Below are 110,589 nucleotides of genomic sequence, written 5' to 3'. Positions count from 1 at the left end.
CGCAGCGGCGGTATGGTGTTTCTTGTGGTGGGTCGCTTTAGCGGTGGTGCTGTGAGTTGCAGCAGCCGGCGCCGGAGTCGTGGTGGTGGCAGCATCGGCAGCGAAAGCAACAGAAGACAGACCCATTGCAGCGGCAACGACCAGAGCTAATACTTTTTTCATTCTGATATCCTCGAAAAGGTTTCTTGTTTCAACCCCACTGCGGGGCCGTTGAAAGAACTATATGCCTGTCTTATCGAGGTTTCCGTGAGTGTTTGGTATCGGCGTGTAACCATATGTACAACGCGCTGCTACAACAATGGGACACGGCGTCGGGCGCGGCCCGACGCCGGTGATTTACAGATAACGCGAGGTAAGGTGCTGGCGGAAATAGTCGCTGTTAAGGTCTTCTCCGGTTGCATGCTGAATCAGCTGCGAGGTGGTAAAACGGCTACCGTGCTGCCAGATATTTTGCCGCAGCCAGTCAAACAGGGCGCTGAAGTTACCGTTGGCGATATCGCTTTCCAGCTGCGGCAGCGCCCGTCTGGCGGAAGCCATCAGCTGAGCGGCGTACATCGCGCCAAGCGTGTAGGAAGGGAAATAGCCAAAACCGCCGTCGGTCCAGTGGATATCCTGCATACAGCCGTCGCGATAGTTGCCGAGGGTGGAAAGTCCCAGCCAGTGCTGCATTTTTTCATCCCACAGCGCCGGAATATCCTCGACCTCAATATCGCCATCAATCAGCGCGCGTTCAATTTCGTAGCGCAGAATAACGTGTGCCGGATAGCTCACTTCGTCAGCGTCGACGCGGATAAAGCCCGGCTTGACGCGCTGATTCCATGCGATGAAGTTTTCGTGGCTAAAGGCCGGCTGTTCACCAAAGTACTGGCGTACCGTTGGCAGCAGGCGCTGCAGGAAGGCGTCGCTACGGCCAAGCTGCATCTCGAAAAACAGGCTTTGCGATTCATGGATCGCCGTGGAGCGGGCGAGGGCAATGGGCTGATCGAGCCAGTTGCGCGGCAGGTTTTGTTCATAGCGCGCGTGGCCGGTTTCGTGAATGACGCCAAACAGCGCGCTGAGCAGGTCGTTTTCGTTGTAGCGCGTGGTGATACGGACGTCCTGGGGCACGCCGCCACAGAACGGGTGGGCGCTGATATCCAGGCGTCCGCCGTCAAAATCAAATCCCAGCACGCGCATCGCCTCCAGCCCCAGCTCGCGCTGGTCGGCAATCGGAAACGGCCCTTGAGGTTCGATGAGCGGCGTTTGCGCCTGCTTCTCAACCACCTTCTCCAGCAGCGAAGGAAGCCAGGATTTCAGGTCCGCGAACAGTACGTCAAGACGGGCGCTGGTCATATCGGGTTCAAAAATATCCAGCAGCGCGTCGTAGCGGGAACCGCCTTTTGCCGCAGCCCGAATCTGCGCCTCTTCGCGACTCAGTTTGACGACGTCACGCAGGTTCTCGGCAAAACCCTGCCAGTCGTTCGCCGGACGCTGGCTACGCCAGGCGTGCTCGCAGCGGCTACCCGCCAGCGATTTCGCTTCCACCAGGCTTTCCGGCAGCAGCGCCGCCTGTTCGTACTGGCGGGTCATTTCGCGCAGGTTGGCCTGTTCCACATCATTTAGCTCTTCCTGAAGCGCATTCTGCAGCCATTCACCCACTTTTTTATCGGTCAGGATCTGATGCTGCAAAACGCCAAGCTCGGCCAGCGCTTCGCCGCGGGCCGCGCTGCCGCCGGGGGGCATCATGGCGAACATATCCCAGCCGGCGATGGCGGAAAGATGCGAGAAGCGGGAGAGTCGCTGGAAGGTGCGGGTAAGCTGATGATAATTTTTATTTTCGGTCATGTTTACACTCTGACGGTGGCAAGTGAACAAAAGCTTTTTCGTGGACCTACACTATCGCGATCCGCCGATGGGGTCGAGGGATGCGGGCGCTTTCGACATAAATCACCCCGACGTTAATGGGAAATTGCCCACAGCGTCGGCTCGCCCGCTCGACGCAAGCATCAGCATAATGTAGTGATTAATCGATTGCGTATTTTATGTTTGGCTCGAAATAATCCAGATGTGCGTAAAGTAGCAGACGCTTTCTCTGAACTACGGCTAAACTTAATGCAGGCACAGGCCGCCGATGCGAGGTGGATTATGAATCCGTTTACCTGGCTGTTTATAGCACTGCTTTCCGTCGATGCCGTTAGAGAACTGTTGGGAATGTCGTCGGTACTGGGGATGTGGTGAAGAGCGTGGCCCGTTTCAGGCCACGTTAATCTGCGTTATTTCAGTCGCTTGTGTAAACACGCGCCGGTGAGCAGCGCCGCCAGCAGCATCAGCGCGATAAACCCACCTACGCCGTTCCAGCCGTAGTTATGCCAGAATACGCCGCCTAACGTCCCCGCCATGCTGGAACCCAGATAGTAGCTGAATAAATAGAGCGATGACGCCTGGCCGCGGGCACGACGCGCGCGCGGGCCAATCCAGCTGCTGGCCACCGAGTGGGCCGCGAAGAAACCCGCGGAAAACAGCAGCATGCCGATAAAAATCAGCCACAGCGACGAGAACAGGGTCAGCAGCAGGCCACCGAGCATCACCGCAGTCGAGAACAGCAGCACCGGGCCGCGACCGTAGCGAACGGTCATGGCCCCGGCTTTCGGCGAACTCCAGGTACCGGTCAAATAGGCCACCGATAGCAGGCCAACGACCGCCTGGCTGAGGGACCACGGCGAAAGCATCAGGCGGTAGCCGATATAGTTAAACAGCGTCACGAATGACCCCATTAACAAGAAACCCTCAAGAAACAGCAGCGGCAGCCCGCGATCGCGCCAGTGCAGGCGGAAGTTGATCAGCAGCGATTTTGGCCGCAGCGAGGTTGGACGGAAGTGGCGCGATTCCGGCAGGATGCGCCAGAACATCAGCGCGGCCGCCAGCGCGAAGCCGCTAATGACCGCCAGCGCTATCCGCCAGCCGAAGAAATCGGTAAATACCCCCGTCAGCAGACGGCCGCTCATGCCGCCAATGGAGTTTCCGCTGATATAAAGACCCATTGAGAACGCCACCACGCTGGGGTGAATCTCTTCGCTCAGATAGGTCATGCCGACCGCCGCCACGCCGCTCAGCGACAGGCCGATCAGGGCGCGCATCATCAGGATCCCATGCCAGCTGGACATCATCGTCGACAGCAGTGAGCAGCAGGAGGCTAGCACCAGCGCGGTAACCATCACCTGTTTGCGGCCAATGGCGTCGGACAGCGGACCGGTAAACAGCAGGCCGACCGCCAGCATCGCCGTGGAAATCGACAGCGAGATACTGCTGCTGGCCGGTGAGACGCCGAATTCACTGGAGAGCACCGGGAGGATCGGCTGGACGCAATAAAGCAGCGCGAACGTCGCCAGTCCGGCAGAAAAGAGGGCGAGAGTGACGCGAATAAATTGCGGAGTACCGCGTTTGATAAACTGGTTTGGCTGAGGAGCGATGATGTCGCTGACGTCGTTTGCCGGGGCGGTGTCAACGGTAGTTGTACGACTCACGGAAAAATCCTTGCTGATATACAGAGAGTTAAGTGACCGCAATGGCCACTTATTCAGGGTATGAAAATGTAAATATTCTGTCTAATATATTAATAATCTCAAATAAGACGTTTTAAATATGAATATTGAACTGCGCCATCTGCGCTATTTTATTGCCGTGGCGGAAGAGCTCCATTTTGGCCATGCGGCGGCGCGGTTAAATATCTCTCAGCCGCCGCTTAGCCAGCAGATTCAAATCCTTGAACAGCAAATTGGCGCGCGTCTGTTTGCTCGTACTAATCGCAGCGTCAGCCTGACCGAAGCCGGAAGGCAGTTTCTCGCCGATAGCCGGCAGATCCTCTCGCAGGTCGATGATGCTGCCGCGCGCGCGGCTCGGCTTCACCACGGCGAAACCGGCGAGCTGCGCATTGGATTTACCTCATCGGCCCCCTTTATCAAGGCGGTTTCCGACACGCTGTCGACCTTTCGCCGCCGCTATCCCGATGTACATATTCAGACGCGGGAAACCAACACGCGCGAGCAGATTGTGCCGCTGAACGAGGGCGCGCTGGATCTGGGACTGATGCGTAATACCCAGCTGCCGGATACCCTGGTCTGGGAAAGAGTGCTGCGCGAACCGCTGCTGGCGATGGTGCCCCGCGATCATCCGCTGGCCAGCAAGCCGCGCGTAAGCCTGCGGGAACTGGCGCGGGAGCCGTTCGTGTTTTTCGATCCCCATGTGGGTACCGGGCTGTATGACGACATTCTGGGCTTGATGCGCCGCTACGACCTGACGCCAGCCATCACCCAGGAGGTGGGGGAGGCAATGACGATTATCGGCCTGGTGGCCGCCGGTCTTGGCGTGTCGATTTTACCGGCGTCCTTCAGGCGGGTCCAGCTGTTGGAAATGTGCTGGCTGCCGATCGAAGAGCAGGACGCGGTGTCGGAAATGTGGCTGGTGTGGTCGAAGCATCACGAACAGGGGCAAGCGGCCCGGCGTTTTCGTGAATCGCTGCTTGCCAGCGCCACATGAGACATTTAGGACAAATAACGGCTAAAAATGTGCGGTAAATCACAAGGCTAAGCAAAAATTTGACGAGTACCGTTGAAGTGCTTCACCATAGCCATCAGTTTATTTCGAAGCGCGAAAATAAAGGGAGTCAACGGTGGTAGCGGACAGTCAGCCAGGCCATATCGATCAAATTAAGCAGACCAACGCGGGCGCGGTTTATCGCCTGATTGATCAGCTTGGCCCGGTGTCGCGCATCGACCTCTCGCGCTTCGCGCAGCTGGCCCCTGCCAGCATCACCAAAATCGTCCGCGAAATGCTGGAAGCGCATCTGGTCCAGGAGACGGAAATCCAGGAGCCAGGGAGCCGGGGAAGGCCTGCCGTTGGCTTGATGGTGGAAACCGAAGCCTGGCACTACCTCTCTATCCGCATCAGCCGCGGCGAGATCCACCTCGCGCTACGGGATTTAAGCAGCGCGCTGGTGGTGGAAGAGCAGCTGGAACTGGCGTTACAGCACGTTCAGCCCTTCGCGAGCCGGCTGCTCGATCAGGTTGACCAGTTCTTTATTCGTCACCAAAAGAAGCTGGAGCGTTTAACCGCCATCGCCGTCACCATGCCGGGGATCATCGATACCGAGCACGGTATCATCCACCGGATGCCGTTTTATGAAGACGTTAAGGACATGCCGCTGGGCGAAATCTTAGCCAATCATACCGGCGTATCGGTTTACATTCAGCACGATATCAGCGCCTGGACCATGGCCGAATCGCTGTTTGGCGCCTCCCGGGGAGCGCGAGATGTGATTCAGGTGGTGATCGACCATAACGTTGGCGCGGGCGTGATCACCGACGGTCGTCTGCTGCACGCGGGCAGCAGCAGTCTGGTCGAAATCGGCCACACCCAGGTCGATCCGTATGGTAAACGCTGCTATTGCGGTAACCATGGCTGTCTGGAAACCATTGCCAGCGTGGAGAGCGTGCTGGAACTGGCGCAGATCCGCATGGCGAAGTCGATGAGCTCAATGTTGCATCAGCAGCCGCTGAGCGTTGAATGGCTATGTCAGGCCGCGCTGCAGGGGGATTTACTGGCGCGGGACATTATCAGCGGCGTCGGGAACCACGTTGGACGGATTCTGGCGATTATGGTTAACCTCTTTAACCCGCAGAAAATCCTTATCGGCTCTCCCTTCAATCTCGCCGCGGATATTCTGTTTCCGGCAATATCTGATTGTATTCGACAACAATCGTTACCAGCCTACAGCCGACATATTGCCGTGGAAAGCACCCAGTTTTCTAACCGGGGAACGATGGCTGGCGCGGCCCTGGTAAAGGATGCCCTCTATAACGGATCGCTGCTGATACGACTGTTACAGGGTTAACATTTTTTCATATTCACACCAAAAATTGCGCTATCTCAAGCTGGCTTCCGGCAGCATCGCGTAGACTTTTTCCACAGTTGATTATTTCTCTCCCGTATATTTCATCAACATAACTGTGGGGTTAGTGATGTTTAAGCGTTTCTTCATGACAGGTACTGACACCGCTGTCGGCAAGACGGTGGTTTCCCGTGCGCTGTTGCAGGCACTGGCTGCCAGCGGCAAAAGCGTCGCCGGGTACAAGCCTGTGGCGAAGGGCAGTAAAGAGACGCCGGACGGACTGCGGAACAAAGATGCGCTGGTCTTACAGAGCGTGTCATCGCTGGTGTTACCGTATGAAGCTGTCAATCCCATCGCGTTAAGCGAAGATGAAAGCAGCGTGGCGCACAGTTGCCCGATCAACTACGGACTGCTGTCGGATGGTCTCCAGCGCCTCAGCGGCCAGGTTGAACATGTGGTGGTTGAAGGTACCGGCGGCTGGCGCAGCCTGATGAACGACCTGCGTCCGCTTTCGGAATGGGTGGTGCAGGAACAGCTGCCGGTGTTAATGGTCGTCGGCATTCAGGAAGGCTGTATCAATCATGCTCTGCTGACCGCGCAGGCGATTGCCAACGACGGCCTGCCGCTGATCGGCTGGGTGGCCAACCGGATTAACCCAGGCCTGGCGCATTATGCTGAAATCATCGAGGTGCTGAGCAAAAAGCTGCCGGCGCCGCTGATCGGTGAACTGCCTTACTTACCGCGCGCGGAGCAGCGTGAACTGAGCCAGTATATCGACTTATCGATACTCGGCGAGGTGATGGCGGTAGATAGAATCCCGGCGTAACGTCCGCGACAGCACCGACGCCAGTACGCTGGCAATCAGTAAACCGGGCAGTAAAACGTATTGTCCGGTCATTTCACAAATCATCAGCGTGGACATAATCGGCGCGTGGGTGGTGGCTGCCAGAAACGCCGCCATGCCGGTTAAGCCAACCACTATCGCGATAGCCTGGTAATCAGGTAGCCATAGTCCGGTCAGGCTGGCGAACAGCATGCCAATCCCCAGCCCAACAAACAGCGTTGGGGTAAAAACGCCGCCCGGCGCGCCGGAACCGCTGCTGGCCAGCACGGCGAGCAGCTTGCAGACAAACACCACAATCATGGCGCTGAAGAGCGGCGGCGAAAGAAGATAGCTTTGCACAACGCTATAGCCATTTCCCCAGACGGCCGGCGCGAGCAGCGACAGCAGACCGACGATAAGTCCGCCCAGCGCCAGCTGCCACGGAGGCGACAGGCGCAGCCGGACAAAGCACCGGTGGCTATAGCTCATCAGCCAGATAAACAGCGGCCCGCAAAGCCCGGCCAGCAGCGCCGTCGCCAGCATCAGCGCATAGTGCGTCGCGCTCAGGGTTTCGTGGAATTCAACGTGATACAGCGGAGCCGAATCGCCGTTCAGCAGATTGGTCAGCAGCAGGGCCACCACCGCGGCAATCACCACCGGGCCAAGCGACGCCAGCATCAGGGTGCCGAATAAGATCTCGGCGATAAACAGGCTCCCGGCCAGCGGAGCGTGGTAAGCGCTGGCCATCCCGGCGGCGGCGCCGCAGGCTACCCATAGCTTCCACTCTTCTTTTGGCGTAAAGCGGCGGGCGAACAGCGACGCGGCCAGCGCCGCCAGCAGGATCATCGCCCCCTCGCGACCGATGGCGCTGCCGGTCGTCACCACCAGCAGAGAGGCCAGCGATTTTACCAGGCTGGCTGGCGTATCAAACACACCGTCGCCGGTCTCGAGCGCTTCCATATAGTCGGTTGGTGCACGGGGCCGCGCAAGGGTGCGGCGCTGCCAGAGCCAGAGCAGGGCGCCAGCCGCAAGGCCGCCAAGCGCGGGCGTCAGCAACCGACGCCATGGTGGCAACGACTCGGCGGCGTTCACCAGGCTTCCGCTGTCATTGCTCAGAAACAGGCTTTCCAGACCGGTCATCGCATGGCGAAACAGGGCAACCGCGAGCGCGGCGAGGACGCCGACCAGCATGGCGATAACCATGCGGCGAAACATAACCTGAACATCAGGATAAGCGTGAAGACGATGCATCAGCGAATTCGGTTAACGGGGAATGGGGCTTATTTTTACCGGGAATAAGCATAGACGCAAAAGCGATAAGTGCGAAAGAGGCTAAAGGTGACGTTGTCACTAAATGCGTTATGCCCGGCGGGCGGGCATAACGTCAGGGCATTAGCGGTAGAGCGGCTTATCCGCGACCGCGCAGGGCAGCCGCGCCTGCCATCGCGTCAGCGTTTCTTGCGCCAGCTGACCAAGAGCCTGATAAAAAGGGTTTCCCGCCCCGGCAATAAACACGCTCAGAAAGCGGCCCGACCACGGGAGAAGATGCCAGGCCAGAAGCTGGTTAAATGCCTCATCCTGACCGGATTCACAAAGCCAGGCCGCCAGCAGCAGCAGCGTACCGAAGTGGTCTTCCGGTTCAGCGCGTTGCTCAGACAAACCGATGCCGTTAGCCCGCATCCACTCGCGCAGCGCCAGCGTAGAGTCGCCAAACAGCACGCTTTCTTTATCCAGCCAGACGGAGCCCCACGGCGGCGCAGGCAGCGCCCACGGGCCGATGAACAGCCGCTGCCAGGCGTCCGCCAGCGGTTCATCGTCTTCGAGAGCGAACTGCGCCGCCAGGCCGTTCGCGACCGGCCAGGGCCACTGACTTTGCCAGCTGCCGTCGCGCAGGGCGGCAACCAGCGGAGCAGCCTGCTCGCTGCCCGGAGCATAGGAGAACAATGCCCCCAGCGTACGGGCGCTGAGTGCGACGGCATCGCGGTCTTGCGATTGCATCATATCTATTCCTTACTGCAGAGGGTGCCGCGGCACCCATTCATTAACCGGCAATCGCCGTACCGACGGTCATATGTAGGCCATAAAACAGGCCGCGACCGATAAACTCGCCGAGTAATACCAGTATCAGTCCGAGCAGCAGGCTGGCGATGCGCGGGTTTTTCTTTCTTGCCAACGGGCAGATCCAGCAGCCAAGGCCCAGCGCCAAAAATGCTAAACGCAGGATTTGTAGCCAGCCGTAGTTTGGCAGCAGGGCGCTGGCCTGCTGCACGGAACTGCGGATCTCCGCCAGTTCGCTGTTCTGCAAAATGACCACGGCCAGGCTTGCCAGCAGCGCGAGGACGCTCATCGACGCGAAGACCGTGCCGTTAAAAGGCACGTTGGCTACCCGCAGCAGCAGGGCGGCGAAAAGCGGCCCGCACAGCACCATCGTCAGGAAGAAGGCGGCGGTGGTGTAGGCATTATACCAGGTCGGCACGGTATTAATTTGATAGACCAGGGTCATCTCCAGGACGAACAGGCAGCCGAGCAGCATGGTGAGCAGAAGCCAGGCCTTGGCCAGGATTGCCGGCATTTTGCCGAGAAACGTCAGCAACCACCACACTCCTCCGACGGCGAAAAACAGCGCGCCGCTGGCGATTTCATTACTTAACGCCGATGCGCCGACCCGGGTAAGAGAGTTAAATGCCCGCAGCGGCGAGCCGAGGTGGATAATCGACGCCAGAAAGCCAATCCCCATGACCAGCCAGATAAAAAACATGCAGCGCACCAGGCGCTGCCGGGCTTCGGAGTTATTATTCAGCGAAAGCCAGCCGAGCCCGCTGACGATTATCGCCCCTGCAACGCTTTGCCCCAGCACCGTAAACAGCACCAGCGGCCATTCATGCCATCCATTTCCCATTTTACACCTCCTTCGGATTGGCCAGATAGCCGGTGGTATCACCGCACGGACGCGCGTTGGCGTTCGGTTTGATCGCGATACTCGGCCTGGTGAAGTGCGCGGACGGCAGCGGGGCGACGGCGGCAAGCTGACCGTGCTTTTCGCGCAGTTCTTCGATGGGACCAAAGTCGAGCGCCCGCAGCGGGCAGGACTCGACGCAAATCGGCTTTTTACCCTCGGCGACCCGGTCATAGCAGCCGTCGCATTTGGTCATATGGCCCTTTGCCGCGTTGTACTGCGGCGCGCCGTACGGGCAGGCCATATGGCAGTAGCGACAGCCGATGCATACCTCTTCGTTCACCACCACAAAGCCGTCATCGCGCTTGTGCATGGCGCCGCTGGGGCACACTTTTGTGCAGGCCGGGTCTTCGCAGTGGTTGCAGGCGATGGACAGGTAATAGGCGAAGACGTTTTGCTGCCACACGCCGTTGTCCTCCTGCCAGTCGCCGCCCGCGTATTCGTAGATGCGGCGAAAGCTCACGTCAGGCGTGAGGTTTTTATAATCCTTGCAGGCCAGCTCGCAGGTTTTACAGCCGGTGCAGCGGGCGGAATCGATAAAAAATCCATACTGAGCGCTCATGGTTTACTCCTTAAACCTTCTCGATTTCGACCAGATTGGTGTGCTGCGGATTGCCTTTAGCCAGCGGCGAAGGGCGGTGCGTCGTCAGCGTATTAATATAGTGGAAGCCGAACATTTGCAGCGGGAATTTCTCACGCAGTGGATCGTCCCACCCTTCGAAAGTAGAAGCATATACCGGTAATGGACTAATGGTTTCGTCTTTTTCCAGCTGCCATTTGCCGGCGATATCCGCCAGACGGCTGGAGTAGATCTCGATTTTACCCGACGGGGTTTTTAGCGGATTGGCGACCGGGTCTTTGCGGAAGTCGCGGTAGGCCACAAAGTGACCGTTGGGGTCTTTACGCTTATAAATCCCCATCTTTTTCAGTTCATCGTAGCTCGGGAGCGCCGGATCTTTCGCCAGCATTTTCGCGTACAAATGCTGCAGCCACTGCTCCTGGGTGCGGCCTTCGGTAAACTTCTGGTGGATATCCTCGCCAAGGCGCTTTGCGACTTCGCTGAGGATCCAGTAGATCGGTTTGCGCTCAAATTTAGCGGAGGTAACTGGCTGAATAAAGATGAGATAGCCCATATTGCCGGCGTAGTCGTTGGGAATAATGTCTTCCTGCTCGACGGTCATCAGGTCCGGCAGCAGGATATCGGCGTATTTGGCCGAGGAGGTCATAAAGTTTTCGATAACCACGATCGTCTCGCACTTGCTTTCGTCCTGCAGGATCTCGTGGGTCTTATTGATATCGGAGTGCTGGTTAATGATGGTATTGCCGGCGTAGTTCCAGATGAATTTAATCGGCACGTCCAGCTTCTCTTTCCCTCGAACGCCGTCGCGGGTGGCGGTCATCTCCGGGCCGCGATCGATGGCGTCGGTCCAGCTAAAGCAGGAGATGGCGGTTTTGACCGGGTTGGTCAGTACCGGCAGGCGTTCAATGGTGATGGTATAGGTGGATTCGCGGGCGCCGCTGTTGCCGCCGTTAATGCCGACGTTGCCGGTCAAAATAGGCAGCATGGCGATCGCCCGGGAGGTCAGCTCGCCGTTAGCCTGGCGCTGCGGACCCCATCCCTGGCAAATGTAAGCCGGCCTGGTGCTGCCGATTTCCCTGGCCAGCTTGATGATGCGGTCGACGGGAATACCGGTGATCCGCGAGGCCCATTGCGGCGTTTTCGCCACGCCGTCATCGCCCTGTCCAAGAATATACGCTTTGTAATGCCCGTTCTTCGGGGCATCTGCCGGCAGCGTTTTTTCATCGTAGCCGACGCAGTACGTATCAAGGAACACCTGATCGACCAGATTTTCATTAATCAGCACCCAGGCGATACCCGCCACCAGCGCGGCGTCGGTGCCGGGGCGAATCGGGATCCACTCATCCTCCCGCCCGGCGGCGGTGTCCGTGTAGCGCGGGTCGATAACGATCATCCGCGCACTGGAGCGCTCGCGCGCCTGTTCTAAATAATAAGTGATCCCGCCGCCGCTCATGCGGGTTTCCGCTGGGTTATTGCCGAACATCACCACCAGCTTGCTGTTTTCGATATCGGAGGTGCTGTTGCCGTCATTGCTGCCGTAGGTGTAGGGCATGGCGCAGGCAATTTGCGCGGTACTGTAGGTCCCGTACTGGTTTAACGAACCGCCGTAGCAGTTCATCAGGCGCATAACCGGTGAGGCGGTGGGCGACGATCGCGTCATATTGCCGCCGACAATCCCGGAGGAGTAGTTAATATAAACCGCTTCGTTGCCATACTCTTTGACGATGCGTTTGAGATTGTCGGCGATCGTATCCAGCGCCTCCTCCCAGCTAATGCGGACAAACTTGCCTTCGCCGCGTTTGCCGACGCGCTTCATGGGATAGTTAAGGCGGTCGGGATGATTAATGCGGCGGCGGATGGATCGGCCGCGCAGGCAGGCGCGCACCTGGTGATCGCCATAAATATCCGCGCCGGTATTGTCGGTTTCGACCCAGACGACTTCATCGTCACGCACGTGTGAACGCAGGGCGCAGCGGCTGCCGCAGTTGACCGAACAGGCGCCCCAGACGATACGCTCCTCGCCGTGAGCGGCGTCTTGCACCGCGGCAGCGGCGTGACTCAGGCTGAAAGGCAGCGATAAACCGCCGGCGGCGAGAGCCAGCGAACCAAGGGCGGTTGATTTGATTAGCGTTCGACGGGTAAGGCCGTCGGTATGTTCCTGGTTAGACATTGCTCACTCCATGATTTTGTTATAATGGCGTAATGCCAACGCCTTCGTAAGGTCGGCGTGGAGAGTGAGGAATGATACTTAAAATGGAGTAGAGAGATCTTATCCCTGGTCAACCGAGGGATAAGACTTCTCCAGACATTCGGCGAGGTTACTGCGCACCGCTGTCGCGGGTATAGATGATTTTAAAGGTGTCGTTGGCGCAGTGGCCGACAACCTGTGCGCCGGGCTGATCGGGCTGGTCGTTCGGGACTATCGTCAGGCTAAAGCCCGATTCCGGGACGCCGTTGTTGATGATTTTCTGCTGAATATCGCTTTTTACCCGCTCGCAGGAATCCGGCGCCGCGAAAGCAGTCGTCGAACCCAGCAGCAGAGCCGCACATAGCCAGGGTGATAGTTTCATCATAAACTCCTTATTAACGTTATCCAGATTTAAGCATAGCAGAAGTGGTGTAAACAATTGTATTTGCTAATATGATTGAACTATGCACAAAAGGAATCGCGCGTGAAAAAACGGTTGTTGCTGTTACTGGCTGTCGGGGCGCTTAGCGCCTGCGATGAAAAGGGCGCGCCGCAGGCCTTCACCCCGGAAATGGCCAGCTTTTCTAACGAATTTGAGTTCGATCCGCTGCGCGGGCCGGTGAAAGCGTTTAGCCAGACGCTGTATGACGAACACGATCAGGTGGTGAAGTGGGTTAAAGGGCGTTTATCCAGCGAAGGGTGCTTTGACCTGCTGGCATTTGAGGATCGGGAGAATAAAACCGGCGCGGCGTTGGTGCTGGACGCTAACTACTACCTGGATGCGCAAAGCCACGAAAAGCGCCTGCGTTTACAAGGCAAATGTCAGCTGGCGGAAATGCCCTCGGCGGGGGTCTCCTGGGAAACCGATGATAACGGGTTTGTCGTCACCGCTCGCGGCAAGGAGAGTACAGCGACGTACCGCTACGATAGAGAAGGCTATCCGCTGGGCAAAACCACCATAGCCAAAGGTGAACAATTTACGGTGGCCTCAACGCCATCATCCGATCCGCGCAAAAAAATGGACTACACCGCAGTGAGCACCTTCAATGACCGCGCGCTGGGCAACGTAAGCCAGACCTGCGATTACGACAGTCACGACAACCCGGTAAGCTGCGAGCTTAAGGTTGTCGACGACAGCGTCCAGCCTGCGCTAACCCGCCACTACACCATCAAAAGCACTATTGACTATTACTGAGCCGTTGGTTTCAGCAGCGTCTGGCCCTGCGGTTTATGCTCGGCCAGATACTGGTGCTGGAACAGGCACATGCGGATGGTATTGCGGTATTCGCCGTTAATAAAGAATTCATGAATCAGCTCGCCTTCCACCATAAATCCGAGCTTGCGGTAGATGTGGATCGCTTTTTCATTTTCTTTATCGACGATGAGGTAGAGCTTATACAGGTTGAGCACCATAAAGCCGTAATCCATCGCGAGCTTAGCGGCGCGGGTGGCCAGACCTTTCCCCTGATAATCGGGAGAGATAATGATCTGAAACTCGGCGCGGCGGTGCACGTGGTTGATTTCAACCAGCTCAACCAGTCCGGCCTTTTCGCCGTCGCATTCAATGACAAAGCGGCGTTCGCTCTGATCGTGAATGTGTTTGTCGTACAGGTCGGAAAGCTCAACAAAGGCTTCATAGGGCTCTTCAAACCAGTAGCGCATAACGCTGGCGTTGTTGTCGAGCTGGTGGACAAAGCGAAGGTCTTCGCGCTCAAGCGGGCGGAGTTTGACGTGATAAGCGTCAGTCATGGGAGTACCTGTGTGTTATAGCGAAGTTTTGGTGATTGTGGCGCCCGTGCGGGCGCCATTCATTACGGGGTAATGGTGCGACCGGTGCGGCGGTCAAGGCAGCGCAGGGTGTTAGGCTCCCAGTACGCGTTGACGTTCGCGCTCTTCTGGCAGTTGTCCTGGGCGTCAAAAGCCACGTCGGCTTTATCCCACTCTTTTTCGGCGCGCTTGTTGACCTTCTGGCGTAAAGTGCGGGTGTCATTCCACTGCTCTTTTTCCATGGCGGCCTGCTGGCGGCTCTGGGCGCTGTCGCCGGATTCGATGACCAGCTTGTCCGTTTTGGCGAATGACGATGCGGTAAAGACCACCGCGCTCAGCGCCAGCAGGGCAGTCAGGCACCAGCGTTTGTTCAGTGTTGTGTTCATCACGATTTCCTTTAAGCGATTCCCTTGGATTGAGTTTACTACATCTCCTTTCGACGGCATACCCGACAAAACAGAGTAAACGACGGCCATTATTACGTAGAATGCGTTAACGCTTGTTCAACTTACGACGCTTTGCATGTTAAAAACCACGCTGCTTTTCTTTGCTACCGCCCTGTGCGAAATCATTGGCTGCTATTTACCCTGGCTCTGGTTAAAACGCGGGGCGACGCCCTGGCTGCTGATGCCGACGGCCCTGGCGCTGGCGCTTTTTGTCTGGCTTCTGACGCTTCACCCCGAGGCCAGCGGACGGGTTTATGCCGCTTACGGTGGGGTGTACGTGTGTACTGCGCTGCTGTGGCTGCGCTTTATCGATGGCGTCAAACTCAGCCACTATGATTGGGCCGGCGCGCTGGTTGCGCTGTGCGGCATGCTGATTATTGTGGCCGGCTGGGGACGCGCATAGCCTCTTTTACTGAGTGAGCCGGGCCAGGTGATGCTGTCCCGGCCTATCTCTTCCTGCCTTCTCGCTCGCTTTCTCTGTTCACGCCGCTTTTATCCCCGATGGGATACTGTGATCTGCCGCGTCTTTTTCGATCATTATACTTGTATGGTAGTAGGTCTGATGGTTTACTTTTACCCACTAACCGCACAGAAGTAAGGAATGAGAAATGAAGATCGTTGCCGCTGAAGTTTTCGTCACCTGTCCGGGACGCAACTTCGTCACCCTTAAAGTCACCACTGATGACGGGATCGTCGGGTTAGGTGACGCGACGCTAAACGGTCGCGAGCTGTCCGTTGCATCCTATCTGCGGGATCATCTCTGTCCGCAGCTGATTGGCCGCGACGCGCATCGCATCGAAGATATCTGGCAGTTTTTCTACAAGGGCGCCTACTGGCGTCGTGGTCCGGTCACGATGTCGGCGATTTCCGCTATCGATATGGCGCTCTGGGATATCAAGGCGAAAGCCGCAGGCATGCCGCTATACCAGCTGCTGGGCGGGGCTTCGCGCGAAGGCGTGATGGTCTACTGCCACACTACGGGTCACTCCATCGATGAAGTGCTGGATGACTACGCGCGCCACAAAGAGATGGGGTTTAAAGCGATTCGCGTGCAGTGCGGCGTGCCGGGGATGAAAACCACCTACGGGATGGCGAAAGGTAAAGGGCAGGCCTACGAACCGGCAACCAAAGGCCAGTGGCCGGAAGAGCAGCTGTGGTCTACCGAGAAGTATCTCGATTTTACGCCACAGCTGTTTGCCGCCGTACGCGAAAAATTTGGCTTTAACGAGCATCTGCTGCACGACATGCATCATCGCCTGACGCCGATTGAAGCGGCGCGTTTTGGTAAGAGTATTGAAGATTACCGCCTGTTCTGGATGGAGGATCCGACCCCAGCGGAGAATCAGGCGTGTTTCCGTTTAATTCGTCAGCATACCGTCACGCCGATTGCCGTCGGAGAGGTGTTCAACAGCATCTGGGATTGTAAACAGCTGATTGAAGAGCAGCTGATTGACTATATCCGCACCACCATTACCCACGCAGGCGGGATTACGGGGATGCGTCGGATCGCCGATTTTGCCTCGCTTTATCAGGTACGCACCGGTTCACACGGGCCGTCCGATCTTTCTCCGGTCTGCATGGCGGCCGCGCTGCACTTCGACCTGTGGGTGCCGAATTTTGGCGTCCAGGAATATATGGGCTATTCCGAACAGATGCTGGAAGTCTTCCCGCACAGCTGGACGTTTGATAACGGCTATATGCATCCGGGTGAAAAACCGGGGCTGGGAATTGAGTTCGATGAAAAACTGGCCGCGAAATACCCCTATGAACCGGCCTATTTGCCTGTAGCGCGTCTGGAAGACGGCACGTTGTGGAACTGGTAAAGAAGGAAGTCCAAATGAAAAGTATCGTGATTCGCCAGCCCAACGAACTGGTGATTGAAGATCGTCCTATCCCGCAGCCTGCCGCGGGCGAAGTGCGGGTAAAAATTAAGCTGGCGGGGATATGCGGTTCCGATAGCCATATTTATCGCGGCCACAATCCGTTTGCCAAATACCCGCGCGTTATTGGCCATGAATTTTTTGGCGTTATCGACGCCATCGGAGAAGGGGTTACCGACAAAGCCATCGGCCAGCGGATCAGCGTTGATCCGGTCATCAGCTGCGGCCATTGCTATCCTTGCTCGGTGGGCAAACCAAACGTCTGCACCTCTTTGGTGGTGCTCGGCGTGCATCGGGATGGCGGCTTTAGCGAGTACGCGGTGGTGCCAGCGAAAAATGCCTGGCAGGTTCCGGACAACGTGACGGACAGACATGCGGTGATGATTGAGCCTTTCACTATCGCGGCCAACGTTACCGGGCACGTTTCGCCAACCGACCAGGATATCGCGCTGGTCTACGGCGCCGGGCCAATGGGCCTGACGACCATTCAGGTGCTGAAGCGGGTGTATCGCGTTAAGCAGGTCATCGTGGTGGATCGCATTGATGAACGCCTGGAGATGGCCCAGCGTAACGGCGCGGATTGGGTGATTAACAACAGCGTCGTGCCTCTGACGGATACGCTGAAGGCGGAGGGGGTACTACCGACGCTGATTATCGATGCGGCCTGTCATCCCTCGATTCTACAAGAGGCGGTCACCCTGGCTTCTCCGGCGGCGAGAATTGTTTTAATGGGATTCTCGACGGAGCCTTCGCAGGTTGCACAGCAGGGTATTACCGGCAAAGAGCTCTCTATTTTCTCGTCGCGTCTTAACGCCAATAAATTCCCGGTGGTCATAAAGTGGCTGGAACAAGGCTTAATTAACCCGGAGGAGCTGATTACTCATCAATTTGCTTATCAACATGTTATCGATGCACTGGAGCTTTTTGAAAATGACAGGAAACGTTGCTGTAAGGTTTTATTAACCTTCAGCCAATAACAACAGGTGCGGACTCTGTATTCTACAATTAGAGATAATCATTATGACTACCGTAAAAAATGAGAGAACCACTTCCGATCTCATTCGTGCAGCCGTATCTGGTTGGTTAGGCACGGCACTGGAGTTTATGGATTTCCAACTCTATTCCCTTGGCGCAGCGCTGGTTTTCCATGAGATTTTTTTCCCGGAGCAATCCGCCGCCATGGCGCTGATTCTGGCAATGGGAACCTACGGCGCGGGCTATATTGCGCGGATCGTCGGCGCCTTTATTTTTGGTAAAATGGGCGACAGTATTGGGCGCAAGAAGGTTCTGTTTATTACCATCACCATGATGGGGATCTGTACCACGCTTATTGGCGTGCTGCCAACCTATGCCCAGGTTGGTATTTTAGCGCCGGTGTTGCTTGTGACTTTACGTATTATTCAGGGGTTGGGCGCCGGGGCTGAAATATCAGGTGCGGGTACCATGCTGGCGGAATATGCGCCGAAAGGTAAGCGTGGAATTATCTCTTCGCTGGTGGCTATGGGCACCAACTGCGGTACGTTAAGCGCCACGGCTATCTGGGCGGTGATGTTCTTCGTGCTGGACCGTGAACAGCTCGTCGCGTGGGGATGGCGTGTGCCGTTCCTGGCAAGCGTAGTGGTGATGATCTTTGCCATCTGGCTGCGTCTCAATCTGAAAGAGAGCCCGGTTTTTGAGAAAGTGAGCGAAGACAGCGTCCTGCAGAAAGAGATAGCAACCCAGGAAGGTACCTTTAGCGCCATGCTGAAAAGTAAGTCCTTCTGGCTGGCGACGGGTCTGCGCTTCGGACAGGCGGGAAATTCAGGATTGTTGCAAACTTTCCTCGCGGGCTATCTGGTACAAACATTACTGTTTGATAAAGCTATCCCTACCGATGCGTTAATGATTAGCTCTGTTATCGGCTTTATTACCATCCCATTTCTTGGGTGGCTGTCAGATAAAGTGGGGCGTCGCTTACCCTATATTATCATTAATATTTCAGCCATTATTCTGGCGTACCCCATGCTGTCGATTATTGTGGATAAGAGCTATAGCGCGAGCACCATCATGGCGTCACTGATCGTCATTCATAATATCGCGGTATTGGGTCTGTTTGCGCTGGAAAACATCACCATGGCGGAAATGTTCGGTTCACGTAATCGCTTTACCCGCATGGCAATTTCAAAAGAGGCGGGGGGATTAGTCGCCGTAGGCTTTGGCCCGGTGCTGGCCGGTATTTTCTGCAATATGACCGGTTCCTGGATGCCCATTGTTGTGATGCTGGTGTGCTACTCCATCATTGGCTTAATTTCCGCCATTCTGATGCCTGAAGTGCGCGACCGCGATCTGAGCTTGCTGAATGACGCCGCAGACTGCGCGCCGCAAAATAAAGCGGTGGGTAACGGGCAATATATTTAAAAAACACAAACTCCGCACCGAATGATGATCGCCGTAAATAACATTATGCCGGGCCATTAGCCCGGCATTTTCACTCTTTTATACTCAGAAATACCGAAAGTATAACTCGCCCGTCTTCTTGTATGGTAGTTGATAAAAGTCAAAGATATCATACCAATTGCATGAGATGGTTTATTTCACCAGCCGGTTCCCACTTACCGTGGGGATCCAGAAATCATAAGTATGAGAGCCACCATGGAACATATGCTATTAACAGCGAACGCCACGCTGCCAGCTTACGATCGCAACCGTCTTATTCCACGCATCGTTCATTTGGGCTTTGGCGCATTTCATCGCGCTCACCAGGCGGTATATGCCGATATTCTGGCGACAGAACACGGCAGCGACTGGGGCTATACCGAAGTGAATCTGATCGGTGGCGAGCAGCAAATCGCCGATCTGCAACAGCAGGATTTACTTTACACCGTCGCCGAAATGTCGGCGGATGCCTGGACCGCCCGCATTGTTGGCGTGGTCAAAGAGGCGATGCATGCCCAGGTCGATGGTCTGGAAAGCGTGCTGGCAAAAATGTGCGAGCCTCAGGTCGCTATTGTGTCATTGACCATTACCGAAAAAGGCTACTGCCACTCGCCGGCCAGCGGTGAACTGCAGTTAGATCACCCGTTGATTGTTGCCGATTTGCAAAACCCTCATCAACCGAAATCCGCGCCGGGCGTGGTGGTAGAAGCGCTGGCACGCCGCAAGGCGGCAGGTCTGCCGGCCTTCAGCGTGATGTCCTGCGACAATATGCCGGAAAACGGTCACGTCATGCGTAATGTCGTCTGCGCCTATGCCCGCGCCGTCGATGCCGAATTAGCCGAGTGGATTGCGCGCAGTGTCACTTTCCCTTCTACCATGGTTGACCGCATCGTACCGGCGGTGACGGCCGAAACGCTGGAGAAAATTGAACAGCTCACCGGCGTTCGCGACCCGGCCGGCGTCGCCTGCGAACCGTTTCGTCAGTGGGTCATTGAAGACAACTTTGTCGCCGGTCGTCCGCAGTGGGAAAAAGCCGGCGCTGAGCTGGTGTCGGACGTGCTGCCCTTTGAAGAGATGAAGCTGCGCATGCTGAACGGCAGCCACTCGTTTCTTGCCTGGCTGGGCTATCTGGCGGGATACCAGCACATTAATGACTGTATGCAGGACGAAAACTACCGTCGCGCCGCGCGTGCGCTGATGCTGGAGGAGCAGGCGCCGACGCTGAACGTGCAGGGTGTGGATCTGGCACGCTATGCCGGTCTGCTGATCGAGCGCTATAGCAACCCGGCGCTGAAGCACCGCACCTGGCAGATAGCGATGGACGGCAGTCAGAAACTGCCGCAGCGGATGCTGGATTCGATTCGCTGGCACCTGGCGCATGGCGGCGACTTTACGCTGTTGGCAATGGGCGTCGCGGCCTGGATGCGCTATGTCAGCGGGGTGGATGACCAGGGGCAGGCGATTGAAATCTCCGATCCTTTACTGCCGGTGATTGCGCAAACCGTACAGAATAGCGCAGACGGCGAAGAACGCGTGCGCGCGCTGCTGGGTATTGAGGCTATTTTCGGTGCCAGCCTGCCCCAGGAGAGCCGTTTCGTGAACGCGGTGGTTCGCGCTTATTTATCCCTGCAGCAGCACGGCGCAAAAGCGACCGTAGCGGCCTGGGCTCAGGCAAACTAATTTATTTCACCCGCGTGCCGCCGGTCCCGGCGGCATTGCCCTCATGCTTTATCCCTGAACGCTTTTCCCGCCAGAAATATATTTCGCGTCAGGCGCAATCTTTGATCCAGATCGTTGAATATACATAACTTTATCTAACAACAGTTAAGTATAAATAACTGATGTTTATTTTAATGAATTAAATATTTATCTGGGTGATTATTCATTCTCCTGGTGAAGTAAATATGGCATGATGAGTTAACTTACTAAGTTTCCTCAGAAAAAAGGAGAACGGACTATGTACAAAAAAATTTTGCTGCCCGTAGACGTTTTTGAAATGGATTTAAGTGACAAAGCGGTTCGCCATGCTGAGTTTTTAGCATCAGCGGATGAAGGGGAGATTACGCTGCTCAACGTTCTGCCGAACAGCAGCAGCTCAATTTTACGCGGTTTTGCGGCCGATATACGTAAGTTTGAGGCCTATATGCGTGAGGAATCTGAGAAAAAGATGAAGACGATATCCCGTCTGTTCTCCATTCCCGCCGAGCGGATTCATTCCAGAGTGGTCTTTGGCAACGTGCGCGATGAAATTCTGGCGGTGAGCGGCAATGAGGATTTTGACGTTATCGTTATTGGTTCCCGCAAGCCGGGTATATCCACTCATCTTCTTGGTTCAAACGCTGAGTCGATTTTACGTCACGCTAAAATACCGGTTCTGGTTGTCAGGTAAGTCAATTTCTCGCGGCAGATAACCTGTTCTGCCGCAACTCGTTTTATTCCTCGCTGAACCAGTCGCTGTTTTCCTGACGAACAAGCAGCACGGACTCGCTAATTTCTTGCAGATGCAGGCGCATGGCTTTTTCAACCGCATCCGGATTGCGGGCGACCAGCGGCTGGAAAATATCATAGTGCTGACGCAGCATCATATCGGGTGGGGTCACATGATCGAGGCTCATATAGCGCACCCGGTCAATGGTGGCTTTAATATTCTCGACGGTATCCCAGGCGAGCTGGCAGTCGGCGATTTGCGAGAGCTTCTGGTGAAATTCGTCATCCAGCTGGAAAAAATCCGTTAACTGCTGCCGCTCCACCGCCGTACGCTGCTGATTGAGATTTTGCTCAAGCTGGTAGAGCTGTTCATCATTCACCATTCCTGCGGCGCGTCGCACCACGGCGCATTCGATGGCCTGGCGGACAAAACAGCCGTTACGCACCTGCGAGAGCGAGATTTTATTCACATAGCTGCCGCGCTGCGGACGGATCTGAATTAAGCCATTTTCAGCCAGTTTGATAAAAGCTTCGCGTACCGGTTGCCGGGAAACGTCAAAGCGCACGGAGACTTCTTTTTCCGAAAGAGGGGTGCCTGGCGGGATCAGACAATGGACGATATCCCGACGCAGGATACGATAAATTTGCTGATTAACGGGCTGTGTCGGATTCAGTTGTGCTTCTGCGGCCATGGATGATTACTTTTATATGAGGTATTTGCGCTATTTTACGCGTTTTTTGTCTTCCAGCCCAGACCCGGCCCGCGGGCCGGGTTACAGAGCTTAGCCCTGGCGGTGCACGTTCAGTCCGGCAAAACTTTGGCTGACCGGCATGATTTCCAGGGTATTAATGTTGACATGTTTTGGCAGGGTTGCGACCCACCAGACCGCTTCGGTGACGTCTTCCGGAGTCAGAGCCTGGGTATTTTCGTAAGCTTTCTCGGCTTTAGCGTCATCACCTTTAAAGCGCACGTTAGAGAATTCGGTGCCGCCGACCAGACCGGGCTCAATATCGGTCACGCGAAGGGCGGTACCGTGAAGGTCGGTACGAAGATTGAGGCTGAACTGACGCACAAACGCTTTGGTCGCGCCGTAGACGTTACCGCCAGCATAAGGCCAGGCGCCGGCGACCGAACCGATATTGATTACGTGGCCGCGATTACGCTCAACCATTCCCGGCAGAACGGCGCGGGTCATATACACCAGCCCTTTGTTATTGGTGTCAATCATGTCTTCCCAGTCTTCAATGTTGGCTTTATGCGCGGGCTCCAGTCCCAGCGCCAGCCCGGCATTATTGACGAGAACATCAATCGCCTGCCAGTCTGCCGGCAGTCCGGCAATCAGCTCTTCAATGGCTGCACGGTTGCGCACGTCCAGCTGGGCGGTATAAAGGTTCTCGCCCAGCTCATCTTTAAGCGTTTTCAGGCGTTCTTCGCGACGCCCGGTGGCAATCACTTTGTGACCGTTAGCGATAAAACGGCGAGTTATGCTTTCACCAAAACCCGCTGTTGCTCCGGTAACCAGGATAATCATCTTACTGTTCCTCAACGATTTTTGTGTCTTCATACCATAGCACGCGATCCCGGCGACGGGTAATGGAAATCACCAGACCTCCCCGCCGAACGCGGCGGTGAACAGAGTAATCATTGCGGTCAATCAATGAGTTGCCTAATCTTACAGAATAATCGTGTTCAGGAGATGAAGATGTCGGAGAACAATCCTTTTTTTAGCGTTAGTCTGCTGCCTTATCAGGCGCCGCGTTTCGATTTGATTGACGTGAGTCATTACCGTCCGGCCTTCGACGAGGGCGTTCGTCGCCAGCGCGCAGAGATTGCCGCTATCGCGAATAACCCGCAGCCGGCTGATTTTGCCAACACGCTGGAAGCCCTGGAACAGAGCGGCCAGCTGCTGGCTCGGGTAACCAACGTCTTCTTCGCTATGGCGGGCGCGGAGACCAATCCGGCCATTCAGGCGCTTGATGAGCAGTTTTCCTCTGAGCTGGCGGAACTGGCGAATGATATCTGGCTCAACGATGCCCTTTTTCAACGCGTGAAGCAGGTGTGGGAGCGGCGAGAGTCGCTCTCCCTTGACGCCGAATCCCGACGTCTGCTGGAGGTGACCTGGCAACGCTTTACCCTTGCGGGAGCCACGCTTGCGGACGATCAAAAAGCGGCGCTTCGCGCGCTGAATACCGAAGCGGCAGCGCTGCAAAGCCAGTTTCAGCAGCGCCTGCTGGCGGCGGTAAAATCTGGTGGTCTGGTGGTGGATTACGCTCATCAGCTCGCAGGGCTTAGCGACGATGAGATAAGCGCAGCGGCAGAAGCCGCGCAGGAGAAGGGATTAGGTGGTCGCTGGCTGCTGCCTTTACTCAATACGACCCAGCAGCCCGCGCTGGTTTCGCTGCAGGACAGGCAGACGCGAGAGAATTTGTTTGCAGCAGGCTGGACGCGAAATCAGAAGGGCGATGCGAATGACACTCGCGAGCTGGTACTGCGGCTAGCGGAGCTCCGCGCGCGCAAAGCGCAGCTGCTGGGCGCTGATGACTTCGCCAGCTGGTCAATGGCCGATCAGATGGCGGGCGATCCGGCAGAGGCGTTTGCCTTTATGCGGCGAATCGCCCCGGCGGCGAAGGCGCGGGCCGAGCAGGAGCTGGCGGATATTCAGCAAGTTATTGATAATGAAGGCGGTGATTTCCGCGCGGCGGCGTGGGACTGGCTCTATTACGCCGAGCAGGTGCGCAGGGCGAAATTTGCCATCGATGAAGCGCAGCTCAAGCCCTATTTTGCCCTCGACCGCGTCCTGCGCGACGGCGTGTTCTGGACGGCGACACAGCTGTTCGGTATTCGCTTTGTCGAGCGATTCGACATTCCGGTTTATCATCCGGACGTGCAGGTATGGGAAATTATCGACGCTAACGGAGAGGGCATTGCGCTGTTCTACGGCGACTACTTCTCGCGGGACAGCAAAAGCGGCGGGGCGTGGATGGGCGTATTTGTTGAACAATCCACCCTGCGTGCTCAGCATCCGGTAATTTATAACGTCTGTAACTACCAGAAACCCAAAGCCGGACATAGCGCGCTGCTTTCCTGGGATGAGGTCATCACCTTATTTCACGAATTTGGGCATACCCTGCACGGCCTGTTTGCCAGCCAGAAGTATGCCAGCCTGTCGGGAACCAATACGCCGCGCGATTTTGTTGAGTTTCCTTCGCAGATTTATGAACATTGGGCCAGCGAGCCGCAGGTCTTTGCCCACTATGCGCGGCATCATCAAACCGGGGAAATCATGCCGGCCGCGCTGCGCGACAGCATGTTCCGCGCGGCGAAGTTTAATAAAGGCTACGACATGAGCGAACTGCTCGCAGCGGCGCTGCTGGATATGCACTGGCATAGCGTGAGGGAGGATAAACTCCCGGACGATGTCGATGCGTTTGAAGCCGCGTCCCTGCGTGCGGAGAATATGGATCTGGCCGCCGTGCCGCCGCGCTATCGCAGCAGCTACTTTTCGCATATTTTCGGCGGCGGTTACGCCGCGGGCTATTACGCCTATCTGTGGACGCAGATGCTGGCGGACGACGGCTACCAGTGGTTTGTTGAGCAGGGCGGTTTAACCCGCGAAAACGGCCAGTGCTTCCGTGAAGCGATTTTGTCTCGCGGCAATAGCACTGATTTAGCAGAACTTTATCGCCAGTGGCGCGGACACGATCCGAGGATTGAGCCGATGCTGGAAAACCGCGGGCTGAGCTAGCCGAGCGTTGTTTAGAGCAGAAGAAGACCGGGCGCAGCGCCCGGTTTTTTGTCTAATTTTTTCTTCCCCAAAATCCCTGCAAAACTTTTCCCCAAAATAGGCATTGTTTTCCCTCTTTCAACGGAAAGGTTGATGCTATTCACTGCGAGTTTGAAGGAAACGCTTAGACTGTTCTCGCCAACCTGATCGCTTGCCACATTTCAAAATTCAGTCGAGAGCGGTTAACTCGAGCAACGACTTTTCTGGTAGCCAGTGCTGGGTTGTACCCAGACTCAACTTCGCGCGCATTGTGCCTGCCTGAACAAATCGATCCAGACGCTACGAAGCGTTTGCGCCATTCGTGCTTTACCTTTGGCTTTATATTCGTTGGTAATGGCCGCAAGCATTATAGAGGTTACTTCTCTTTTTCTATGACAACGCTCCGCGCGACGGCAGTAGAAAACTGATTGAGATGCTAGATTACTTCGAGGTGAAGAACGATTGAGGGGCACTTTATTCTCCAGGGCAGGGACTCAATCCGTAGTGGTAAATGGAGGAAAATGCTCTCTCCATGCTCTACAACACGGTTTAGCGATTTACCTCAGGTGAGATGAGTCAATTTGTCCTCTAAGGTTAGAATAATCATTTCAATATTCATGATTGAATTTCCGATATTCATTTACCACAATATCGTAACGCTTTAATTTATTGTAAAGTGCTCCACGCGAGAGATTAAGCGCGATAGCAACCTGACGCAGGTTACCATGTTTTTCCACCAGACAGCGTTGTATAAGTGTCTTTTCACTATCTTTCAGACAGTAATTATTTGTGCTCCCACCTGGTATACTCAAATCACTATAGGCAGGAAGGTGTAATTCTTCAGGCAGATCTTTGTCCCGGATTTCCTCTACCTCGGTGAGATTTATAGTGCGTTCGACTATGTTCTCCAGTTCTCTAACGTTGCCCGGCCAGTCGTAGCTTTCCATCAATTTCAGGGCGGACTCAGAAAACAACGCAAGATTTCGGCCAAGTGCCCGACAGATTTTTTCGCAGAACCAGTCCGTAAGCTCTTTAATATCTTCTTTTCTAGCTCGCAATGGCGGAATTGGCAGACTGATTACGTTCAGACGAAAGTAGAGGTCACGGCGGAAGGAACCATGTTCAATATCTTTTTTCAGGTCCCGGTTGGTCGCTGCGATAATCCGCACGTTAACTTTCAACGGACGCTTGCCTCCAATGCGCATGACTTCGCCTTCCTGTAAAACTCTCAGCAGGCTAGCCTGCGCTTCAAGCGGCATATCCCCGATTTCATCAAGAAATAACGTCCCGCCATCAGCCAGTTCAAATTTACCTGCGGCACCACCGCGCCTTGAACCAGTAAAGGCTCCATCTTCATAGCCAAACAATTCACTCTGTACCAGATCGCGCGGAATGGCACCGCAGTTAACAGCGAGAAACGGTCCTGCATTACGATGACTGCAATTATGAATAGATTGAGCAAAAAGCTCCTTTCCGGTTCCGCTTTCACCGGTCAGCAGTACGGTACTATCGCTACGTCCGACGCTGCGCGCCTTATTACGCGTATCCTGCATCACACGTGACTGGCCAAGAATCATATCGAAGTTATAGCTGGCGCTGCTGCCAATAACACGGTGAGTCATATCACGCACGCGTCGGTTATCACGCATCGAGATCACGCGGCCACCTTCAGGAGTGGTGACAACAGAGATAACACATGAAATACGTGAATCGGCGACGGGACAGAACGTGATATTACGATCTTTGCAGGCCGGCAGTTCTTTAAGAGAACATCCGTCCGGTCGCAATACTTCATCTGCATCACGAAAACGGACATCTTCCTGAATACCCAACACCTGACGGGCATAACAATTAAGCTGGCGAATCGAACCATGCTCGCTGATGACCAATACACCCTCGTTAAGCAATTCCATTACTGATTCCTGCTCATTCACTAAACGACGCAGAATCAATTGCTGTGATATTGCTTCCGCGGCTGCCTGAACCGTACCCAGCGTGTGATAGTGGAAGCAGCCGGGATTAGCCGTAAGTGTTAGTACTCCCAGCATCACACCGTTTTCATCTCGTATCGGGGCTGCCGCGCAGTGTTTACCTCGTATGCGCAGCGCTTCTTTGTAGTTCTCCGCGCTCAATAAATAAACGAGCTTGTTTTCCTTCAGGCAGCGCCCGGTACAGTTTGTTCCCTGTACGGCCTCGCAAAGAATGCTACCGATTGGCGTCAAATCCTGACCACAAAAATGCACGATCACGCCATTGGCATCCGTCAAGTTGATATGCCCGTCAGGGTTATAGGCCAGCAGGTTGCGCATGATATCGCGCGCGATGGAGATCAGCAGTGAATTACGCGCCATTATTCTGCGCAGCTCACTCTGTTCGCAAAACTGATACTCGAAGCGATAAGCATCAATACCATCGGCGTGGCTACGTAGCCATGACGCATGAATAGCAGATCGCAAGCCTTTGGGCATTTGCCCCTGCTCAAATGCTTTCCAGGCCAGGCTTGGTTCATCAGTGTATTGGGCAAAACCGGGCTCGTAGTTGAGCCTCGCAATCAGCTCCCATTCTTCATCCCAGGCACCATCATAACTATGACTCATACGTTTCATTCCATTCTATTTTGGAAATGTCCATTCTATGTACATGTTGTGATGATATGTCTTTTTTATAAACACTTTGTGATCATTGTCTTTTTTTATTTCCTTATAAAACATAGAAATGTGATTTGGCACGACTGTTGCTATTTAAAAGATGTCTTCCCTACAAAGACAAAAACTAAAAAATCCAACGTGGAGAAATAATGAAATGTCTACACGAAAGCACAATGTGCCTTATCTCATATTCATATGTGCCATCGCATCCATTAGCGGGATCGTCCTTGGTTACGATGCCTCCGTTATCTCAGGCGTCATCGATCCGCTTACCGAACATCTGTCGCTCACACCAGCACAAAGTGGTTGGGCAGTTTCTAACGTTATTCTGGGATGTATTGTGGGAGCCTGGGGTGTCGGGCGCTTTACCGATCGTTTTGGCCGTAAAGCAACTCTGATCATCACGGCCATTCTTTTCGCCATTTCCGCTATCGGATCGGCACTAGCTAATGATCTCACCTGGTTTGTTGTCTACCGTATGATTGGCGGACTGGCCGTGGGCATGGCGTCTGCTGTTACTCCACTCTATATCGCGGAAGTATCCCCAAAAGACCTTCGTGGGCGGATGCTGGGCATGCAGCAGATGCTGATGGTTGGTGGCCAATTAGTGGTTTATATCGTGAATTACTTGATCGCCAGAGGCATGGCACATGAGTGGGTAGTATCTATGGGCTGGCGTTGGATGCTGGCATCTGCACTTATCCCCTGCGTGCTATTCCTTGTGATGGCTTTCTTCATGCCGGAATCACCGCGCTGGTATGCGATGCGCAGCCAGAAAGAAAAGTCACTCAAGGTACTGACCTCTCTGTCTAACCCGGGACATGCCGAGCGCTTATATGCTGAAATTCGTACCTCCATCGCCATCGATTCTGCTTTGCTGAGTACACCAACGCCACGTGGCATTCTGAGGGATAAAAAATCGTGTTACATCCTGTGGATAGGTTGCGCTATCGCCGTATTACAGCAGGTTTCCGGCATTAATATCCTGATGTATTTTGCGCCTTCACTTCTGCAAAACGTTACCGGAAACACTCAGGATTCTCTGTTCCAGAGTATTTTCCTCGGCCTCGCACTATTGGCTGGAGTGAGTATTGCATTGGTTGCCTTTGATCGCGTTGGACGAATCCCGTTGCTGCGCTGGGGGGCATTAGGCTGTGCCGCCTTCCTGTTATTCACCTCATGGGCCTTCATGAATGAAGCGAAAGGTTATCTGCCGGTCGTCGGCTTAGTCGGATTTATCTTTGTATTTGGTATGTCCTGGAGCCTCGGAGCCTGGCTGCTGATTTCTGAGATCTTCCCGAACCGCATCCGGGCTGTTGCCATGGGTTATGCATTTTGCTCCCTGTGGGTTTCGAACTTCATCGTTACTCAGAGCTTCCCGATGATGAATCGTAATCCTGTATTGATGGAGCACTTCCATGGCGCTTTCCCCCTGCTGCTATGCAGTGGATTCAGCATTATCGCTTTCTGGTTTGTTGGACGTTTCTTACCAGAAACCAAGGGCGTTTCGCTGGAGAATATTGAACCGCTAATGCTTTCAAAATCCCGTCGTTTTGGCCGTGGGCAGCAGATGCCCGTCACCCCAGAATCTGTTTCGCAAAAATGATTAATCAATACCCTACATCTTAGGAGAATTTTATGTCAGTAAAAAACATTGTTCGTGTTGGTCTTATTGGTGCAGGTCGTATGGGCACCTTTCACGGTGAGACCGTTGCTCAGCGCATACCGGGGGCAATGCTGATTGCTGTTGCCGATCCGGTTCCGGGCGCAGCCGAGAAGCTGGCCGCAAGACTAGGGGCGAAAAAATCTTATACCGAACCACAGGCTCTGCTGAACGATCCTGAAATCGATGCTGTTGTGATCGCATCTCCGGCGCGTACTCACGCTGAACTGGTCGTCGCCGCAGCCAAAGCCGGTAAGGGCATTTTTTGTGAGAAGCCAATGGCGGTCACTCTGGAAGATGCAGATAAAGCCATTGATGCGGCTAAAAAAGCCGGGGTTGCTCTACAGGTCGGCTTCAACCGCCGATTCGTGAGCGGTTTTGCTGCCGCGTACGAGGAGATCAATGCAGGTAAAATTGGCGTACCGCAACTGTTACGTTCCACAACTCGTGACCCTGGTTTGGGCGATCCAACACCGATCCCGCACTGGACTATTTTTCTTGAAACACTGATCCACGATTTTGACATCCTGCTGCACCTGAATCCAGGCGCGAAACCCACCCGCGTTTATGCGGTTGCTGATGCATTAGTGCGCCCCGATTTTAAAGATCGTGGCCTGCTGGACACCGCGGTTGTAAATATTTGTTTCGACAATGGTGCATTCGCCACTGCTGAAGCTAACTTCCAGGCAGTGTACGGCTATGACGTTCGCGGTGAGGTCTTCGGTAGTAAAGGTATGCTGCAGGCAGGAAATATCAATGTGAATAACTGTGTGCGTTACACCGCTGAGGGTATCTCTATTGACACCGCGCGTCGTGATACCGATCTGCTGCATGATGCCTATGTTGCAGAAGTGACCGATTTCGTACATTGCGTTGCAACGGGCACCACGCCGAAAGCGACCGGTGAAGATGCGCGTAATGCGCTGGAAGTCGCTCTGGCATGTATCGCATCTGTTCAACAGTCTCAGCCGATTAAGCTCTAAGGATAAAAGTATGTCTACTTACTCACTTTCTGTCTGCGCTGAAATGGTATTCCTTGATTTGCCATTCATTGAGCGCGTTGAACGCATTCACGGCATGGGCTTCGGCGTAGAAATTTGGGACTGGACCCAAAAAGATATTGATGCGCTGGCGAAAACCGGTGCCCGATTTACCTCAATGACGGGCTATATCTCGGGCAACCTGACCGATGATGAAGAAATTGATCACCTGCTTTCCAGCGCCAGTCAGTCACTTGAAGCCGCTCGCCGTCTCGGCTGCCCGTCTCTTAACTTGCACGGCACAGGGCTGAACAATGTTGGTCTGCCGGTGAAGCCTGTTGAAATTGTGACAGGTGACATGTGGCTGAAAGCTAAGAAGACGTTGGATGCCCTTGCGGCTATGGGGGAGACGGCGGGCAAGGTATTCACTCTGGAAAATCTGAACACCGCCGTTGATCATCCGGGAACACCTTTCGCTAAAGCAGAGGAAACCATGGCCCTGGTGAGCGCGGTGAACAGTCCATACCTGAAAATGAACCTGGATATTTATCATGCGCAGATCGGTGAAGGCAACCTGGTCGAGCTTATCCGCAAATGTGAGAAACATATCGGGGAAATTCAGGTTGCTGATGTTCCGGGCCGTAAAGAACCGGGTACCGGTGAGATCAACTATAAGGCGGTAGCCCGCGCATTGAAAGGGATTAACTATCATGGCGTGGTCGCGATGGAAGGTTGGGCATCGGGTGATTCTGTTGTCGCGCTTAAAGCTTTCCGCGAAGCGTTTACGCTATAAGCGTTAACATCCTTAGGGGCTCATTTTGCATCGCTTCTAAGCTGGTCGGGAAGCGATGCATTTATTGTGAAGGATAGAACGATGAGCGTATCAACACGTATTCATGTTGGCGTTAGTCCGCTCTCATGGACTAATGATGTACTGGAAGATCTCGGTGGCGATATTCCACTGGAAACCTGTCTGGCAGAAGCGGCGGAGGCAGGCTATGAAGGAATTGAACTTGGCCGAAAATTTCCACGAACCATCGACACACTTGAGCCGGTGCTGATTCAGGCAAAGCTTAAGCTTGTGTCCGGTTGGTATAATGGCCTGATGGCTGAACGAAGTTTTGAGGATGAGTTAGCAGCGGTGCACGATCATGCCATGTTGTTAAAATCCCTGGGGGCAAAAGTCATGGTATATGGTGAGTGCGGCGCGATGCCCGGACTCACGCCACTCGATGAGCCCCTGTCGAAATCTCCTACCTTAGGAGAGATTGATCTGCCCCAATACGCTGAAAAAGTGAATAATTTGGCCGTGTCTTTACTAAAGAACTACGGTTTACGTCTGGCTTATCATCACCATCTGATGATGATTGTTGAAACCGACAATGAATTGAAAGCCTTCCTGAAAGCGACCAATGACTTAGTCGGCATCGTCCTGGACTGTGGTCATGCAACCGTGGCAGGCGTAGATATCGAATGGGTGCTTGAAAATTATGGCAACCGCGTGGCGCATGTCCATCTGAAAGATGTGCGCGGTGAAGTACTCAATAACGTCATTAACAATAACCTGAGCTTCAATGATGCAGTAAGAGCAGGTCTGTTTACTGTGCCGGGCGAGGGGATAGTTAATTATGCTCCGGTTATTCATTTCCTTAAAAACTCAACCTACGAAGGCTGGATTATCATTGAAGCCGAACAGGATCCAGAAAAAGCACCACCTCTGGAGACAGTAAAAAAAGCGCGCGCATGGGTTAAAAACGAGGTGGGGATTTAGCATTTGAACAGGTTTGCTGTAGGTTTTTGGCGCTCGTTGAGCGCCTTTTTTGACCTTTGTCCACACCCACCCGCATTTCTTTGTGTTGAACCGCCTAGCTTGTAATAACGATCCCACTGGCCCGAAGGCTGCGACGGCTTAAATTAATTGATTCCAGAAGACGCTTACGGCTTTCGCTCAGATGTCGGGAAAGTAATACTGCCGCTTTATCTGTTTCTTGATCCCTGAGGGCGCTAACAATCTCTACGTGCTCTTTCCAGGCTGGATTAGTGGGCTCTTTATCTAACCAGCGCGCGCGGGATAATCGTCTAAGAGAATCCTCAATCCCTTCTATGATAAAGGTATTACCACAGAAACCTGCCAATTGTAGGTGAAACTGACTTCCGGGGTCATTAAGATCTTTTTCCAAATCATCTTGATCGCAATCCACGAACAGTGCTTCCAGACTGTCCAGTTGCTCTTTGGATATCAGGTTGGCCGCCAGGCGTACGGCAGCTACTTCAAGCACTTCACGGTAAATACACAATTGCTCTACCTCTTTAATATCGATGGGTGCCACCATCCAACGCAATCCATCCCGGCAGACAAGTCCCTCTGATTCTAATTTTTGTAATGCGGCACGAACCGGGGTTCGCGACGCGTTAAAACTAGCCTCTGCCCATCGTTCAGTCAGTCTTTCCCCTGGTCCTAAATCCATTCTGAGGATCATTTTTCTTAGCTGGTTTTCGACCTCTGATGCTTGACTCATGGTGGCAATATTCTCCTGAAAATTGACAGTAAATGGGGAAGTTTGTATGGTATACCAAATTGGTATACCAAGAAAGGTTTTCATATGACACAATCATACAACAGTTACTGGCAACGTAATCTGCTGGTTTGTTTTATCGGTTCCTTCTCAACCGTCTTTGCAATGACCCTGATGCTCCCGTTCCTACCCTTATATGTTGAAGAGCTCGGAGTTCACGGACACTCAGCGGTAGTTCAATGGTCTGGCGTGGCATTCAGCGCAACATTTATTACTGCCGGATTGATCGCCCCGGTCTGGGGGAAACTAGGGGACAGGTATGGACGCAAATCTATGCTTGTAAGAGCCAGCCTTGGTATGGCAATTACTGTTTCACTTATGGGCCTGGTGACAAATATCTGGCAACTTGTCGGTTTGAGATTATTAGTTGGCCTGGCGGGAGGGTATTCATCCGGCGCAACCATTCTTATCGCGGTCCAGGCACCCAGAGAACGTGCCGCATGGGCGCTTGGGATAGTTTCATCCGGTGTAATGGCAGGCAACCTTGTTGGCCCACTTGCCGGAGGTTGGCTGCCTGGTCTGATCGGTATACGGTCCACTTTTTTTTGCGCAGGCGCGCTAATATTACTGGCTTTTATCATGACCCTCACTCTCATCCGGGAAGAGGTGCAACCGAACACTGATGCCGCGGCGAAAACGCGAGTGAGTTGGTCTCAGTTGCATCACCGTTCTGTGATTATCTGTATGCTTTGCACCGGCTTGTTGCTAATGCTAGCAAATATGTCGATAGAGCCCATTATTACAGTCTATGTTCGTACCCTCGTAAGTGACTCTTCTCAGATTACAAAAGTTGCAGGATATGTAATGGCTGCTGCTGCCCTTGGCAGCATTATTTCCGCCACTTGGCTCGGAAAGGTGGCAGACAGGATAGGACACGTACGCATTATCACTATAGCGCTGGCTGGGGCGGGTTTGCTGCTGATCCCTCAGGCATTTGTCACCTCCGGCTGGCAGCTAATTGCATTGCGCTTTCTTATGGGGCTTGCTCTGGGGGGATTACTACCCTGTATTGCGGCTGTGATACGCCATCACGTACCAGAAGGAATGGTTGGCAGCATCCTGGGGTATTCAGTAGCAGCTCAGTTCGCGGGTCAGTTCATGGGACCGTTAATTGGCGGGGTGGTTGGAGGCCATATAGGAATGCGCGCTGTATTTCTGGCAACCAGTATTATCCTGTTGCTGGGCGCGTTCTGGAACTTCAAACTCTATCGCAAGTCAGTTACACCCTGAAAAACAGCATTCGCATTCACCTGTAAATTTTGGAGATTTTACGATGACTCAGCTCAACAATACCGAAAAAAATAGTGCTCTGTTAGTGATGGACTTTCAGAAGATAATCATTAATAACTTTTTGCAACAAGAAAGCGCCAGAACCGTCATCCGTAACACAGCATCACTCATTTCTACTGCACGCGCAGCAGGCGTACCAGTTATCTATGTCAGTGTTGGATTCCGCAATGGCTATCCTGAGGTTAGCCAGAACAACACAATATTCTCGTCGATTAAAAACAATGGAATTTTTATTAACGATAGTGAAGAAACGGCCATTCATGAAGGTGTCGCACCTGCTGAAAATGAGGTCGTTATTGTTAAACGCAGAGTAGGGGCTTTCTCGTTTACCGAGCTCGATATGGTTCTTCGAGCGCAGGGCATAGAAAATTTGATCATTACTGGGGTAACTACTAGTGGCGTGGTACTTTCTACGGTCGGGCAAGCTTTTGACCTGGATTACCGTCTGGTAGTTGCGAGTGATTGCTGCGCTGACTCTGACCATGATAAGCATTTATTTTTAGTCGAAAAAATCTTACCTCAACACGCTATTGTTACCTGTTCATCTGAAATATCAGCTAATTGGGCGTAAATACACTGGGTTTCCAACGCCAGAACATTTTCTCTGTTACGATAGTTCCAAGGCCTGGCATCTTAGATCGCCAGGTCTAAGGGATAATGACAAATTCAGCCGATGACTGATAATTACTGGTTGTTAAGTAACATCAGGGCTGAAAGAGGTTATGTGTTACTATAATGAAAATGGGGTATTGAGGGTTTAGGGATTATAAATTTATGAGATTTTATGGCATCGATTATCTACAAATGCAGTCTAGTATCAATGATTATTTAAAATACATAGTTATATTTAGTACGTTATTTATCCTGATCGTTGTTTTTAGCCTGTATATGCGCCATCGTTTGCAAACTAAATACCGTGACTTAACGATCATCGCCTTCTTATTTTTACTCTTCATTTCTGGTGTTCAGTATGCAGATTATACCGATAGCCAAAATATACACTCCAAGTCATCACAAATGGTCAACTTTATTAGGTTATTATCACAGGAAAAAGGAGTGAGTGTCAATTCTATATTCTCCAGTTCAGCACAACTTTCGGATGGAATTATCGTCAAAATTAATGATTTCTATTATCGTGTTAACTTAAGTCCGGATCAAAAAACATACAGCTTAATAGAGGTTTCGTTAGTAACTCCAGACATAGAAATCATCAAGACTGAGGAGTGGAAATGATAATTTATACGCCTATCATAATAAAGTTGGGACTGGGAATACTGTGCTTAATTGTTCAGATAAATCTCATGGGGAAGGGTAATCTGGCACCTTCATCCGCAATGGATCAGGTTCAGAACTATGTGCTGGGGGGAATTATTGGTGGCGTGATTTACAATGAATCGATAACAGTATTGCAATTTGTTCTGGTATTAATTATATGGACTTTTCTCGTTTTTGTTCTTAAGTTTTTAAAAGAAAATAATAGGTTAGTAAAAAGAATTCTTGATGGGAAGCCTATAACGTTGGTGCATAATGGAAGTGTTAATGTTAAGGAATGTTTACGCAATGGTGTTTCTGCGAATGATTTGATGTTCAAATTAAGATCAAGTGGCATTTATGAAATAGAACAGCTTAAACGCGTGGTTCTCGAACAAAATGGTCAGTTAACAATTATACAAAATGGTGATGAAAATATACGTTATCCAATTATAGTGGATGGTTTGGCCAACCATGATCTGCTCGAAATTCTTAACAAGAATAGTGACTGGTTAGAAAGTGAAGTTATAAAGCAAGGCTTCAATAAAATTAGTGAAGTATATTTAGGTGAATATTTATCAGGTAGAATCAATTTATACGGATATGAAAAATGATACCCAAAACCAACTCCTTGTTATCAGCATTCAACTGATGGTATCCATTTTTTGGGTGGTTTAACCCGTGAAAACGGCCAGCGCTTCCGCGAGGCGATGTTGTCTCGCGGTAATAGTACTAATTTAGCTGAGCTTTATCGCCAGTGGCGCGGACACGATCCGCAGATTGAGCCGATGCTGGAAAACCGCGGACTGAGTGAGTAGCGCGGTTGACACGTAACAGGACCGGGCGCAGCGCCCGGTTTTTTATCCAATTTTTCCTTCTCCAAAATCCCTGCAAAACGTCTCTGCCCAATTTAGCGCCCTCGGAAGGGTTTGTCCTGCTATGGTAATCCCGTGCATCGACGCGCTGGCCACTTTTGCTTAAAAACATGAAGCCCGGCATAAAGTGTTTTTTAGCGAAAAATAATATTAATATATTAAATATAGCTTCCTGGCAATATTAGGAGTTTACTTACATTGTTGCATGGATTTCTTAAATTTAATAAGCGAACTTGCTCTGTGAATGTTCTTCACTCTATCATCTGTCTTATCTCTTGCATATCTTTTATTGAACGGATTAAGTATGGCTAATATATTGCTTCTGGTATTCGCGGTTTTTTTATTGCTGGTTTCACTGATTTCTGGATTTTCGTATTTTAAAGACAGAAAAAAGCAAAAGTTGAGTTTTAAAAGCAAGCGTATGAAATTCTAATTAAAATAGAGAGATGTTCTTCTCATAACGATGGAAGAGAATCTGATAAGCTCCTGGTTGTTTTCTAACTGGAATTTCTTCATTATGCGCAATTTATGGGAGTATACGGTTCTGTGATCGATGCCAAGGTTTTTTGCTGTTTCATTATTGTTAAGGCCAAGGTTTATGGCATTAATGATTTTTAGTTGCGAACGACTCAATGACTGATGCGGGCATTTTAAACAGCGATTCTTCTCTATCGTTATACGTTTCTTATCGCCCGCGACAAATTCATCAAAGAGAATGGACAGGTTTTTTTTGATCGTTTCAAGGCTGCTTTTATGAAATAAAATGACAGCATTTTGAACGCATAAAGGCAGCAGGGAAGAATTAAACGTAATTTCTTTTTTGGTGAAAATTACCACCGCTGGACACTCTGATTTATATCTTTTCATTTCCTGGCATAATAAATACTCGCCAACTTCCATCTCAGTAAAAATTATGTCTGGTTTTTTGAAGTGATCTTTTATGTTATTGCTTTGAAAACAAAGGTCGCTTATACCTTTGGTGCTCGCAATTTCTTGGGTAAGTTCCTCTATGGCCTTTTCTAAATAAATATTTTTGGTGATGATGGCGATTTTTAGCATGATTTTCTTATTTTTAAAAAAGGCGGTGGAAAAAATTTCGACCGTCGTATGATGTTTTATTTAAGTAACGCCTGATGAGATTAGGATATTTCCTATTGAATATAATGGCAATAGGTTTAAAGAAAGGGTGGCTTTACTTTTAATTAAAGATCGCTGCTAAATCAGTGGCTTGCGTAGGTGATTTGCTTATTTTTCAGCGTTTTTAATCGCACTAAATGCCAAGATTTGTTATGCCAGTCTTAATTTGTATTCATGGGTTTTATTAATTAACGGCAATTATTCATAAAATCATTATAAATATAGCATCCAAAGCTAATCTTTAGCGGCGTCCATTGAATCATAGGGCGAGAAGCTATTCGTTATTTAACGGTATGCATGCCGTTGATTTGATACTTCCACCGCGTAGCTATCCGGGACGCGTTGAGCAGGGCGGTTTAATCCGCGAACAGGGCCAGCGCTTCCGCGAGGCCATTTTGTCTCGCGGCACGGGTTTTGATTTAACTGCGCTTTATCGCCAGTGGCGCGAGCGCGCGCTTAAGATTGAGCTGAGGCTGGAAAACCGCGGACTGGGTTAGTCCGGCGATTGTCACGTAACGAGGACCGAGCGTCGGGTCCGTTTTTCCTTCCCAAACTGAAGCCTTACATTCATCAAGATGGGGAAGTGATACTGTAGAGGTGCCAGGGCATGGTTAAAATGCATTCGCATTCGATTTGACCTTAGCGATAAACTCTTCTGTAAGCGACAAGCCTTCGATGATTTCCTTATCGACTACGGTAATTCCGTATTGGACAATTAACTCCAGCAGTCCGTCATAGGTCTGTATGAGCTCCAGAAGGCTGTAGATTGTTTTGCGATCGGAAACTGAGGGCATCTCAGAGTTTGCTGAAGATTGATTAACAATCCACTCAAGATTGGCTTTGATTTTTTCTATATCAAGGTAACTATACATATTTCATGGGCTTAAATCCTCATTTCAAGATTTTTTTGAGAAAACGCGTTTCTGACTTCACAGGAATAAGCTATTGAATAACATCCAAAAACTCTGTTACTGAGAGATGTCGATGATCAAGCCGGATGGGGGCTAGCTGCAGAAGCGGTTATGTCCAAAAGCGCTGCTACTGGCGTATCCCCTAAAGAAGGGCGCGATGTGCGTAGACTTCATTATGGAACGGATCGCCGATATATCAAGAAATCAGCGGATAAAATGTGAATAAGTAAATTTTACTGCGGATAAGGCTGCTCACCTGCAAACCGTATGCAAGAGCTGCAGGTGAGCAATGTGCTATGGAGGCAGTACCATAGCGGCAAAATTTTAGCCTCGCGCTGCGGGCAAAACCAACAAACCGTTTACCGCCGGGAACATTTTAGGACTTACCTTACTCATCACCGTGCGCAAGGCAAATGAAAATAGGGTATCAGCAGGGCTCAATATGATGTCTGCCTGCGGCCTCGCCCCTTCGAGGCCAGCGTAAGCGCTGTTCAAGGCAGGAGTGCCTTGTCCTGCAACTCGAATTATTTAGGGTAGTAATAATCTTTTTAACAGCTAATGCGGATTAGCGTATTTTGCGTCATGTTTTTACGGGCATAACGCGCGCGCGACTGGAATAACCGAGAGGCAGGCGGATATTGGCTGAGGGAGGAGAAAAATTATCTGGTTAATAAAGGACGCAGAGCCCGGCGTCCCATTGCGGATAAAAAACAGAACGGCTGGAATTACCTAACAGCGCTTCGCTTGCACGAGTCCGAAGAAATTGCGCGGCAGGTTGTGACTCTGGTATTGGCAGGCCGGGTAAGGCGTCAACCGCCACCCGGTGAAGAACCGGGGAAGATGTTTAAACAGATTTGTCATCACTCCCAAACCGGGCACAGAGCCCGGTTTGTTGAGCCGTACGCTTTCACACCTTAAGCAGCTTTACCGTGGCCTCAATGTCTATCTCATCTTCCGAGAAGATGAGGGTGGTTCCCTGGAAGGTGGTAATAGCCAGCTTTTTCACCGAGCGCATTTCGCCAGGCTTAGCGGTGGATTTTGGCCTGATATTTCCCATCAACAGGCCTACGGAAAGGACCGCATTCTCTTTGTCGATGCGGGCATCGGCGGGCTCTTCCTCGCTGTACACCAGGAAAGATTTGATCGATGTAAGCTTAATCCGCTCGCCTGCAATATAGATATATTTGCTTTCCGGCAGGACTTTTACCGCATAGGCTGACAAACCCTTGTTATTGGTGGTGGGTTCGAAAGTGACTGCTGCATCTTTTTTAATGAGTTCAGGGTTGGCAACCTTAATCACATGAAAATAGCGATTATCGCCGTTTTCATCTTTGATAAATCCAAAACCTTTATCTTTAAACCACGTTGTGATCGTTCCGTTCATCGCCGTTACCGCCTGGTTAATCGTTTATCTACTCAATTTTTGCCGCGCGCAGTGTAAAGCACAACGCCTGCGCAGACCAGGTCTGAATCGCCGGTCTGCGCAGGCCCGCATTGCTTACCACATCAAATCATCGGGAACTTTAAAATCAGCATACGGATCGTCTTCGTCCTGCTCTTCCGCACTTAGCGCGCTGTTTAAGACAATGCTGCTGGCGTCGCGCTGGGCGATTTTATCGGCGACGCTCGCCGGGATAATCGCGTATTTGCTCTCGCCGTCGTTATCGCCGGCCAGACGCGCAATGGCGAGACGGCCGCTAATCAGCTGTGCCTGGGTGAGTTTATCCACGGCGATTTTTTTAATGAAGTTGTTATCCGTGAAGTTAAAATCAATATTGCCTTTTGAAATATCGATTTTATTCATTTCAATAAGCTGCTTAACCTGCGCTTTATACTCTTTCGAGAGCGCCGCCTGCTTTTGCTGCTCGCTAAGCTGCTTATCTCGCTCAAGCTGCGCTTTTTTATTCTCTTCCACTGCTTCTCTGGCTTCACGAGCCTGAACGCGGGACTTTTTCGCCGTTCTCTGAACTTTGGCCATTTTTTTGCTGGTCACTAACCCGGCTTTAAGCATTTGTTCTTGTAAGGTGAGTTTTGTCATCTTCGTGTCTGAATCCGCTGAATAATGAGTGAGATTATACCTGCAAATGTCCGGGATGTACCAGGCGGTATGATTCGCATAAAGCAATTGCATAAAAAATCACTATTATCGCCATTTATTTGCTATAAATGCATCTTTATTGCTTTTTTATGAGGTGTGGAGATGATTGTCAGAACCTGGCATGGTTGTGTTCCCGTTGAGTTTGGCGATGCGTTTGCGGTTCATTTGCAGGCGACAGGCGTACAGCATTCCCAGGGCATCAGCGGCAACGCGGGGGCGTTTGTCAGACGGGAAACGCAGGGGGAGTGGGAACACTTCTTCCTGGCAACGTACTGGCACAATCTGGATGCGGTCATCGCCTTTGCCGGTGAAGCGTATCATGTCGCAGTGACCTATGCGGATGATGAGCAATTCCACCTGTTGTCCGACCCTTACGTTTTTCAGTTTAACGTAGCTGAAGTCGTGGCGATTTAAGTCAGCGTTAGCATAAGCGCGCCGCAGGCAAAAAATTAAGGCCCGAAGGGCCTTAGAATGGGTTATTTCCGTCCCGCCAGTAAACCAATCACCAGCCCGATAGCGCCGGCCGCCAGCAGCCCGGTCAGCGGATTTTCCCTTACGCGCTCGGAGACCTCTGAGACGGCATCCGACGCCTGAGCGGCGTACTTACGGGCCGCGCCTTTTAGCTGATGTTTAGGCGAATCAACCGCATCACCAAATTGCTGCTGGGCTTCCCCGGCGAATTCATTGACTTTGTTGCTCACTTTGTCCGCCAGATTCTGCGCGTCGTTTTCATACTCTTGTGATGACATGGGAGTCTCCTTTCGTTTGACTTATTTAAGTCTAGTGGCTAACAAGCGAAGTACAAATGCTCAGCCGTCGGTGAGCCTCACTCCAGGAATTTTCCACAACGTCCGGGATATAAACCAGGTCGCTGTTTCTGCCACAAAAGCGCTACACTCTGGCGAAAAGAAACGTCGCCAGAATGGGGGGATTGCCGTCATTTCAATTGATTAAGGTAATTCCTGGATATAAGATCCGTCAGGCGCGGGGGCAGGAAAGGCGGCAATTCATAAATAAGAACTATTGATGTTCACAATTCCTCTTTTTTCCTTCATCATTTGTCAGCTTTTACTCCTAATAATCAGCGCTTAGCTCAGCATAAGAAAGAAATTTTTTTACTCAAGGCCGGTATGAACTATAAGAAAGTACTGAAGAACACGTTGCTGCTTGCTCCCGTGGCGATCCTGAGTCTGCAAACCCCTGTCTGGGGCGCAGAGGCCACGAAAACGGCGACCTGCCAGAAGGCGTCGCCTGCGGTGGACAAAGAAGGCGTGCCGTTACCGCCCGTTGTTGGTAAAGAGGGCGCTCAGCCGGCCTCCGCTAAAGACAAGTCCGGCCACGGCGGCGCAACGACCAACTGTCAGCCTGCGGCCATCGAAAATTAATCATTGACCTCAACCCGGGAGGGACATGGTGCACCCGTTAATTAAGGTGATGCTGGTTGGAGGGAAGGGCGACGGCCTGATGGTTAGCGTTGCCGATAACGCGACGGAGATTTCCGTGACGCCTGCGCAGTACGGCGCGAAATCCGGCCAGCCGCTGAGCTACAGAATCGTATCGCAGACCATTGACGATGAACGCTATTTTTTCGGCGTTTTCAACGAGAGCCATGAGGATACGGACAAACTCAAAAGAGTCGCGCTGACCCGCGGCATGAAAAAACTCTTCAGCTAAGCCGGAGCCGGGCGGCAAGCTGTCGTCCGGTCCGCGCCTGTTTTGTTTTCCTTTCGCCTCCGATACAGTAGCGCCAAACGCTTTTATCAGTTTCGGGAATCTATGATTAACCATATCCGGATAAAAAATTTCAGATCGGTCAGGGATATTGAGCTGGAACTCGGTGCGCTGAATATCGTCTTTGGCCCCAACGGCTGCGGTAAATCCAATATCTATAAAGCCATCCACCTGTTAACCGCCTGCGCCGACGGGAAGTTTTCCGGCTATATCAGCGATGAGGGCGGGCTGGAAAACATTATGTGGTCCGGGCCAGGCGCGCCGACCGACCGCTTTCCGCGGCGGCTGCAGATTGGCTGTCTGACCGACGAGTTTGACTACCAGCTGCAGGTGGGTTTTCCGGAAAAGCTGCCTTACCCTACCCAGTTTCAGCTGGATCCGATCGTTAAAGAGGAGTCGATCTGGCTGGCGGGATTTTCCCGACGTCCTTCATCGCGCGTGCTGGAGCGTAAAAACCAGGCGGCGTTCCTGGTGGATGTGAATGGCGAAAAGAGTACCTTTACCGACGCCATTTACGAGAATGAATCGATTTTTGGCCAACTGGGCGAGCCGCACCGTTTTCCGGAGGTCTCGCGGGTCAGGGAAACCATGCGCCACTGGCGCTTTTATCACGAATTCAATATTGGCAGACTCTCACCGCTGCGACACCCGACGGTAGGCTACCGCTCGCCGGTGCTCGACAGCGATGGGCATAACCTCGCCGCCGCCTTTCAGACCATCGTGGAAATCGGCGCCGAAGAGCTGCTGCATGAGATCCTCGGCGAAGCGTTCCCGGCGTGTACCTTTTATTGTGAAAACGAAAACTCGCGTTTCTCGATGAAGATGCGCCGTAACGGCGTCTGGCGGCCTTTACTGGCGGCGGAAATGTCCGACGGCACGCTGCGCTTCCTGTGCCTGGCGGTGGCGCTATTAAGCCCGCGCCCTCCGGCATTTCTGGCCATTAACGAGCCGGAAAACAGCCTGCATCGCCAGATGTTCCCGGCGCTGGCCCGGCTGATTGTCGAAGCGGCCCGCTATAGCCAAATCTGGTTAACCAGCCACTCCGTCGAGCTGGCTGAGCTGATTTCATCGATGGCGGAAGCGCGCCTTTACGGGCTGGAAAATAGCGACGGGGAAACGCGGATCGCCGGCTAGCGGCAACTGCCTTACCCGGCGTCTTAACGGTGTATTGCCGACGCGCCGCCGGAGGGTTTCCGGCGGCCTGGCGTTATGCTGCGGCCGGGAGCAGGGTTTTGCTGCCTTTCAGGGTAAACAGCGAAATGACGGTAAAGCTCAGGGTAATACAGCCCAGGATCAGATAAGCCTGATGGAAGCCGACGGTATCATACATCCGTCCTACCCACGCCGAGAGCACAACGCCCGACAGCTGTTTCGATAAATTAAAGCCGATCAGGAACAGCGTCGCCGAAAGTTTTGGGTTAAATGCCGACGAGATATATTTAAAGGTGCCAACCAGCAGGAAGGGGATCTCAAACATATGCAGCATTTTTAATATAATCACTTCCACCGCCGAGGTCGCGAAAGACGAGCCTAAAATTCGGACTGACATAATTACCCCGGCAATTAACAGGGCATTCTTGGCGCCAATTCGGTTAATAATTGCCGGCGCGCAGAACATGATCAGCGCATTGAGTAATTCCCCACCGGTGGTCACGAAGCCAAACACTTCGGTGCCGCGCTGCGGGCTGGCGAAGAAGCCTTTAAAAAAGTTGGCGAACTGCTGGTCGAAAACGTCATAGACGCTGGCGACGCCAACGACATAAATAATAAAGCCCCAGAAGCGCGGCATCCGCAAGAGCTCGGCGGCGGTGCGCATGGAGAAAGCCTGACGGTTGACGCCCAGGGCGTCGATAACCTCGGCGCTATTGCTGCTTTCCGGCTTCGAGACCCACAGCAGCACGCCGAGGATCAGCGCGAAGCCGGAGGCGATCCAGAAGGTGATATTGGGGTCGATACTAAACAGAATGCCGGTGATTGAGGCGCACAGCGCCCAGCCGACGCAGCCGGAGACGCGCACTTTACCGTATTCAAAACGGTTGGCGCGGCTGACGCGTTCAATATAGGCTTCTACCGCCCCGGAGCCGCTGGAGAAGACGATCCCCAGATAGATCCCGCCCACCAGCGCGCCCGCGATGATATTCATCTGCAGCAGCGGAGAGAAAACAAAAATAAAGAACGGGGCAAACAGGATTAATAAAATCGTAATCGTCCACAGCAGATGTTTGCGCAGGCCGAGCTTATCGGAAATCAGGCCAAACACCGGCTGGAAAATTATCGCGAATAGCGAAATGGAGGAGAAGACAATCCCCGTTTCGGTTTTGGTTAAATGGTTTACTTCCGCCAGCCATACCGGGAAGAAGGGGAAGTAGGCTGACATAATGAAATAGTAGAAGAAAAAGAACAGCATGAAATATATAAAATTATGCCGTTCTCGTGGCGCGAGTTCAGAGAGTTTCATTGTGAATATTCCATATTATTATGCCTGTAAGGTTGGGGGCTGGCGCCCCCGATTATTATTGGAAATGAATCGTTAAGTGATATTGCCATTGTGTCTCAAGCAGCAGCCATTGCTGTAGTACGCTGGGTGTCCAGGAGTCATCGCCGCCGATACCCATGTGTTGAGCATCAAGCGCGATCCAGACGCCGTTTTCCGGCTTCATCCTGTGCCAGTGATCGGTCTCCATTAACTGCGCGGTGCTGTAGGGCTGTACGGAGAAGTGGAAATCGCCCGCGACGTGCCAGCGCCCCCAGTCCAGCGCTTTGTTATCGCAGCGCAGGCCGTTTTCCGTCGGGAAAATGTACGGTGTGGTCATCTCTTCCAGCGGCAGCTGCCAGCGGGAGAAACAGGCGCTGGTGCGGCGGTCCGGATAGTTTTCATGCGGGCCGTAGCCGAGCCAGGAAACCGGTTGATGCTGGTCCGGAACCTGGAAATTCAGCCCGATGCGCGGCAGCGGCGGCAGGGTGCCGGCCCGTTCGCCATCGACCGCCAGATGCAGCTTGCCTTCGCCATCAAACGTCATCCGCCAGTGGCTGACAATCACCACTTCGTCGCCGCGCAGATAGTGCCAGCGGCTATCGATAACCACTTCATGGGCCAGGCGCTGGGCGTCGCACTGTACGCAGCGGGCGCTGAGGCCGTAGAGCCCGGCGCTCTTCCAGCGTTCAACCCAGGCGTTGGGGTCGATGCGCTCCACTTCGCTGACGCCAATATCGTTATCCAGCGGGGCGCGCACAAACTGGTCGCGCAGCGGCGTCAGCAGCTGTTCCACACCCTCTACCTGCCAGTGGGTCAGCAGGCCGCTCTCCCGGTCGATAGTCCATTGCTGCGAGCCGCTGCGTACGGTCCAGGCCGCGTCGCTGCTCTCCAGCGCTGGCGCCGTGCCGACGGGGGAAAGCCGGCGCAGCGCCAGCGGGGCGGCGAGCGGGAACTGCTGCCAGGCGACGCGATACCCGGCATCGGACCAGGCGGTGGCCTGCGGCTGGACAACCTCCAGCGTCAGCCACACCGCTTCGGCGCCCACGGGCAGCGTCAGCGCATCGCACAGCGTCAGCTCGCTCTGGCCTTCAGGGCTCAGCTCAAGCTTCACTTGACCCTCGGCAAAGGTTTCTCCGGCGGCCTGGACCTGCCAGCGCAGCGCTTCGTTATCGGTGGCGCGGAACAGATATTCGCTGCAGATGCTGATACGCAGCGGGGATTGCGTAAGCAGGGTAAACTGGAAGTACTGCTGCGCGTGTTTCGCTTCAATTAATGAAGGGTGCGGGCGGCGGTCGGGGAAGACCAGGCCGTTCATACAGAACTGTCGATCGTTCGGCGTATCGCCAAAATCACCGCCGTAGGCCCAGCCGACGCTGCCGTCGTCGAAGGTTTTGCTGATGGCCTGATCGGCCCAGTCCCAGATAAACCCGCCCTGCAGGCGCGGATAGTCGCGGAAGGCCTGCCAGTAATCAGCAAAGTTGCCGAGGCTGTTGCCCATCGCGTGGGCGTATTCGCAGAGGATCAGCGGGCGCTGCTCGCCCGGCAGACTGATCCACTTTTTGATCCCCCATTTCGGCACCGTCGGAATCCGCTGATCGCGCTCAACGCGTGCGTACATCGGGCAGATAATATCGGTGGTGGTGCTGTCGGCGCCTCCACCCTCGTACTGCACCGGGCGGGAGGGATCGTTGCGCTTCAGCCAGTGATACATCGCTTCATGGTTGCTGCCGCCGCCGGATTCGTTCCCCAGCGACCAGATAATAATCGACGGGTGGTTGCGATTGCTTTGCAACATCCGGCTGACGCGGGCGCTGAAGGCCGGCAGCCAGGCCGGATCGTCGGAAAGACGATTCATCGGCACCATGCCGTGGGTTTCAATATTGGCTTCGTCAACGACGTACAGGCCATAGCGATTGCACAGCTCGTACCAGCGCGGGGTGTTTGGATAATGCGAGCAGCGCACGGCGTTAAAGTTGTTCTGCTTCATCAGCAGGATGTCCTGCACCATATCCTCTTCGGTCACCACCTGGCCGCGCTGGTGATGGTGCTCGTGACGGTTGACGCCGCGGATCAGCAGCGGTTTGCCGTTTAACAGCAGCAGGCCGTTTTTGATTTCAACCCGGCGAAAGCCGATATCCCAGGCTTCAGCCTCGATCGTTTCATCGCCGCGGCACAGGGACACCACCGCCCGATAGCAGTTTGGCGTTTCCGCGCTCCACAGCGCCGGTCGCTCTACCGGCAGACGAATCGCCGCGCGTTCGGCATAGCTTCCGCGCTCATCGATAATCGGCGAACCCGGCGACTGCTGGTGGCTGGCGACCAGACGATCGTCATCCCACAGTTCGATCTTCACCGCCAGCGCCTCCAGCAGCGCGACCGGCGCGGCGACGCTTAAATTCACCAGCAGCTCGGCATCCCGGGAGAGCGCATCAAGCTGCGGCGTAAGCTGAACGTCGCAGAGGTGGAGGGTCGGTTTGTTCAGCAGCCAGACCGAACGGAAGATGCCGCTCATGCGCCACATATCCTGGTCTTCAAGCCAGGTACCCGCGCTCCAGCGCATCACCATCACGCAGATGCGGTTATCGCCCGGCTGAAGGTAGGGCGAGAGATCGAAAGCCGCGGGCAGGCGACTGTCCTGCGAATAACCGACCCATTCGCCGTTGCACCACAGATGGAAAGCCGAATTAACGCCGTCGAAGATAATCTGCGTCTGGCCGTCGGTTCGCCAGCTCTCATCGACGCTGAACGTCAGCGAGTAGCAGCCGGTCGGATTCTCCTCAGGCACGCGCGGCGGCGTAGTGTCGATCGGGTAGCGGACGTTGGTATAGATCGGAGCGTCGTAGCCTTCCATTTGCCAGTTTGACGGCACCGACGTACTGCGGCTGTCCGGCAGATCGTCTTCCAGCCAGCGGGCATCCACGTCAAACGGGCTGCGAGCCCAGGAGAACTGCCACTGGCCATCAAGCCGGCGGCGGAACGCCGAGGGCTGGTTTTTCCGCGCCGCGTCGGTATCGCGCCAGCTGGCGAAAGTCGGGTGGGCCGGTAAACGGTTGAGATGGGTAATGGTCTGGTTCTGCCAGTCTTCGCGGGCGAGAATCTGATGGAACGTTGCTGCTGCGGCGGAATGAGAGTCGTGTTGTTGCATACGTATTCCTGACGGATAAGTGATAAAAATGTCATTCGCTAGACAATATGATTTTGTTATCAGTTATTTTCGCTATAGCCGCAATATTGGCGAAAATGAAACCCACTGGCGATCACGAAAAGCTGGAAAAACAGCTGATTTTTGTCGTCTTTTAAACATAAAATGTTAGCGGACGACATTGAGGTTTTAATTCAGAAGGAGTGCACTATGCAGCGTCGCCTGGCAACGCTTGACGATGTGGCCCGCGAGGCCGGCGTGTCTCAGCAGACGGTCTCCCGGGTGCTGAATAATCCGGACGTGGTGTCTGAACGAACCCGCGATAAGGTCATTCGCGCGATGCAGGCGCTGCGCTACGTACCGAACCGTTCCGCTCAGCTGCTGGCGGGGAAATCCGCGCCGTCGATTGGGCTGATCACCGCTTCGCTGACGCTGCACGCGCCTTCACAAATCGCCGCGGCGGTGAAAAGCTACGCCGGTCTGCATCAGCTTGAGGTCTCGATTGCGATGCCGGTGCAGGTCGACTATCCGTCGCTGCAGGCGCGGCTTAATGAGTTTCGCGCCCAGCATATTCGCGGCGCGATTATCAGCCTGCCGCTCGAAAGCAGCCTCGCGGAGCGGCTGGTGGTGGAAAACCCCGATATCGCCTGCATGTTTCTTGATGTTTCGCCGGAGACCGACGTGTGCTGCGTGCGTTTCGATCATCGCGACGGCTGCGGCGCGTGCGTGCGGCATCTCTGGGACGCCGGGCACCGGGAGTTCGGCCTGCTGGCCGGGCCGGAGAGCTCGGTCTCCGCGCGCATGCGATTGAGCAGCTGGCGCGAGGCGCTGCATCGGCTGGGCGTCAGTAATGCGGTGACGGTGTTTGGCGACTGGAGCGCCGCCAGCGGCTGGAACAAAACGTTTGAGCTCCTGCATCATCATCCGCGGATTAGCGCCATCGTGGTGGCTAACGATCAGATGGCGCTCGGGGTACTGAGCGCGCTGGCGCAGTTGAATCGCACCGGCAGCCAGGCGATCTCGGTCACCGGCTATGACGATACCGCTGACAGCCTCTACTTCCAGCCGCCGCTGACCACCGTCGCCCAGGATTTTAACGTTCTGGGAAAAAGGGCGGTTGAGCTGCTCATCCAGCTAATGGCTGCCCCGCAGATGAAGATCCGCGAGCTGCTGCCGACGCGCCTGATTATCCGCCAATCCACCTGGCCCTGCGCGGGCGCCAGGCAGGAGGAGCAAGAGGGTCTTGTCGCGCAGATCAAAGCGCTGGTGGAAAAGCTGTAAGCAACGGTCCGTTTAGCTTTCATTGATGTTGCGCGTGATAGCTTATCGGACAAGCGTACTCAGGGGGTTATGCCCTGAACGTAAAAATGCAAAACACAATCTATCCATGCAAGCATTCATTCACCGCCAGTCACATGGCGGTTTTTTTTTGCCCGTTTTCGGTCGTTAGAATATGGCGTTATTTTATTTAATTCTGCCTCCTGGTCGATTACTCGCCGCTGTTAAGCATAAATGCGCTGTTTTCACGCCGCGGTGTCAGAAAATTTCCCCAGCTTATACTTTTTTATCCAGCATAAAATGCTGTTGGCCGGGGCGGCAGGGCGCGCTTTTTTTAGCGCCATTCGGCTATGCTGAAAGCCAAAGCAGGCGAGTGAAAGGCAACGTCATGATGATATTAAAAGATAAAGAGTACGTGGACTCGGTTGACTGGCAGACGGTGGCGGAGATTATCGCCGCCGCAGGTCTCAATCAGCGGGACGTCGCGCTGGTGGAGCGCGCGTTTCGCCATAGTACCTTTTGCTGGTTTGGCTATGAAAACGGGCAGCTTATTGCCGTTGCCCGGGCGATTAGCGACCTGACCTGGTGCAGCTATCTGGCGGATGTCGCGGTGCACCCGCGCTGTCAGGGAAAGGGGTACGGGCAGCAGCTGATGCAATCGGTCAGCGAGCGGCTGCGGCCGTTCGGCAAAACCTTCATCTACTCGGTGGTGGATAAAGTCGGCTTTTATCGCCGCTTTGGTTTTGAAACGCTGACCACGGGCATGGTCTGCGCCAGCGAAGAGGCGATAGCGCGTATGCGCGAGCAGGGATTTGTTGGCTAGTAAATACCGCTTAAAAAAACGCATTTACCAAACGGTTTAAATGGCTGCTGAATGAATCAATGCCATTACCCGGCCGCTGAGGATTATTTCGCTGGCCCTTGCCGGTTGCTGCCGTAAATAATCGGATAAACTTAGTCGGCTACAGTCGGTCCAGTTAATTATGACAGATAGCCTGGGTTAAAAGGGTAAACTGTGTTACACAGTCCCATTCTCCTGGCAAACATCTGGATGGGATTATGCTGACAACTCTGATTTACAGAAGTCAGATGCATTTAACACAAGAAACCGATCTCATACTGCTGGTTGAAAAAGCGAATGCTGAGAACGCAGCACGCGGGATTACGGGCATACTTCTTTTAAAAGATAATGTTTACCTTCAGATACTTGAGGGGGATGAGTGCGTGCTTGAGCAGCTATTCAGCACGATCAAGCAAGACGATCGCCACCATCAGGTTGTCGAACTGATGCGTGATTACGCGCCGCGCCGGCGCTTTGAAAACGTAGGGATGATGTTTTTTGACCTGAATAAACTGCAAACCGCTGACGTCCTGACAAAGGTTCGCCAGCTTAGCCAACTGAAAGGTTATCTTTCCACCGAAGAGCGCGTCTATAAATTTATCCATACTTTTATCAGTCAAAAAAGCGCTGCCGCGCCGTCACCCTTTTTACGGCCTGACAAATGGTCGCTTCATTCGCGTAAACATGCATTTCATGCGCCGCAAGAATCGTTTTTTGCCGGTCAATGTTGTCAGTTTGCTTTCCAGCCCATTATCGAACCGTTGGCCGGGAATATCACTTCGCTTGAAGCGCTTATTCGTGATAAAGACGGCGGTAGTCCCGCCAATTTCTTTGCCTCGATTCCGCCAGAGCAACGTTATGAAGTTGATCTCAAAGCGAAATCAGTTGCCTTTGCCCTGGCGAAAGAAATCAATATTGGCGACCATAAAATATCCATTAATATCCTTCCGATGTCTCTGGTTGTTATTCCTGATGCCATTGAATACCTGTTGCAGGAAATAAAAAAACAGGGTCTTGAACCCGAACAGGTGATCGTGGAGGTGACGGAAGATGAAATGATCTCCGGTTTTAGCCAGTTCAGCAGCGCGATAAAAAAACTGCGCGTCTCTGGTATGGGGCTGGCAATTGATGACTTTGGCGCCGGTTATGCTGGACTCTCGTTGTTGACAAAAATTCAGCCTGATAAAGTTAAAATCGACCGCGAGATTATTACCGATATTCATCAGAGCGGCCCTAAACAAGCGGTGGTAAGATCGATTATCAACTGCTGCCGTGAACTTGAGATTGCGGTGGTTGCTGAAGGCATAGAGCGGATAGAGGAGTGGTGCTGGCTCGAATCTGCGGGTATTAAACGTTTCCAGGGCTTTTTATTTGCCATGCCGAAAGTCAACGGCGTCGGTGACATACGCTGGCCTGGGGAAAAGTGAAGCCTGATTTGCCTTAATGTACCGAGCGGTTTGCCTCCGGCAGCAGCGCAGGCGAGTAGACATTGCGTATTCCGCCTGGAGTATCCCTATTTTCTGAAGCTGAACCGGCCAATAGTTGCTGATGGCCGGTAAGCTCATGACTAACCGCAAGCCCTGCATATTCCCAATCTATAACAGACTGACCCTTGTTAATCATCTAGCCTGTCATGACTGATTTCATCTTCGTGGGTGCTTATCAACTGCGTGAGCGCTATTTGTTCCTGAAACTTGGTCAGAAGCAGTTCTGCGTCCGTCTTCAGAACGTCTTCAGATGATTCCAGTACCGAATTTATCGCTTTCGTTACGCTGCTAACTAATTCCGCGACGCCGCCTTCCTTGCCGATAGCGAGCATCAGCGCGCTAATGAGCAAAGACTGCGCCTCGACCTGGGCAGCAAGCTGCTTACTTTCGGCATCCATGGCGGAAATTTTAGCAATTATGCTGAGAATGACATTATTCATTGTATCCCTCAAATCAATAAGTTAGAGCGGGTTGTTGATGGCTATATTCGCTGTTGATAATCCGAATTAACCATAGAACATAAATATGCCAGAAAAAATATCGGTAGCGTTAGTCAGGTTTTGGACATCACCAAAGTAAAGCATGAAAATGCGCCGGTCCCACTTCCATTTTCCTCCAACGATCGCGCCCGACAGAGCGCAAAGGAGCATGAAGAGAACGGTTGTTGAAAAGAAAGACGCCAGGCTTGAGGTCGTGTTTAGCCTGGCCGACCTCTGATGTTTCTTGCTTCAGCATCAACTCATACAGGCGACAGGAAAATGTACGGATGTTTAACCGGCAGGACAAGCTCGTTGGCAAGAGCGGCTGGCTCTGTTCAACGAGATACAGCATGGGCTGACGCCAGACCATGAATATGGCTCATGTTGTAATGAAATTAACTCGCTTTCACTCATCTAATGGCTCTGGCATAACATGCTGTATTCGATATAGATAATATGAAGATGAAGACTGCTTATGGAAGCCTGCGCCAGCCTGCAACCATCAGAAAGGACTGCAGTTTTTATCTCAGAACTTAGGATGCACATCTGCGATGAATCAACAATTTACCTTTACTATTAAACGCACTCTCTTTGATGAAAACTATAACCCCTCAGAAAATACGCGTATTACAACCAACTTTGCTAATTTAGCAAGAGGGGAAAATCGCCAGGAGAATCTGCGCAATACCTTAGTCATGATTGACAATCGTTTCAATACGCTGGCGCACTGGGATAACCCCAAAGGCGATCGCTATGCCGTTGCGCTGGAAATTATTTCAGCCGAAATGAATATCAGCGTCACCGGCGATACCTTTCCGGTGATTGAAATATTGCAAACCAGCATTATTGATAAAAAGACCGATGAACGTATTGAGGGTATCGTTGGCAATAATTTCTCTTCGTACGTTCGCGACTACGACTTTAGCGTATTGCTGTTAGACCATAATAAAGGACGCGCAGGTTTTAGCCTTCCGGAAGGATTCGGCGATTTGCACGGCAACATATTTAAACATTTCGTCAATTCAGCGGAGTACAAGGCCAATTTCAAAAAATCACCGGTCATTTGCCTTAGCGTCTCCAGCAAAGACACCTATCACCAGACCGGAAATCAACATCCTGTCCTGGGGCTCGAATACCGGCCAGAGGGTTCATCGTTGACTGAGCAATATTTTGGCAAAATGGGCCTGAGGGTTCGCTACTTTATGCCGAAAAACAGCGTTGCGCCTTTGGCCTTTTATTTCTCAGGGGATTTGCTGAGCGATTACACGAGCCTTGAGCTGATTAGCACCATCAGCACGATGGAGACGTTCCAGAAGATATACCGCCCGGAGATCTACAACGCCAACTCTGCTGCAGGACTCTGCTATCAGCCCGATCTGCATCATCAGGACCATTCATTAACCAAAATTGTTTACGATCGTGAAGAGCGCAGCCAACTGGCGGTAGAGCAGGGGAAGTTTACCGAAGAGCACTTTATTAAACCGTATAAAAATATTCTGCAGCAATGGTCTGCTCATTACGCTCTTTAAGACATCGCATATATAAGGCTATCGATAATGACAAAATTATTACCCACTTCAACAGCCGGCAGCTTACCGAAACCGTCCTGGCTTGCAGAGCCTGAGAAACTGTGGTCCCCATGGAAACTGCAGAATGAAGAGTTAATTGCCGGGAAAAAAGACGCGCTGAGCCTGTCCTTATTTGACCAACTGCGCGCCGGCATCGACATCGTCAGCGATGGCGAGCAAACCCGTCAGCACTTTGTTACTACGTTTATTGAGCACCTCAGCGGCGTCGATTTTGAAAAACGCGAAGTCGTTAAAATCCGTAATCGCTATGATGCGAGCGTTCCGACCGTCGTGGGCGCCGTCGAGCGTCAAAAACCCGTTTTTGTCGAAGATGCGCGTTTTTTACGTCAGCTCACCAGCCAGCCGATTAAGTGGGCGCTGCCGGGTCCCATGACCATGATTGATACGCTCTATGACAATCACTATAAGAGCCGCGAAAAACTGGCCTGGGAATTTGCGAAGATACTTAATCAGGAAGCCAGGGAGCTGGAGGCCGCCGGCGTCGACATTATTCAGTTTGATGAGCCAGCCTTTAATGTGTTTTTTGATGAGGTTAATGATTGGGGCATCGCGGCCTTAGAAAGAGCCGTTGAAGGGCTAAAATGCGAAACTGCGGTACATATCTGCTATGGATACGGCATCAAAGCGAATACCGACTGGAAAAAGACCCTGGGAACAGAGTGGCGACAATATGAAGAAGCGTTTCCTAAGCTGCAAACCTCCAGCATCGATATCATCTCGCTGGAATGTCATAACTCACGTGTTCCCATGGATCTGCTTGAACTGATTCGCGGAAAAAAAGTGATGGTTGGAGCCATCGACGTGGCGACCAATGCGATCGAAACGCCGGAGGAAGTCGCCGCGACCTTACGTAAAGCGCTGCAGTTTGTGGATGCCGATAAGCTTTATCCTTCAACCAACTGCGGCATGGCGCCGCTATCGCGTCCGGTGGCGAGCGGCAAGCTCAATGCGCTAAGCGCCGGGGCGGAAATTATCCGCAGGGAGCTGCAGGCTAAATAGAACCCTGGCAAAGGGCTGGAAGCCTCGCCGCAGCTGACGGATATCCAGCGAATGGTATGTAAGGTATGCGAAATGCTTCTGGCTCAGATTTCATCATTCGCTGACCGGGCATAATCAGTACGTCGTGCCGGGCGCTCGGGCGCTATTTAAAATATTTATCGAGGGGATCGTGATGGCGGTATTTTCGGAAGAAAAACAGCCAGTAGACAAAACCCAGAGTAGCGCCCAGCCCGGCAAACTGCAGATAAAGTATTTTACGTCGGGCAAGCAGGTCCATAAATGAATACGCGCCTTTCCACATATCAATAATGCCACCGTTTATCACCAGGTCTATAAACAGCGCAAGCCCCGGCAGAGCAACCGCGTACGCCGCCATTAGGTATAAAAGCGCCGCAAGCCTCATTTTGGTATTGATATGCATATTCTGCCTCCTTGCTCATGATGACAAAGCATAACATAGCCTATCAACGATCAGCATCGAGTGGGCTGTTGAGGGATGTTCGGACGGAGTTTCTCCTGGTGACTGATACGATAAATTATCGTGTATAAGGTGGTTCATCGATAGGCAAGCCAAAAGCAGAACGCCCCCTGGTGCATTGGCAGCAGGGGGCGTTTACGGATGGGGATTATCGTCGTTCATCAGTCATCCCATTTGTGGCTCAGGTATGCGGCAAGAAATCCAAAGAACAGAATGGTTCCCAGAACTGCCATAAATACATGCATATTTCCCAGCATGATTAACCTCCATTAGTTTTGCTATGCGCTATGTTGTCCTCATTGAACGGGTTTACGGTTGTTGGATACATCTTAACCCGACTAATCTAAACAAACGATTAACAAATTGCCCAGCGTGACTATTATCCATGTGAATCACTCTCCCTTTTTACCCGCCAGCGCGCTTTCCTGTACTGCAACGGGCTAAGGGCAAACTGCTGGCGGAAGTGATGGCGCAGGGTGCTGGCGTTTGAGAAACCGCAAAGCTCGGCAATCTGCTCAACGCTCAGCCGGCTGTGGGTTAAGTGCTGCGTGGCGCGCTGAAGGCGCTCGTCAAGCAGCCAGCGGGCGGGGGTTTTGCCGGTAGCGTCTTCGAAACGGCGTAAAAACGTGCGCTGCCCCATGCCGGCTCTTTCCGCCAGCGAGGCCACGGTGTGGCCAGCGGCGAGATTCTGGTGCAGAAAATCAAATAATTGCCCCAGCCTCTGGCTCTCCCGCGCTTTGGCCACCGGGCGAACAATCTGCTGCGCCTGCCCGCCGTCGCGATGGGGGGAAACCACTAACCGTCGGGCGACAAGATTCGCCGCTTCGACGCCGAAGTCCTCGCGCACCAGGTGCAAACATAAATCGATACCCGCGGCGCTGCCTGCGGAGGTCATGACGCCTTCGGCGCCGACGTACAGCACGTCATCGATCACCTCAATGCGCGGAAACCGCGCCCGCAGCTGGTCGGTATAGCGCCAGTGGGTGGTCGCCTGGCGGCCGTTCAGCAGCCCGGCCGCGGCCAGAACGAAAACCCCGGAGCAGATAGAAATTATCCGGCAGCCTCGCGCATGGGCGGCGACCAGCGCCTCGCACAGCGCTGGCGGCACGGGGGAGTCAATACCGCGCCAGCCGGGTACCACGATGGTGTCCGCTTCGCCTAATAGCGCCATACCGCCATCGGTCATGAGCCGAATTCCGCCGGTTGCCCGCAGCTCACCGTCGTCGACGGCGGCCACGGCAAAGCGATACCATCGTTCGCCCATCTCCGGGCGCGGCAGGCCGAAGATCTCAACGGCGACGCCAAATTCAAAGGTACACAGGCCATCGTAGGCGAGGGCAACAACCCGGTGGCGTGACAACGTCACGGATGGGATTGTCAGGATTTCAGCGTTTTCAGTCATGGTTCTCGGCAGATGTCGCGCAGGCGGTTAATTAAAGTAGTGGTATCACAGACAAGGAGAAGATGCCATGAGTGTTGTAACCGCTATTGCCCCCGCCAGTTCTACCGACGCCGCCGCCTGGTTTCGTCATAAGCTAAGCCTCGAGACCGACTGCGCCGATGTCTACAGCGCGATGCGCGAAGGAGAAGTGGATTTTGTTCTGCTGCACGTCGTCGGCAGTGAAGAAACCTTTGCCCGTCGTCATCTCCCGGGCGCCCTGCATTTACCGCACCGACAAATTGATGAAACCAGAATGGCGCAGTGGCCTGATGACACGCTGTTTGTGGTCTACTGCGCCGGGCCGCACTGCAACGGGGCGGACGTCGCCGCCATGAAGCTGGCTCTGCTGGGGCGCCCGGTAAAAATGATGCTCGGCGGCCTGACCGGCTGGGAAGATGAAGGGTTGCCTTTCGCAAAGTGAATTTATTTCATGTGCCATGAAATATTGTCGTTTGCCGATGAAACCTCTGCATGCCAGTATCTGGACATATAGCCATCCAGAAGTCTATAAATTCAAATAATGAACTATCACGGTGGGTAATTAACTTTGCCCGCCGCTAAGGAGACACCATGCAACGTCATCAGGCCCCGTTCCGCGCAGATATTGTCGGCAGCTTTTTACGTCCGGACGCCATCAAACAGGCCCGTCAGCAGCTGGCCGCCGGCACCATCGACGCGCAGCAGCTGCGGCAGATAGAAAATGAGGCGATTCGCGTTCTGGTGCAGCAGCAGTGCGAGTGCGGGCTGCATGTGGTCACCGACGGTGAGTTCCGCCGCGCGTGGTGGCACTTTGATTTCTTTGACGGACTACAGGGCGTTGAGCGCTACGATTCAGAAAAGGGCATTCAGTTCAACGGGGTACAGACCAAAGCGCACGGCGTTCGCGTCACCGGTAAACTGGCCTTTGGCAATCACCCGATGCTGGAAGATTTTCGCTATCTGAAGAGCATCAGCGGCAGCGCTCAGCCGAAGATGACCATTCCCAGCCCGAGCGTGCTGCACTTCCGCGGCGGCCGGAAAGATATCGACGCGACGGTGTATCCGGATCTCGCCGACTATTTCGATGACCTGGCAACCACCTGGCGCGATGCCATTCGCGCCTTCTACGATGCGGGCTGCCGCTATTTACAGCTTGATGACACCGTCTGGGCCTACCTCTGCTCCGATGAGCAGCGACAGCAGGTGCGCGAGCGCGGCGAAGACCCGGATGAGCTGGCGCGCATTTATGCCCGCGTTCTGAATAAGGCCCTGGAAGGGAAGCCGGAGGATCTGACCGTTGGCCTGCACGTGTGTCGCGGTAACTTCCGCTCGACCTGGATCTCCGAGGGCGGCTACGAGCCGGTTGCGGAAGTGCTGTTCGGCGGCGTTAACATCGACGCGTTCTTCCTCGAATATGACAATGACCGTTCCGGCGACTTCGCGCCGCTGCGCTACGTTCGCCCCGGCCATCAGCAGGTGGTACTGGGCCTGATCACCACTAAAAACGGGGAGCTGGAAAACCCGGAAGGGGTGAAGGCTCGTCTGCAGGAGGCGGCGCAGTACGTCCCGCTGGCGCAAATTTGCCTCAGCCCGCAGTGCGGTTTTGCTTCCACCGAAGAGGGTAACTCTCTGACCGAAGCCCAGCAGTGGGATAAAGTCCGCCTGGTCACCGGCATCGCCGCGCAGGTCTGGTAATCTCTCCATAGCGCAGCGTTGCACTATTTTAAGGCAACGCTGTGCACCCGCCTTTATTCTCCCCGTATTCTGCCGCGCTTTCAGACGCTTTCACAACCTGGCATCGTTTTTGCCTTATCACTTCCGGTGAGTCGTTAATTCATTTTTTTGTTTTTGCGCTATTCAGGAGTGACACACATGCAGCGTCGAACACTATTAAAAGCTTTTGCTCTCTCCGCCTCTGTTATTAGCATGGGCTTCTCCTTACAGGTTTATGCCGCCGACACCATTAAAGTCGGCATTATGCACTCGCTTTCCGGGACGATGGCGATTTCTGAAACCCCGCTGAAAGATGTCGCCCTGATGGCTATCGATGACATCAACGCCAAAGGCGGCGTGCTGGGTAAAAAACTGGAACCGGTCGTGGTGGATCCGGCATCAAACTGGCCGCTGTTCGCCGAAAAAGCGCGTCAACTGCTGACGCAGGATAAGGTGGCGGCGGTGTTCGGCTGCTGGACCTCCGTATCACGCAAATCGGTTCTGCCGGTATTTGAAGAGCTGAACGGTCTGCTCTTCTACCCGGTACAGTATGAAGGCGAAGAGATGTCGCCGAACGTCTTCTACACCGGCGCGGCGCCAAACCAGCAGGCGATTCCGGCGGTGGAATACCTGCTGAGCGAAGACGGCGGCGGGGCGAAACGCTTCTTCCTGCTCGGTACCGACTACGTCTACCCGCGCACCACCAACAAAATTCTCCGCGCTTTCCTGCACGCCAAAGGCATTCAGGATAAAGACATCGAAGAGGTCTATACCCCGTTCGGCTATAGCGACTATCAGACTATCGTCGCCAATATCAAGAAGTTCTCCGCCGGCGGTAAAACCGCGGTGGTCTCTACCATCAACGGTGATTCCAACGTTCCGTTCTATAAAGAGCTGGCTAATCAGGGGCTGAAAGCGACGGACGTGCCGGTGGTAGCCTTTTCCGTGGGCGAGGAGGAGCTGCGCGGGATTGATACTAAACCGCTGGTGGGCAACCTCGCGGCGTGGAACTACTTCGAGTCCGTCGATAACCCAACCAACAAACAGTTTGTTGCCGACTATCGCGCTTACGCCAAAGCCCACAAGCTGCCAAACGCCGATACCGTGGTAACCAATGACCCGATGGAAGCGACCTGGGTTGGCCTGCACATGTGGGCGCAGGCGGTGACGAAAGCAGGATCGACCGATGTCGACAAGGTGCGTGATGCCATGGCCGGCCAAACCTTCAAGGCGCCGTCAGGCTTTACCCTGACCATGGATGCCACCAATCATCACCTGCACAAGCCGGTAATGATTGGCGAAATTGAAAGCAACGGCCAGTTTAACGTGGTCTGGCAGACCGAAGAGCCGGTACGCGCCCAGCCGTGGAGCCCGTGGATTGCCGGGAATGATAAAAAGCCGGATCACCCGGTTAAAACCGTCAGCAACTAAGCGTTAGACCCCGGCGCTGCGCCGGGGGGAATGATTCAGTCTTCCGGGCCCGAAGCCCGGATTTCCCCGAAAAGGAGAACGACCATGAACGCATTACGCCTCATGTGTTACTTCGCGCTGCTGATGGTCTTGATACCGTGGCGGGCGCAGGCAGCGGACGCCGACGATTTTGTGGCGGCCAATCGCAGCCAGCAGGCTCAGCTGCTGGAACAGTGGGCCGCCGCGCCCGAAGCGCCGCGTTTACCGCTGCTGCGGGCGCTGAAAAGTGAAACATTGCAATCCGATAGCGGCGGTCATGCGTTCAGCAAACAGGGCGACAGCCTGCTGGCGCTGGGCGCGGTTCCGGCGCCCGTCGGCCCAACAAAACCGGTGCGTCTGACCAACCGCCTGCGTAACCTGGCGGCAGGCGCGCTGGCGACGCATCTCCTGGTTAGTGACAACGTCACGGAAAGGGCCGCGGCGGCGAAAACCCTGCAGCGCGAAGCGACGCCTGAGATGGCGGGGCTGTTACAGCAGCGTCTGACGGCGGAAACCGACGGCGCGGTGAAGTCGCAGCTGGAAATTGCGCTGGCCCGTTTACAGCTTGTCAGTCCTCAGCCCGCACTGCGGCTGGCGGCCATCGCGCTGCTCGGCCACTCCGGTGACCCGGAAACCCAGGCGCTGCTGACGCCGTATACCGATGCCCGGCATGAGCCGGACCCGGCGATTCGCGCGGCGGCCCAGGAGAGCCTGAGTAAAATCCAGCACCGTCTGCTGCTGGGCGATCTTCTCGGCCAGGCTTTTATGGGCCTCTCCCTCGGTTCTGTCCTGCTGCTCGCCGCGCTCGGTCTGGCCATCACCTACGGTCTGCTCGGGGTGATCAATATGGCCCACGGTGAGATGCTGATGATTGGCGCCTACAGCTGCTGGCTGGTTCAGCAGGCGCTGGCGCAGCTGGCGCCGCAGTGGCTGGCCTTCTATCCGCTGATTGCGCTGCCGGTGGCGTTCCTGATCACCGGCGGTATCGGTATGGTGCTGGAACGCACCGTGATCCGTCATCTCTACGGGCGCCCGCTTGAGACGCTGCTCGCCACATGGGGGATCAGCCTGATGCTGATTCAGCTGGTGCGCATGCTGTTTGGCGCGCAGAACGTTGAGGTCGCCAATCCGGCATGGCTCTCCGGCGGCGTGCAGGTTCTGCCGAATCTCATCCTGCCGTGGAACCGTCTGGCGGTACTGGTTTTCGTGCTGCTGGTGCTGCTCTTTACCTGGCTGACGCTGAACAAGACCCGGCTAGGGATGAACGTGCGGGCGGTGACGCAAAACCGCGCGATGGCGGCCTGCTGCGGCGTGCCGACCGGACGGGTCGATATGCTGGCGTTTGGCCTCGGTTCGGGGATCGCGGGGCTGGGCGGCGTCGCGCTGTCGCAGCTCGGTAACGTCGGGCCCGAGCTGGGCCAGGGCTACATTATTGACTCCTTCCTCGTGGTGGTGCTCGGCGGCGTTGGTCAGCTGGCGGGCAGCGTGGCGGCGGCGTTTGGTCTTGGCATCTTTAACAAAATCCTTGAACCGCAGATGGGAGCCGTGCTGGGTAAGATCCTGATTCTGGTCTTGATTATCCTGTTTATCCAGAAACGTCCCCAGGGACTGTTCGCCCTCAAAGGGAGGGTTATTGACTGATGAGCCAACCTATTACCTTAACGCTGGCGCGCAAAGCGCCGCGCCCGCTGCGCTGGTTCGGCGTGCTGTTACTGCTGGGCCTGCTAAGTATGCCGTTTCTGGCGCTGCTGCCCGCCACGCATCCGCTGGCGGTCTCCACCTGGCTGCTGACGCTGACCGGCAAGATCCTCTGCTACGCCATTGTCGCCGTGGCGCTGGATTTGGTCTGGGGCTATGCCGGGATGCTCTCGCTTGGCCATGGGATCTTTTTTGCCCTCGGCGGCTACGCCATGGGCATGTACCTGATGCGCCAGGCGGCGGGCGACGGATTGCCGGCCTTTATGTCGTTTTTGTCGTGGAGCGAGCTGCCGTGGTTCTGGTGGGGCACCCAGCATTTCGCCTGGGCTATGCTGCTGGTGGTGCTGGTGCCCGGCCTGCTGGCGCTGGTTTTCGGCTGGTTCGCCTTCCGCTCGAAAATCAAAGGCGTCTATTTTTCGATTATGACCCAGGCGCTCACCTACGCCGGGATGCTGCTGTTTTTCCGTAACGAAACCGGCTTTGGCGGTAACAACGGTTTTACCGGCTTTACCACGCTGCTCGGTTTCTCCGTCACCGCCATCAGCACGCGGGCGGCGCTGTTTATGGCCACGGTACTGCTGCTGTTGCTCACCCTGTGGATTGGCTATTTGCTGGCGCAAAGCAAGTTTGGCCGCGTGCTGACGGCGGTGCGCGATGCTGAAAACCGCCTGATGTTCTGCGGCTACGACCCGCGCGGCTTTAAGCTGCTGGTATGGACCCTTTCAGCCGTACTGTGCGGCCTGGCGGGGGCGCTGTACGTGCCGCAGGTCGGGATCATCAACCCCAGCGAAATGTCGCCGACCAACTCTATCGAAGCGGCCATCTGGGTGGCGCTCGGCGGTCGCGGAACCTTAATCGGCCCGGTGCTCGGCGCGGGGCTGGTCAACGGCGCGAAAAGCTACTTTACCGTGGCGATGCCGGAGTACTGGCAGCTCTTTCTGGGACTGATTTTTATTATCGTGACGCTGTTTTTACCGCGTGGCGTTATCGGCCTGCTGCGTAAAGGAGATCGCTGATGCCATTGGATGAAGAGCTATTTACCCGCCAGCTGCCGACGGACCGCTTTCGCGAGCAGACCGATCCGGTACTGCAGCTGGAAGAGATTAACGTCAACTTTGACGGTTTTCAGGCGTTGACCAACCTGTCGCTGCAGATTGGCGTGGGCGAGCTACGCTGCGTGATTGGGCCGAACGGCGCCGGTAAAACCACCCTGATGGACGTCATCACCGGCAAAACCCGGCCGCAGAGCGGCAGGGCGCTTTACGATCAGTCGGTGGACTTAACCACCCTCGATCCCATCGCCATCGCCCGCCAGGGCATCGGGCGCAAGTTTCAGAAACCGACCGTCTTTGAGGCGCTGACGGTGGCAGAGAATCTCGAACTGGCAATGAAAGGTGATAAATCGGTGTGGGCCAGCCTGCGGGCGCGCCTGAACAGCGAGCAGGCCGACCGAATCAGCGAAACCCTGCGCCTGCTGCGGCTGGAGGGCGAACGCTATCGGCCGGCGGGGCTGCTGTCGCACGGGCAAAAGCAGTTTCTGGAAATCGGCATGCTGCTGGTGCAGGAGCCGCATCTGCTGCTGCTTGACGAACCCGCCGCCGGGATGACCGATGCGGAGACAGAATATACCGCCGAGCTGTTCCGCACCCTTGCCGGGCAGCATTCGCTGATGGTGGTCGAGCATGATATGGGCTTTGTCGAGACCATCGCCGACAGAGTGACGGTGCTGCATCAGGGACAGGTGCTGGCGGAAGGGTCGCTGCGCGAGGTGCAGGCCAACGAACAGGTGATTGAAGTTTATCTCGGACGCTAAGGAGCGCGGATGTTACAGGTTAATCAACTACATCAATATTATGGCGGCAGCCATATCCTGCGTGGAGTGGATTTTGCCGCTCGCCAGGGCGAGATCACCTGCCTGCTCGGGCGCAACGGGGTGGGAAAAACCACCTTGCTGAAGTGCCTGATGGGGCTGATCCCGGCGCGCAGCGGCGAGGTGCTGTGGCAGGAGAAGAATATCACCCACCGTAAACCGCACCAGCGGGTGCAGTCGGGGATCGCCTACGTGCCCCAGGGGCGGGAGATTTTTCCGCGCCTGACGGTGGAGGAGAATCTGCTGATGGGGCTGTCCCGCTTTCCCGCCCGCGACGCGCGCGCGGTACCGGAAGAGATTTATCAGCTGTTTCCGGTGCTGAAAACCATGAAGCAGCGGCGCGGGGGCGATCTTTCCGGCGGGCAGCAGCAGCAGCTGGCCATTGGCCGCGCGCTGGCCAGCCGTCCGCAGCTGTTGATTCTTGATGAACCGACGGAGGGCATTCAGCCGTCGGTGATTAAGGAGATTGGCGAGGTGATTCGCCAGCTGGCGAACCGCGGGGATATGGCGATTCTGCTGGTCGAGCAGTTTTATGATTTTGCCGCCGGTCTGGCGGATCGCTATCTGGTGATGTCGCGCGGCGCGATTATCCAGCAGGGCAACGGCGGCGATATGGAAGCCGAAGGGGTCCGCGGGATGGTCACCATTTAACTCGCCCCGGATGGCGGCCTCCCCCCGGCTCGCGCTGCGCTTAGCCGGGCTACAGGTATACAGCAGTCTGCTGGCCCGTAGCCCGGGCAAGGCGCTTTGCGCCGCCCCCGGGGAGTTCGCCACAGGGCGCATTGGATATGATTCCCGGAGGCGATGCTGCGCATCTGTCCGGGCTACCGCTCGCAGACGGCGATGGACCCGTAGCCCGGGCAAGGCGCTTTGCGCCGCCCCCGGGGAGAGCGCCATAGTCCGCACTAGATATGGTTTCCCGGAGGCGATGCTGCGCATCTGTCCGGGCTACCGCTCGCACACGGCGATGAACCCGTAGCCCGGGCAAGGCGCTTTGCGCCGCCCCCGGGAAAAGCGCGCAGAGGGCTATTTGCGCAGCAGCCGCTGCAGGCGCGCCTGACGCCAGCGATTGATCCATTCGCCAAAAACAAACAGGCGCAACCCTTTAACCGCCAGCAGCGCTCCCCAGACGATCGCCACCCATGCGGACCAGTAGCTCTCTGCGCCGCTCAGCCAGTTCAGCAGCGCCAGCAGAACGCAAACGACGACGGCCACCGTCAATGAACGGTAAAAACGGCTCTCGCGTTCGACGCGCGCTTTGGCTTCCTCAATACGTAAATCCAGCGACGCTTCGTGGCCCGCCGGCGATTCGCCGCTAATCTCGGCGACGTTTACTTCAAATACCGCCGCAAGCGCGCTGAGCGTCTCGAGGCCGGGACGGTCGCCGTTCTCGATGCGCTGAATGGTGCGCACGCTGACGCCGGCCAGTTCGGCAAGCTGCTCCTGCGACCAGGCGCGCTGCAAACGTAATTGTTTAACCTGATGACTACTGTTCATTGTTTCTATCTCCGGGTGAAAACCTGAGATGGAGTATCATCGAGCGGGCTGTCGGGCACCACGATCGGAACCCGACAGGGACGCGACAGCAACCTGACAGCCGCACGGCGCCTGGCATCAGGCGCGGGCGACCGCGCTACCGTTCCACGGACGAACGTTCATGCCGCGGAAAATCATCAGCCATGCGGCGATAATCGCCAGCATCAATATCACAAACAGCGACCAGTGCGGCAGATGGGTCAGAATCGTTCCGGTCAGCATCGGGTTAAACGCCGCCCCCAGCCAGCCCAGCGACTGGGCGGAAAAGTAGCTGGCTTTCATGCCCGGCGGCGCAATGTTATCGATCAGCATATATTCCCCCGGCGCGTAGATAACCTCTCCGAGTGTAAAAATGGCGGCGGAGAGGCCCCACAACAGCAGGCTGTTATCGGAAATAACAAAACCGCCCAGCCCGAGCACAAAACAGACCGTCCCAAAGGTCATCAGCGGGCGAATATTGCGGGCGGTAAGGCGACGACCAACCGCATACTGCAGCGCCACCACCACGGCCGCGTTAACCGGCAGTACCACCGCAACCACTTTTTCGGCAAAATCGCTGTCCGCTACCACCAGCACATACTGGGAAATGCAGGAAGCGAAAGAGCCGCCGACAAAGGAGGCCAGCAGGCCGGAAAGGGTAAACCACAGCAGAGCGCGATCGCGCAGCAGCACCGACGGCGACCACTGGACCGCGTTATCCTGAGCAATCGCGGCGCTGGTGCGCTGCACAAACAGCTGAATAAATACCAGCGGAAGGGCGGCGCAGCCGGCCGCCAGCCAGAACGGCAGGTTAATACTGTGCATGACCAGCAGAGTGCCGATAGGCGGCCCAACGGTCCAGCCAATATTGAGAAAGGTGTAGTTAAGGGAAAAAATCTGCGCCTTCTTTTCCGGCGACAGCACGTCGGCAAACCACGCTTTCAGCACGGTAGAGAAGACGGAGTAAGCGCAGTTAATCAGCGCGAAGAAAAACACCACCAGCGCGACGCTATTGACCAGAGGAATAGCGATAAAGCCGCCAATAAACGCCAGCACGGCGAGCGTCATATAGCGCTTTTTGTCGAACTTATCGGCGAGAATGCCAAAACCCAAGCTGAACAGCACCCCGACGATCAGCGCGCTCGACAGCGCGTAGCCGATTTTATCCACCTCCAGCTGGTACTGGCGGGTGAGGTAGATCGTCATAAAAGGTAACGTTGCGCCGCGGCCAATGGTTAACAGCAACGACGAAGCCAGCAGCGCTGCGGTTGAGCGCCTGAGAGTCGGTATCATTTTTTCCTTGCCTGATGTGATGTTATTTTTGTTGTCACGATCACAAATAGCACGCTAACCGGGGCTTGTATAGTTCCCGGGGAGGATGAAAAGCACGCCAGCGCCCTACCGAAAATAATGATCTATGCGGCGGACGAATTATTCGGTAGTTTGATTTTGTTCGCAAAAATTCCAATAACAACCGAGGCGGGTATGACGCGTAAAGACGGGCTGCTGGCATTGCTGGTGGTGGTGGTATGGGGGCTGAATTTCGTGGTGATCAAGGTGGGGCTGCATAATATGCCGCCGCTGATGCTCGCCGGACTGCGCTTTTTGCTGGTGGCTTTCCCGGCGCTGCTCTTCGTCGCGCGGCCAAAAATTCCGCTGAGCCTGCTGCTGGGCTACGGCCTGACGATTAGCTTCGGTCAGTTTGCGTTTTTGTTCTGCGCGATTAGCCTCGGCATGCCTGCCGGACTGGCATCGCTGGTGCTGCAGGCGCAGGCCTTTTTCACCATCATTCTCGGGGCGTTTATTTTCGGCGAACGTTTGCAGGGGAAACAGCTGGCGGGGATCGCGCTGGCGATTTTCGGCGTACTGGTGCTGGTCGAAGCCAGCCTCGGCGGCCAGCATGTCCCGCTGGTGGGCTTTATGCTGACGCTGGCCGCGGCGCTGAGCTGGGCCTGCGGCAATATCTTCAACAAGAAAATTATGTCGCATGCGAGCCGGCCGCCGATTATGTCTTTGGTGGTATGGAGCGCGCTGATCCCGGTGCTGCCGTTTATGCTGGCGTCGTGGATCCTCGACGGCCCGCAGGTCATGGCGGAAAGCCTGCTGCATATCGACCTGCTGACGATCCTGTCGCTGCTCTATCTGGCGTTTATTGCCACTATCGTCGGCTATGGTATTTGGGGGGCGCTGCTCGGCCGCTATGAAACCTGGCGCGTGGCGCCGCTGTCGCTGCTGGTGCCGGTGGTCGGGATGGCCAGCGCGGCCTTATTGCTCGGCGAGACGCTGAATAGCCTGCAGCTGCTGGGCGCGGTACTGATTATGGCCGGGCTGTATATCAACGTATTTGGCCTGCGGATCGTGCGTCCGGGCATGGCGCGGGGGTAAAAAAAAGCCCCGGTCACGGGGCTAAAGGGATTTTACAGGCTTTGCTGGTTGTAATAGGGCACGCCCAGTTCATCTGATTTATCACTGCCAGAGGCCATGTGATTGAAATCAAAAGGCGAATCATTATGTTCGGAAGGAATAATCATCGCATCCCGGTTGTTGTGGCGAACCGGGGTGCTGGTTTGCTCCGCATAACTTTGGCTCGAGACCAGCGCCAATAGCACGATGGCGGCGGAAGCGAATAGTTTCATGATTTCCTCAATACGTCTTTTTGCAGGCGGTTAACAACAGTTATTTAATGGGAGCAGGTAGCGCGACTCGCCCGGCACGTTGGTAATACGATACTGGTGCGGCGGAACATCGAAATAGTTCTTAAAAGTTCGCGTCAGCGTTTGCTGCGATTCAAAGCCATAGCGTTCGGCCAGGTATAAGATAGGCTCGTTGCTCTGCTTCAGCTTCTGCGCGATCTCGGTCAGCTTACGGCTGCGGATATACTGTCCCAGCGAGTGACCGGTCTCTTTCTTGAACATTCTTTGCAGGTGCCACTTGGAGTAACCTGAGCGCTCTGAAACCTTCTCCAGCGACAGGGGCGATTCCAGGTTATCCTCGATCCACGACAAAATACTATGGATAGTGATGGCGTCGTTATTGCGTCTGGACATCATCTTACCTCTTCTTATTACGACAGAACTTTTTTGAGTAAACACTCAAGAGTGGCCACTTCATCCGTCGACAGATTTTTTGTTAGTTCCTGGTGCAATTTCTGACCCACAACCTGATGACATTGCTCACAAAGGGCTGCGCCGTCTGGCGTTAACTGTACCAGCACGCCACGCTTGTCAGTCGGGTTGGGTAACCGTTCAATCCAGCCTTTACAGACCAGGCGGTCGAGCATGCGCGTCATTGCGCCTGGGTCGACCGAAAGCACGGTTTTCAGCTCAACGGGGGTAATACACACTTCGCAACGAATGGAACAGAGCACCCGGAACTGGGTGGAAGTAATATCCATCGGCGAGAGATAGTCGTTGAGCAGGCGATCTTTTTTCTGGTTAACCATCTGGATCAAGCGGCCAAGAGGGATCATTTCGTTAAACAGGTCGCTTGTACTTTTCACAATGGTTGCCCAGGCAATGACTTAGTTGCGGGAGATATTATTGCCTAGGCAAATATAAGTCAACCTGATGAATTAGCCGATGCCACGATTTGCTAAAACGAATTGTTGTGAGGCAGGTCACTCTATTTCACGTTGTTATCTTATGATTTGAAGGAAGGGTGAATGCGTCCTGAGGAGAACGGGTACAATCTGGCAACAGACGATATACTCAGCACGCGTCATTTTTTTGATAATCCAATATTGACAGGACCTTAATTCACTATGATGGATCTTTTTAAAGCGATAGGCCTGGGACTGGTAGTGATTCTACCGCTGGCGAACCCGCTGACTACCGTGGCGCTGTTCCTTGGCCTGGCCGGGAATATGAATAACGCCGAGCGTAACCGTCAGTCGCTGATGGCCTCGGTTTATGTGTTCGCCATCCTGATGGTCGCCTGGTATGCCGGCCAGGTGGTGATGAACACCTTCGGAATTTCGATTCCCGGTCTGCGTATTGCCGGCGGCCTGATCGTCGCCTTTATCGGCTTCCGCATGCTCTTTCCCCAGCAAAAAGCCCATGATTCGATGGAAGCTAAGCTGAAATCGGAAGAGCTCGAGGATGAACCGACGGCGAATATCGCCTTCGTTCCGCTGGCGATGCCAAGCACCGCAGGGCCGGGGACAATCGCGATGATTATCAGCTCAGCGTCTACGGTAAAGCACGGGGCGAGCTTCCCGGACTGGGTTGTGCTGGTCGCGCCGCCGATTATTTTTGCCCTGGTCGGGATTATCCTGTGGGGCTGTCTCCGCAGTTCAGGGGCAATCATGCGTTTGGTCGGGAAGGGCGGCATTGAGGCGATTTCCCGCCTGATGGGCTTCCTGCTGGTCTGTATGGGCGTGCAGTTTATTATTAACGGCGTGCTGGAGATTATTTCGACTTATCACGCCTGACGGTCATCGCCGTCCTGATACCAGACGTAAAAAAACCTGCCGATCTCACGACCGGCAGGTTTTTTTTAACAGCACGATCAGGAGTGATGCGGCTGCTGATCTTCCAGCGACACCGGCCAGCGGCGGAAAATCATCACCGCCCATACTAACGCGACGACCGCAGGGATCGCCCCGACATAGCCAATGGACGCCATCGACAGATGGGTACTGACCTGGCTGCCCACCAGCGCGCCCGCGCCGATGCCGATATTAAAGATCCCCGAAAACAGCGACATCGCCACGTCGGTCGCGTCCGGCGCCAGCGCCAGCACTTTAACCTGCATACCAAGCCCGATAATCATGATCGCCACGCCCCAGAAGACGCTCAGCAGCATCAGGTGGTTGGCGTTGTGCGAGGCGGGCAGCAGCAGCAGCAGGCACGCCAGCAGCAGGCCAATCGCCGCGTTAATTAACCCGGACGCATGCAGGTTGCCGAGCTTACCAAAGAGGATGCTGCCGACGATGCCCGCGCCGCCCAGGGTCAACAGCAGCACGGTAGCAAAGTTGCCGCTCAGGCCGGCGACCGTCTGAACGAACGGTTCAATGTAGCTGTAGGCGGTATAGTGCGCGGTCACCACAATCACCGTCAGCAAATAGATGCTCAGCAGCGCAGGGCGACGGAACAGCACCGGCAGGCTTTTCAGCGACCCTGAGTGCTCGCTCGGCAGCTTAGGTAGCAGCTTGATCAGGCAAACCATGGTAACCAGCGCGCCGAGGCCGATGACCAGGAACGTGGTGCGCCAGCCAAAGTATTGCCCGACGATACGGCCAATCGGGATACCGAAGACCATTGCCAGCGCGGTACCGGTGGCAATCAGGCTCAGCGCCTGCGCGCGTTTACCCGCAGGCGCCATTCGTATAGCCAGCGCCGAGGTGATTGACCAGAACACCGCGTGGGCAAAGGCGATACCGATACGGCTGATCACCAGCACGTTGAAGTTCCAGGCCAGGAACGACAGCACGTGGCTGGCGATAAACAGGATAAACAGGCCAACCAGCAGGCGACGGCGCTCCATCTTGCTGGTCAGCAGCATAAAGGGCAGCGACATCAGGGCGACAACCCAGGCGTAGATCGTCAGCATAATCCCAACCTGCGCCGTTTCCATGCCAAAGCTGTCGGCGATATCCGACAGCAGGCCCACGGGCGCAAATTCGGTGGTATTAAAGATAAATGCCGCAATCGCAAGCGTGACTACGCGCAGCCACGCGACCTTGCGTGAAACCGTATTTGTCATCATAAGTTCAGGGCTGGTTACAAAGAGGAAAGAAGTGGGACGATCTTAAAACGATTGCTGCTGAAAATACAACCATTTTGTGATCTACATCTCATTTTCGCTTCAGCCAGATTTTCGGTACTAACGGATTAATTTTTCTATTAAACGTGTGGATTTCTCACGTTTATGTCATGTTATCGATAAGTAAAAAAAATAGAGGGACAGAACAATGCAGGAAATTAGCTTTTATCTGGTGGATGCCTTCAGCGATCGGAGCTTTGGCGGCAACGCGGCGGCCGTCTGCCCGCTGACCGAATGGCTGCCGGACGAAACGCTGTTGAACATGGCGCAGCAGCACAATCAGTCGGAGACCGCGTTTTTTGTGCGTACGGATGAGGGGTATGAGCTACGTTGGTTTACCACGCTGGATGAGATCAACCTTTGCGGCCACGCGACCCTGGCGGCCTCGCACGTCATTTTTGAATATTTTGACCACCCCTCATCGACAATCGTATTTAGTACCCGCTTTGTCGGCGAGCTTCGGGTCACGCGCAGCGGCGACTGGCTGACCCTGGATTTCCCGGCCTGGGCGACGACCGCCGTTGAGCAGCCGCCTGCGGAGCTGCTGGCCGGGCTGGGGCTGAGCGACGCGGTGGAAGTCCGCGTGGCGCGTGATTACCTGGTGGTTTTAGCCGACCGCCAGCAGGTGGAGGCGGTGCGTCCGGATATGCAGCTGCTTGAGCGCCTCGGCAAAATGATCTGTATCAGCGCCCCGGACGAAGAGTATGACTTTGTCAGCCGTTTCTTCTGTCCGGGCGAGGCGGTGGCGGAAGACCCGGTCACCGGCTCGGCGCACAGTATGCTGATTCCCTACTGGGGCGAGAAGCTCGGCAAAACGGATATGCAGGCGCGGCAGGTGTCGGCGCGCGGCGGCGACCTGCGCTGCCAGTGGCGGGGCGACCGGGTTCTGATCGGCGGTCAGGCGACCACCTACTTAATCGGCACGATTACGCTTCGTTAAGGAGGGACGGTGACGGAAATTCCTTTTTATCTGGTGGCGGCGTTCAGCGACCAGCCTTTCGCCGGCAACCCGGCTGCGGTATGCCTGCTTAAAAAGTGGCTGCCGGATGAGCTGCTGCTCAAAATGGCGCAGCAGCACAACCAGTCGGAAACCGCGTTTGTGGTACCTGAGAGCGATGGTTTTGCGCTGCGCTGGTTTACCACCCGCAATGAGGTCAATCTCTGTGGCCACGCCACGCTTGCCAGCGCGCACGTGATATTTCATCACCTGGATTATCCTGATGCGCTGATTCACTTCGCGACCGCTTCCGGTCGGCTGACCGTGAGCCGCGAGGGCGACTGGCTGACCCTGGATTTCCCGGCGGGAGAAACGCAAGAGCGCGAGCCGCCCGCGGAGATGCTCTCCGCGCTGGGGATTGAGCGCTACCTGCATGCCCGCAAGGGGCGCGCATGGCTTATCGAACTGGCCTCCCGTGACCAGGTCGAAGCCCTGCGGCCGAATATTGCTGCGATGACGCCCGGCGAACATAAAGTGACCGTGACCGCCGCGGGCAGCGGGGAATATGACTTCGTTAGCCGCTTTTTCTCACCCGGTGAAGCGGTGTGGGAAGATCCGGTAACCGGTTCGGCGCATACTATGCTGATCCCCTACTGGAGCGCAAAGCGCGGTAAAACTCAGCTGCTGGCGCGCCAGGTTTCCGCGCGCGGCGGCGATATGCGCTGCGAGCTGAAAGGAAAACGCGTATTGATGAGCGGCCAGGCGGTGACCTATTTAAATGGCGTAATAACGCTACGCTAGCTCACCCGTCATCATAAGACGGGATCGGCAACAGACCCGCCGATCCCGAATCCGAGTGGGTTACCCGGCAAACTTATCCTGCGCGCTATTCCTGCGAAACCCGCATGGAAAATAGGCCATCACGGTAGACGGGCGATATTGGCTTTAATCACTTCGATAGAGTGGCGGAATTTCTCCGCTTCATCATCGGCCAGCTGCAGTTCAATAATCTGCTGCACGCCGCTTTGCGTCAGCACCGCGGGAACGCCAGCCGCCGCGCCGGTTACGCCATATTCCCCGTCAAGAATGCACGACACCGCCAGCGCGCGATGGCTGCCGGTGAAAATATTGCGGCAGATTTCGGCGATGGTTCCGGCGACGCCGTACTCCGTGCAGCCTTTGCCGGCGTAAATCTCAAACCCCAGCTTGCGCACCTTTTCGGCAATCAGCTCCCGGTCGAGAGCCTGGCCGGTATGTTTTTGGTAAACATCGGCGATGGCGGAGCCGTAAACCGCCGAGTGTGACCACACCGGAAACTGGGTATCGCCATGCTCGCCAAGAATAAAGGCGTCGATGCTTTGCGCGCCGATATCCAGCGCCTGGGCCAGTACCCGGCGTAAGCGCGTCGTGTCCAGCCAGACGCCGGTACCCAGCACCTGGCCGCGCGGCAGGCCCGAAAGCTGCCACACCTGCCAGGTGATGATGTCGCAGGGGTTGGTGGCAACCAAAAAGATGCCGTTGAAGCCGCCGCGCATCATCTGCGGGACGATGCTTTTGACGATTTTTGCCGTGTTGGTCAGTTCGTCCAGCCGGGTTTGACCCGGCTTGAGCGCGCCGCCGGAAACGGTGATAACCGCGATATCGACATCGGCGCAGTCGCTGGCTTCCCGGGTGGAAATCGTCATCATGCCCGGCATGTAGGCGGCCGCGTCGCTCAGGTCCTGAGCGTGCGCTTCGGCGCGTGAGGTATTGAGATCGACAAGGATCAGCTCCTCGCAAATATTCTGGTTTAACAGGGCGTAGGCCGCTGAGGCGCCGACGTTTCCGGCCCCGATAATCATCACCTTGCGCGCTTTGGTATTCATCGTATTTTCCTGATAAAAGACGTTATGTCGCAAAATTACTGCCTCTCAAGGGGGGAGCGCAAGTCGGGTCAGAAGCTATAAGTTAATGCTATGGCGGCTCCGCGGACGCCCCGCGCTACAGTACGCTCAAAAAAGGAGCTTCTTTATGTACACTATCGCCGCGACCCCGCTAAATCACCCGGATCTGACCGCCTTAATTGCCGAGCTGGACGCATACCAGCAGACGCTCTACCCGGCGGAAAGCAATCATCTTATCGACCTGAGCGCGCTACCGGCGGCGTCGGTCATCGCGCTCATTATCCGCGATGCGCAGCACCGGGCCGTCGGCTGTGGGGCCATCGTGCTCGGTGAAGAGGGGGTTGGCGAGATGAAAAGGGTGTTTATTCACCCGGCCCATCGCGGCCAGCAGCTGGGGGAAAAACTGCTGGCGGCGCTGGAGAAAGAGGCGATAAATCGCGAATGCCATACCGTACGCCTGGAAACGGGCATCCATCAGCACGCCGCCGTCGCGTTATACACGCGCAATGGCTACCAGACCCGCAGCGCCTTTGCGCCGTATCAGCCGGATCCGTTAAGCATTTTTATGGAGAAGCTGCTGCTTGTCGATCTTCGTTCAGCAGCGCTATAAACGCCTCGAGCTGGCGAGTTTTCGCCCCGCGCCGCCAGACCAGCCAGGTCGTCAGCCAGCGCCACTCTTCGGCCAGCGGCCAAGCGGATACCTGCTGATGGCCCGGCATACTCTCCAGCATGCTGCGCGGCATCAGCGCCAGTCCGGCGCCGGCAATGACGCAGGCCAGCATCCCGTGGTAGGACTCCATCTCATGGATCCGCCCCGGGGTGGCGCGATCGGCGTGGAACCAGCTCTCAAAATGACGGCGATAGGAGCAGTTGGCGCGAAACGCGTAGACGCTGGCGCCGTTCACTTCGCTGGCGCGGGCGATGGGCGGGTGGCCAAAGGGCGCGACGATCATCATCTCTTCCGGGAACACCGGTAACCCCTCCAGCCCCGGGTGCACCAGCGGACCGTCAACGAACGCTGCGCTCAGATTTCCCTCAAGTACGCCGTCGATCATGGTGCCGGAAGGACCGGTGGAGAGGGCCAGGTGAATCTTGGGATAGCGCTGATTAAAGTGCGCCAGGGTAGGGGAAATGCGCACGGCGGCGGTACTCTCCAGCGAGCCGAGCGAAAACAGCCCCTGAGGTTCATCTCCGGCGACCACCATCCTCGCTTCATCAACAAGGGCGAGGATCTGCTGGCTATAGCGTAAAAAGCTGTGCCCGGCGGGCGACAACCGCAGCCGCTGATTTTCGCGAATAAACAGTTCGACGCCGAGATCCGCCTCCAGCTGGCGGATGCGTGTAGTCAGGTTTGACGGCACGCGATGCACCTTCTGCGCGGCCTGGGTAATGCTGCCGGTGCTGGCGACGGCGTTAAACATCTCAAGCTGGGTCAGATCCATAGCGTTCTTCTTTTGTGAATAGGTTGCTTAATATTATTCATTTTTAATGAAAGGAAGGGTAAGCCAGAATAAGGTCACTTCGCAATCAACACAGAGAGAAAAACGATGAATTTATCTGCTACTCATGCGATTTCCGTGAGTCCGACCACCGGTGAAACTTTGTCGTCTGTGCCCTGGGCCAGCGAACAGCAGGTCGATGCGGCCATTGCCCTTGCGGAACAGGGGTATCGTCAGTGGCGCAACGTCAGCGTGGCGGAGCGCGCGGCGACGCTGCGTAACGTCGGTAGCGCGATGCGCGCCCGTGGCGAAGCGCTGGCGCAAATGATTAGTCGCGAAATGGGTAAACCGATTGCCCAGGCGCGCGGCGAAGTGGCTAAATCCGCCAATCTTTGTGACTGGTATGCTGAACACGGCCCGGCGATGCTCAATACCGAGGCGACGCTGGTTGAAGACAATAAAGCGGTGATTGAGTACCGCCCGATGGGGGCTATCCTTGCTGTCATGCCGTGGAACTTCCCGGTGTGGCAGGTGCTGCGCGGCGCGGTGCCCATTCTGCTGGCGGGCAACAGCTATCTGCTTAAGCATGCGCCAAACGTGCTGGGCAGCGCGGCGATGATCGGCGAAATTTTTGCCGCTGCGGGCGTGCCGGACGGCGTCTTTGGCTGGGTGAACGCCACCAACGATGGCGTTTCGCAAATGATTAACGATCCGCGCATCGCCGCGGTGACCGTCACCGGCAGCGTGCGCGCCGGGAAGGCCATTGGCGCACAGGCCGGCGCGGCGTTGAAAAAATGCGTGCTGGAGCTGGGCGGCTCCGATCCCTTTATCGTGCTTAACGATGCCGACCTTGACGAGGCGGTGAAAGCGGCGGTGATAGGTCGCTACCAGAATACCGGTCAGGTCTGCGCCGCGGCGAAGCGTTTTATCGTCGAAGCGGGCATCGCCGAGGCCTTTACGCAGAAATTTGTCGCCGCTGCTGCCGCGCTGAAAATGGGCGACCCGCGCGATGAGCAGAACTATATTGGGCCGATGGCGCGGTTCGATCTGCGCGATGAGCTGCACGAGCAGGTGCGCGCGACCCTAAAAGAGGGGGCGACCCTGCTGCTGGGGGCGGAAAAAATCGAAGGCGCCGGCAACTACTACGCGCCGACGGTGCTCGGAAACGTTACCGCGGAGATGACCGGTTTCCGCGAGGAGCTGTTTGGCCCGGTGGCGACGATTACCGAAGCCCGCGATGCCGATCACGCGCTGGCGCTGGCTAATGACAGCGAATTTGGCCTTTCAGCAACGGTTTACACCACCAGTGAAGCGCAGGCCCAGCGTTTTGCCGATGAGCTGGAGTGCGGCGGAGTGTTTATCAACGGCTACTGCGCCAGCGATGCCCGCGTGGCGTTCGGCGGCGTGAAGAAAAGCGGATTTGGCCGCGAGCTCTCCCATTTTGGTCTGCATGAATTCTGCAACGTGCAGACCGTCTGGAGAGATCGCCGCTAGCCTGCGGAAAAATCCCCGGGTTGCGGTTAACGCCTTTCCCGGGCTACCGATTCGTGCGATTTGCGGGTTTGGTAGCCCGGGCAGGCGCCCCGCTGACGAGCGAACCATCCCCCTGGCGACGCGAGGGCGAGAAAGAGGCTGTTTCTTCGCGTCCCGTGCGCCTATAATTACCGCCCGAATTTTGTTGTTGGCAAGGAGCCGCGCGTGGCGACGGTAATGAATAACGCAATGCTCGATGCCATTTTGGCTGAAGTCAGGCCGCTAATTGGTCGCGGTAAAGTGGCGGACTATATTCCGGCGCTGGCCAGCGTCAGCGGCGATAAGCTCGGCGTGGCTATCTGTACGGTCGACGGTCAGCACTACAGCGCCGGCGACGCGCACGAGCGCTTCTCTATCCAATCTATCTCGAAAGTCCTGAGCCTGGTGGTCGCGATGAACCACTATCAGGAAGAGGAGATCTGGCAGCGGGTGGGTAAAGATCCCTCCGGCCAGCCTTTCAACTCGCTGTTGCAGCTGGAAATTGAACAAGGCAAACCGCGCAACCCGTTTATTAATGCCGGGGCGCTGGTGGTCTGCGATATGCTGCAAAGTCGTCTCAGCGCGCCTCGCCAGCGGATGCTGGAAATCGTGCGTCGTCTGAGCGGTGTGGGCGATATCGCCTATGACCCGGTGGTTGCCCGCTCGGAGTTCGACCATTCGGCGCGCAATGCCGCGATAGCCTGGCTGATGAAATCCTTCGGTAATTTCCATAACGATGTCGCCACGGTGCTGCAAAACTATTTCCACTACTGTTCGCTGGAGATGAGCTGCGTAGAGCTGGCGCGCACCTTTCTGTTTCTTGCCGACCGAGGTATCGCTCCGCACCTTGAGACGCCGGTTATCGCCCCCATTCAGTCGCGGCAGGTCAACGCGCTGATGATGACCAGCGGCATGTATCAGAACGCCGGTGAGTTTGCGTGGCGCGTCGGTTTACCGGCGAAATCCGGCGTCGGCGGCGGGATTGTGGCCATCGTTCCGCAGGAGATGGCGATTGCGGTCTGGAGCCCGGAGCTCGATGACGCCGGGAACTCGCTGGCCGGGATCGCTTTACTGGAAAAACTCACTCAAAAACTGGGGAGGTCGGTATTCTGATGGTGCCCATAGAAAACCTGTTTGCCCGCCTGCAGCGCTCCACTTTTCGCTCCCGTTTTCGCCTCGGCGTGAAAGAACGGCAGTATTGTTATGATAAGGGCGCGGAGGTTATCGACCAGCACGCGGCGGACTTTATCGCCAGTCGGCTGGCCCCTGCGCAAATTCCTAACGACGGTAAGCAGACCCCGATGCGCGGACATCCGGTGTTTATCGCCCAGCATGCCACCGCGACCTGCTGTCGCGGCTGTCTGGAAAAGTGGCACGCGATCCCGCGGGGGCGCGGCCTCAGCGACGAAGAGCAGCGCTACGTGGTGCAGGTGATTCACCACTGGCTGGTGATCCAGATGAATTCGCCGGACCGCAGCAGACTGTAATTCATCGGGCGGCGGTATATGCCTGATAATTATTCTCATGATATGATGAACCGCTTACTAATTATTAACATAATAATTGCCTGAAACAATTAGACGGATAATCATGAATGTCTCCACTGTCGATTCGGTCATTCACGCTGTTTCGTGAGGAACAGCCCGTGCGTGATGCGCTGGTGTTGTTCACTTTAACGCTACTACTGCATTTCTTTGGCGCGATGCTGCGTCTGGTACAAGAATTGTCGTTCTTCTGGCCGCTGAACGCGGTAATGGCGGGGATTTTTGCGCGTTATATCTGGCTAAATCGCAGCTATTTTTACGCCGTTTGTTTTGCCGCCATGCTGGTATATGACGGTTTAACATCTCGTTGGGGAATGGGGTTCGCCTCCTTTCTGATCAACTTCTCCAATATCGTTTTTATCGTCACCCTGGCGCAGCTCATTTTGTGGGATAAGCGCCGGGCTGATTCGATGCCGGGACCGATAAATGCGCTAAGCCTGTTTTGCTACTGTCTGCTGGCGGCGCTGCTCTGCGCGGCCGTCGGGGCGCTGGGTTCGGTAGATGTGGAACGCGCCACGTTTATTCCCCAACTGGCGGACTGGTTTAGCGAACAGTTTTCGACTGCTGTGCTGATCCTGCCGTTCATTTTAACCCTCACGCTCCCTTCGGCGTTCGGGCGTTTTCGCCTGCGTCAGCTGTTACCGGCGATTGCGCTGGTGCTGTCGATTGTGCTCGGCGTGGCGGTGGGCGGGGCCGGGAGCATAACCTTCCCGTTACCGGCGCTGATTTGGTGCGCGATTCGCTATCCGCTACCGTTAACCTGCCTGTTGACCTTTATTACCGGGATTAGCGAAATTCTGCTGGTGGCGAACTCGCTTATCCATCTCTCCCCCGATACCCGGATGCAGCCGTGGCAGCTGTTTTCAACGCGCCTGGGGATTGCTGCGATGCTGATCAGCCCCATCATCGTCGCTTCCAGCGTTGAGGCGATTAATAACCTGGTCAAACAGCTGGCCCTGCGCGCTGATTTCGACTTCCAGACCCGGGTCTATTCTCGCTCCGGGCTAAGCGAAGCGTTGAAACGTCAGCCGATCGCGGAAAACGAGCTGCTCACCGTGATGGTGCTCGACATCGACGGCTTCAAGCAGGTTAACGATCGCTGGGGCCACGAGTGCGGCGATTGTATGCTGGCCCAGTTTGCGCAGCAGGTGCGGCAGCTGGTGGGTGAAGAGGGCATGGTGGCGCGTATTGGTGGGGAAGAGTTTGCCGTCGCGGCGCTGACCTCATCCGCGCGAGACGGAGTGCTGCTGGCGGAAAAAATTCGCCAGGGCATCGAGTCGCAAACCTTCACCTGGGGGCAAAACAGGATCCAGCTGACCATCAGCATGGGGCTGGAGAGCCGGGCGCCGGGTTCAGCCAGAATAACGGATCTGTTCAACCAGCTGCTCATGGTCGCCGATGATTCTATGATTCGGGCAAAAAAAGCCGGACGCAATCGTATTTTTACGCAAGAAATGGTCTGAATCGTACATAAGAAAATACGATGGTAATTCCGCTTGTGTTAAATATAAGTTAAAAACATAGTGATGTGGTCAATTTCAAGGAGTTACCTATGACCACATCCTTTTCTCTGCGCACGCTGTCGCGTGACGATATTCTTGAACACCTTCCTGAATTAACCGACATCCTCGTCAGCTGCGTCAACGGCGGGGCCTCGGTGAGCTTTATGCTGCCTTTTTCCCCGGAAACCGCGACGGCGTTCTGGCTGCGAATGGCGCAGAGCGTCGCCGCCGGTGAGCGCATTGTTCTCGCCGCAGCGGATGCGCAGCAGCGGCTTGTTGGTACGGTACAGCTGATTACCGACCAGCCGGAAAACCAGCCGCACCGCGCCGATGTCGCCAAACTTCTGGTTCACCAAAATGCGCGGCGTCAGGGGCTGGCGAATGCGCTGATGGCCCGACTGGAAGCCATCGCGCGCGAGCAGGGTAAGAGCGTTCTGGTGCTGGATACGGCGACCGGCAGCGGAGCAGAAAACTTTTATGTACAGTGTGGTTGGGAAAAAGCCGGGGAAATTCCACGCTATGCGCTGATGCCCAACGGCGAGCTGACGGCAACATCGCTGTTCTATAAATTTCTGTCATAAATTTTATATTGCATACAGCTTTGATCAAAACAGGGTTTCACTTGCGTAAAAACCTGATAACTTATTGGACCAATTACTCAGGTTGTATGACTACTCTATGAGGGAACCCTTGTGAAAACACTAAACCGTCGCGATTTCCCGGGCGCGCAGTACCCTGAACGTATCATTCAGTTTGGCGAAGGTAACTTCCTGCGCGCGTTTATCGACTGGCAGATCGATCTGCTGAACGAGCATACCGACCTGAATGCCGGGGTGGTGATCGTGCGTCCGATTGAGAGCTCATTCCCGCCGTCGCTCAGCACCCAGGATGGCCTCTACACCACGATTATTCGCGGCCTGAACGAGAAAGGGGAAGCGGTCAGCGATGCGCGTCTGATTCGCTCGGTAAACCGCGAAATCAGCGCCTATGCGGATTACGATGAACTGCTGCGGCTGGCGCACAACCCGGATATGCGGTTTGTGTTTTCCAATACCACCGAAGCGGGTATTAGCTACCACGCGGGCGACCGCTTCGACGATGCGCCTGCGGTAAGCTATCCGGCAAAACTGACCCGCCTGCTGTTTGAGCGCTACAGCCATTTCTCCGGCGCGGCGGATAAAGGCTGGGTCATCGTTCCCTGCGAGCTGATTGATTACAACGGTGAAGCGCTGCGGGAACTGGTGCTGCGCTATGCGCAGGAGTGGGCGCTGCCGGAAGCGTTTGTGGCATGGCTGGATGAAGCCAACGCTTTTTGCTCTACCCTGGTAGACCGTATTGTGACCGGCTATCCGCGCGATGAAGCCGCGCAGATTGAAGAGCAGCTGGGGTATAAAGACGGTTTCCTCGATACTGCCGAACATTTCTACCTGTTTGTCATTCAGGGGCCGAAATCCCTGGCCGCCGAGCTGCGCCTCGATAAGCTACCGCTTAATGTGCTGATTGTTGACGATATTAAACCGTACAAAGAGCGTAAAGTGGCCATTCTTAACGGCGCGCACACCGCGCTGGTGCCGGTCGCCTTCCAGGCAGGCCTGGATACGGTGGGCGAAGCGATGAACGATGCGGAAATCTGCTCATTCGTCGAGAAGGCGATTTATCAGGAGATTATTCCGGTTCTCGATCTGCCGCGCGATGAGCTGGCGTCCTTCGCCAGCGCGGTAACCGGTCGTTTCCGTAACCCGTACATCAAGCATCAACTGCTGTCTATCGCGCTGAACGGCATGACTAAATATCGTACCCGCATTCTGCCGCAGCTGCTGGCGGGCCAGAAGAAAGAGGGGACTCTCCCCACGCGCCTGACCTTTGCGCTGGCGGCGCTGATCGCCTTTTATCGCGGCGAGCGTAACGGTGAGAACTATCCGGTTCAGGATGATGCCGAATGGATGGAGAGCTATAAGGCGCTATGGGCCCAGCATCGGGATGCGCAAATCACCACCGGCGAGCTGGTAAAAGCCGTACTGTCCGTTGAATCCCACTGGGAGCAGGACCTGACGAAAGTGCCGGGTCTGGTTGAGCGGGTCACGCAGGATCTGGATGCTATTCTGCGCGACGGCATGCGCGCCGCCGTTAAGCCATTGTGCTGATACCCTGAAGCCCGCTGACGGACGACCAGAATAGCGTCGATTGTGTCGGCCGGGTAAGGAGTTAGCCGCCGCCCGGCACTCATCCGGGCACATTCCTGAAGCGATGGAGCATCAATTTCAACCCGGCAGCTGCCGGGTTAGTTTGGCACTCTAATTAGTTACAACATACTTATGTGTTTTTTTACAAAGGCAGGTCTGAAAGATTGTGCCCATTTCGTCCGGCAGCGGAAACAGGGGCAATTAAGAGAAAAAGATGAATTGTGCCCCCGGCGGTTGAACTAATTATCTGACTGGAAAATAATGGCTTATCCAAACGAGAGATGAGACCCATGGTCATTGAAATTCGTGAAGTGAGCCAGCAGGACAAAGCGCAGTGGCTACAGCTATGGGAAGGCTATACCAGTTTCTACGGTAGCCCGCAGCCGTCCGACGTCACGGAATATACCTGGCAGCGGATGCTTGATTCCGCTTCTCCCATGCTGGGCCGGGTTGCCCTGGCGGATGGCAACGTCGCTGGATTTGCGATTTGTGTCCTTCACGAAGGTACCTGGGTAAAGACGCCTGTTTGCTATCTGGAAGATCTGTTTGTTGCCCCGCCGATGCGCGGCAAAGGCATCGCCAGGGCGTTGATGCAGGCGCTGCAAGCGGAAGGGAAAGAGAAAGGGTGGTCGCGGCTGTACTGGCACACTCGTACTGATAATCCGGCCCGGCGTCTGTATGATGAATTTACGCCAGCCGATGACTATGTTCGTTACCGCGTGACGCTCTGAAAATCTGAGATTAAGAAGTTATTAAGATTTCCCCTGTAAAACAGGGGAAACGACTCAGGAGTAACAAAATGGAAAAACGCATAGAGACGGTTGTGAACCTCATCATGTTTCTTTCGCTGCTGGCTACCGCATGGGATCTCTCTCTGGTCCATCATCTGTCCTGGTAAACCTGGCCTACGGCGCCTGCTTCCTGCGCCGTAGCGTTCTCTCCCTCTTTTTACACTCCGATGGCGCTAGCGGCGCGCGACGATAAACAGGCGCGGAAATCGCAGCAGTACCTTTCCGTTACACTGTAACGGATAGTGCTGTTTCAGCCGTTCCAGATAGCGTCCGAGAAACGCCTGGCGCTGCTGTTCATCAAGCGGTTGTAAAAACGGTCGCAGGCCCGTTGACTGTAGCCATTCAATAATGGCCTGGTGCGATGCCAGCGGGTGATGGTAGGTGGTGCGCCAGATATCCACCTCGCAGCCGCTGGTGGTCAGTATATCGTAATACTCCGACACATCCGGCAGCGGCTGCCGCCCACTGGCCGGATGTCCCATCTCTTCAGCAACCTGACGCATCAGCGCGTGCGAGGGCTCTTGCCAGTTCACCGGCATTTGCACCGCCAGTACGCCATTTTTCGCAAGATTGCTGACCAGATGAGGGAAAAGGCGCTGATGATCCGTGAGCCACTGCAGCGAAGCATTGGCATAAATGACGTCCGCCGGCCGCTCGGGGCGAAAGGTAGCGATATCCGCCTCGACGAACCGGCAGTCCGGCAGCCGCCGGGAGGCCTCTTCCAGCATGGCCGGAGAATTATCAACGCCGATAATCGTGGCATCTGGCCAGGCATCGCGCAGCAGAGCGGTACTGTTGCCAGGTCCGCAGCCCAGATCAACGGCCAGCGTGGCGGGATGGTGGGCGATGCGGGCGAGAAGCTCGGCGGCGGGCCGCGTACGCTCAGCCCCGAATTGCAAATAAAGTGAAGGATTCCAGTCTGCCATAGCGCGCTCCGGTTAAGAGAAACTCGTTCATCAGCATAGACGGCAATGCTTATCTGGCAACTAAACAGAATCAATATGTTACTTTGTTGTGACGCTGTCACTTTTCCTTATGCAGGGTTCATCACGGTATCCCCGCCAGCGGTTGGCTACAGTAGGCGTCGCAAACCAGGGGGATGGTCATTAAATGGCGTTAATCATTAAGGTGTTACTCGAAAACCGGCTCGGCAAGGGGCAGGACAGCCTGCTGCAGGCGAAACCCGGATTAAGCCTGCTTGTGGAGGATGAAACCAGCCGGGTGCTGTTTGATACCGGGCCAGACGGCACGTTTCTTCATAATGCGCAGCGTATGGGCGTCTCTTTATCTGACCTGACCGCCACGGTGCTCTCCCATGGACATTACGATCACTGCGGCGGGGTGCCGTGGCTGCCGGACAACAGCCGTATTATTTGTCATCCGCAGATTGGACTCACCCGCTACTCGGCGTTATCTCTCGCAGGACGCAACTGGAAAATCAAAAAGCTGTCGCGAGACATCGACTACTCCCGCCACCGCATGGAGTACAGCCGCGAGCCGGTGGCGATCGGCGAACGACTGGTGTGGTCCGGTGAGATTACGGTCGCTCACCCGCGTGCCTATGGCCTCCTGACGGGTCAATCCCAGGGTGAGGACTATATTGTCGATGAAGGCGTCCTGATCTACCGCTCGACGCGAGGGTTAGTCATTATCTGCGGCTGCGGGCATCGCGGATTGATCGATACGATTCGCCACTGCCAGAAGATCACCGGCATCCAGCAGGTATACGCCATCATCGGCGGTCTTCATCTGCGCAGCGCGCCGCCGTGGGCAATTCGTCAGCTTAGACAATTCTTGCGCCAGCAGAAGGTCGAGGAGGTGATGGCCTGCCACTGCACCGGTTCATGGGGGCGCTGGTGGCTAGCGGAGAGTAGCGCGCCGGCAACCGGCGATACGTTGGTGCTGGAATAATAATCGCGTTCACTTTTGCTAATTACATATAAATAACATTTTTGCTATTTATTAAATACATTATCCGCCGGCTATACACCTTCCCCCAAGGGGAAGGTCAAATACTGATATCGCTTTTTGGTGTAAATATTTATAGAGAAACTTCATTCTATTTAACCTGGAGTTTTCTCTTTGAAATATCGTTTAATTGTTGCGGTGAGTGTGATTTAATCCAGCGGTCGTCTAATTGCGAATATCACTATGATTCAGTCACTACAGGCATTATTTAAACAAGCAACCCGGCGCCGGCTTCGTATCCGCGCAGGGCTTGTTATTGCCTGTTGGTTACTGCTCAACCTTCAGCTCGCCGTTGCGGCGCACCATGGCGGCCAGCAGCAGCCCACGGCGCCGCAGGTGCAAACTCACCATATTGTCGATGGCATGATGAACATGCCCGGCATGGAAAACGTCGGCCAGAAAGTTATCTGTGAGAAGCACTGCGACCCCGATACCGCGCAGCCTAACTCCTTAACCTCTCTACAGCTGAACGCGCTCCCCTCCGAAACCGCGCTACTTGTGGTTTCCCCGCAGCAGGAGACCTGCGCTGAACGTATGGACTGGCGCACGCCGCCGGTCACCGGTCCGCCGGTTGAGATACGCTTCTGCCGTTTCAGGGAATAACGCACCGTTAAAAACATCCATCAGATCTGCCCGGTCTGCGGGCGACTTTATGTTTTTTTCGGAGACTTTATTATGCGTTCGACCTCTATTTTTCTGCTTATTACCAGCGTACTGACCTTTTCCTTCAGCGCATTTACCGCCAGCGCGGAAGATGCCGCGATGCACCATCACACCATGTCCTCCATGGCGGATATGCCGGAGATGAAGAAGGCGGATGATTCCGCCACGCTTTATTCAGCCAGCGGGGTCATTAAAGCCTGGCGCGACGATGCCGTCGTGATTGCCCACTCTCCGGTTACCGAGCTGAACTGGCCGGCGATGACCATGAGCTTTGCGCTCGCTGATAACCACGATAAAAAGCTGGCGGTGGGAGAGCAGGTCGATTTCACCTTCCGCCAGACCGACTCCGGCTACGCGATCATTTCAATTACCGCGCGATAATTCCGGAGTCATTATGCACATCTTCAATAAGGCGGCCTGCGGGCTGCCGCTTTTACTGTCGCTGATGTCCACCAACGGCTGGGCAACGACGCTTTCTGAGGCCCTGTCGGCGGCGGAAAACTACTCCGCCGAGCTCTCCGCCAACGATCATCAGGTTAACGCTTTGAAGAATATGGCGGATTCCGCCATGCAGCTCCCCGATCCGAAGCTGAAATTTGGTATTGAAAACGTCCCGCTGGGCGGCAATAACGCCAGCCGTCTCACCCGCGAGGGGATGACCATGCAAAGAGTTGGCGTGATGCAGGACTACGTCAGCAGTACCAAGCGTGAACGGAAAGCCGACTCCATTACCGCCGAGGCGCGCCAGACCGCCGCTAATGCCGATGTGATTCGTGCCCGGCTGCAGCGGGAAACCGCCCAGGCGTGGCTGGCGCTGGCGCTGGCGCAGAAGTCGCTGCGCTCGGTGCAGACGTTGATTAGCGAAACGTCCCGGCAAATCGACGTACAAAAGGCCGGCGTCAGCAGCGCCAGCGCCAGTCCCAGCAGCGTGCTGGACGTTCAGCTGGCGCTGAATGCGATGAAAAATGAGCAGGATAACGCCCGCCGCGATGTACAGATCGCCCAGGCGCGCCTGTTGCAGCTCACCGGGAAGGAGGTCCGCGATATCTCCGGCCCGCTGCCGCGCATTGAACGTCTGCCTGCCGACGAAGCCGACTTAATGGCCGGGATTAAACTTCACCCGGAAGTGATCCAGGCCGCCAGAGAAGCCGATCTGGCGAAAGCGAAATCAGGTCAGTCGGAAGTCGCGGCGATCCCCGACGTGGGCGTTGAGGTTTATTACGCCCGACGCGGTGATGATTATGACGACATGGTGGGGGTCATGTTTACCGTCGATATGCCTATTTTTCAGGGCAAACGTCAGGACAAAGACCACGCAGCGGACGTCTCCCGTACCTATGAAGCCAACGATCGGCTGACGTTATTGATGCGCGAACATCAGGCGCAGCAGTATCAGCTGATTTCGCAATATAACGCCGCGAAAGCCATTTACGATCGCCAGCAAAGCGAGGTGCTGCCGCTGCTGCGCAAGAAGGTGAGTCTCGTCAATGCCCAGTATCGGGGCGGCAGCTCCGCGCTGCCTGAACTGCTCGCCGCCCGCCGCGATCTCCTGAGCGGAGAAATTGCCAGCAACAATGCGGAGAAAGCGCTTGCCGATGCGTGGGCCGCTATTCGCTACCTTATTCCACAGGATGTTAAATAATGAAGCTTAAATCTGCTCTTACCGTTGTGGCGCTGGCCGTCGCCCTTGCCGCCGCTGGCGGCTACTGGCTGGGTTCGCGAAGCGCGCCGATGCCCTCCGCTGGCGGCGGCCAGGCGGAAACGGGCCGCAAAGTGCTGTACTGGTACGATCCAATGGCCCCCGCTACGCGCTTTGATAAACCGGGTAAATCGCCGTTTATGGATATGGATTTGGTACCGCGCTACGCCGATGAAGGCGCGGGAGAAGACGCCGGGGGCGTGCAGATTAGCGCCCGCCAGCAGCAAAACCTTGGCGTCCGTACGGCGAACGTCTCCCGCCAGACGCTGGCGCTGAAGCTCAATGCTTTTGCTACCGTGGCCATTGATGAGCGGGGCGTTGAAACGGTACCGGCGCTGGCCAGCGGTCTGATTGAGAAACTTTACGTCAACGCCTCCCAGCAGTTTGTGAAAAAGAACGAGGCGCTGGCGGAGCTGTGGATCCCGCAGTGGGCGGCGGCGCAGCAGGAGTATCTGGCGGTGAGGCGGCTGGGCGATAGCGGGCTGACCGCCGCGGCCCGCGACCGCCTGCGGCTGCAGTTTATGCCGGAAGCGGTTATCCGTAGCGTTGAGCGCAGCGGTCAACCGCAAACCCGCATGACGGTGCGCGCGCCGCACGATGGCTACGTCAGCAAGCTGGATGTGCGCACCGGCGCGCAGGTCACGACAGCCCAACCGCTGTTCGAGCTGGCCAGCCTCGATCCGGTCTGGATCGTGATTGATTACCCGCAAAGCCAGGCCAGCCTGCTGCGCGAAGGCAGTAAGGTGACAGCCACCACCGGCAGCTGGCCCGGTATGGCGTTTCAGGGAACCGTCAGCGAACTGCTTCCCGACCTCGAAGCCACCACCCGTACGTTGAAAGCCCGCGTAGTGCTGAATAATCCGCAGCATCGGCTCAAGCCGGGCATGTATTTGAACGTTGAGCTGGCTGAGGCGCAGCAGGAGAGCGCCGTTCTGGCTATTCCGGAAGAGGCATTAATTGCCACCGGCACCAGCAATCGGGTGCTAATCGCCGACGGCGAGGGGCATTTCCGTCCGGTCGAGGTGACCGCAGGGCGAACGCAGAATGGTCTGGTTGAGATTAAATCCGGCCTCGAAGCGGGCCAAAAGGTGGTGACCTCCGGGCAGTTCCTGATTGACTCCGAAGCCAGCCTGCGCAGCGCGCTGCCGCAAATGGCCGGGCAAGAGGAGGAAGCAAAAAGCTACTCAGCGCAGGGCGTTATTAAGGCCGTGAACGATGAGGCGGTAACCATTGCGCACCAGCCGGTACCGGCGCTGAAATGGCCGGCAATGATCATGGATTTTGCTATTACGCCGCAGCTGCGGGAACAGATGCGGCCCGGCGAGTCGGTGATGTTTCACTTCGTCCTGACCGATGAAGGGGCGCGAGTCACCTCAATGATGCCGCTGAACGGCGCTAAGGAGCAGCCATGATCGCCGCCGTTATCCGCTGGTCATTGCGCAACCGCCTGCTGGTATTGCTGGCGACGCTGATTATGGCCGCCTGGGGCGTCTGGTCGGTACAGCAGGCGCCGCTGGACGCGCTGCCGGATCTCTCCGATACCCAGGTGATCATTCGCGTGAGCTATCCGGGGAAAGCGCCGCAGATTGTCGAAGATCAGGTGACCTACCCGCTGACTACCACCATGCTGTCGGTGCCGGGAGCGAAAACCGTGCGCGGCTTTTCGATGTTCGGCGATGCTTATGTCTATGTGCTGTTTGATGATGGAACGGACCCGTACTGGGCGCGCTCCCGCGTGCTGGAGTACCTGAGTCAGGTCCAGAGCAGCCTGCCGCCGGAAGCGAAAGCGTCGCTGGGGCCGGATGCCACCGGCGTCGGCTGGGTGTTTGAATATGTGCTTACCGACAAAAGCGGCCAGCATAGCCTCGGCGACCTGCGGGCGATTCAGGACTGGATCCTCAAATATGAGCTGAAAACCGTGCCGGATGTTTCGGAGGTGGCCAGCGTCGGCGGAATGGTCAAAGAGTATCAGGTGATCCTTAATCCTGACCGGCTGCGGGCGCTGAACGTCACCCACGAGCAGGTGATTAGCGCGATCCAGAGCGCCAACCAGGAAGGGGGCGGTTCGGTGCTCGAGCTGGGCGAAGCCGAATATATGGTACGCACCACCGGCTACCTGAAGTCCATCGACGACTTTAACCAGGTGGTTATCGCTGCGCGCAGCGGCGTGCCGGTGCTGCTCTCCGACGTCGCCAGCGTGCGCCGGGGACCGGCGATCCGGCGCGGCGTCGCCGAGCTCAACGGCCAGGGCGAGGTGGCGGGCGGGATAATCATTATGCGCTCGGGTAAAAACGCGCTCAGCACCATTAACGCCGTAAAGGCCAAACTGGCGGAAGTGCAAAAAAGCCTGCCCGCAGGCGTGGAGATTGTTCCGGTCTACGATCGTTCGCAGCTGATTAAAAACTCCGTCGAGACTCTGACCCATAAGCTCATTGAGGAGTTTATCGTCGTGGCGGTGGTCTGCTCGCTGTTTCTGTTCCACTTCCGCAGCGCTCTGGTGGCGATGATCACGCTGCCGCTGGGGATCCTTGGCGCCTTTATTGTGATGCACTATCAGGGCGTCAGCGCCAATATGATGTCGCTCGGCGGGATTGCGATCGCCATCGGGGCCATGGTCGATGCGGCAATCGTGATGATAGAAAATATGCATAAGGTGCTGGAGCAGTGGCGGCACGAGCACCCTGAACGCCAGCCGTCCTCCGCCGACTACTGGCAGATTGCCCAGCACGCGGCGTCGGAAGTGGGGCCTGCGCTGTTTTGCAGCCTGCTGATTATCACCCTGTCGTTTATTCCGGTGTTCACCCTCGAGGCTCAGGAGGGCAAGATGTTCTCGCCGCTGGCCTTCACCAAAACGTATTCGATGGCGGTGGCCGCCGGACTCGGGATCACCCTGGTGCCGGTGCTGATGGGCTACTTTATTCGCGGCAAAATTCCTGATGAAACCGCCAATCCGCTCAACCGCTGGCTGATTCGCGCCTATGAGCCGCTGCTGGATAAAGTTTTGCAGTGGCCGAAGGCGACGCTGGCGGCGGCGGGCCTGCTGCTGGTTGCCACGCTGTGGCCGCTGGCGCAGCTCGGCAGCGAATTTCTGCCGCAAATTGACGAGGGCGACCTGTTGTATATGCCCTCCACGCTGCCGGGGATCTCCAGCCGCGAAGCGGGACGCTTGCTGCAGCAGACCGACCGTCTGATCAAGACCATTCCTGAAGTGCAAAGCGTATTCGGCAAGGCCGGGCGGGCGGACAGCGCTACCGACCCGGCGCCGCTGACCATGCTGGAAACCACGATTCAGTTCAAGCCGAAAAGCGAATGGCGGCCCGGCATGACCATGGATAAGCTGATCGAGGAGCTCGACAATACGGTGAAGGTACCGGGGATAGCCAACGTCTGGGTACCGCCGATCCGTAATCGCCTGGACATGCTGGCGACCGGCATCAAAAGCCCGGTCGGCATCAAAGTGAACGGTAACAATCTGGCGGAGATCGAAAAGACCGCCGAAGAGATTGAGCGCATCGTGCGTAGCGTACCGGGGGTGACGTCGGCGCTGGCGGAGCGCCTCGACGGCGGCCGCTATATCGATATCGCTATCGACCGGGTGAAAGCCGCCCGCTACGGCGTGTCGGTGAAGGAGCTGCAGTCAATCGTCGCCAGCGTCGTCGGCGGCGATAACATCGGCGAAACCATCGAGGGGCGAGAACGTTACCCAATCAGCGTCCGCTATCCGCGCGAAATGCGCGACTCGCTGCAAAAGCTGCGCGATCTGCCGGTAGTGACCAGCGGCGGGGCGCAGGTCGCGCTCTCGGAACTGGCGGACATCACCATTACCGACGGCCCGCCGATGCTGAAAAGCGAAAACGCCCGCCTGTCGGACTGGATCTACGTGGATATTCGCGGGCGCGACTTAAAATCCGCAGTTGATGAAATGCAGAGCGAGGTCGGCAAACGGGTCAGGCTGCCGGAAGGCATCTCGCTGACCTGGTCCGGGCAGTATGAGTACCTCGAGCGCGCCACCGCGAAGCTGAAAATCGTGCTGCCGTTTACCCTGATGATTATCTTTATCCTGCTTTACGTCACTTTCAGTCGCGTTAAAGACGCTCTGCTGATTATGGGAACTTTGCCGTTTTCGCTGATCGGCGGCGTCTGGCTGCTCTGGCTGCTGGGCTACAACCTGTCGGTAGCCGCCGCCGTGGGCTTTATTGCGCTTGCCGGCGTGGCGGCGGAGTTCGGGGTGATTATGGTGCTCTATTTGAACCAGGCGATCGCGAAACGTAGCCCCGAGCTGAACGATCGCGCGCTCAACGAGGCGATTCATGAAGGGGCCGTGCTGCGCGTGCGCCCGAAAGTGATGACCGTGGCGACAATCATGGCCGGACTGCTGCCGATTATGTGGGGAGGGGGCACCGGATCTGAGGTGATGCAGCGTATCGCCGCGCCGATGATCGGCGGGATGATCACCGCGCCGCTGCTCTCGATGCTGGTGATCCCGGCAGTCTATCTCCTGACGCACCGTAACAAACGCTAAAGTACAACGCCCGGGCCAGGCGGCTCGGGCGTGAATCAGTCGGCGTTCTTAAGATCTTCCGCGCGTTTGGCGGTGGCGTAGACAAAATCGAGCATGGGTTCAAGGTCGGTATCGTAGCCGGCCTGAATAATTTTGCCGCGCAGCCATTCAATCTCGCTGGTAATATCCGGGTGGAATATATTGTTGTCCTGCGCTTTGCGCAGCCACTTGAGCAGGAAATTATTTTTCCCGCGGATACCGCCTGATTTCTTCGATTTTGCGTGTATTTTCAGCGCCACCAGAATGCAGTAATAGAAATGAACGCGCTGATTAAAACTTTGGTGCATGTCTTTATTCCCGCCAGAATCAGGTTGCGGACGGGCATGGACCTTAAACATGCGGTCTCTGATATTCACCCGTACCACCATCGCGCCGCTTGCCGGACGCTGAAGCGATGGTGGCACGGAAGCCGAATTGCCGTCAATTATTGATTAATTTTTTACCCATATTTGCGCCGGTTATCTTTCGACGATGCTTCCTCAGGTTCGCGGTAAAGCAGCGCGTTGTTGCAGGTAAATGCGCAAAATCAAGATAAATGCCAGCGCGACCACCGCCGCCGCCAACAAATAAATAGTCTCCAGATCGTAATAACCGGCCACCCAGCCGGCGACCGGGCCGGTTAATCCCAACGCCAGATCGAGAAAGGCCGAATAGGTGCCCAGCGCGGTGCCCTGATTCTGTTCTTCAACCTGTTTCACCGCTTCCACGCCAAGCGCCGGGAAGACCAGCGAAAAGCCCGAGCCGGTGAGAAAGGCGCCCATTCCGGCCATCCACGCCGAGGAGGCCGACCAGATGATCAGCAGGCCGATACATTCGATCGCAAAACAGATTAGCGATACCGGCACGCCGCCGTAGCGGGTAATGGTGTTGCCCAGGATCAGGCGGATGCAGATAAAACCGATGCTGAACAGGGAGAGGGTAAACGCCGCGCCTTGCCAGCTATGGGCGGAGAAGTAGAGGGTAATAAAGGTTGCGATAACCCCAAAACCGACGGTACCCAGCGCCAGCCCCAGCCCGTAGGGCCAGATTTTGCGCGCCACCACATGAAACGGCGCTCTGATCCCCGCCGTCACGCTGACGTCCTGCCGCGTACGGGCATAGAGCAGGCCAACCGCCGCCGCCAGGATCACCACGGCGGCAAATCCGCTGACGCCAAAATAGCCGTTAAGCATGACACCCAGCGGGGCGCCGACCGCCATGGCGACGTAGGTCGCCACGCCGTTCCACGAGATCACCCGCGAAGTGTGAATCGCACCGACGGTTTTGATCCCCCACAGGGTCGCGCCGGTGGCGGTAAAACTTTCCCCGACGCCGAGGAAAATGCGCCCCACCAACAGCGCGGCAACGGCCAGCGGCGGCGAGGATTGCAGCAAGACCGCGAGCAGCGTGAAGAGACCGCTGAGCAGGCAGCAAACAATCCCCCGACTGACGACTTTTTTCGGCCCCCAGATATCGGTGTAGCGGCCCGCATGCGGGCGGCTGATCAGGGTTGAGATGTACTGAAGGCTGATGACCACGCCGGCGATAAAGGGGCTATAGCCCAGCTGATAGTGGATATAGCCCGGCAGTACGGCGAGCGGCAGGCCAATAGAGAGATAGCAGATACAGGTAAAAACAACGATAGAAATAATACGCAGATTAAGCTGAGTGGTGCTGGCGGAAGTGGTCATAACGCGAAGTATTGAAAACCAAAGGGAAGCTAAGCATAGCGCAGCGCCGTTGGGCGCAACGAGCAGAGCATGCGTTTTCTCAATGATTCAGGCAAACGCACTAAAAATAGTCATGAGAAAAGAGGATTCTGGGCAAGTCGTGCGCGGCAGAGTATAAAATCTGTTAACGCATCACGGATAATGACAGGAGAGAGTATGGAATACGATTTAGACGGTATGGATGTGCTTTTTGTCGCCGGCTTTGGGCCGATAACGCAATCGACGCCGGCCAGCAGGGAGTTTTATGTGGCTGCGCTGGGCCTGCCGCTAAAACCGATGCCCGGTAACGAAGAGTATCTGCTGACCGAACATGACGCCATCGGCGGGGTAAAACATTTTGCCCTGTGGCCGCTGGCGCAGGCTGCGCGCTCCTGCTTTGACGCCGATCTCTGGCCTGACTATCTGCCGGTGCCGCAGGCGTGGGTCGAGTTTGAAGTGCGCGATATCAACACCGCCACCGACGCGCTGAAGGCCAGAGGCTATCGTCTGCTGGTGGACAACCGCATTGAGCCGTGGGGGCAAACCGTCACGCGGCTGCTGAGCCCGGAAGGGCTGCTGACAGGGATTACCGTGACCCCGTGGCTGCGCGAGGGCAAAGCCTAATGGCATGCATGAGCCGCCCATCATCCCCTGCGATCGGCAGGGTGATGGAATGCTGATTTATGACGTATTCGGGCGCCATATTGGCGTCCAGCGCCAGGGCGAACGCTGGCTACTTTTCCGCGTCGATCTGAACGAGCGGAAATGTTCGCCGCTGCGTGGGATCATCATCCCGGACGATCTCCCGGAGGCGGAAATTCCCGGCTGGCTGGGCGATATTTTTCACGAAGCGGCAAGCCCGCGCCATCCTGACGTCCGGCTTGTGGAGTAGCGCCTACGGCCAGCTTCTGTTTTGCAGCACCACGCGATAACCGTCGCCGTCGACAAAGGTTTTACCGTTCACATTCCAGTACGGATTGAACGCGCTGACCGGCGCAAAACCGGCGGTCAGCATTTTCGCACACTGTTCCCGCCATTCCGCGGCTTCCGGGTAATAAAGCACCAGCAAATCTTCCTCGCCCGGAGAGGGCTTCACCGGATGATGATGGCAGAGGGTGAATTCAAGATGCCAGCCGAGATCGCGGCGTCCGACCATCACGCCGCTAAAGCCGGCATGATCGGCAAACTGCGCGATCTGCTCCAGCCCAAGGCCCGTGCAGTACATGTGGCAACTGAGTGAAAGGTCGGTGACCGGCCTGGCGATGCGGATAGCGTTAAGCGTCATAACAGCCTGTAGCGATAAAGGTTTGGTCGATTGACTGTATCCGCTTTTGCGGCGGCCATTTGTCACAAAGAGCTTTTAATGCGCCCGGCAAAGCGAATTTTTCGATTGTCTCTGCGGCGCGTTTTATCTAGAATCTTCGCTTTCGGAGAGAGAAAATGTCCGTTGCTGATTCCCTTCTTGCTTACTCTTTTGCTGCGCTGTTGCTCACCCTTACCCCAGGCCTGGATACCGCTTTAATTCTGCGAACCGCTACCGTTGAAGGCGGAAAAAAAGCCTTTCAGGCGGCGCTGGGCATTGATACGGGATGTTTTATCTGGGGGGCTGCGGTCGCCTTCGGTCTTGGGGCGCTACTGGCGGCATCGGAGCTGGCTTATGACCTGCTCAAATTGTGCGGGGCCGCCTATTTATGCTGGCTGGGCATTCAGTTAATTCTCAAGCCGCGCGGTCATTTTGTTCATCAGGACAGGGCGGCGGCGCCGGCAAATAACTGGTTTTTAAAAGGGATGATGGGCAATGTGCTCAATCCGAAAATGGGGATCTTTTACGTCTCTTTCCTGCCGCAGTTTATTCCGACCGGCCACTCGCCCATCGTCTGGACGTTCCTGCTGGTCGCCATCCATGTGGCGATCGGGACGCTCTGGTCGTTAACGCTAATCCTGACCAGCCGCTCTGCCGCTCGGCTATTAAAGACGCCGCTATTTATTCGGTGGATGGACCGCGCAACCGGCGGCCTCTTTATGTTATTTGCTGCCAAACTGGCTTTTAGCCACCGTTAAATCCCTCTGGACAAGGATGTCCAGCGCCTCACTCCACATTTCGTTACTCGCCGAAGCATCCCCCGGCCGTTGCCGTAAAGTTTCTCCTCGCAGGCCGGGCGCTGCCGCATGGCGCTGCTTGCGCATCGTGGCAAGCGAAATCATAATAAATAAAGAATTATTATTATTAATGGTTCTTTATTTGAGAATAATAATGGAGGGGAGTGGGTGAACGTTTTTGCAACCAGGCCGGAATGGAAGGCCTTTCTGCTGGCGCTGGCCGGTTCGGTCGTGCTGATCGTTGGCATGGGCTATGGCCGGTTTGCCTATACCGGGATCCTGCCGCTGATGCTCAATGAGCAGCTGCTAACGCTGCGTGAAGGTAATCTTGCCGCTTCGGCGAACTATGCCGGCTATCTGGCCGGCGCGCTGCTGCTGGCGAAAGCCAGGCCCGCGGACGCCAGGTGGCTAAGCCTGCTTTCCGCACTGTTGACGCTGGTGTGCCTGGCCTTACTGGCGTTCCTGGTTTCCCCCCTGGCGATTATTGTGGTGCGCGGAATTGCCGGATTACTCAGCGCGGTGACGCTGATCGCCGCCTCCCTCTGGCTACTGCAGCATATGAGGCACCCTAACGGCGCGCCGGTGCTTTTTTCTGGCGTCGGAATGGGGATATTCTTGTCGGCGGAATTTATCTCCCTGGGGAAGGCGCTGGCGCTCTCCAGTCAGCAGATATGGCTGATATGCGCGATAAGTTCTGGCGTGCTTTTTGTTCTCGCGCTGCGTCTGCTGCTGAGCCCCGCCGACTACCTTATCGCTTATCAACCCGCCGCGATCGCACACCGCGAGGAGGGCGAGGGGCGGGTGCGGGAGGCTTGGAAACTGCTGCTGATTTATGGCCTGGCCGGCTTTGGCTACATTATTACCGCCACCTATCTTCCGCTGTTTCTCAGCGGTTCGCTGAACGTTATCGATCCGGTGCAGATCTGGGCCATTTTCGGCCTCGCCGCCGTTCCCTCCTGCTTTATCTGGCACCGGCTGGTCATCAAACTCGGCTACCGCCGCGCGTTTACCCTTAATTTGCTGATTCAGGCAATCGGCGTCATTCTCCCGGCGTGGAGCCATGCGTTACCGTTTTGCATATTAAGCGCGCTGCTGGTGGGTTGCACCTTTTTGGGCACCGTGACCATCGCGCTGTCCGAGGGGCGGCGGCTTAATCATCTGGTTTCGTTCAATATGATTGCCGCCATGACCGCGACCTACGGCATCGGGCAAATCGTCGGCCCGCTGGTTGCCGGAACGCTGTATGACCGCAGCGGGTCGTTTAATCCTTCGCTGAGCGCGGCCGCCATTGCGCTGCTGGCTGCCGCCGCGCTGGTGGCGGCAGGGGCGGGGCGAGCGTCAAAGGTCGGAAGCTGATTCCAGAAGCTGGCGCATTTTCTCGAGGGCGGGAGACGCGTAGCCTTTGCGCCAGATAAGCTGGGTGATCGCCTGGCCAACCGGCCGCAGCTGGCTGGCTTCGGGCAGCGTCAGGGTATCGAGCACGCTCTGCGGCACGATACCGGCATAGCCGCCGGAGGCGACGCAGGCGAGCATCGCGTGATAGGAGCCGACGTCCTGGATCTCGCTCTCCACCTCCTCTGATTGCGCCAGAAACGCTTCACCCATCGCCCGGTAGGTACAGCCCTGCGCAAAGGCGGCAAAGCGAAAGCGCTGTGGGCTGGCGGGAAGCACCAGCAGCAGCTGTTCTTTAAAGATGGATACGTACTCCAGATCATCGGGCGGAGGCGTTCCCTGCGGCAGGCTCACCAGCGCGCAATCCAGCGCGGCGTCCAGCACCTGTTGGGTCAGCTGACGGGTGGGCTGGGTTTTGAGGGTGAGCGTCACCTCCGGGCACAGCGCGCGAAACCGGGGAAGCAGCGGCGGCAGGCGGCTGGCGGCGGTGGCGTCCATCGCCCCCATGCGTAAATTGCCGCCCGGCGTCGCCGGATGCAGCGCCTGTCTGGCCTCTTCGGCCAGGCTGAGGATTTTCAGCGCGTAGCCCAAAAAATGTTCACCGGCGGGGGACAGCAGCATCCTTTTATTGCCGCGGGCAAACAGCTCCACGCCCAGCTCCTCTTCCAGCTGGTGAATGCGGGTGGTGATATTGGACTGGGCGCGCCCCAGCCGCTTTGCCGCGCGGGTGACGCTGCGCTCTTGCGCCACCGTTTTAAAAATCTCTAATGTGGTGTGGTTCATATTTTTATTCTTAATTTGAAAATAATGTTGATCTTATCATCTCTAAAAGAGATTTTAATGGCCCGAACGCACAAATTTCAACAGGGCAAACCATGAGCAACAGGCTTACGCAGCAGCTTGATATTGATTACCCCATTATTCAGGCGCCGATGGCCGGCGTGTCGACGCCGGAACTGGCGGCAGCGGTCAGCGGGGCCGGCGCGCTCGGCTCGCTGGGACTGGGCTCGTCAACCGTAGAGCAGGCTGAAACGCTGATTAACCGGACCCGGCGCTTAACCACCCGTCCGTTTAACGTCAATCTGTTTTGCCACGCCCCGGCGGTAAGGGATCCGCAGCGTGAAGCCCGGTGGCTGGCGCGGCTGCGCCCGGAATTTGCGCGCTTTGGCAGCTTGCCGCCGGAGACGCTGGCGGAAATTTATCTGAGTTTTCAGCAGCAGCCGCGGATGGCTGAGCTGCTGCTCGACCTGACTCCGGCGGCGGTGAGCTTTCATTTTGGCGTGCCGGATCGTGAAACCCTTCGCCGACTGCGGGAAAAGGGGATCGTCACCCTGGCGAGCGCGACCAGCGTGGCAGAGGCGCTGCTGGCCGTAGAGCAGGGAATCGATATGGTGGTGGCGCAGGGCTACGAGGCCGGCGGCCATCGCGGCATCTTTGATCCGCTGGCGCCCGACGGGCAGATGAGCACCTTTACTCTGGTTCAGACGATAAGACGGCATACCGATATTCCGCTTATCGCCGCTGGCGGCGTGATGGACGGCGCGGGAATTAACAGCGTAATGAACCTGGGCGCAGACGGGGCGCAGCTAGGGACGGCGTTTCTGCTGTGCCCTGAATCGTCCACGGATGGCGGATACCGTGAGGCCCTTAAAAGCGCGTCTGACGGGCAAACGGTTTTAACCTCAGCCATTTCCGGACGCCCGGCGAGATGTCTGGTTAACGGCTGGCGTGAAATAAACGATCCGTCGCTGATTCCGGCTTATCCCGTGGCTTACGACGCCGGAAAGGCGCTGGCATCGGCGGCGAAAGCGCAGGGAGATCGTCAGTACGGTGCGCACTGGGCCGGGCAGGGAGTGAGCCTGATTCGCGAGCTGCCGGCAGCGGAGCTGATACGCACCCTGGCGCGCGAAAGCGGGTTTTAATCGCGGATGGCGCGCGGCCACCCGCTTATTGTTAACGACGGTGGGCGAGGCCGCGGACCAGACGGTCGCCGGCCATCTGCACGCCCTGCACCAGCGCGACCAGAATGAGCACGGTACCGAACATCACCTCGTTATTGAAGCGCTGATAGCCGTAGCGAATGGCCAGATCGCCCAGTCCGCCGCCGCCAATCACGCCCGCCATCGAAGAGAAGCCGATCAGCATAACGATGGTCAGCGTGATGCCTGCCAGCAGCGTCGGCAGCGCTTCCGGCAGCAGCGATTTAAAGATCACGTGCCAGATATTGCCGCCCATCGATAAAATCGCCTCGATACGCCCGTAATCCACTTCATCCAGCGCGTTCTCCGTCAGCCGCGCAAAGAACGGAAAGGCGCCAATGGTGACCGGAACCACCGCGGCGGTACTGCCGAGAGTGGTGCCAATAATCAGCCGGGTGAACGGAATCAGCGCGATCAGCAGCACGATAAACGGCAGCGAACGACCAAAGTTGATAATCGCGCCCAGCACGGCGTTGAGCTTCGGCATCGGCGCCAGGCCGTTGCGGCGTGAAACAAACAGCAGCACGCCGGTCGGCAGCCCGAGCAGCACGGTAAACAGCGCCGCCAGGCCGACCATATAAACGGTATCTACCGTGCCCTGAAGCAGCAGCGGCCAGAGATCTTCCCAACTCATGCTACTCCGCATAATGGCCTCCCGTGAAAACCGTGGCGAGCGAGGAAATCCCGCTCTGCCTGAGGATCGTGCAGCAGCGACTGCCGTAGCCGCGACCATGGCGCCACCAGCAAATCGGCAATTCTGCCGCTTTCAATAATCTCCCCGTGCTCCAGCAGCGCCGCGTGGTCGCAGAGGGTTTTCACCACTTCCAGCTCATGGGTGATCAGCACGATGGTGAGGTTCAGCTTTTGGTTGATATCCGCCAGCAGGCTGAGCACCGAGGCCGTGGTCTCGGGGTCGAGGGCGCTGGTGGCCTCATCGCACAGCAGCACATCCGGCCGCGCGGCCAGCGCGCGGGCGATCCCCACGCGCTGTTTTTGCCCGCCGGAAAGCTGTGACGGAAAGGCGGCGGCTTTATCCGCCAGCCCGACCAGTTCCAGCAGCTCCGCCACCCGCGCCTGGCGGGCGGCTTTCGGCACTTTGGCTATCTCCAGCGGCACCGCGACATTGTCGGCGACGCTGCGGGCGTGAAGTAAATTAAAGTGCTGGAAGATCATGCCGGTACGCAGCCGGTACTCGCGCAGCGCGGTTTTATCCATCCGGGTAATATCGTTCCCGTTCACAATAATGCGGCCCGACGTGGGCCACTCCAGCAGATTCAGGCAGCGTATCAGCGTACTTTTGCCTGCACCGCTGCGGCCGAGGATGCCGTAAACGGCTCCTCTCGGCACCTGCAGAGAGACATCGTTTAGCGCCGGTCGGCCTGTTCCGGCATAGGTTTTACTCAGCCCGACAATCTCAATCATGACTGAGGAGCTACCGGGATCACCGAGCCGTTATACTGCTTACGAATAAATTCGGCGACCTGCGGCGAGGTGAGGTCTTTGGCCAGCGCCTTGATGCGCGGATCGTTCGCCAGCGCTGGCGTTGTCACCAGAATGTTGGCGTACGGGTTGTTGGTCGCGCTCTCCAGACCCAGCGCGTCTTTGGCCGGCACCAGCCCGGCTTCCAGCGCGTAGTTGCCGTTTATCACCGCCAGGTCAACGTCATCCAGCGACCGCGGGATCTGCGGTGATTCAATCTCAAGGATTTTCAGGTGCTTCGGGTTTTCCACGATATCTTTCGGCGTCGCCAGGGTGGTCGCCGGGTCGGTAAATTTTGCCGCCAGCTTAATCAAACCCTGATTTTGCAGCAGGAACAGCGCGCGGCTCAGGTTAGTGGTGTTATTCGGTACCGCCACGGTGGCGTTCTCGGGCAGCGATTTAAAATCTTTATGCTTGCGCGAATAGATCCCCAGCGGCTCAATATGGACGGTCGCCGCGACGGCGAAGGTTTTGCCCAGCGCTTTCTCCTGATCTTTCAGATAGGGGACGTGCTGGAAGTAGTTGGCATCGACATCGCCGTTGGCCAGCAGTTCGTTGGCGTTAACGCCGCTGGTGAGTTCGACGATTTTCAGGTCGAGGCTGGGATCGATCTTCTTAATGTAGTTAAGGATCTCGGCGTGCGGCACCGGGTCCGCGGCGACGCGCAGCGCGGCGGCCTGGGCGGAACTCCATGCCAGAGAGAGAGACAGTGCAACCCCTGCCAGTTTAAATGCGGCATATTTCATCATCTTATTCCTTGTGTTGTTGTTATGTTTATACCCGTCATACTTCAAGTTGCATGCGCGTTGGCTGCGCGCGCTCACCCGAATCACTTACCAGAGTAAGCTCATCGGGATTCACTGACTTGCCGCCTGCCTGCAACCCGAATTATTTAGGGTCTACACGATCAATTGCTCGGCGCGTTCGCGAAAAACATCCTGGTAGTAGCGCTCGGCGACATCAGGATGCGAACGCAGACGCCCTTTCAGGTAATTCCAGCCCACCTCGCGCAGCAGCGGGTTTTGCGGGTCGCTATCCGGTCCGAGGGCTTCCCGGGCCAGCTCGTCGGGCAGCGTGTAGACGGGGACGACGGCATCCAGCTGGGCGCCGAGGAAGAAAGCGATCGACAGCCGCTGCTGGTCGGCAGGCGGCGAAACGACCCGGTGCACCGTTGCCCGCAGATAGCCGTTGGTTGCCAGCTCCAGCAGCTCGCCGATATTCACCACAAAGCTGCCCGCCAGCGGGGTCGCGTCAATCCAGCGGTCAGGGGAGACTTCGACCTGCAATCCTTTCTGCTCATCCTGCAGCAGGAAGCTGAGGAAGCCGGAGTCCTTATGCGCGCCAACGCCCTGGGCGCTCTGGGTCTCCTGCTGGCCGGGATAGCGGATCAGCTTGATATGTTCATTGGGCTTATCGCCATACAGGCCATCGAAGGCATCCAGCGGCAGGCGCAGCGCTTCGGCGAAGGCGCGCAGCAGGGTGATCCCAACCTGGGTCATTTCCCGTTGCCAGGTCAGTAATGTGGGTTTGAGCGAGGGCAACGCCTCTGGCCAGAGATTCGGTCCCTGCAGGCGCTGCCAGCGCGGCGCGCGTTCGCTAAGCTGCAGGGCCGGGCGTTCGGCGCCGATATCGAACTGCTCGCGCCAGTCGGGTTGACCGCGGGTTAATTCAGAAGCGGCGCGGTTGTAGCCGCGAAAATGCGGAGAGTGAATCATTGCCACCCTCTGCTTTTGATCGTCGGGCAGGGCAAAAAAGGCGCGGGATTGCTGCTGCACGGCCTGCTGCAGCGACTCATCGACGCCGTGGTTGATCAGATAAAAGAAACCGATATCGCGGGCGGCGTGGCGCAGGTCGGCGAGAAACGCCGCTTTTTCAGCGGGGTCCGCGTAGCGGGCCAGATCCAGTATCGGTAAGGTTGTCGCGTTCATTGTGTTCTCCGAAGGCGGTATTCAGGTGTTTTCGTCGATTCAGATTCAGGGTTCGGGGACAACAACAGCGCATGATCGATTCCTCAGTCGGGTGGTTGAAGCCAGCTTGCCTTAAGCGAAAATAATCAACCAATAACGTTCTTTTCTAATTTATGACCGTGGAGGGTTCTGTGCTTTTGCGAATTTTGGATAAGGGGGAGGCGGGGCTGTTGCGATTGGCGTCGGGAGCCAGTATGGTGAGCGAAATTTTTAATTCAGGTAAAGAGACGCAATGCAGCACCCAAACGATCCTCTGCACGGCATCACGCTGGAAGCGCTGTTAAACGCGCTGGTCGCGCAATATGGCTGGGCCGAACTGGCGAAACGCATCAACATCAACTGCTTTAAAAGCGAGCCGAGTATTAAGTCGAGCCTGAAGTTTTTACGCCGCACGCCGTGGGCGCGTAAAGAAGTGGAAGCGTTGTATATCGATTCGTTGTCCGATACCGATACGGCAAAAGCGGAAGCGCCGGCGGAAGCGCCGGCGGATAATCCGTGGGCACACTGGCAGAAAAAGTAAGGCGCGCAGCGGATAATTCCGCGCGCGCCCTGTGCTGTGTGTTACTGAAGATTGCCTGCAGTCAGGCTCTCTTTATCAAAGGCATGGCTGACATCAATATGATTCTGATGCACGGACGTGTCGATATTTGAACCTGCCTCCGGACGCGCAAAGCTATTCTCTGCGGCCATCGCCCCGGACGAAAGTGTAGCGGCTAACAGCAGTGCGGTGACTACGCCGATATTTTTCATATTCTGTTCCTTATTTCATCGTGTTGTCGCTGTCGCCTGTGTCTTCCGGCGGCCCGGCAATGTTGTCGATTTTATTTAGTCAGCTCAGCGGTCATATGCACGCGGTTATTGAACTGAGCGCTGGTGATTTTGTAAGAGGCGCCTTGCTCTGCGGCCTGAGCGGCAATTTTGGCTTCTGCGCGGTCCAGTGTGGAAGCGCTGGCGCTGATGCTCTGCGCAAAAGTACCGAAAGAGATCATAGAGAGTGCGGCAACTGCAACGAAAGTTTTGATGGATTTCATGGTCGTATTCCTTAAGCGTTTTGTCAGTGTTGGAGCGTTGTTGCCCCGATGTGATAAATAATAGGCCGACAAAGCGATGATTAAAATCGAAACAATTTGCTCTCATTGTTCAATAAATTTGAATTAAAATATCGGTTACCGCATTCCTGTTTTGCAAATAAGGTTTGATTACAATCAAGCCTCATTGTCATAACAAATATATAAAAAGTTATTTTTTGACTTTCGATAGATGATTTTCTTGTTTGCTATCATCTGAACGGCGGCAATATAGTTTTTGTACAGCAATAAATGCCGGTGTGCGGCAAATAATCATTATTCACGAATATCTCATTATGATAACGCTCAATAAGATCAGTAAAAGCTTCTCCGGTGAAAGAGTGCTAAAAGAGGTATCTCTCAGCATTCATTCCGGCGAGATTATTTGCATTATTGGCCCCAGCGGCTCGGGGAAAACCACGCTATTACGTACGCTTAATTTCTTAGAGCCTGCCGATAGCGGGCAAATAAGAATAGATGATGTGGCGCTGGATTGCGCAAAAGCGGGAAAAAAGGAGATTGAAAAACTACGGTCAAAAACCGCTATGGTTTTTCAATCGTGGAATCTTTTTCATAACCTCACCGCACTGCAAAATATTACCGAAGGACTGATATACGCTAAAAAACGCCCGCGGCAGGAGGCACTGGCTATTGCTGAACGACTCTTAAAGCAGGTGGGGTTGCTGCATAAAAAAGACCACTATCCGCACAGTCTCTCCGGCGGCCAAAAGCAGCGTATCGGTATTGCGCGTGCGCTGGCCATTGACCCCGCCGTTCTGCTGCTGGATGAGCCGACCTCAGCCCTGGATCCGGAAAAAGTCGGTGAAGTGCTGGAGCTTATTCAGACCATTGCCGCCGCGGGCCAGACGATGATCATCGTGACCCACGAAATGGCGTTCGCCCGTCAGGTCGCTTCCCGGGTGGTATTTATGGAAAACGGCGAAATCGTTGAACAGGGCCCGGCGGAACAGATATTTGGCGCGGCGCAGCAGGGCCGAACCCGGGCGTTTCTTGCGCAACTGCACTATCATGCCTGAGGCTGATGATGAACAATAACCCGCTGTTTAGCTGGCAGGATATCGCCGGAATAGTGCCGAAGCTGCTGGAAAATTTACCCGTGACTCTCGGCATAACGCTGGCATCGTTGCTGCTTGGTTTAACGATCGCGCTGCTGATTGTGCTGCTGCAGTTTAGCCGCTTTACGCCGCTCAGCGCGGCGGCAAATGGGTATACCGACATTCTGCGCGGCGCGCCTCTGGCGCTGCTTATCCTGCTGTTTTTCTTCGGCGGCAAATTAATTTTGACCGCGCTGGCGCTGCCGCCGCTGTGGATTAGCGATACCACCTTTGCGGTGCTGTCTATTTCGGTCAGCATCAGTCCCTACTTTGCAGAAATGATGCGTTCAGCGTGGCGCGCGGTGGATAGCGGCCAGAAAGAGGCCATTATCAGCCTGAATATTCCCTGGCATCATGGAATACGGCGGATTATTTTCCCCCAGGGGCTTATTATTGCTATTCCCGTCTTTGGCAATCTTTTAATTAATCTCGTGAAAATGACCTCGCTGGTCAATATTATTGGTATTGTGGATGTTTTTGGGCGGGCACAAAAGATTTCGCAAAATAGCTACGGGGCTAAACAAGTCGCGGCATTTATTAGCGTTATTATCGTCTACTGGGTGCTGAATAGTATTATTCTCTATTTTACCACTCGTATTGAAAAGAAATATCAGTTCCTGCTGGAGTGATAAATTAACATGTTTAGCCTGGCGTTCATTCGCGACAATTTTACGTTTATTTTAAGCGCGCTGCCGGTCACCCTGACGATAACGTTATTATCCTTACTGTTTTCCACTTTGCTGGGCGCAGCGCTGGCGTGGGCGATTATTCGTCAGGTACCGGGCGTTCAATGGCTGGCGAGGGGATTCCTCTCCTTTGGCCGTTCGGTCCCGGTCCTGGTGATGCTGTATTTCTTTTTTTACGTCTGGCCGTGGATTGCCGCCGGACTGTTCGGCGGCCCGCAGGACACGATGTACCGCTATAAACTCTCACCGCTGGCGGCGGCAGTCACCGCGCTGTCGCTGATCTTCAGCGCTTATTTCGCCGAAACCTTTCGCGCGGGATGGAATGCGGTTGATAAGGGGCAGCGCGAGGCCGCATGGTCAATCGGGCTGAGCGGATTCACGCAGTTCCGACGCATTATTTTTCCACAGGCGGCGGTATCCGCGCTGCCGAACTTTACCAGCGTGCTGATCGATCTGATTAAAGACACCTCGCTGGTTTACACCATCACCGTTGTTGATCTGATGGCGAAAGCCAATATCGCCGCCGCGCGCGGGTTTCATTTTGTCGAAGCCTACTGCGTCGTGCTGGTGATTTATATCGTGCTGTGCCTGGCGATTGCCAGAGCATTGCGCAGTGCAGAAAGGTTTCTGAGCGCCCGCTGGCAAGGAAACGCAGAAAAGAGTGTTTCACGGTTATCATTTTGGGGAAGGTATTTTGAAAAATAAAATTTTACTGGTGAGTGCGCTGACGTTGGCAATGGGAATGAACGCCGCGCAGGCTGTTGAAAAAAGCCCAAACGCGAAAACGGTTGAGGTTGTCGTCAATGCTAACGGTTTTCCCTTTAGCTTTGTTGACGATAACAACAATATTACCGGTTACGATGGCGACCTGTTAAAGGTGCTGGACCAGCGTTTAACCGACTATACGTTTCATTTTAATGCGGTCTCGCGCGATGCGATGATCGTCGGCCTATCGACCGGCGCCTATACCCTCGCGGCGGATCACTTTTATCTCACCAAAGAGCGGGCGGAAAAATACGACCACTCCGGCGAGCCGACCGGGATCAGCGATTTGCGCCTGATTGTGCGTAACGATGAGAACGGTATACATAATCTCGGCGATCTCGCCAGCGGGAAGAAAAAGCTGGTGCCGATTCATACCTCCGACGCCCGTTATACGGTGATTGAAAACTACAATAAAAAACATCCAGGCCAACAAATTAACCTGCAGCCCAACGGCGAGCAGTCCGCCGCCGATATCTTTAAAGCGGTAGCCTCCGGGGAATACGATGCGGCGATTTACCCCATTGGCGCGCTGCTGGCGTTAAATAAGGCGCTAAATCTTAATCTGAAAGCGTCGGATTCCGTCGGCCTGTTTCCTAACGTCTATTTGTATAAAAAAAATACCGATCCGCAGCTAATCAAAGCGATTGACGCGCAGCTGGTCGCCCTGAAAAAGGACGGCACGCTCGCTGAGCTCTCGCGGAAATGGTACGCCGAAGATGTGTATGCCCTGCCGGGCGCCAGCGACGTGAAAGTGAATACCGACTGGGAATAAGCGCATGACGCAAATAAGCTCGGAACCGGCGCATAACGCCGCCACCTTAAACGATGAGGTGACCCTGGCGCTGCGCGCCATTACTGAAAAACGCGCGGCAACGATCGGTTACCTGTTGGACGAAAGCCGACAACGCCATATCGCGGATGATTCTGTCCGTGAAGCAATACGCCGCTATGGCCGTGATATCGGACATCAGCTGCGCGCGCAAATGCGCGATCGAAAAGATTTGCAGGAGTTTTCCGGGCTGTTTACCCGCGGTCTGGAATCTCAGGTTTATGAGATGGAGCCCGTTAGCGCCAGCCGGGACGAATTTATCGTCCTGTTTCACTACTGTCCCTATGTCAACTGCTGGCGGCAGCAGGGGCGAGGCGCCAGCGAAATTGAGACGCTGTGCGATATCTGCATGGAAGGCGATCGTGCGCTAACCGACGCGTTTCCGGGGCTGCATTTAGAGGTGCAGACCGCGCTGGCTCGCGGCGATGCCGCCTGTCGGCTGCGTTTTTATCAGGCAGAGGAGCGGGAGGGCGAATGGCAATCTTAACGTGGGACCACGCGGTCCAGTTTGTTAATCAGCCGGAAGCGGCGATTCAGGCGCTGAGCGGGCAAAAGCTCAACGTGGTGGCCGGTGGGCGCCACCCGGGCTGGGGGACCAGGAATGCGCTGAGCTATTTCGGCCTGACCTATATCGAATTTCTGGCGATTGCCGATGATGCAGAGCTGCTTTCCGCCGCGGAGAAGTTTTTACTCTCCCGGGATGCGTCGCGGCTGCTGCCGGATAATGAAGCGCTGTATCGGGTGGCACTGCGTAGCGACGATATTGAGCGCACGCATGCGGAGTTGCACGAGCAGGGCCTGCGGGTTTCGCCGATCGTCAACGGCCAGCGCGACGATCCGCAGGGCAACGTTATCCGCTGGCGGATCTTCACCATTGACGGCGATTTTGACGGCCTGGTCTATCCCTTCATTCTGCAATGGGGGGAAGAGGATGACGCCCGGTTGAGCCGCCTGCAGGCACAGGGTCTCGCTGCGCCGCATCCGCTGGGGGAGATTGAACTGCAGCGCGCGGTTTTCACGGTACAGCATCCTCAGGCGGTGCGCGACCGCTGGCAGCTGCTGTTTGGCTTTGCCCCGCAAGGCGAGCAGGGGCTGGCGGTGGGCGGTCGAGAGTTTCTTTTCCGCCAGGGCGCGGCGAACCAACTGACTGAACTGGTGTTTCGCGTTGCTGACCCGGCGCTCAAAGGCCGACGCTTTCGCGTTGGCAACGGCGAATATCTTTTTGAATAAGGAGTAAGACTCATGGCCAGGGTCCATTTTATTGGCGCCGGACAGATGGCGGAGGCGATTATTCGCGCGTCATTAAGCCACGGTGCGCTGCGGGCGGACGCGATCTCGCTGGAGGATATCGACAGCGCGCGAGTCGAGGCTCTGCGCGCCCGTTATCGGCTGTCGGGCGACGGTGGCGTAAACGAGGCCTCTTTGCTGGTGCTGGGGATCCGTCCGCAGGACGATCTGGCGGGGGTGGCGAACCGCGTGCGCCCACAGCTAAACGGCTCGACGACGGTGGTTTCTCTGATCGCGGGGGTGACCCTGGAAAAGCTGGCCTCCCTGTTTGGTGCGGCAACGCCGATTGCCAGGGCGATCCCCAATACCCTGACCGATACCGGATTTGGCTATAGCGGCGTGACCTTAAACCCCCACGCCAGCGCGGCTGAGATCGAGCCGTTTCTGCGCGGCTTTGGCAAAGTGCTGTATCTGCCTGAGCGGTTGATCGATATCTTTACCGGCTTTGGCGTCGCGGGCCCTAACTATATTTACTACTTTATTGAGTCCCTTACTGATGCCGGCGTGCTGGCGGGGCTGCCGCGGCCCCAGGCAACGGAGGTGGTGCTGGAAAACCTGCTCGGCGCGGTCGAGATGCTGCGCCAAAGCCAGAAGCATCCGCGCCAGCTTCTGGATATCAACAATTCCCCGGCGGGCGTCGGGATCCACGGTCTGTATGAGCTGAACAACAGCGATTTTGCCGCTGGGCTTCAGCGCAGCGTACTGGCGGCGGTCAGGCGCACCCGTGAACTGGGACAGCGCTAAAATCCTTCTTCCCGCGACAGATCGCGCAGCGCGCCCGGCGCCTTTCCGATAATGCGTTTAAAGGCGCGGCTGAAGGCGGCATGAGAACTGTACCCCAGCCTGAAGGCCACTTTTTCCAGCGCCTGACCCTCATGGGAAATGTACTGCACCGCGAGGCGCATACGCAGCTCGGTGAGATAGCGGGCGGGCGTGGTGCCGGTGGCGGAGAGGAAGCGTTCAGCAAATACCGAACGCGAGATTCCCGCCTCGCGGGCCAGATCCTCGACTTTCCAGTTAATGCCCGGCTGCTGATGCATCACGTAAATGGCTTTAGCCAGCTTAGGATCGCGCAGCACCTGTACCCAGCCGGTGGCGTTGCCGCAGCCGCACTCCACCCAGCCGCGGACAATCAGCGCGGCGACCACATCGGCCAGCCGCGCCAGAATGCCGGCGTAGCCCGCCTGTCGAGTGAGGCTTTCGCGTTCCATGGCCGCCAGCATCGGCGGGATCTCCGGACGGCTGGTCAGCAGGCTGCTGACCAGCATCACTTCGGGCATCGCTTTGACCAGCGGCTGCATACCGCCCAGCTCAAAGTCCATACAGGCGCTGAAGATAATAGCGCTGTCGCTTTTCGCGTCGTCGCAGGCGTTTTTGACGCAGCTTACCGAGTCGCAAACCGGTTCGCTGGGCAGTCTGGACACGTTAACCACCGTTGCCTGGTCATCGGAGAGCAGCACGTGACCATCGCCGTTCGGAATAAACAGCGCATCGCCGCTCTGCAGCATCAGGCGCTGACCGCTGACCATGCGCAGCAGTACCGGTCCCCGGCTGATAAAGTGGAACTGCGCTTTACCGGGCACGAAGCCGAATTCGACGCCAAAAGGGCGGGAGGTTTCGATGCGGCGGTAGTTGACGCCGGAAAGGCGCATGCCGCGCAGAAGTTCGCTGGTGAGATCGAGGGCGTGCTGAGTCATAACATCATTCCCGGACGAATTATCAATAATCACAGAGTATGCATCATAGATCGTCCGAACAGAACCGCCTAACCTTAACGAAATGTTAATTGTTCTGGAGAGATGTTTATGAGTTCCTGCATTGCAGCTGAAGAGAGCCAGGCCAACGCCAGGCCCGCGTGGCGCGCCGTCTATGCGCTGGCGCTGGGGGTGTTTGGCCTGATTGTCGCCGAGTTTCTTCCTGCCAGTTTGTTGACGCCGATGGCGGCAAGCCTGGGCGTTAGCGAAGGTATGGCGGGGCAGGCGGTCACCGCGACGGCGCTGGTGGCGTTAGTTACCGGGCTGCTGATCACCACCGCGACGCGAAATATTGACCGCCGCTGGGTGCTGATGTTCTTCTCGGTTTTGCAAATTATCTCCAGCATGATGGTGGCCTTCGCCGGTTCGCTGGAGTTTTTGCTGCTGGGGCGTCTGCTGCTGGGGATCGCCATCGGCGGCTTCTGGTCGATGTCGACCGCGACCACCATGCGTCTGGTTCCGGCGGCGATGGTGCCGAAAGCGCTGGCGATTATCTTTTCCGCCGTTTCCATCGCGACGGTGGTTGCCGCGCCGCTGGGCAGCTATTTCGGCGCGCTGATCGGCTGGCGCAACGTATTTCTTATCTGTGCGCTGCCGAGCGTGGTTGCGCTGCTCTGGCAGCTGTGGGTTCTGCCTTCCATGCGTCCGGAGAGCGTCGGCAGCTTCGCTACCCTGTTTAAGGTGCTACGTCGTCCGGGCATGGTTGGCGGCATGCTCGCGACAATCCTGATTTTCAGCGGCCACTTCGCCTTCTTTACCTATCTGCGTCCGTTCCTCGAAACCGTGGCGCAGGCCAGCGTCGAAGGGGTTTCTCTGATCCTGCTCGGTTTTGGGGTAGCGAACTTTATCGGCACCTCGATTGCCGGACATCTGTTGGCCCGAAGCCTGCGCCTGACGCTGGCGCTAGTGCCGCTGGCAATGAGCGTGCTGGCGCTGATGATGGTAACGTTCGGCCACGTCGCGCTGCTGGACGGTCTGCTGGTGGCGATGTGGGGCTTTGCTTTTGGTCTGGTGCCGGTGGGCTGGTCGACCTGGCTTGCCACCACGGTGCCGGATGAAGCTGAAAGCGCGGGCGGCCTGCTGGTGGCGTCTATTCAGCTGGCGATTAGCGCCGGTGCGGCTGGCGGCGGTGCGGTATTCGACCTCAACGGCGCGAGCGGCGTTTTTGTCGGCAGCGGCGTGCTGCTGGTCAGCGCCATGGTGATTGTGCTGTTTGCGGTAAGAGTTAAGCCAGTCGTGAGCGAGGAGTAGGGCTACCGGGCTACAGGGCCGCAAATTGCTGGTAACCCGTAGCCCGGGTAAGGCGTTTACGCCGCAACCCGGGGAATAT

General features: G+C 55.6%; 118 protein-coding genes (1 of these 118 only partly in view). 70 read left to right on the top strand and 48 right to left on the bottom strand.

Translation table 11 applies throughout. The features are described 5' to 3' along the window. A protein-coding gene (gene asr / locus ABLU87_RS27095) for an acid resistance repetitive basic protein Asr (protein ID WP_009654716.1) crosses the window boundary here: on the bottom strand, positions 1–162 show its 5' portion. Its footprint begins 264 nt before the window's first position; only the first 162 of its 426 coding nucleotides appear in the window; its start codon is at positions 160–162; its stop codon lies beyond the left edge, outside the window. 174 nt (positions 163–336) lie between these two features. Further along, positions 337–1,824 (bottom strand): carboxypeptidase M32, encoded by a 1,488-nt coding sequence (locus tag ABLU87_RS27090; protein WP_032748987.1) that lies wholly within the window; start codon positions 1,822–1,824, stop codon positions 337–339. A 300-nt stretch (positions 1,825–2,124) separates the two neighbouring features. Here ABLU87_RS27090 and ABLU87_RS27085 point away from each other — a divergent pair, with 300 nt between their 5' ends. Further along, positions 2,125–2,217: a hypothetical protein gene (locus tag ABLU87_RS27085; RefSeq protein ID WP_004851273.1), complete on the top strand. Its 93-nt coding sequence runs from the start codon at positions 2,125–2,127 to the stop codon at positions 2,215–2,217. Positions 2,218–2,252: 35 nt separating this feature from the next. On the opposite strand, the gene ABLU87_RS27080 is transcribed toward ABLU87_RS27085, so the two are convergent. Next, positions 2,253–3,503 carry an MFS transporter gene (locus ABLU87_RS27080; protein WP_014229535.1) on the bottom strand — a complete coding sequence of 417 codons (1,251 nt, stop codon included), beginning with the start codon at positions 3,501–3,503 and terminating at the stop codon, positions 2,253–2,255. Between the two features lie 118 nt (positions 3,504–3,621). Between ABLU87_RS27080 and ABLU87_RS27075 the strand changes: the two genes are divergently transcribed. From ABLU87_RS27075 to bioD, 3 genes are all read left to right on the top strand, one after another. Next, complete coding sequence (locus ABLU87_RS27075) at positions 3,622–4,515, top strand: LysR family transcriptional regulator (RefSeq protein WP_025105786.1); 894 nt, start codon at positions 3,622–3,624, stop codon at positions 4,513–4,515. A gap of 133 nt (positions 4,516–4,648) precedes the next feature. Then, positions 4,649–5,869 (top strand): sugar metabolism global transcriptional regulator Mlc, encoded by a 1,221-nt coding sequence (gene mlc / locus ABLU87_RS27070; protein ID WP_014229533.1) that lies wholly within the window; start codon positions 4,649–4,651, stop codon positions 5,867–5,869. A 127-nt stretch (positions 5,870–5,996) separates the two neighbouring features. Continuing rightward, a complete protein-coding gene (gene bioD, locus ABLU87_RS27065) occupies positions 5,997–6,692 on the top strand; it encodes a dethiobiotin synthase (RefSeq protein WP_122116998.1) in 696 nt (231 codons plus the stop codon). Here the strand turns inward: bioD and clcB are convergent. The 6 genes from clcB to ABLU87_RS27035 form a co-directional block, all read right to left on the bottom strand. Next, the gene (clcB, locus tag ABLU87_RS27060; RefSeq protein ID WP_064357329.1) at positions 6,645–7,940 is read right to left on the bottom strand and encodes a voltage-gated ClC-type chloride channel ClcB; all 1,296 of its coding nucleotides are present in this window, start codon (positions 7,938–7,940) and stop codon (positions 6,645–6,647) included. The genes bioD and clcB overlap by 48 nt on opposite strands. Before the next feature lie 141 nt (positions 7,941–8,081). Further along, positions 8,082–8,690, bottom strand: a complete 609-nt coding sequence (dmsD, locus tag ABLU87_RS27055; protein ID WP_025105784.1) for a Tat proofreading chaperone DmsD — start codon at positions 8,688–8,690, stop codon at positions 8,082–8,084. A 40-nt stretch (positions 8,691–8,730) separates the two neighbouring features. Then, positions 8,731–9,588 (bottom strand): DmsC/YnfH family molybdoenzyme membrane anchor subunit, encoded by an 858-nt coding sequence (locus tag ABLU87_RS27050; RefSeq protein WP_025105783.1) that lies wholly within the window; start codon positions 9,586–9,588, stop codon positions 8,731–8,733. Between the two features lies 1 nt (position 9,589). Beyond that, the gene (locus ABLU87_RS27045) at positions 9,590–10,207 is read right to left on the bottom strand and encodes a DMSO/selenate family reductase complex B subunit (protein WP_032719195.1); all 618 of its coding nucleotides are present in this window, start codon (positions 10,205–10,207) and stop codon (positions 9,590–9,592) included. 10 nt (positions 10,208–10,217) lie between these two features. Further along, on the bottom strand, positions 10,218–12,395 hold the full coding sequence (locus tag ABLU87_RS27040; RefSeq protein ID WP_122116997.1) for a DMSO/selenate family reductase complex A subunit: 2,178 nt from the start codon (positions 12,393–12,395) through the stop codon (positions 10,218–10,220). A gap of 148 nt (positions 12,396–12,543) precedes the next feature. Next, positions 12,544–12,795, bottom strand: coding sequence for a DUF1161 domain-containing protein (locus ABLU87_RS27035; protein WP_064357336.1), 252 nt, complete (start codon positions 12,793–12,795; stop codon positions 12,544–12,546). Between the two features lie 102 nt (positions 12,796–12,897). Here ABLU87_RS27035 and ABLU87_RS27030 point away from each other — a divergent pair, with 102 nt between their 5' ends. Then, on the top strand, positions 12,898–13,608 hold the full coding sequence (locus tag ABLU87_RS27030; RefSeq protein WP_014229527.1) for a YnfC family lipoprotein: 711 nt from the start codon (positions 12,898–12,900) through the stop codon (positions 13,606–13,608). Here the strand turns inward: ABLU87_RS27030 and speG are convergent. Continuing rightward, positions 13,602–14,162, bottom strand: coding sequence for a spermidine N1-acetyltransferase (gene speG / locus ABLU87_RS27025; protein WP_004102449.1), 561 nt, complete (start codon positions 14,160–14,162; stop codon positions 13,602–13,604). The two genes, ABLU87_RS27030 and speG, sit on opposite strands and share 7 nt — an antisense overlap. A 62-nt stretch (positions 14,163–14,224) precedes the next feature. After that, on the bottom strand, positions 14,225–14,566 hold the full coding sequence (locus ABLU87_RS27020; RefSeq protein ID WP_004851259.1) for a DUF1283 family protein: 342 nt from the start codon (positions 14,564–14,566) through the stop codon (positions 14,225–14,227). 136 nt (positions 14,567–14,702) lie between these two features. On the opposite strand from ABLU87_RS27020, the gene ABLU87_RS27015 reads away from it, so the two are divergent. From ABLU87_RS27015 to ABLU87_RS26990, 6 genes are all read left to right on the top strand, one after another. Further along, a complete protein-coding gene (locus tag ABLU87_RS27015; protein ID WP_004851258.1) occupies positions 14,703–15,029 on the top strand; it encodes a YnfA family protein in 327 nt (108 codons plus the stop codon). A gap of 205 nt (positions 15,030–15,234) precedes the next feature. Continuing rightward, a complete protein-coding gene (rspA, locus tag ABLU87_RS27010; protein WP_004851257.1) occupies positions 15,235–16,449 on the top strand; it encodes a starvation-sensing protein RspA in 1,215 nt (404 codons plus the stop codon). Between the two features lie 14 nt (positions 16,450–16,463). Next, positions 16,464–17,483, top strand: coding sequence for a Zn-dependent oxidoreductase (locus tag ABLU87_RS27005; RefSeq protein WP_048262126.1), 1,020 nt, complete (start codon positions 16,464–16,466; stop codon positions 17,481–17,483). A 43-nt stretch (positions 17,484–17,526) separates the two neighbouring features. Beyond that, positions 17,527–18,903, top strand: coding sequence for an MFS transporter (locus ABLU87_RS27000; protein ID WP_029946863.1), 1,377 nt, complete (start codon positions 17,527–17,529; stop codon positions 18,901–18,903). A gap of 234 nt (positions 18,904–19,137) precedes the next feature. Continuing rightward, a complete protein-coding gene (locus ABLU87_RS26995) occupies positions 19,138–20,601 on the top strand; it encodes a mannitol dehydrogenase family protein (RefSeq protein WP_004851251.1) in 1,464 nt (487 codons plus the stop codon). Positions 20,602–20,878: 277 nt separating this feature from the next. Beyond that, on the top strand, positions 20,879–21,310 hold the full coding sequence (locus ABLU87_RS26990) for a universal stress protein (RefSeq protein WP_025105778.1): 432 nt from the start codon (positions 20,879–20,881) through the stop codon (positions 21,308–21,310). A gap of 43 nt (positions 21,311–21,353) precedes the next feature. On the opposite strand, the gene ABLU87_RS26985 is transcribed toward ABLU87_RS26990, so the two are convergent. Both ABLU87_RS26985 and ydfG read right to left on the bottom strand, forming a co-directional pair. Beyond that, positions 21,354–22,040, bottom strand: coding sequence for a GntR family transcriptional regulator (locus ABLU87_RS26985; protein ID WP_004851246.1), 687 nt, complete (start codon positions 22,038–22,040; stop codon positions 21,354–21,356). Between the two features lie 90 nt (positions 22,041–22,130). Continuing rightward, entirely contained in the window at positions 22,131–22,880 is a 750-nt protein-coding gene (ydfG, locus tag ABLU87_RS26980; RefSeq protein WP_004851244.1) for a bifunctional NADP-dependent 3-hydroxy acid dehydrogenase/3-hydroxypropionate dehydrogenase YdfG, read from the bottom strand. Positions 22,881–23,051: 171 nt separating this feature from the next. Between ydfG and dcp the strand changes: the two genes are divergently transcribed. Beyond that, positions 23,052–25,094 carry a peptidyl-dipeptidase Dcp gene (gene dcp, locus ABLU87_RS26975; protein ID WP_122116996.1) on the top strand — a complete coding sequence of 681 codons (2,043 nt, stop codon included), beginning with the start codon at positions 23,052–23,054 and terminating at the stop codon, positions 25,092–25,094. Between the two features lie 11 nt (positions 25,095–25,105). Here the strand turns inward: dcp and ABLU87_RS26970 are convergent, their stop codons facing one another. Further along, positions 25,106–25,291 carry a hypothetical protein gene (locus tag ABLU87_RS26970; protein WP_048263353.1) on the bottom strand — a complete coding sequence of 62 codons (186 nt, stop codon included), beginning with the start codon at positions 25,289–25,291 and terminating at the stop codon, positions 25,106–25,108. A 429-nt stretch (positions 25,292–25,720) separates the two neighbouring features. Continuing rightward, positions 25,721–27,709, bottom strand: coding sequence for a sigma 54-interacting transcriptional regulator (locus tag ABLU87_RS26965; RefSeq protein ID WP_048263356.1), 1,989 nt, complete (start codon positions 27,707–27,709; stop codon positions 25,721–25,723). 205 nt (positions 27,710–27,914) lie between these two features. Between ABLU87_RS26965 and ABLU87_RS26960 the strand changes: the two genes are divergently transcribed. The 4 genes from ABLU87_RS26960 to iolE all read left to right on the top strand — a co-directional run bounded on the left by ABLU87_RS26960 (position 27,915) and on the right by iolE (position 32,174). After that, a complete protein-coding gene (locus ABLU87_RS26960) occupies positions 27,915–29,366 on the top strand; it encodes a sugar porter family MFS transporter (RefSeq protein WP_122117934.1) in 1,452 nt (483 codons plus the stop codon). 32 nt (positions 29,367–29,398) lie between these two features. Further along, positions 29,399–30,406 (top strand): Gfo/Idh/MocA family oxidoreductase, encoded by a 1,008-nt coding sequence (locus tag ABLU87_RS26955; RefSeq protein WP_048263361.1) that lies wholly within the window; start codon positions 29,399–29,401, stop codon positions 30,404–30,406. A gap of 10 nt (positions 30,407–30,416) precedes the next feature. Next, positions 30,417–31,196 carry a TIM barrel protein gene (locus tag ABLU87_RS26950; protein ID WP_122117933.1) on the top strand — a complete coding sequence of 260 codons (780 nt, stop codon included), beginning with the start codon at positions 30,417–30,419 and terminating at the stop codon, positions 31,194–31,196. Between the two features lie 81 nt (positions 31,197–31,277). Next, positions 31,278–32,174 (top strand): myo-inosose-2 dehydratase, encoded by an 897-nt coding sequence (gene iolE / locus ABLU87_RS26945; RefSeq protein ID WP_122117932.1) that lies wholly within the window; start codon positions 31,278–31,280, stop codon positions 32,172–32,174. A 94-nt stretch (positions 32,175–32,268) separates the two neighbouring features. On the opposite strand, the gene ABLU87_RS26940 is transcribed toward iolE, so the two are convergent. Next, positions 32,269–32,922 carry a GntR family transcriptional regulator gene (locus ABLU87_RS26940; RefSeq protein ID WP_122117931.1) on the bottom strand — a complete coding sequence of 218 codons (654 nt, stop codon included), beginning with the start codon at positions 32,920–32,922 and terminating at the stop codon, positions 32,269–32,271. 84 nt (positions 32,923–33,006) lie between these two features. On the opposite strand from ABLU87_RS26940, the gene ABLU87_RS26935 reads away from it, so the two are divergent. From ABLU87_RS26935 to ABLU87_RS26915, 5 genes are all read left to right on the top strand, one after another. Continuing rightward, on the top strand, positions 33,007–34,209 hold the full coding sequence (locus ABLU87_RS26935; RefSeq protein WP_109240419.1) for an MFS transporter: 1,203 nt from the start codon (positions 33,007–33,009) through the stop codon (positions 34,207–34,209). Between the two features lie 43 nt (positions 34,210–34,252). After that, positions 34,253–34,840, top strand: a complete 588-nt coding sequence (locus ABLU87_RS26930; RefSeq protein ID WP_109240418.1) for an isochorismatase family cysteine hydrolase — start codon at positions 34,253–34,255, stop codon at positions 34,838–34,840. A 203-nt stretch (positions 34,841–35,043) separates the two neighbouring features. Then, entirely contained in the window at positions 35,044–35,502 is a 459-nt protein-coding gene (locus ABLU87_RS26925) for a DUF3290 domain-containing protein (protein ID WP_109240417.1), read from the top strand. Next, positions 35,499–36,134 carry a DUF421 domain-containing protein gene (locus tag ABLU87_RS26920; protein WP_109240416.1) on the top strand — a complete coding sequence of 212 codons (636 nt, stop codon included), beginning with the start codon at positions 35,499–35,501 and terminating at the stop codon, positions 36,132–36,134. Before ABLU87_RS26925 ends, ABLU87_RS26920 begins: the two co-directional genes overlap by 4 nt. Before the next feature lie 51 nt (positions 36,135–36,185). After that, entirely contained in the window at positions 36,186–36,338 is a 153-nt protein-coding gene (locus ABLU87_RS26915) for a M3 family metallopeptidase (protein WP_227536745.1), read from the top strand. A gap of 486 nt (positions 36,339–36,824) precedes the next feature. On the opposite strand, the gene ABLU87_RS26910 is transcribed toward ABLU87_RS26915, so the two are convergent. After that, positions 36,825–37,454 (bottom strand): LuxR C-terminal-related transcriptional regulator, encoded by a 630-nt coding sequence (locus tag ABLU87_RS26910; protein ID WP_218568563.1) that lies wholly within the window; start codon positions 37,452–37,454, stop codon positions 36,825–36,827. Between the two features lie 386 nt (positions 37,455–37,840). Between ABLU87_RS26910 and ABLU87_RS26905 the strand changes: the two genes are divergently transcribed. Next, positions 37,841–38,029, top strand: a complete 189-nt coding sequence (locus ABLU87_RS26905; protein WP_142385462.1) for a hypothetical protein — start codon at positions 37,841–37,843, stop codon at positions 38,027–38,029. Positions 38,030–38,143: 114 nt separating this feature from the next. Here ABLU87_RS26905 and ABLU87_RS26900 read toward each other — a convergent pair whose 3' ends face one another. From ABLU87_RS26900 to ABLU87_RS26890, 3 genes are all read right to left on the bottom strand, one after another. After that, complete coding sequence (locus ABLU87_RS26900) at positions 38,144–38,404, bottom strand: hypothetical protein (protein WP_025105773.1); 261 nt, start codon at positions 38,402–38,404, stop codon at positions 38,144–38,146. A gap of 946 nt (positions 38,405–39,350) precedes the next feature. Next, the gene (locus tag ABLU87_RS26895; protein ID WP_004851238.1) at positions 39,351–39,827 is read right to left on the bottom strand and encodes a cold shock domain-containing protein; all 477 of its coding nucleotides are present in this window, start codon (positions 39,825–39,827) and stop codon (positions 39,351–39,353) included. Between the two features lie 114 nt (positions 39,828–39,941). Then, a complete protein-coding gene (locus ABLU87_RS26890; protein WP_025105772.1) occupies positions 39,942–40,481 on the bottom strand; it encodes a DUF2058 domain-containing protein in 540 nt (179 codons plus the stop codon). A 162-nt stretch (positions 40,482–40,643) separates the two neighbouring features. Here ABLU87_RS26890 and ABLU87_RS26885 point away from each other — a divergent pair, with 162 nt between their 5' ends. Continuing rightward, positions 40,644–40,955 (top strand): hypothetical protein, encoded by a 312-nt coding sequence (locus tag ABLU87_RS26885; protein ID WP_025105771.1) that lies wholly within the window; start codon positions 40,644–40,646, stop codon positions 40,953–40,955. A 62-nt stretch (positions 40,956–41,017) separates the two neighbouring features. Here ABLU87_RS26885 and ABLU87_RS26880 read toward each other — a convergent pair whose 3' ends face one another. Further along, positions 41,018–41,290 (bottom strand): CsbD family protein, encoded by a 273-nt coding sequence (locus ABLU87_RS26880; RefSeq protein WP_004851233.1) that lies wholly within the window; start codon positions 41,288–41,290, stop codon positions 41,018–41,020. Between the two features lie 381 nt (positions 41,291–41,671). On the opposite strand from ABLU87_RS26880, the gene ABLU87_RS26875 reads away from it, so the two are divergent. From ABLU87_RS26875 to ABLU87_RS26865, 3 genes are all read left to right on the top strand, one after another. After that, the gene (locus ABLU87_RS26875; RefSeq protein ID WP_025105770.1) at positions 41,672–41,926 is read left to right on the top strand and encodes a hypothetical protein; all 255 of its coding nucleotides are present in this window, start codon (positions 41,672–41,674) and stop codon (positions 41,924–41,926) included. A gap of 28 nt (positions 41,927–41,954) precedes the next feature. Beyond that, positions 41,955–42,215 carry a hypothetical protein gene (locus tag ABLU87_RS26870; RefSeq protein ID WP_014229513.1) on the top strand — a complete coding sequence of 87 codons (261 nt, stop codon included), beginning with the start codon at positions 41,955–41,957 and terminating at the stop codon, positions 42,213–42,215. A gap of 102 nt (positions 42,216–42,317) precedes the next feature. Continuing rightward, positions 42,318–43,406, top strand: a complete 1,089-nt coding sequence (locus ABLU87_RS26865) for an AAA family ATPase (RefSeq protein ID WP_064406407.1) — start codon at positions 42,318–42,320, stop codon at positions 43,404–43,406. Between the two features lie 73 nt (positions 43,407–43,479). Here the strand turns inward: ABLU87_RS26865 and ABLU87_RS26860 are convergent, their stop codons facing one another. Together ABLU87_RS26860 and ABLU87_RS26855 are read right to left on the bottom strand one after the other, a co-directional pair. Beyond that, the gene (locus ABLU87_RS26860; RefSeq protein WP_025105768.1) at positions 43,480–44,730 is read right to left on the bottom strand and encodes an MFS transporter; all 1,251 of its coding nucleotides are present in this window, start codon (positions 44,728–44,730) and stop codon (positions 43,480–43,482) included. Positions 44,731–44,785: 55 nt separating this feature from the next. Then, positions 44,786–47,893, bottom strand: a complete 3,108-nt coding sequence (locus tag ABLU87_RS26855; RefSeq protein ID WP_122116914.1) for a beta-galactosidase — start codon at positions 47,891–47,893, stop codon at positions 44,786–44,788. 207 nt (positions 47,894–48,100) lie between these two features. On the opposite strand from ABLU87_RS26855, the gene ABLU87_RS26850 reads away from it, so the two are divergent. The 3 genes from ABLU87_RS26850 to ABLU87_RS26840 all read left to right on the top strand — a co-directional run bounded on the left by ABLU87_RS26850 (position 48,101) and on the right by ABLU87_RS26840 (position 51,436). Further along, positions 48,101–49,171, top strand: a complete 1,071-nt coding sequence (locus ABLU87_RS26850) for a LacI family DNA-binding transcriptional regulator (RefSeq protein ID WP_038423158.1) — start codon at positions 48,101–48,103, stop codon at positions 49,169–49,171. Between the two features lie 385 nt (positions 49,172–49,556). Beyond that, positions 49,557–49,991: a GNAT family N-acetyltransferase gene (locus ABLU87_RS26845; protein ID WP_122116915.1), complete on the top strand. Its 435-nt coding sequence runs from the start codon at positions 49,557–49,559 to the stop codon at positions 49,989–49,991. 236 nt (positions 49,992–50,227) lie between these two features. Continuing rightward, positions 50,228–51,436, top strand: coding sequence for a diguanylate phosphodiesterase (locus tag ABLU87_RS26840; RefSeq protein ID WP_064357346.1), 1,209 nt, complete (start codon positions 50,228–50,230; stop codon positions 51,434–51,436). A 188-nt stretch (positions 51,437–51,624) separates the two neighbouring features. Here ABLU87_RS26840 and iraP read toward each other — a convergent pair whose 3' ends face one another. Beyond that, entirely contained in the window at positions 51,625–51,936 is a 312-nt protein-coding gene (gene iraP, locus ABLU87_RS26835; RefSeq protein WP_004851215.1) for an anti-adapter protein IraP, read from the bottom strand. A 127-nt stretch (positions 51,937–52,063) separates the two neighbouring features. Then, complete coding sequence (locus ABLU87_RS26830; protein ID WP_142402410.1) at positions 52,064–52,345, bottom strand: hypothetical protein; 282 nt, start codon at positions 52,343–52,345, stop codon at positions 52,064–52,066. A gap of 181 nt (positions 52,346–52,526) precedes the next feature. On the opposite strand from ABLU87_RS26830, the gene ABLU87_RS26825 reads away from it, so the two are divergent. Further along, positions 52,527–53,504 (top strand): DUF1852 domain-containing protein, encoded by a 978-nt coding sequence (locus ABLU87_RS26825; protein ID WP_122116916.1) that lies wholly within the window; start codon positions 52,527–52,529, stop codon positions 53,502–53,504. A gap of 27 nt (positions 53,505–53,531) precedes the next feature. After that, entirely contained in the window at positions 53,532–54,563 is a 1,032-nt protein-coding gene (locus tag ABLU87_RS26820) for a methionine synthase (RefSeq protein WP_032694476.1), read from the top strand. Positions 54,564–54,705: 142 nt separating this feature from the next. Here the strand turns inward: ABLU87_RS26820 and ABLU87_RS26815 are convergent, their stop codons facing one another. From ABLU87_RS26815 to ftrA, 3 genes are all read right to left on the bottom strand, one after another. Next, positions 54,706–54,984 (bottom strand): hypothetical protein, encoded by a 279-nt coding sequence (locus ABLU87_RS26815; RefSeq protein ID WP_122116917.1) that lies wholly within the window; start codon positions 54,982–54,984, stop codon positions 54,706–54,708. A gap of 218 nt (positions 54,985–55,202) precedes the next feature. Next, complete coding sequence (gene mgtS, locus ABLU87_RS26810; protein WP_004102377.1) at positions 55,203–55,298, bottom strand: protein MgtS; 96 nt, start codon at positions 55,296–55,298, stop codon at positions 55,203–55,205. Positions 55,299–55,420: 122 nt separating this feature from the next. Continuing rightward, positions 55,421–56,443, bottom strand: coding sequence for a transcriptional regulator FtrA (ftrA, locus tag ABLU87_RS26805; protein ID WP_122116918.1), 1,023 nt, complete (start codon positions 56,441–56,443; stop codon positions 55,421–55,423). 67 nt (positions 56,444–56,510) lie between these two features. On the opposite strand from ftrA, the gene ABLU87_RS26800 reads away from it, so the two are divergent. The 7 genes from ABLU87_RS26800 (at position 56,511) to urtE (ending at position 63,842) form a co-directional block, all read left to right on the top strand. Beyond that, the gene (locus ABLU87_RS26800) at positions 56,511–56,903 is read left to right on the top strand and encodes a rhodanese-like domain-containing protein (RefSeq protein ID WP_004851202.1); all 393 of its coding nucleotides are present in this window, start codon (positions 56,511–56,513) and stop codon (positions 56,901–56,903) included. A 149-nt stretch (positions 56,904–57,052) separates the two neighbouring features. Continuing rightward, complete coding sequence (locus tag ABLU87_RS26795; protein ID WP_049070776.1) at positions 57,053–58,156, top strand: cobalamin-independent methionine synthase II family protein; 1,104 nt, start codon at positions 57,053–57,055, stop codon at positions 58,154–58,156. A gap of 177 nt (positions 58,157–58,333) precedes the next feature. Continuing rightward, positions 58,334–59,605 carry an urea ABC transporter substrate-binding protein gene (gene urtA / locus ABLU87_RS26790; RefSeq protein WP_014229499.1) on the top strand — a complete coding sequence of 424 codons (1,272 nt, stop codon included), beginning with the start codon at positions 58,334–58,336 and terminating at the stop codon, positions 59,603–59,605. An 84-nt stretch (positions 59,606–59,689) separates the two neighbouring features. Next, on the top strand, positions 59,690–61,264 hold the full coding sequence (gene urtB, locus ABLU87_RS26785; RefSeq protein WP_064406394.1) for an urea ABC transporter permease subunit UrtB: 1,575 nt from the start codon (positions 59,690–59,692) through the stop codon (positions 61,262–61,264). Next, complete coding sequence (gene urtC / locus ABLU87_RS26780; RefSeq protein WP_014229497.1) at positions 61,264–62,337, top strand: urea ABC transporter permease subunit UrtC; 1,074 nt, start codon at positions 61,264–61,266, stop codon at positions 62,335–62,337. The genes urtB and urtC overlap by 1 nt, the downstream gene beginning before the upstream one ends. After that, entirely contained in the window at positions 62,337–63,134 is a 798-nt protein-coding gene (gene urtD, locus ABLU87_RS26775) for an urea ABC transporter ATP-binding protein UrtD (RefSeq protein WP_025105756.1), read from the top strand. The genes urtC and urtD overlap by 1 nt, the downstream gene beginning before the upstream one ends. A 9-nt stretch (positions 63,135–63,143) precedes the next feature. Next, positions 63,144–63,842, top strand: a complete 699-nt coding sequence (gene urtE / locus ABLU87_RS26770; RefSeq protein ID WP_014229495.1) for an urea ABC transporter ATP-binding subunit UrtE — start codon at positions 63,144–63,146, stop codon at positions 63,840–63,842. A gap of 375 nt (positions 63,843–64,217) precedes the next feature. On the opposite strand, the gene ABLU87_RS26765 is transcribed toward urtE, so the two are convergent. Both ABLU87_RS26765 and ydeE read right to left on the bottom strand, forming a co-directional pair. Continuing rightward, a complete protein-coding gene (locus ABLU87_RS26765; protein ID WP_014838594.1) occupies positions 64,218–64,688 on the bottom strand; it encodes a helix-turn-helix domain-containing protein in 471 nt (156 codons plus the stop codon). A gap of 117 nt (positions 64,689–64,805) precedes the next feature. Then, entirely contained in the window at positions 64,806–65,999 is a 1,194-nt protein-coding gene (ydeE, locus tag ABLU87_RS26760) for an efflux MFS transporter YdeE (protein ID WP_122116919.1), read from the bottom strand. A 192-nt stretch (positions 66,000–66,191) separates the two neighbouring features. On the opposite strand from ydeE, the gene eamA reads away from it, so the two are divergent. Then, positions 66,192–67,091, top strand: a complete 900-nt coding sequence (eamA, locus tag ABLU87_RS26755) for an O-acetylserine/cysteine exporter (RefSeq protein ID WP_014229493.1) — start codon at positions 66,192–66,194, stop codon at positions 67,089–67,091. A 32-nt stretch (positions 67,092–67,123) separates the two neighbouring features. Here the strand turns inward: eamA and marB are convergent, their stop codons facing one another. From marB to marR, 3 genes are read right to left on the bottom strand one after another with little or no spacing between them, the layout of a single operon-like run. Then, the gene (gene marB, locus ABLU87_RS26750) at positions 67,124–67,342 is read right to left on the bottom strand and encodes a multiple antibiotic resistance protein MarB (RefSeq protein ID WP_004851184.1); all 219 of its coding nucleotides are present in this window, start codon (positions 67,340–67,342) and stop codon (positions 67,124–67,126) included. Positions 67,343–67,372: 30 nt separating this feature from the next. After that, positions 67,373–67,753 carry an MDR efflux pump AcrAB transcriptional activator MarA gene (marA, locus tag ABLU87_RS26745; RefSeq protein WP_004102351.1) on the bottom strand — a complete coding sequence of 127 codons (381 nt, stop codon included), beginning with the start codon at positions 67,751–67,753 and terminating at the stop codon, positions 67,373–67,375. A gap of 17 nt (positions 67,754–67,770) precedes the next feature. Further along, positions 67,771–68,205 carry a multiple antibiotic resistance transcriptional regulator MarR gene (gene marR / locus ABLU87_RS26740; RefSeq protein ID WP_004102349.1) on the bottom strand — a complete coding sequence of 145 codons (435 nt, stop codon included), beginning with the start codon at positions 68,203–68,205 and terminating at the stop codon, positions 67,771–67,773. A gap of 261 nt (positions 68,206–68,466) precedes the next feature. On the opposite strand from marR, the gene ABLU87_RS26735 reads away from it, so the two are divergent. Beyond that, the gene (locus ABLU87_RS26735) at positions 68,467–69,135 is read left to right on the top strand and encodes a MarC family NAAT transporter (RefSeq protein ID WP_004119839.1); all 669 of its coding nucleotides are present in this window, start codon (positions 68,467–68,469) and stop codon (positions 69,133–69,135) included. 77 nt (positions 69,136–69,212) lie between these two features. On the opposite strand, the gene ABLU87_RS26730 is transcribed toward ABLU87_RS26735, so the two are convergent. Further along, the gene (locus ABLU87_RS26730; protein WP_025105754.1) at positions 69,213–70,412 is read right to left on the bottom strand and encodes a sugar transporter; all 1,200 of its coding nucleotides are present in this window, start codon (positions 70,410–70,412) and stop codon (positions 69,213–69,215) included. Positions 70,413–70,617: 205 nt separating this feature from the next. On the opposite strand from ABLU87_RS26730, the gene ABLU87_RS26725 reads away from it, so the two are divergent. Both ABLU87_RS26725 and ABLU87_RS26720 read left to right on the top strand, forming a co-directional pair. After that, the gene (locus tag ABLU87_RS26725) at positions 70,618–71,409 is read left to right on the top strand and encodes a PhzF family phenazine biosynthesis protein (RefSeq protein ID WP_122116920.1); all 792 of its coding nucleotides are present in this window, start codon (positions 70,618–70,620) and stop codon (positions 71,407–71,409) included. A 9-nt stretch (positions 71,410–71,418) separates the two neighbouring features. Next, on the top strand, positions 71,419–72,207 hold the full coding sequence (locus ABLU87_RS26720; protein ID WP_047723751.1) for a PhzF family phenazine biosynthesis protein: 789 nt from the start codon (positions 71,419–71,421) through the stop codon (positions 72,205–72,207). 119 nt (positions 72,208–72,326) lie between these two features. Here ABLU87_RS26720 and ABLU87_RS26715 read toward each other — a convergent pair whose 3' ends face one another. Further along, positions 72,327–73,271: an L-lactate dehydrogenase gene (locus ABLU87_RS26715; RefSeq protein WP_014229489.1), complete on the bottom strand. Its 945-nt coding sequence runs from the start codon at positions 73,269–73,271 to the stop codon at positions 72,327–72,329. 145 nt (positions 73,272–73,416) lie between these two features. Here ABLU87_RS26715 and ABLU87_RS26710 point away from each other — a divergent pair, with 145 nt between their 5' ends. After that, positions 73,417–73,899 (top strand): GNAT family N-acetyltransferase, encoded by a 483-nt coding sequence (locus tag ABLU87_RS26710; RefSeq protein WP_032749021.1) that lies wholly within the window; start codon positions 73,417–73,419, stop codon positions 73,897–73,899. On the opposite strand, the gene ABLU87_RS26705 is transcribed toward ABLU87_RS26710, so the two are convergent. Then, positions 73,853–74,731 carry a LysR family transcriptional regulator gene (locus ABLU87_RS26705; protein ID WP_004851166.1) on the bottom strand — a complete coding sequence of 293 codons (879 nt, stop codon included), beginning with the start codon at positions 74,729–74,731 and terminating at the stop codon, positions 73,853–73,855. The two genes, ABLU87_RS26710 and ABLU87_RS26705, sit on opposite strands and share 47 nt — an antisense overlap. Before the next feature lie 105 nt (positions 74,732–74,836). Here ABLU87_RS26705 and sad point away from each other — a divergent pair, with 105 nt between their 5' ends. The 7 genes from sad to ABLU87_RS26670 all read left to right on the top strand — a co-directional run bounded on the left by sad (position 74,837) and on the right by ABLU87_RS26670 (position 82,200). Next, positions 74,837–76,222: a succinate-semialdehyde dehydrogenase gene (gene sad, locus ABLU87_RS26700; RefSeq protein WP_032719170.1), complete on the top strand. Its 1,386-nt coding sequence runs from the start codon at positions 74,837–74,839 to the stop codon at positions 76,220–76,222. Between the two features lie 204 nt (positions 76,223–76,426). Next, entirely contained in the window at positions 76,427–77,353 is a 927-nt protein-coding gene (gene glsB, locus ABLU87_RS26695; RefSeq protein ID WP_014229486.1) for a glutaminase B, read from the top strand. Then, positions 77,353–77,727: a DUF4186 domain-containing protein gene (locus ABLU87_RS26690; RefSeq protein WP_032694369.1), complete on the top strand. Its 375-nt coding sequence runs from the start codon at positions 77,353–77,355 to the stop codon at positions 77,725–77,727. The genes glsB and ABLU87_RS26690 overlap by 1 nt, the downstream gene beginning before the upstream one ends. Before the next feature lie 107 nt (positions 77,728–77,834). Continuing rightward, positions 77,835–79,247, top strand: a complete 1,413-nt coding sequence (locus ABLU87_RS26685; protein ID WP_004851155.1) for a GGDEF domain-containing protein — start codon at positions 77,835–77,837, stop codon at positions 79,245–79,247. A gap of 89 nt (positions 79,248–79,336) precedes the next feature. After that, complete coding sequence (locus ABLU87_RS26680; RefSeq protein WP_025105748.1) at positions 79,337–79,867, top strand: GNAT family N-acetyltransferase; 531 nt, start codon at positions 79,337–79,339, stop codon at positions 79,865–79,867. Between the two features lie 111 nt (positions 79,868–79,978). After that, complete coding sequence (locus ABLU87_RS26675) at positions 79,979–81,430, top strand: tagaturonate reductase (RefSeq protein ID WP_122116921.1); 1,452 nt, start codon at positions 79,979–79,981, stop codon at positions 81,428–81,430. Positions 81,431–81,759: 329 nt separating this feature from the next. Beyond that, entirely contained in the window at positions 81,760–82,200 is a 441-nt protein-coding gene (locus ABLU87_RS26670; RefSeq protein WP_122116922.1) for a GNAT family N-acetyltransferase, read from the top strand. A gap of 233 nt (positions 82,201–82,433) precedes the next feature. Here ABLU87_RS26670 and tam read toward each other — a convergent pair whose 3' ends face one another. Further along, positions 82,434–83,186, bottom strand: coding sequence for a trans-aconitate 2-methyltransferase (tam, locus tag ABLU87_RS26665; protein ID WP_122116923.1), 753 nt, complete (start codon positions 83,184–83,186; stop codon positions 82,434–82,436). A 184-nt stretch (positions 83,187–83,370) separates the two neighbouring features. On the opposite strand from tam, the gene ABLU87_RS26660 reads away from it, so the two are divergent. The 6 genes from ABLU87_RS26660 to ABLU87_RS26635 all read left to right on the top strand — a co-directional run bounded on the left by ABLU87_RS26660 (position 83,371) and on the right by ABLU87_RS26635 (position 91,112). Next, positions 83,371–84,171 carry an MBL fold metallo-hydrolase gene (locus ABLU87_RS26660; protein ID WP_122116924.1) on the top strand — a complete coding sequence of 267 codons (801 nt, stop codon included), beginning with the start codon at positions 83,371–83,373 and terminating at the stop codon, positions 84,169–84,171. Positions 84,172–84,411: 240 nt separating this feature from the next. Beyond that, on the top strand, positions 84,412–84,831 hold the full coding sequence (locus ABLU87_RS26655) for a hypothetical protein (protein WP_122116925.1): 420 nt from the start codon (positions 84,412–84,414) through the stop codon (positions 84,829–84,831). Between the two features lie 72 nt (positions 84,832–84,903). Next, positions 84,904–85,272 (top strand): copper-binding protein, encoded by a 369-nt coding sequence (locus ABLU87_RS26650; RefSeq protein ID WP_196942023.1) that lies wholly within the window; start codon positions 84,904–84,906, stop codon positions 85,270–85,272. 13 nt (positions 85,273–85,285) lie between these two features. Continuing rightward, a complete protein-coding gene (locus tag ABLU87_RS26645; RefSeq protein ID WP_122117622.1) occupies positions 85,286–86,533 on the top strand; it encodes a TolC family protein in 1,248 nt (415 codons plus the stop codon). Continuing rightward, a complete protein-coding gene (locus ABLU87_RS26640) occupies positions 86,533–88,002 on the top strand; it encodes an efflux RND transporter periplasmic adaptor subunit (RefSeq protein WP_122117623.1) in 1,470 nt (489 codons plus the stop codon). The genes ABLU87_RS26645 and ABLU87_RS26640 overlap by 1 nt, the downstream gene beginning before the upstream one ends. Beyond that, positions 87,999–91,112: an efflux RND transporter permease subunit gene (locus ABLU87_RS26635; RefSeq protein WP_122117624.1), complete on the top strand. Its 3,114-nt coding sequence runs from the start codon at positions 87,999–88,001 to the stop codon at positions 91,110–91,112. Before ABLU87_RS26640 ends, ABLU87_RS26635 begins: the two co-directional genes overlap by 4 nt. Before the next feature lie 35 nt (positions 91,113–91,147). On the opposite strand, the gene ABLU87_RS26630 is transcribed toward ABLU87_RS26635, so the two are convergent. Together ABLU87_RS26630 and ABLU87_RS26625 are read right to left on the bottom strand one after the other, a co-directional pair. Beyond that, positions 91,148–91,438, bottom strand: a complete 291-nt coding sequence (locus ABLU87_RS26630; protein WP_009654750.1) for a hypothetical protein — start codon at positions 91,436–91,438, stop codon at positions 91,148–91,150. A 192-nt stretch (positions 91,439–91,630) separates the two neighbouring features. Next, positions 91,631–92,821 carry an MFS transporter gene (locus tag ABLU87_RS26625; protein WP_122117890.1) on the bottom strand — a complete coding sequence of 397 codons (1,191 nt, stop codon included), beginning with the start codon at positions 92,819–92,821 and terminating at the stop codon, positions 91,631–91,633. A gap of 195 nt (positions 92,822–93,016) precedes the next feature. Between ABLU87_RS26625 and ABLU87_RS26620 the strand changes: the two genes are divergently transcribed. Together ABLU87_RS26620 and ABLU87_RS26615 are read left to right on the top strand one after the other, a co-directional pair. Further along, positions 93,017–93,463, top strand: a complete 447-nt coding sequence (locus tag ABLU87_RS26620; RefSeq protein ID WP_009654757.1) for a glyoxalase/bleomycin resistance/dioxygenase family protein — start codon at positions 93,017–93,019, stop codon at positions 93,461–93,463. A 49-nt stretch (positions 93,464–93,512) separates the two neighbouring features. After that, positions 93,513–93,731: a hypothetical protein gene (locus tag ABLU87_RS26615; protein WP_046878006.1), complete on the top strand. Its 219-nt coding sequence runs from the start codon at positions 93,513–93,515 to the stop codon at positions 93,729–93,731. Positions 93,732–93,734: 3 nt separating this feature from the next. Here the strand turns inward: ABLU87_RS26615 and ABLU87_RS26610 are convergent, their stop codons facing one another. After that, on the bottom strand, positions 93,735–94,124 hold the full coding sequence (locus tag ABLU87_RS26610) for a VOC family protein (RefSeq protein ID WP_025105737.1): 390 nt from the start codon (positions 94,122–94,124) through the stop codon (positions 93,735–93,737). Positions 94,125–94,279: 155 nt separating this feature from the next. Here ABLU87_RS26610 and ABLU87_RS26605 point away from each other — a divergent pair, with 155 nt between their 5' ends. Next, entirely contained in the window at positions 94,280–94,900 is a 621-nt protein-coding gene (locus ABLU87_RS26605; RefSeq protein ID WP_122117891.1) for a LysE family translocator, read from the top strand. A 207-nt stretch (positions 94,901–95,107) separates the two neighbouring features. Further along, positions 95,108–96,295, top strand: coding sequence for a YbfB/YjiJ family MFS transporter (locus tag ABLU87_RS26600; RefSeq protein WP_122117892.1), 1,188 nt, complete (start codon positions 95,108–95,110; stop codon positions 96,293–96,295). Here ABLU87_RS26600 and ABLU87_RS26595 read toward each other — a convergent pair. Continuing rightward, entirely contained in the window at positions 96,278–97,114 is an 837-nt protein-coding gene (locus ABLU87_RS26595) for a LysR substrate-binding domain-containing protein (RefSeq protein ID WP_032719157.1), read from the bottom strand. The genes ABLU87_RS26600 and ABLU87_RS26595 overlap by 18 nt on opposite strands. A 92-nt stretch (positions 97,115–97,206) precedes the next feature. Between ABLU87_RS26595 and ABLU87_RS26590 the strand changes: the two genes are divergently transcribed. Then, positions 97,207–98,253, top strand: coding sequence for a nitronate monooxygenase (locus ABLU87_RS26590; protein WP_122117893.1), 1,047 nt, complete (start codon positions 97,207–97,209; stop codon positions 98,251–98,253). Between the two features lie 31 nt (positions 98,254–98,284). Here the strand turns inward: ABLU87_RS26590 and ABLU87_RS26585 are convergent, their stop codons facing one another. From ABLU87_RS26585 to ABLU87_RS26570, 4 genes are all read right to left on the bottom strand, one after another. After that, entirely contained in the window at positions 98,285–98,944 is a 660-nt protein-coding gene (locus ABLU87_RS26585) for a methionine ABC transporter permease (RefSeq protein WP_009654800.1), read from the bottom strand. Continuing rightward, the gene (locus tag ABLU87_RS26580) at positions 98,941–99,732 is read right to left on the bottom strand and encodes an ATP-binding cassette domain-containing protein (RefSeq protein WP_196942024.1); all 792 of its coding nucleotides are present in this window, start codon (positions 99,730–99,732) and stop codon (positions 98,941–98,943) included. Before ABLU87_RS26580 ends, ABLU87_RS26585 begins: the two co-directional genes overlap by 4 nt. Then, entirely contained in the window at positions 99,729–100,535 is an 807-nt protein-coding gene (locus ABLU87_RS26575) for a MetQ/NlpA family ABC transporter substrate-binding protein (RefSeq protein ID WP_032719155.1), read from the bottom strand. The genes ABLU87_RS26580 and ABLU87_RS26575 overlap by 4 nt, the downstream gene beginning before the upstream one ends. 153 nt (positions 100,536–100,688) lie before the next feature. After that, positions 100,689–101,717 (bottom strand): isopenicillin N synthase family oxygenase, encoded by a 1,029-nt coding sequence (locus tag ABLU87_RS26570; protein ID WP_004851112.1) that lies wholly within the window; start codon positions 101,715–101,717, stop codon positions 100,689–100,691. 271 nt (positions 101,718–101,988) lie between these two features. Here ABLU87_RS26570 and ABLU87_RS26565 point away from each other — a divergent pair, with 271 nt between their 5' ends. After that, complete coding sequence (locus tag ABLU87_RS26565; RefSeq protein WP_064374652.1) at positions 101,989–102,276, top strand: VF530 family protein; 288 nt, start codon at positions 101,989–101,991, stop codon at positions 102,274–102,276. Positions 102,277–102,317: 41 nt separating this feature from the next. Here the strand turns inward: ABLU87_RS26565 and ABLU87_RS26560 are convergent, their stop codons facing one another. Continuing rightward, positions 102,318–102,506 (bottom strand): hypothetical protein, encoded by a 189-nt coding sequence (locus tag ABLU87_RS26560; RefSeq protein ID WP_004134116.1) that lies wholly within the window; start codon positions 102,504–102,506, stop codon positions 102,318–102,320. A gap of 71 nt (positions 102,507–102,577) precedes the next feature. Beyond that, positions 102,578–102,787: a YdgH/BhsA/McbA-like domain containing protein gene (locus tag ABLU87_RS26555; protein WP_004102265.1), complete on the bottom strand. Its 210-nt coding sequence runs from the start codon at positions 102,785–102,787 to the stop codon at positions 102,578–102,580. 332 nt (positions 102,788–103,119) lie between these two features. Between ABLU87_RS26555 and ABLU87_RS26550 the strand changes: the two genes are divergently transcribed. From ABLU87_RS26550 to ABLU87_RS26520, 7 genes are read left to right on the top strand one after another with little or no spacing between them, the layout of a single operon-like run. Beyond that, the gene (locus ABLU87_RS26550; RefSeq protein WP_014229462.1) at positions 103,120–103,860 is read left to right on the top strand and encodes an amino acid ABC transporter ATP-binding protein; all 741 of its coding nucleotides are present in this window, start codon (positions 103,120–103,122) and stop codon (positions 103,858–103,860) included. Between the two features lie 8 nt (positions 103,861–103,868). Further along, positions 103,869–104,567, top strand: coding sequence for an ABC transporter permease subunit (locus ABLU87_RS26545; RefSeq protein ID WP_014229461.1), 699 nt, complete (start codon positions 103,869–103,871; stop codon positions 104,565–104,567). A gap of 9 nt (positions 104,568–104,576) precedes the next feature. Then, the gene (locus ABLU87_RS26540; RefSeq protein WP_049103858.1) at positions 104,577–105,329 is read left to right on the top strand and encodes an amino acid ABC transporter permease; all 753 of its coding nucleotides are present in this window, start codon (positions 104,577–104,579) and stop codon (positions 105,327–105,329) included. Next, complete coding sequence (locus ABLU87_RS26535) at positions 105,319–106,161, top strand: transporter substrate-binding domain-containing protein (RefSeq protein WP_049103857.1); 843 nt, start codon at positions 105,319–105,321, stop codon at positions 106,159–106,161. Before ABLU87_RS26540 ends, ABLU87_RS26535 begins: the two co-directional genes overlap by 11 nt. Positions 106,162–106,165: 4 nt before the next feature. Next, entirely contained in the window at positions 106,166–106,705 is a 540-nt protein-coding gene (locus ABLU87_RS26530; RefSeq protein ID WP_049103856.1) for an L-2-amino-thiazoline-4-carboxylic acid hydrolase, read from the top strand. Then, a complete protein-coding gene (locus ABLU87_RS26525; RefSeq protein WP_049103855.1) occupies positions 106,693–107,448 on the top strand; it encodes a VOC family protein in 756 nt (251 codons plus the stop codon). Before ABLU87_RS26530 ends, ABLU87_RS26525 begins: the two co-directional genes overlap by 13 nt. A gap of 12 nt (positions 107,449–107,460) precedes the next feature. After that, positions 107,461–108,249, top strand: a complete 789-nt coding sequence (locus ABLU87_RS26520) for a pyrroline-5-carboxylate reductase (RefSeq protein ID WP_064374653.1) — start codon at positions 107,461–107,463, stop codon at positions 108,247–108,249. On the opposite strand, the gene ABLU87_RS26515 is transcribed toward ABLU87_RS26520, so the two are convergent. Beyond that, positions 108,246–109,202, bottom strand: coding sequence for an AraC family transcriptional regulator (locus ABLU87_RS26515; protein ID WP_004851102.1), 957 nt, complete (start codon positions 109,200–109,202; stop codon positions 108,246–108,248). The two genes, ABLU87_RS26520 and ABLU87_RS26515, sit on opposite strands and share 4 nt — an antisense overlap. 108 nt (positions 109,203–109,310) lie before the next feature. Here ABLU87_RS26515 and ABLU87_RS26510 point away from each other — a divergent pair, with 108 nt between their 5' ends. After that, the gene (locus ABLU87_RS26510) at positions 109,311–110,510 is read left to right on the top strand and encodes an MFS transporter (protein ID WP_064374654.1); all 1,200 of its coding nucleotides are present in this window, start codon (positions 109,311–109,313) and stop codon (positions 110,508–110,510) included. Positions 110,511–110,589: the final 79 nt, after the last annotated feature.

This window comes from Klebsiella sp. CB_Kp196, from assembly GCF_040061575.1.
In the GTDB taxonomy this organism is placed as follows: Bacteria; Pseudomonadota; Gammaproteobacteria; order Enterobacterales; family Enterobacteriaceae; genus Klebsiella; species Klebsiella michiganensis.
Note: the sequence above shows the minus strand (reverse complement) of the source record. Positions and strands in the feature narration are given on the sequence as shown.

Excerpts from the sequence above, each read along its gene's own strand:
- ABLU87_RS27090 (WP_032748987.1), bottom strand. The coding sequence starts at position 1,824 with ATGACCGAAAATAAAAATTATCATCAGCTTACCCGCACCTTCCAGCGA.
- ABLU87_RS27085 (WP_004851273.1), top strand. The coding sequence starts at position 2,125 with ATGAATCCGTTTACCTGGCTGTTTATAGCACTGCTTTCCGTCGATGCC.
- ABLU87_RS27075 (WP_025105786.1), top strand. The coding sequence starts at position 3,622 with ATGAATATTGAACTGCGCCATCTGCGCTATTTTATTGCCGTGGCGGAA.
- bioD (WP_122116998.1), top strand. The coding sequence starts at position 5,997 with ATGTTTAAGCGTTTCTTCATGACAGGTACTGACACCGCTGTCGGCAAG.
- clcB (WP_064357329.1), bottom strand. The coding sequence starts at position 7,940 with ATGCATCGTCTTCACGCTTATCCTGATGTTCAGGTTATGTTTCGCCGC.
- dmsD (WP_025105784.1), bottom strand. The coding sequence starts at position 8,690 with ATGATGCAATCGCAAGACCGCGATGCCGTCGCACTCAGCGCCCGTACG.
- ABLU87_RS27050 (WP_025105783.1), bottom strand. The coding sequence starts at position 9,588 with ATGGGAAATGGATGGCATGAATGGCCGCTGGTGCTGTTTACGGTGCTG.
- ABLU87_RS27045 (WP_032719195.1), bottom strand. The coding sequence starts at position 10,207 with ATGAGCGCTCAGTATGGATTTTTTATCGATTCCGCCCGCTGCACCGGC.
- ABLU87_RS27040 (WP_122116997.1), bottom strand. The coding sequence starts at position 12,395 with ATGTCTAACCAGGAACATACCGACGGCCTTACCCGTCGAACGCTAATC.
- ABLU87_RS27035 (WP_064357336.1), bottom strand. The coding sequence starts at position 12,795 with ATGAAACTATCACCCTGGCTATGTGCGGCTCTGCTGCTGGGTTCGACG.
- speG (WP_004102449.1), bottom strand. The coding sequence starts at position 14,162 with ATGACTGACGCTTATCACGTCAAACTCCGCCCGCTTGAGCGCGAAGAC.
- ABLU87_RS27020 (WP_004851259.1), bottom strand. The coding sequence starts at position 14,566 with ATGAACACAACACTGAACAAACGCTGGTGCCTGACTGCCCTGCTGGCG.
- ABLU87_RS27015 (WP_004851258.1), top strand. The coding sequence starts at position 14,703 with ATGTTAAAAACCACGCTGCTTTTCTTTGCTACCGCCCTGTGCGAAATC.
- rspA (WP_004851257.1), top strand. The coding sequence starts at position 15,235 with ATGAAGATCGTTGCCGCTGAAGTTTTCGTCACCTGTCCGGGACGCAAC.
- ABLU87_RS27005 (WP_048262126.1), top strand. The coding sequence starts at position 16,464 with ATGAAAAGTATCGTGATTCGCCAGCCCAACGAACTGGTGATTGAAGAT.
- ABLU87_RS27000 (WP_029946863.1), top strand. The coding sequence starts at position 17,527 with ATGACTACCGTAAAAAATGAGAGAACCACTTCCGATCTCATTCGTGCA.
- ABLU87_RS26995 (WP_004851251.1), top strand. The coding sequence starts at position 19,138 with ATGGAACATATGCTATTAACAGCGAACGCCACGCTGCCAGCTTACGAT.
- ABLU87_RS26990 (WP_025105778.1), top strand. The coding sequence starts at position 20,879 with ATGTACAAAAAAATTTTGCTGCCCGTAGACGTTTTTGAAATGGATTTA.
- ABLU87_RS26985 (WP_004851246.1), bottom strand. The coding sequence starts at position 22,040 with ATGGCCGCAGAAGCACAACTGAATCCGACACAGCCCGTTAATCAGCAA.
- ydfG (WP_004851244.1), bottom strand. The coding sequence starts at position 22,880 with ATGATTATCCTGGTTACCGGAGCAACAGCGGGTTTTGGTGAAAGCATA.
- dcp (WP_122116996.1), top strand. The coding sequence starts at position 23,052 with ATGTCGGAGAACAATCCTTTTTTTAGCGTTAGTCTGCTGCCTTATCAG.
- ABLU87_RS26965 (WP_048263356.1), bottom strand. The coding sequence starts at position 27,709 with ATGAGTCATAGTTATGATGGTGCCTGGGATGAAGAATGGGAGCTGATT.
- ABLU87_RS26960 (WP_122117934.1), top strand. The coding sequence starts at position 27,915 with ATGTCTACACGAAAGCACAATGTGCCTTATCTCATATTCATATGTGCC.
- ABLU87_RS26955 (WP_048263361.1), top strand. The coding sequence starts at position 29,399 with ATGTCAGTAAAAAACATTGTTCGTGTTGGTCTTATTGGTGCAGGTCGT.
- ABLU87_RS26950 (WP_122117933.1), top strand. The coding sequence starts at position 30,417 with ATGTCTACTTACTCACTTTCTGTCTGCGCTGAAATGGTATTCCTTGAT.
- iolE (WP_122117932.1), top strand. The coding sequence starts at position 31,278 with ATGAGCGTATCAACACGTATTCATGTTGGCGTTAGTCCGCTCTCATGG.
- ABLU87_RS26940 (WP_122117931.1), bottom strand. The coding sequence starts at position 32,922 with ATGAGTCAAGCATCAGAGGTCGAAAACCAGCTAAGAAAAATGATCCTC.
- ABLU87_RS26935 (WP_109240419.1), top strand. The coding sequence starts at position 33,007 with ATGACACAATCATACAACAGTTACTGGCAACGTAATCTGCTGGTTTGT.
- ABLU87_RS26930 (WP_109240418.1), top strand. The coding sequence starts at position 34,253 with ATGACTCAGCTCAACAATACCGAAAAAAATAGTGCTCTGTTAGTGATG.
- ABLU87_RS26925 (WP_109240417.1), top strand. The coding sequence starts at position 35,044 with ATGAGATTTTATGGCATCGATTATCTACAAATGCAGTCTAGTATCAAT.
- ABLU87_RS26920 (WP_109240416.1), top strand. The coding sequence starts at position 35,499 with ATGATAATTTATACGCCTATCATAATAAAGTTGGGACTGGGAATACTG.
- ABLU87_RS26910 (WP_218568563.1), bottom strand. The coding sequence starts at position 37,454 with ATGCTAAAAATCGCCATCATCACCAAAAATATTTATTTAGAAAAGGCC.
- ABLU87_RS26900 (WP_025105773.1), bottom strand. The coding sequence starts at position 38,404 with ATGTATAGTTACCTTGATATAGAAAAAATCAAAGCCAATCTTGAGTGG.
- ABLU87_RS26895 (WP_004851238.1), bottom strand. The coding sequence starts at position 39,827 with ATGAACGGAACGATCACAACGTGGTTTAAAGATAAAGGTTTTGGATTT.
- ABLU87_RS26890 (WP_025105772.1), bottom strand. The coding sequence starts at position 40,481 with ATGACAAAACTCACCTTACAAGAACAAATGCTTAAAGCCGGGTTAGTG.
- ABLU87_RS26885 (WP_025105771.1), top strand. The coding sequence starts at position 40,644 with ATGATTGTCAGAACCTGGCATGGTTGTGTTCCCGTTGAGTTTGGCGAT.
- ABLU87_RS26880 (WP_004851233.1), bottom strand. The coding sequence starts at position 41,290 with ATGTCATCACAAGAGTATGAAAACGACGCGCAGAATCTGGCGGACAAA.
- ABLU87_RS26875 (WP_025105770.1), top strand. The coding sequence starts at position 41,672 with ATGAACTATAAGAAAGTACTGAAGAACACGTTGCTGCTTGCTCCCGTG.
- ABLU87_RS26865 (WP_064406407.1), top strand. The coding sequence starts at position 42,318 with ATGATTAACCATATCCGGATAAAAAATTTCAGATCGGTCAGGGATATT.
- ABLU87_RS26860 (WP_025105768.1), bottom strand. The coding sequence starts at position 44,730 with ATGAAACTCTCTGAACTCGCGCCACGAGAACGGCATAATTTTATATAT.
- ABLU87_RS26855 (WP_122116914.1), bottom strand. The coding sequence starts at position 47,893 with ATGCAACAACACGACTCTCATTCCGCCGCAGCAGCAACGTTCCATCAG.
- ABLU87_RS26850 (WP_038423158.1), top strand. The coding sequence starts at position 48,101 with ATGCAGCGTCGCCTGGCAACGCTTGACGATGTGGCCCGCGAGGCCGGC.
- ABLU87_RS26845 (WP_122116915.1), top strand. The coding sequence starts at position 49,557 with ATGATGATATTAAAAGATAAAGAGTACGTGGACTCGGTTGACTGGCAG.
- ABLU87_RS26840 (WP_064357346.1), top strand. The coding sequence starts at position 50,228 with ATGCTGACAACTCTGATTTACAGAAGTCAGATGCATTTAACACAAGAA.
- iraP (WP_004851215.1), bottom strand. The coding sequence starts at position 51,936 with ATGAATAATGTCATTCTCAGCATAATTGCTAAAATTTCCGCCATGGAT.
- ABLU87_RS26830 (WP_142402410.1), bottom strand. The coding sequence starts at position 52,345 with ATGGTCTGGCGTCAGCCCATGCTGTATCTCGTTGAACAGAGCCAGCCG.
- ABLU87_RS26825 (WP_122116916.1), top strand. The coding sequence starts at position 52,527 with ATGAATCAACAATTTACCTTTACTATTAAACGCACTCTCTTTGATGAA.
- ABLU87_RS26820 (WP_032694476.1), top strand. The coding sequence starts at position 53,532 with ATGACAAAATTATTACCCACTTCAACAGCCGGCAGCTTACCGAAACCG.
- ABLU87_RS26815 (WP_122116917.1), bottom strand. The coding sequence starts at position 54,984 with ATGCATATCAATACCAAAATGAGGCTTGCGGCGCTTTTATACCTAATG.
- mgtS (WP_004102377.1), bottom strand. The coding sequence starts at position 55,298 with ATGCTGGGAAATATGCATGTATTTATGGCAGTTCTGGGAACCATTCTG.
- ftrA (WP_122116918.1), bottom strand. The coding sequence starts at position 56,443 with ATGACTGAAAACGCTGAAATCCTGACAATCCCATCCGTGACGTTGTCA.
- ABLU87_RS26800 (WP_004851202.1), top strand. The coding sequence starts at position 56,511 with ATGAGTGTTGTAACCGCTATTGCCCCCGCCAGTTCTACCGACGCCGCC.
- ABLU87_RS26795 (WP_049070776.1), top strand. The coding sequence starts at position 57,053 with ATGCAACGTCATCAGGCCCCGTTCCGCGCAGATATTGTCGGCAGCTTT.
- urtA (WP_014229499.1), top strand. The coding sequence starts at position 58,334 with ATGCAGCGTCGAACACTATTAAAAGCTTTTGCTCTCTCCGCCTCTGTT.
- urtB (WP_064406394.1), top strand. The coding sequence starts at position 59,690 with ATGAACGCATTACGCCTCATGTGTTACTTCGCGCTGCTGATGGTCTTG.
- urtC (WP_014229497.1), top strand. The coding sequence starts at position 61,264 with ATGAGCCAACCTATTACCTTAACGCTGGCGCGCAAAGCGCCGCGCCCG.
- urtD (WP_025105756.1), top strand. The coding sequence starts at position 62,337 with ATGCCATTGGATGAAGAGCTATTTACCCGCCAGCTGCCGACGGACCGC.
- urtE (WP_014229495.1), top strand. The coding sequence starts at position 63,144 with ATGTTACAGGTTAATCAACTACATCAATATTATGGCGGCAGCCATATC.
- ABLU87_RS26765 (WP_014838594.1), bottom strand. The coding sequence starts at position 64,688 with ATGAACAGTAGTCATCAGGTTAAACAATTACGTTTGCAGCGCGCCTGG.
- ydeE (WP_122116919.1), bottom strand. The coding sequence starts at position 65,999 with ATGATACCGACTCTCAGGCGCTCAACCGCAGCGCTGCTGGCTTCGTCG.
- eamA (WP_014229493.1), top strand. The coding sequence starts at position 66,192 with ATGACGCGTAAAGACGGGCTGCTGGCATTGCTGGTGGTGGTGGTATGG.
- marB (WP_004851184.1), bottom strand. The coding sequence starts at position 67,342 with ATGAAACTATTCGCTTCCGCCGCCATCGTGCTATTGGCGCTGGTCTCG.
- marA (WP_004102351.1), bottom strand. The coding sequence starts at position 67,753 with ATGTCCAGACGCAATAACGACGCCATCACTATCCATAGTATTTTGTCG.
- ABLU87_RS26735 (WP_004119839.1), top strand. The coding sequence starts at position 68,467 with ATGATGGATCTTTTTAAAGCGATAGGCCTGGGACTGGTAGTGATTCTA.
- ABLU87_RS26730 (WP_025105754.1), bottom strand. The coding sequence starts at position 70,412 with ATGATGACAAATACGGTTTCACGCAAGGTCGCGTGGCTGCGCGTAGTC.
- ABLU87_RS26725 (WP_122116920.1), top strand. The coding sequence starts at position 70,618 with ATGCAGGAAATTAGCTTTTATCTGGTGGATGCCTTCAGCGATCGGAGC.
- ABLU87_RS26715 (WP_014229489.1), bottom strand. The coding sequence starts at position 73,271 with ATGAATACCAAAGCGCGCAAGGTGATGATTATCGGGGCCGGAAACGTC.
- ABLU87_RS26710 (WP_032749021.1), top strand. The coding sequence starts at position 73,417 with ATGTACACTATCGCCGCGACCCCGCTAAATCACCCGGATCTGACCGCC.
- ABLU87_RS26705 (WP_004851166.1), bottom strand. The coding sequence starts at position 74,731 with ATGGATCTGACCCAGCTTGAGATGTTTAACGCCGTCGCCAGCACCGGC.
- sad (WP_032719170.1), top strand. The coding sequence starts at position 74,837 with ATGAATTTATCTGCTACTCATGCGATTTCCGTGAGTCCGACCACCGGT.
- ABLU87_RS26690 (WP_032694369.1), top strand. The coding sequence starts at position 77,353 with ATGGTGCCCATAGAAAACCTGTTTGCCCGCCTGCAGCGCTCCACTTTT.
- ABLU87_RS26685 (WP_004851155.1), top strand. The coding sequence starts at position 77,835 with ATGTCTCCACTGTCGATTCGGTCATTCACGCTGTTTCGTGAGGAACAG.
- ABLU87_RS26680 (WP_025105748.1), top strand. The coding sequence starts at position 79,337 with ATGACCACATCCTTTTCTCTGCGCACGCTGTCGCGTGACGATATTCTT.
- ABLU87_RS26670 (WP_122116922.1), top strand. The coding sequence starts at position 81,760 with ATGGTCATTGAAATTCGTGAAGTGAGCCAGCAGGACAAAGCGCAGTGG.
- tam (WP_122116923.1), bottom strand. The coding sequence starts at position 83,186 with ATGGCAGACTGGAATCCTTCACTTTATTTGCAATTCGGGGCTGAGCGT.
- ABLU87_RS26660 (WP_122116924.1), top strand. The coding sequence starts at position 83,371 with ATGGCGTTAATCATTAAGGTGTTACTCGAAAACCGGCTCGGCAAGGGG.
- ABLU87_RS26655 (WP_122116925.1), top strand. The coding sequence starts at position 84,412 with ATGATTCAGTCACTACAGGCATTATTTAAACAAGCAACCCGGCGCCGG.
- ABLU87_RS26650 (WP_196942023.1), top strand. The coding sequence starts at position 84,904 with ATGCGTTCGACCTCTATTTTTCTGCTTATTACCAGCGTACTGACCTTT.
- ABLU87_RS26645 (WP_122117622.1), top strand. The coding sequence starts at position 85,286 with ATGCACATCTTCAATAAGGCGGCCTGCGGGCTGCCGCTTTTACTGTCG.
- ABLU87_RS26640 (WP_122117623.1), top strand. The coding sequence starts at position 86,533 with ATGAAGCTTAAATCTGCTCTTACCGTTGTGGCGCTGGCCGTCGCCCTT.
- ABLU87_RS26635 (WP_122117624.1), top strand. The coding sequence starts at position 87,999 with ATGATCGCCGCCGTTATCCGCTGGTCATTGCGCAACCGCCTGCTGGTA.
- ABLU87_RS26630 (WP_009654750.1), bottom strand. The coding sequence starts at position 91,438 with ATGCACCAAAGTTTTAATCAGCGCGTTCATTTCTATTACTGCATTCTG.
- ABLU87_RS26625 (WP_122117890.1), bottom strand. The coding sequence starts at position 92,821 with ATGACCACTTCCGCCAGCACCACTCAGCTTAATCTGCGTATTATTTCT.
- ABLU87_RS26620 (WP_009654757.1), top strand. The coding sequence starts at position 93,017 with ATGGAATACGATTTAGACGGTATGGATGTGCTTTTTGTCGCCGGCTTT.
- ABLU87_RS26615 (WP_046878006.1), top strand. The coding sequence starts at position 93,513 with ATGCTGATTTATGACGTATTCGGGCGCCATATTGGCGTCCAGCGCCAG.
- ABLU87_RS26610 (WP_025105737.1), bottom strand. The coding sequence starts at position 94,124 with ATGACGCTTAACGCTATCCGCATCGCCAGGCCGGTCACCGACCTTTCA.
- ABLU87_RS26605 (WP_122117891.1), top strand. The coding sequence starts at position 94,280 with ATGTCCGTTGCTGATTCCCTTCTTGCTTACTCTTTTGCTGCGCTGTTG.
- ABLU87_RS26595 (WP_032719157.1), bottom strand. The coding sequence starts at position 97,114 with ATGAACCACACCACATTAGAGATTTTTAAAACGGTGGCGCAAGAGCGC.
- ABLU87_RS26590 (WP_122117893.1), top strand. The coding sequence starts at position 97,207 with ATGAGCAACAGGCTTACGCAGCAGCTTGATATTGATTACCCCATTATT.
- ABLU87_RS26585 (WP_009654800.1), bottom strand. The coding sequence starts at position 98,944 with ATGAGTTGGGAAGATCTCTGGCCGCTGCTGCTTCAGGGCACGGTAGAT.
- ABLU87_RS26580 (WP_196942024.1), bottom strand. The coding sequence starts at position 99,732 with ATGATTGAGATTGTCGGGCTGAGTAAAACCTATGCCGGAACAGGCCGA.
- ABLU87_RS26575 (WP_032719155.1), bottom strand. The coding sequence starts at position 100,535 with ATGAAATATGCCGCATTTAAACTGGCAGGGGTTGCACTGTCTCTCTCT.
- ABLU87_RS26570 (WP_004851112.1), bottom strand. The coding sequence starts at position 101,717 with ATGAACGCGACAACCTTACCGATACTGGATCTGGCCCGCTACGCGGAC.
- ABLU87_RS26565 (WP_064374652.1), top strand. The coding sequence starts at position 101,989 with ATGCAGCACCCAAACGATCCTCTGCACGGCATCACGCTGGAAGCGCTG.
- ABLU87_RS26560 (WP_004134116.1), bottom strand. The coding sequence starts at position 102,506 with ATGAAAAATATCGGCGTAGTCACCGCACTGCTGTTAGCCGCTACACTT.
- ABLU87_RS26555 (WP_004102265.1), bottom strand. The coding sequence starts at position 102,787 with ATGAAATCCATCAAAACTTTCGTTGCAGTTGCCGCACTCTCTATGATC.
- ABLU87_RS26550 (WP_014229462.1), top strand. The coding sequence starts at position 103,120 with ATGATAACGCTCAATAAGATCAGTAAAAGCTTCTCCGGTGAAAGAGTG.
- ABLU87_RS26545 (WP_014229461.1), top strand. The coding sequence starts at position 103,869 with ATGAACAATAACCCGCTGTTTAGCTGGCAGGATATCGCCGGAATAGTG.
- ABLU87_RS26540 (WP_049103858.1), top strand. The coding sequence starts at position 104,577 with ATGTTTAGCCTGGCGTTCATTCGCGACAATTTTACGTTTATTTTAAGC.
- ABLU87_RS26530 (WP_049103856.1), top strand. The coding sequence starts at position 106,166 with ATGACGCAAATAAGCTCGGAACCGGCGCATAACGCCGCCACCTTAAAC.
- ABLU87_RS26525 (WP_049103855.1), top strand. The coding sequence starts at position 106,693 with ATGGCAATCTTAACGTGGGACCACGCGGTCCAGTTTGTTAATCAGCCG.
- ABLU87_RS26520 (WP_064374653.1), top strand. The coding sequence starts at position 107,461 with ATGGCCAGGGTCCATTTTATTGGCGCCGGACAGATGGCGGAGGCGATT.
- ABLU87_RS26515 (WP_004851102.1), bottom strand. The coding sequence starts at position 109,202 with ATGACTCAGCACGCCCTCGATCTCACCAGCGAACTTCTGCGCGGCATG.
- ABLU87_RS26510 (WP_064374654.1), top strand. The coding sequence starts at position 109,311 with ATGAGTTCCTGCATTGCAGCTGAAGAGAGCCAGGCCAACGCCAGGCCC.